We start from the raw sequence: 111427 nt of genomic DNA, 5'->3' as shown, positions 1-111427 counted from the left end.
CGGCCGGCGGGGTGGGCGCCGGCGTATCGGGGGTTTCGGCAGGCGGTTTTTTCTTGAAGAAACTGAACATCAGGAGCTTTTTACAATCCGACCCATTCTATGAAACACCTCCCGCCACGCCGTGCTGCGTCTGGTGCGGTGCTGGCGATGGCGCTTCTGGCGCCATGGGCCATGCCTGCGCAGGCCCAGACTACCCAACCTTCCGCCGCCGCAGCCGCGGCGCCCGGCCCCCAGCAATTCACGCTTGCCAACGGCATGACGCTCATCGTCCAGCCCGACCGGCGCTCGCCCACGGCGGTGCAGATGGTCTGGGTCCGCGTCGGCTCCATCGACGAAGTCGACGGCACCTCCGGTGTGGCACATGCGCTCGAACACATGATGTTCAAGGGCACCAAGGACATCAAGCCCGGCGAGTTCTCGCGCCGCGTAGCGGCCCTTGGCGGCCAGGAAAACGCCTTCACCACCCGTGACTACACCGGCTACTACCAGCAGATTCCGGTCGGCAGCCTCGAACAGGTGATGAAGCTTGAATCGGACCGCTTCGCCAACAACCAGTGGCCTGACGACGAGTTCAAGCGCGAGATCGAGGTGGTCAAGGAAGAACGCCGCCTGCGCACCGAAGACCAGCCGCGCGCGCTGCTCGGCGAACAGCAGAACGCCGCCGTCTTCACCGCCTCGCCCTACCACCGCCCTGTGGTCGGCTGGATGAGCGACCTCGACGCGATGACGCCCGAGGACGCACGCGCTTTCTTCAAGCGCTGGTACGTGCCCGCCAACGCCGTGCTCGTGGTGGCCGGCGACGTCGACGTGGCCCAGGTGCGCGCCATGGCCGAGAAGTACTACGGCCGCATCCCGTCGAGTGCCGTGCCTGCGCGCAAGCCGCGCACCGAGCCGGCGCAGCGCGGCATCCGCCGCATCGAACTGAAGGCGCCGGCCGAGCAGGCGTATGTGTCGCTGGCCTTCCGCGTGCCGCAGCTCGCCAGCATCGACGACGCGAACAGCGACGCCTGGGCGCTGGTGGTGCTGTCCGCCGTGCTCGACGGCTATGCCGGCGCGCGGCTCGACCGCGCACTCACCCAGGGGCCCGATCGCGTCGCCGATTCGGCCGGTGCCTATTCGGGCTTCATGGGCCGCGGCCCGCAGCTCTTCGTGCTCGACGGCGTACCAGCCGCCGGCAAGAGCGCCGAGGTGGTCGAGGCCGCGCTGCGCGCCCAACTGGCGCGCGTCGCCAAAGACGGTGTGGGCGAAGCCGAACTGGCCCGCGTCAAGACCCAGTGGGTGGCGAGCGAGACCTACAAGCGCGACTCGGTGATGGCGCAGGCGCGCGAGCTCGGCAGCAACTGGATCCAGGGCCTGCCGCTCGACGCCAGCGAGCGCATCGTCGCCCGGCTGCAATCCGTCACGGCCGCCCAGGTGCAGGCCGTGGCCGCCAAGTACTTCGGTGACGACCAGCTCACGGTCGCCACGCTGCGCCCCCTGCCGCCCGAAGCGAAGCCCCGTGGCCGTGGCTTCGCGGCGCCCGCAGGCGAAATGCGCTGAAAGACAGGTCCCGTTCCATGAAAACTCTCAAGAAGATCGCCCAGTGCGCCCTGCTCGCGGGCGTCACCGCCATCGTGGGCATCACCAGCGCGCAGGCTGCGCTGCCCATCCAGCAGTGGACGCTGGCCAACGGCGCAAAAATCTACCTCGTGTCGACCAACGCGCTGCCGATCGTCGACGTGCAGATCGACTTCGACGCCGGCAGCCGCCGCGACCCCGCACCGCAGGCCGGCCTGGCCAGCACCACCGCGACCATGGTCGAGAAGGGCGTACGCGCCGGCAAGGGTGGCGAGCCGGCGCTCGACCAGAACGCCCTGGGCGAAGCCTGGGCCGATCTGGGCGCCAGTTTCGACGTGAGCGCCGGCACCGATCGCACCAGCTATTCGCTGCGCACCCTGTCCGATCCGGCGTTGCTGAACAAGGCGGTGGCGCTGGCATCGCGCGAGATCGGCGAGCCGGCCTTCCCCGACGACGTGTGGCTGCGCGAGCGCGAACGCATCAACGCGGCCATCAAGGAGGCCAACACCAAGCCCGCGACCGTTGCGGGCCGCGCCTTCGCGCAAGCCGTGTACGGCGTGCACCCCTACGGCCAGGAGGTGACAGAAGAAACGCTCGCGCGCATCGACACCGCCGCCATGCGCCAGCGCTACCAGCAGCTGATCGTGCCGTGCCGCGCCAAGCTCAGCATCGTGGGCGCCGTGACGCGCGCCGAGGCCGAGACGATCGCGACCACGCTGCTGTCGCGCCTGCCCGGCCCCGAGGCTTGCACGCCGCTGCCTGCCGTTGCACCAGTGGCCGCGCTCACCGCGCCGAAGGACGAGCGCATTTCCTTCGACTCGGCGCAGGCCCACGTCTTCATCGGCCAGCCCGGCTATCCGCGCAAGGACCCGGACCACTTCGCGCTCACGCTCGGCAACTACGTGCTCGGCGGCGGCGGGTTCGTCTCGCGCCTGATGAACGAGGTGCGCGAGAAGCGCGGCCTGACCTACAGCATCTACAGTGGCTTCGCGCCGGGGCTCGAGGCGGGCGCCTTTCGCGTCGGCTTCCAGACCCGGCCCGACCAGGCCGAAGAGGCGGTGAAGATGTCGCGCGAAGTGCTCGCAAAGTTCGTGGCTGAAGGCCCGACCGCCAGCGAACTGAAGGCCGCGAAGGACAACCTGATCGGCGGCTTTCCTCTGCTGCTGGACAGCAACCGCAAGCTGATCGGCAACGTTGCCAACATCGCCTGGCACGACCTGCCGCTGGATTACCTCGACACCTGGACCGCGCGCATGAACGCGGTTACGGCGGCCGACGTCAAGGCGGCCTTCCAGCGCAAGCTGCAGCCCGAGCGCATGGTGACGGTGGTGGTGGGCGGCAAGGAAGCCAGGACGACCGCCAAGGCGCAGCCCTGAGCGGCGGTCACACCACCAGGGCGTGCGGGCCGCTGCTGGCGGCAGCCCGCACCGCCGCCCCAAGCCGTTCGAGCAGCCGCGGCGCCGCCCGCGCCTGCTGCCAGTAGAGCGGCACCGGCAGCGTCGAGCCGGGCACCAGCTCCACCAGCCTGCCGTCTTTGATTGCACCGGCCACCATGCTGGCCGGGTGCATGCCCCAGCCCATGCCCGCGCACGCCGCCTCGACGAATGCGTTGGGCGAGGGAATCCAGTGCCGCGGCGTCTCGACATTGCGGTGGCAGATGCGCCGCACCCAGCGCGTCTGCAGCCGGTCCTTGCGGTCGAACACCAGGCTCGGGGCGTCCGCCAGCGTGCGGGCGCCCAAGCCCTTGGAGAAATGTTCGCGCACGAACGCGGGGCTCGCGGCCGCCACGTAGTGCATCGTGCCCAGCGCCTCGCTGTTGCACCCCGCCACCGGTTGCGCCAGCGCGGTGACCGCCGCAAACACCGCGCCGCTGCGCAGCCGTTCGGCCGTATGGTCCTGGTCGTCCACCGTGAGGTCGAGCAGCGCGGCCTGTTCCTGCGTGGCGAAGGCTGCGGCGGCGGCCACGAACCAGGTTGCGAGGCTGTCTGCGTTGACGGCCACCCGCACCGTGACGCGCTCGCCACCCGCTTCGTCGCCGCCCATGCCGAGGGCAGGCAGGGCCTCGCGCAGTTCGTGCTCCAGCATGCCCACGCGCTCGACGTGCCGGCACAGTTGCAGCCCAGCCTCCGTTGCGACGCAGGGCTGGCCGCGCACCAGCAGCGCGCCGCCGGTGCGCTCTTCGAGCTGCCTGATGCGCTGCGACACCGCAGAGGGCGTGACGTGCAGCGCGCGGGCGGCGCGTTCGAAGCTGCCCTCGCGTACGACGGCGGCAAGGGCGTTCAGCGCGGCGTAGTCGAGCATGGTGATGAAGTAAAACTGAATCGGATTAAGAAAGTTTAGTTTGAGTTAATCCTGGGCGGGCGGCATCCTCGAAGCATGCAAGCCGTACACGTCACCACTGCCTTCGCCAACGGGCTCTTCATGAGCCTGGTCCTCATCGTCGCCATCGGCGCGCAGAACGCCTATGTGCTGCGCCAGGGATTGCGCCGGGAACACGTGGGTGCGGTGGTACTGTTCTGCGCAGCCAGCGACGCGGTGCTGATCGGCGCCGGTGTCGCCGGCATGGCGCAGGCGCTGCAGGGGCGGCCGATGCTGGCCACCGTGCTCGCGGGGCTCGGTGCGGTCTTTCTCTGCGGCTACGGGCTCAAGGCGCTGTGGCGCTCGCGGCAGCCCGCCGCGCTGCAGACCACAGCGCAGGGCGTTTCACTGTCGCGCGTGGCCGTGGTGGCGCAGGCGGCCGGCTTCACTCTGCTGAATCCGCACGTCTACCTCGACACGGTGCTGCTCGTGGGCAGCGCGGGCGCGCAGTACGCGGGGCTGCTCAAAGTCTGGTTCGTGGCGGGCGCCGCCACGGCGAGCGCGCTGTGGTTCACCTCGCTGGGCTTCGGCGCGCGGCTGCTCGCACCGGTGTTCGCGCGGCCGCGGGCCTGGCAGATGCTCGATGCGCTCATTGGCGGCACCATGCTTCTGCTGGCCGCCATGCTGGCACAGCGAGCGCTTGCAGGGCTCTGAAGGTCCTATGAGGGTGCGCATGCGGCGGCGTTAAGCTCGCCGCATGCCCCAGAAAGCCGCCCCCGCCTCCCGTCCCGCCGCACCCAAGCCCAAGCGCCCGTCGAAGCCCAGCGAGGTGCGCATCATCGGCGGCGAATGGAAGCGCACCCGCCTCGCCGTGGCCGACAAACCCGGCCTGCGCCCCACACCCGACCGCGTACGCGAAACCCTGTTCAACTGGCTCGCCAGCCTGGCCGGCGCCGGTGGCGGTGAACTGCCGGGATGGCAGTGCGTCGATGCCTTCGCGGGCACCGGAGCGCTCGGCTTCGAGGCCGCCTCGCGCGGCGCGGCGAACGTGCTGCTGTGCGAGCAGGACGCAGCGCTGGTCGCGCAACTCCAGGCCGCCAAGACCAAGCTGAGCGCCGAGGCTGTGCGCATCGAGCGCGGCAACGGCGTCACAGCCCTCGAACGCGCGTCCGCCGGCAGCCTCGATGCCGTGTTCCTCGACCCGCCCTTCGACAGCACAGCCCTCTACGAACCGGCCCTGCGCGCCGCCGCGCGCGCGCTGCGTGCCGGCGGCTCGGTGTACCTCGAAGCGCCGCGCCGTTGGAGCGACGAAGAACTGGCCGCCTTCGGCCTTGTCGGTTTCCGTTACCTGAAGGCCGGCGCCGTGCACGCCCATCTGTTGCGGCTGGCTGCCGAGGGGACTGCATAATCCGCCGAACAAGCCGCACCGGCAGCATGAGGAAGAAGCAACCATGGCCAGCAACGTCATCGCGGTTTACCCCGGCACATTCGACCCCATCACCCTCGGCCACGAGGACGTGGTGCGCCGTGCCACCCAGCTCTTCTCCAAGGTGATCGTCGCCGTCGCGGCGGGCCACCACAAGAAGGCGCTGTTCACGCTGTCAGAGCGCATGGACATGGCTCGCGAGGCCGTCAAGCCCTACAGCGACCAGGTCACCGTCGAGAGCTTCTCGGGCCTGCTGCGCGACTTCGTCGTCGCGCGTGGCGGCAAGGCCATGGTGCGCGGCCTGCGCGCCGTGACCGACTTCGACTACGAGTTCCAGCTCGCGGGCATGAACCGCTCGCTGATGCCCGATGTCGAGACCGTGTTCCTGACCCCCAGCGACAAGTACCAGTTCATCTCCAGCACTTTCGTGCGCGAGATCGCCATGCTCGGCGGCGAGGTCCACAAGTTCGTCTCTCCCAACGTGGAGCAGCAGCTGGCGGCCAAAGTCCGCAGCCTCGGCCGTGAATAAGCCGCGATGAGCGGCACCCCGCCGCCCCGACTGCATCTTCTGGGCGATGCAGCGCTGCTCTGCGAGTTGCCCGCGCCGGCCACGCTGGCGCAGCAGCAGCGCATCTGGGCCCTTGCGGAGCGCGCCCGGCAATGGCCCGGCGTCGGCGAAACGCTGCCGGGCATGAACAACCTCACGCTCACTTTCGATCCGACCGCGATCGACCTCGACGCGCTCACTGCGTACGTTCTCGAGGCATGGCCGAAGCTGCCGACTGGTGGCGTGGCGGGCCGGCTGGTCGAGATTCCGGTGGCCTACGGCGGCGAGCACGGGCCGGACCTGGCCGATGTCGCCGCCCACACCGGCCTCACGCCTGCCGAGGTGGTGCGGCGCCACAGCGCCGGTGAATACATCGTCTACCTGCTGGGCTTCCTGCCGGGCTTCGCCTTCATGGGCGGCCTGCCGCCCGAACTCGCCACGCCCCGCCGCGCCGAGCCGCGCACAGCGGTGCCCGCGCGCTCGGTCGGCATCGGAGGCGAGCAGACCGGCATCTACCCGCTGGTGTCGCCGGGCGGCTGGCAGCTGATCGGCCGCACCTCGCTCGAGCTGTTCGACCCTACGGCCGAATCGCCGACGCTCTTGCGTCCCGGTGACCGCGTGCGCTTCGTCGCAGAGAGCGTGCAGACATGATCGTCATCCGCAAACCCGGCGTGCTCGCGTCGGTGCAGGACCTGGGCCGGCACGGCCATCGGCAGCTCGGCATCTGCCCGGGCGGTGCGCTCGACGTGCTGGCGCTCACGCTGGCCAACCGGCTCGTGGGCAACGCCGATGGCGCGGCGGGCCTCGAACTCACGATGGGCGGCTGCGAGCTGCAGTTCGAAGCCGACACGCGCATCGCCCTCACCGGCGACGACTTCAGCGCCAGCCTCGACGGCGTGCCGCTGTGGCCCTGCTGGAGCGTGCCGGTCGCGGCCGGCCAGACGCTCAGGCTCGCGGGCGCCAATGCACCTGGCGTGAAGAAGGTCGGCCTGCGCAGCTGGCTGGCGGTGGCGGGCGGCATTGACGTGCCGCAGATCCTCGGTTCGCGCAGCACCGACCTCAAGGCCGGCTTCGGTGGGCATGAAGGCCGTGCGCTGCGCAAGGGCGACCGGCTGCCGACGGGTACTTCGCCGCTGAACGCAGCGCAGCGCGAACGCCGAGCCTTCGGCCTGCGCGGTCCCGATTGGGGCCCCAACGAAGACGACGGCGCCATCGCCCTGCGCGTGCTGCCCGGCCCCGAGTTCGAACTGTTCACGCTGGCCGCGCGCGAGCAACTGTGGGGCGAGCGCTGGCGCATCACGCCGCAGAGCAACCGCATGGGCAGCCGGCTCGCGGGCGCCGAGCTCAAGCGCAAGCGCGGCGGCGACATGCTCTCGTCGGGCGTGATCCCCGGCACGATCCAGGTGCCGCCCTCGGGTCAGCCGATCATCCTGATGGGCGACGCGCAGACCACCGGCGGCTATCCGCGCATCGGCGTGGTCATTCGCGCCGATCTCTGGAAGCTTGCGCAGGCGCCGCTCAACGGCAGGCTGCGCCTCGTGCAGGTCGACCAGCCGCAGGCGCTGGCCGCATGGGCCGACCAGCAGCGCTACCTGTCGCAGGTGGCGCAAGGGCTGGCTGCTGCAGGCTGGCCGAGCCCGGCATAGACTCCGCGAAACTCGCGCAAAAGGAAGCCCCACCATGCAAATCGACCTCAATGCCGACCTCGGCGAAGGCGCCGGCAGCGACGAAGCCCTGCTCGCACTCGTCAGCTCCGCCAACATCGCCTGCGGCTGGCACGCGGGTGACGCGAAGACCATGCAGCAGTGCGTGCGCTGGGCGATACAGAACGGCGTGGCCATCGGCGCGCATCCCAGCTTTCCGGACCGCGAGAACTTCGGCCGCAGCACCATGCACCTGCCGCCCGACGAGATCGTGGCCAACGTGCTCTACCAGGTGGGTGCGCTGGCGGCCATCGTGAAGGCCGAGGGCGGCAAGCTCTCGCACGTGAAGGCGCATGGCCAGCTCTACAACCAGGCCGTGAAGGAGCCCGAGCTGGCGGACGCGCTGTGCGAGGCGGTGCGCCGCTTCGACCCTTCGCTCAAGTTCTTCGGCCTTGCGGGCAGCAACATGATCGACGCGGCCCGTCGCGCCGGCCTTGCGCCGGTCGAAGAGGTGTTCGCCGACCGCGGCTACATGCCCGATGGCAGCCTCGTGCCGCGCAGTCAGCCCGGCGCGCTGATCGAGAGCGAAGAGCAGTCGATCGCGCAGACGCTCTCGCTGGTGCGCGACCACCGCGTGACCGCCATCGACGGCAGCGTCGTGCCCGTCAACGCGCAGACCGTGTGCCTGCATGGCGACGGCGCCCACGCGCTGGCCTTTGCGCGCCGCATCCGAGAGCGGCTGCAGCAGGAAGGCATTGCCGTCCAGGCCATGGCCTGACGGACAACCTGAACACGCAACGGGCCGTGCCGTGGCAGCAAAGCCCATCAACGTCCTGCTGACCGGATTCGATCCTTTCGAGCTGGAGACGGTCAATCCCTCGTGGGACGCCGTTCGCGCACTCGACGGCTGGAAGGTCGGCCGCGCGACGGTGCATGCACGCCAGGTGCCCTGTGTCTTCGGCGATGCCATCGACGTGCTCGTCCGCGCGATGGACGAGATTCAGCCGCAGCTGGTGCTGTGCATCGGCCAGGCCGGTGGGCGTGCGGAGTTCACGCCGGAGCGCATCGCCATCAACATCGACGATGCCCGCACGGCCGACAACAAGGGCCGTGAGCCCATCGACGTGCCCGTGATGCCAGGGGCTCCCGCCGCGTATTTCTCGACGCTGCCGATCAAGGCCATGGTGCGTGACCTGCGCGCGGCCGGCGTGCCGGCCTCGGTGTCGAACAGCGCGGGCACCTTCGTCTGCAACCACATCTTCTACGGCCTGATGCACCGCATCGCGACGCATCCGGTGCCGGGGCAACGCGGCGGCTTCATCCATATTCCCTACCTGCCGGAGCAGGCAGCGCGCTTTCCGGGTGCGCCGAGCATGTCGCTTGAAACGATGGTCAAGGCCTTGCGTATCGCCGTGACGACCGCGCTCGAGGTGAAGCGCGACGTTGCCGAAACCGGCGGCCAGCTGCACTGAGGTGGCCGGCCAGCGCGTTCAGGCGGCAGCCGGGAAGTGCTTCGCCAGCCAGCCGTTGAGCGCGGCGTTGACGAGCTCGGGCTTTTCCATCGTCAGCATGTGGCCGCATTCGGGCACCCACACGACTTGCGCCTGCGGCAGCAGCGCCGCCATTTCGCTCGTGCACTCGGGCGGCGCGAGCCGGTCTTCGTCGCCGCACACCAGCAGCACCGGTGCGCGCAGCGACGCGAGGTGCAGCCGCGCATCGGGCCGCCGCATCACCGCGCGGTTCTGGCGGATGAGCTGCTCTGCGCCCGCGCCCAGCACGATGTCGAGATAGCGCTGGACCATCACCGGGTCGGCCGCCTGCGTGGGGTGAAAGGCGAAGTAGACGTTCGGCTCGATCACGTCGCGCACTTCGCCTCGCTCGAAGTATTCGATGGCGCCCTCGCGCAGCGTGAACATGTCGGGCGTCTCGGGCCGTGCGCTGGTGCCGAGCAGCGCGAGCCCGGCAATGCGCCCGGGCGCCTGGCGGGCCGCCTCCATGGCGACCATGCCGCCCATCGAGGCGCCGCACAGAATCAGCGACCCCTCGTTGTCGCGCAGCACGGCTGCGGCCATGCCCTCGATGGTGTCGTTGTGCCGCTGGACGTCGCTCACGCGGGCACCGAAGGCGGGGGGAAGGGCGGGCAATTGGGCTTCCCAGATGCGCTCGTCGCAGGCGAGGCCGGGTAGCAGGATGAGATTGGGCATGGAGACGGATTTTGCGCGAATGCGGCAACCAGCGTCGCGGCATGGCGCATGGCATAGGCTTCCTGGCCAGCAGTCATCCGGGAGCGACCTCGGCATACTTTTGAGACCCATGCCGAGGACTCTCAATGAACCTGGTTGAACGCGTGCAGTCCATCCTGCTCAAGCCCAAGGCCACCTGGCCCGAGATCGACTCGGAGCAGGCTGATGCTGCCTCGCTCTACAAGAACTACGTGATGATCCTCGCGCTGATCCCGGCGGTGGCGAGCTTCATCGGCCTGTCGCTGATCGGCATCGGCGCCTTCGGTGTGAGCTTTCGCGTGCCGATCGTCTCGGGGCTCGCGAACATGGTCGTGGGCTACGTGCTGTCGCTGGTGATGGTGTTCGTGCTCGCACTCATCATCGACGCAATGGCGCCGACCTTCGAGGGCACCAGGAGCCAGATCGGCGCGCTCAAGCTGTCGGCCTATGCCAGCACCGCAGCCTTTGTAGGCGGCATCTTCAGCCTGCTGCCTTCGCTGTCGGTCCTTGGTGCGCTGGCGGCGCTGTACGGTGTGTACCTGCTCTACACCGGCCTGCCGGTGCTCATGAAGTGCCCGCCCGACAAGGCCATTGCGTACACCGCGGTTGTGGTGGTCTGCGCCATCGTCGGCGGCTTCATCATCGCGTGGGTGCTGGCGCTGCTCACGCCGTCGCCGGTACGGCTCTAGGCTCGGTGGCGATCGAGCAACAGCTTGCGGGCCACAAAAGCCCGAGCGTCACGCGCACGGTGGAAAATGGGCGTCAATGCCAACGCCCAAGCCCGACACCACCACCGACCTGATCCTCATCCGCCACGGCGAAACCGCCTGGAACCGCGAATTGCGCTTTCAGGGGCACGCCGATGTTCCGCTCAACGACATCGGCCATGAGCAGGCCCGCCGCCTCGGCCTGCGGCTGGCCGGCGAGACAGTCGTGCAGCACATTCTCAGCAGCGACCTCATGCGGGCGCAGCAGACCGCAGCGCCCGCGGCGTCGCAGCTGTCGCTGCCGGTGGTCACTTCTGCGGGGCTGCGCGAGCAGTTCTTCGGCGTGGTCGAGGGCATGCGCTCCGACGAAATCCAGAGCCTGCATCCGCGCGCCTGGGAAGAGTGGCTGGAGTTTCGCGAAGACCACGCCATGCCCGAAGGCGAGACGGCGCGCGAATTCCACACGCGCATCATCGCGGCGCTGGGCAGCATCGCCGCCGCGCACAAGGGGCAGCACCTGATCGTCGTCACCCACGGCGGCGTGCTCGACATGGTGTGGCGCACTGCCAGGGGCCTGAGCCTGAGCGGGCCGCGCCAGAGCGACATTCCCAACGCGGGCTTCAACCGCATCCGCATCGCCGACGCGGCCCGGCCCGACGACATCGAGATCGTCGAGTGGGCCGACACGCGGCACCTGGCCGACCTGCCGCCGCAGCCGACCTACGACCAGACGCGGCACCTGAAGAACAAGGATTGAGGAAGGGCCCTCGACCTCAGCCGCAGCTGCCCGCCTTGGGCTTGCGCAGCAGCGGCTGGCCGGCGCCAACGCCTGTGGGCTTGCCGCCGTCGACGGCGAGCTGCCCGTTCACCAGCACCGTGCTCACGCCTTCCGACAGCAGCGTCGGCTGCGTGTAGGTGGCTTTCGCCGCATAGCGCGCCGGATCGAACACCACCACGTCGGCGTAGTAGCCCGGGCGCAGGTGCCCGCGCTGCTTCAGCCCCAGCGTGTCGGCCGTGAGCGACGAGCTGCTGCGGATGAACTGCGCCAGCGAGATCGTGTGCTCCTTCACCACGTACTGGTCGTACTTGCGCGCGAAGGTGCCGTAGGCGCGCGGATGGCCCAGCGACGAGTCGGACGAGGTCATGACCCACGGCCGCTTCATGAAGGCGCGCACGTCGTCGTCGCTCTGGTTGAACGAGGCGATCATCAGGTCGCCGTCGCGCAGCACCGCGATGGCGGCTTCCACCGGATCGGCGTTCGATGCCTTGGCCACGTCGGCCAGCGTCTTGCCCACGTACTTCGTGCTGCCCGCCGAGAACAGGATGGCCTCGGGGCCGCCGCGCAGCCGCAGGTTCTCGCGCATGTCCTTGCGCAGGCGCTCCTGCTGCGAGGCATCGTCGAAGCGCTGCAGCGTCGCCGCACGGCCACCCTCGTTGGCCCAGGGCGGCAGCAGCGCGGCCGAGAAGCGCGTGCTCGACGCGGTCCACGGATAGTGGTCGGCCGTGATGTCCAGCCCGCCCGCGCGTTCCTTCTCGATGCGCTTGATGATGTCGCCGCTCTGGCCCTGCACGTCCACGCCCAGCGCCTTGATGTGCGCCACGTGCACCGGCAGCTTCGCCTCGTGGCCGATGCGGATCGCCTCGTCGATGGAGCCCTTGAGGCCGATGTTGTACATGGACTCGTCGCGGATGTGGCTGTCGTACAGGCCGCCGTGCCGCGCCGCCACCTTCGCGAGCTCGATGACCTCCTCGGTTTTCGAGAAGTTCTGCGGCGTGTAGAAGAGCCCGGTCGAAAGGCCAAGCGCGCCTTCGCACATGCCCTGGCTCACGCGCTTCTTCATCGCCTCGAGCTGCTCGGGCGTCGGTGCCCGGTTGGCTTCGCCCAACTCGCTCATGCGCACCGGGCCGAAGCCCACGTACATGGCCACGTTGGTGCCCACCGGCGCGGCACGCAGCTTCTGCGCCTGCGCCGCGATGTCGAAGCCGCCGAAGCCGTCGTTGCCGATTACCGCGGTGGTCACGCCCTGCGTGATGAACGGGATGTTCAGCCGCTTCTTCGGATCGTTCGAGTGCAGGTCGGCATCCGCATGCGTGTGGGCGTCGATGAAGCCCGGTGCCACCACCATGCCCGTGGCGTCGATGACGCGCCTTGCCGTGAACTGCGCTGGCGCCGCCTTGCCCGCGAACACGATGCGGTCGCCCGCGATGCCGACATCGCCCACCACCGGCGTGTCGGAGTCGCCCGTGTAGACGGTGCCGCCGCGCAGCAGCAGGTCGAGCGCGACGGGCGTTCCGTCGGCGGCATGCAGGGGGGGTGCGAAGGGTGCGAGGGCCGAGAGAACGGCCAGCGTGACGAGAGACTTGCGCATGGGCGATGGGGCCTTGAAGGCTTCTTGTCGATAGGGAGCGGCCAGTTTAGGAGCCGCCTCCGGGTCATCGCCAATTCCTTTTGCACCATGCCCCATGACCTGAAGGCATGGGCTGCCGGGCGGTGCTCGCAGATGCGCTCAGGCGTGCGTCGCAAGCTGCCCGAGGCCGAGGCGCTCGTACACCACCGCCGTCTGCCGGCGCAGGCGCAGCGACTCGGGCTGGCCATTGAGCTGTTGCTGGAGGATGCCCTGGGCAGCGGACAGCGAAGCCTCCGTACCGCTGCGCACCAGCGCATCGAGATACACCTGCTCGAACAGGTCGCGCTGCGCGTGGCTGCCGCCGATCTCGATCATGCGCGGCAGGGCAGTGCCGAGCCCTTCGATGGCTGCTGCGAGATCGCTGCGCGCATGCGCCACCAGTCCGTGCGCGGCCGGCACGCACACGCGCTGCCATGCCGCGCGCGTCGACGCCGGCGCGTTCGGCGCGAAGGCCACTATGTTGCACAGCAGAACCTCCGCCTCGGGGCGCCCGGCGCGCGCCAGGCCGTAGAGGTACTGCAGGTCGAGAAAGGGCAGCACGTGGTCGGCCTGGCGCTGCCGAAGGTAGCCGGCCACGTCCTCCCAGCGCCTGCCCACGTCGATGCCCGCGAGCTCCAGCCGTGCGAGCAGCGAGACGGCGCCGATCTGGTCCTGCGAGTAGTCCTTCACCACGCCCCAGGCATGCTCGTCGTACACCGCGAGCGCTTCGGCATCGCGACCCAGGTCGATGAGGAACAGCGCCATGTGCCACCAGTTGTGCGTGACCATGAACGAGTTGAGGCCGGTCCAGGTGTCGCTCACGCTCTGCATGAACGCCAGCCCTTCGGCGAGCCGGCCCTCGGTGAGCATCACGTGCGCCAGCGCATGGTGCGCCCACGGCTCCTTGCGGCACATGGCGATGGCGCGGCGTGCGCTCGCCTCGGCCTCGCGCATCAGGTGGCACTGCTCGTAGCCGAAGGCCGCCATGCCGTGCACGTAGGGCACGTCGGCCGCATGCGGCAGCACCGCGAGTGCCAGCCGCAGCATGCCCGGGCAGTCGCCGGTGTTGAAGCAGTGGTACTGGCCGAGCTTGACCGACACCAGGTCGCGCGGATGTTCGCGGGCCTGCTCGGCATGCAGTGCGATCGCGCGGGCGATGTCGCCCTCGGCCCAGGCCTCGACGGCCGCGATGTAGCGCTGCTCGCGCGGCGTCGCGCGAGCGGCGCCGGCGCGGGCCTTGTCGAGAAAAGGACGGGCGTTGGCCACGGCCTCGCGCGATTCGGCGAACAGGTGCAGCGTCGCGCAGTACGCCTGCACGATGGGGCTCGCATCGGTGCCGGCCACGGCGATCAGGTTGACGGCGCGAGCCTCTGTCGAGATGAACCCCATGACGAAGTCGTCGACCAGCGGCAGGCTGGCGGGGTCGTCGAGGGTGAGCGGGTTGCCGAGGCTGTCGGCGAGCGGTTTTCCGGAGGGCATGGCGGCATGGTGCCATGCCCCCGGAGATGCTTCAACGACTCAGACACCGGCCTGCTGGTGGCGGTACTCCTGCGTCTTGCCGCCGTAGCCGTAGGCCGCGCCGCGCGCGTCGATCACGTGGATGTACGACACCTCGTGCAGGTCCGGCCGGATCTTCGCCATGGCCGCGTGCACCTCGCGCAGGTAGCGCGCCTTCTCGGCCTTGGTGTTGGTCTCGTCGGTGATGCTGATGTCGAGATGGAACGCCGACTTGCCGAGCGAGGCCAGTGTCTGGCCGCCGATGAACCAGGCGTCGGCGGCGATGTACTGCACAGTGATGGCGATCACCGGCAATTGCTTGCCGAGCACGCTCTGGGTGAGCTCGGCGACCGTGTCGACGGTCTTGCGGGTGAGGGCGGCGTCGGGTTGGCCGGAGAGGTGGACGACGATGTGGGGCATGGTGGACTCCTGGGTGAATGAGTGGTCGATGGGGTGATTGTGGGAACTCCCTATCAATCGGAAAAGCGGGAAGATATGATGGATTCCATCGGATTAACGGATGGGTCAGTCATGCAAGGCTTTGATCTGGAGCAGCTGCGCACGCTGGCGGCGGTCGTCGACGCAGGCAGCCTGACGGCCGCCGCGCCGCGCGTCTTTCTTTCGCAGTCGTCGGTCAGCGAGCAGATCCGCAAGCTGGAAGAGCGGGCCGGGCAGTCGCTGCTCACCCGCAGCAAGGCGGGCGTTTCACCCACCGAGGCGGGCGTGCGGCTGCTGGGCTATGCGCGGCGCATCCTGTCGCTGAGCGACGAGGCGTTTCGCGACCTGCATGGCGAGACGCTGCAGGGCGAGCTGCGCCTCGCCGTCACCGACTACTTCCGGCCCGGGGACCTGACGCGCCTGCTGGGGCGGCTCGGCGAGAGTTATCCGCAAGTGCGGCTGCACGTCACCATCCTGAAGAGCGACGATCTGCGCGCTGCATATGCGCGCGGAGATTTCGATGTGGGCGTGGCGATGAACATCGCCGGCGTTTCCGCCGCGCAGCCCCGGGCGTCGGTGATCCGGCGCGAATCGCTGGTGTGGCTGGGCGCGGCGGGCATGCGGCTCGTGCGTGGCGAGCCGGTGCGGCTGCTGGCCTTGCCGGACACCTGTTCGCTGCACCAGTTCACCGTGGCGCTGCTGCGGCGCCGGCGGGTGCCCTACGCGCTGGCGCACGTGGCCTCGGGCGTGGCGGGGCTGCAGTCGGCGCTGGCTGCGGGGCTGGGCGTGGCCTGCCTCAACGAATCGGCCATCAGCGACGGCGTGGCGCGGCTGGCCACCCCCCACGGATTGCCGGCGCTGCCGCGTGTCGCCTTCGAGTTCTTGCCCGGTCGCAGGGGAGAAACGGCGTTCGTGACCCGGGCCCGGGAGCTGCTGGCCACCCATCTGGTGTGAGTCCGGCCCGGGGTGGCGCGGGATTTGCGTCACGTCTGCCATGGATGCGCCACCTCCCACCACCCCACCGGAATGGCTGCGCCATTCCCGTTTCGATGACGCGCAGGCGATCTTTTCGGGCACCTTGTTCGTCGCCATTGCCATGATGCTGTTCGGCCAGGCGGGCTTGCTCACGGGCGGTACGGCCGGCGTCGCGTTTCTGTTGCACTACGCAACTGGCGTGAGCTTTGGAAAGCTGTTCTTCCTGGTCAACCTGCCGTTCTACTGGTTCGCATGGCGCCACATGGGGCGGGCGTTCACGATCAAGACTTTCTCGGCCATTGCGTTGCTCTCGCTGATGACCGACTGGGCGCCGCGCTACCTGTCGATTGATTCACTGCACCCGGCTTTTGCGGCCGTGCTCGGTGGCTTGCTGCTGGGCACTGGCTGTCTGTTCCTCGCCCGCCACCGCGCGAGCCTGGGTGGTGCGACGGTGTTGACGCTGTACCTGCAGGAAAAGCGCGGCTGGCCGGCTGGCAAGGTGCAGATCGGGATCGACTGCACGGTGGTGTTGCTCGCGTTGTTCGTGATTCCGCCGCAGCGTGTGGGGTGGTCGGTGCTGGCTGCGGTGGTGATGGGGCTTTTTCTCTGGATCAACCACAAGCCTGGGAGGTATGCGGCGACTTGAGCTTGCTGTTCTCCGGGGTGCGTGCGAATGGCACCGGGTACTCCCCTGCGCGAATGTCTCCCGTCGGCGTGATCGCTCCCCGAACAACACCAGAGTTAAGGCGCAACAGGCCAGGGCCGCTGAGGCTCCCGAATCTGCTCGAACGCACGCGAAACGCGCAGCACCCCGAGGTCGTCGAAACGCTGCCCGGCAATCTGAAGACCGATCGGCAATCCACCCGCCGAGTACCCGCAGTTGACCGAAGCCGCCGGCTGCTCCGACATGTTGAACGGCACCGTGAACCCGATGTGCTCCAGTGGCCTCAAGGGATCATTCGTGGGCGAAGGCGCCTCCGCCGCTGCGGGCATGTTCGGCGACACCGGCGAGATGACGTAGTCGAAGCGCGCGCAGGCGCTCACCGCCGCCACGCGCGTCGCATGGAACTGGCTGAAGCTGCGGAATACGTGCTCGCCGCTGAACTCCGCCGCGCTCTCGGCCCATTCACGGATGTAGGGCAGCACCTTCGAGCGCTGGTCGGCTCGCAGGCCCTTCATGTCCACCAGCGAGCGCATGCGCCACAGATGGTCCATGCCGTCGAGCATCGCCTGCGACATGAAAGGCTGCATCGGTTCGATGATGGCGCCGGCCTTCTCCAGCAGGCGTGCCGCGTGTTCGACCGCTGCCTGGATTTCAGGCTCCACCGCCAGTCCGCAGCCCGCGTCGAGCAGCAGGCCGATGCGCAAGCCGCGCAGATGGTCGGGTGATACGTCGAAGCCGGCCCAGTCGATGTCCTGCGGCGGCAGGCTCATGCTGTCGCGCGCATCGGGCTTCGACAGCGCCTGCATCAGTAGAGCCGCGTCGCCCACGGTACGCGTCATCGGCCCTGCGGCACGGCCCATGTATGGTGGATCGATCGGAATGCGCCCGAGGCTCGGCTTGAGCGTGAAGATGCCGCACCAGCTCGCGGGCAAGCGCAGCGAGCCGCCGATGTCGGTGCCCAGATGCAGCGGGCCATAGCCGGCGGCGGCCGCAGCACCTGCACCCGCACTGGAGCCGCCCGGCGTCAGGCGCAGGTCCCACGGATTGCGCGCCAGCGTGTGAAAGCTCGACAGGCCCGAAGACAACATGCCGTAGTCCGGCATCGTCGTCTTGCTCACGATCACCGCGCCCGCTTCTTTCAAGCGTGCGGCCGGTGGCGCATCGGCAGCCGCGGGCTTCAGGTCGACGGCGGCGGTGCCGGCCGGCATCGGATCACCGCGCGTCGCGATGTTTTCCTTGATGGTGGCCGGCACGCCGTCGAGCGGGCCGAGCGCATCGCCGCGCTGCCAGCGCGCTTCCGAAGCGCGCGCCTGCTCGAGCGCGGCCTCGGGCCTGAAGAGCCAGGTGGCCTGCAGGTGCGGCTCCCAGCGCTCGATCTGCGCGATCACGGCCTGCGTGACCTCCACCGGCGAGAGCTTGCGGTCGCGGTAGGCCGCGGCAAGCTCCTGTGCGGACAGGTCGTTCAACCCCACGACAGCGCCGACAGGTCGTTCACGAAGATCGGGTTGTCCTTCCAGATGCCCTTGACGTTCTTCTTTGCGACGGTCGGGAACTGCGGCTGGTACAGGAAGCCGTTGGCAGCGTCGGTGGCCAGCAGTTTCTGCGCGTCGCCGAGCAGCTTGTTGCGCTCGGTGGCGCTGGCCGTGGACTTGATCTTGTCGAACAGCGTGTTGAAGGCCTTCGACTGGTAGCCCCAGTAGTAGTCCGACTTGGCGTAGTTGCCGAGGTCGAAGGGCTCCACGTGCGAGACGATCGACAGGTCGTAGTCCTTGTTGCCGTAGGTGCCGCTGAGCCATTGGGCCCATTCCACGTTCTGCACCTTCACGACGATGCCGATCTTGGCGAGCTGGGCCACGATCACTTCGCCGCCCTGGCGGGCATACGGCGGCGGCGGCAGCGTCATGGTGAGTTCGAGCGGCGTCTTCACGCCGGCTTCGGCCAGCAGCTTCTTGGCCTTCTCGATGTCGAAGGGGTTGATGCCGGTGGTGTCGACATAGCCCGCCGCACCCGGCACGTAGTGGCTGCCGATGGGCACGCCGAAGCCGTCGGCCGCGCCTTCGATCACGGCCTTGCGGTCGATGGCGGCAAGAATGGCACGGCGCACGCGCACGTCGTCGAGTGGCTTCTTCTTGTTGTTGATCGAAAGAATCGTCTTGGCGCGCGAGCCCGCCAGGATCACCTGGAACTGCGGGTTCGCCTTGAACTGCGGCACCACGCGCGTGCCGATGCGCGCGAACACATCGACGTCGCCCGAGAGCATGGCAGCGGCCTGCGCAGCGGTGTCGGAGATGAAGCGGAACGTGACCTTGTTGATCTTCGCGGTGGCGGGGCTGCGAAAGCCTTCCCACTTGCTCAGCGTGATCGACGAGCCCTTGGCCCAGCTGTCGAGCTTGTAGGGGCCGGTGCCGACCGGCTTGGTGGCGTTGCCATCGGCGCTCTTGGGCTCGACGATCACGGCCGTGGCCTGGCCCAGCACGAAGGGCAGGTCGGGGTCGATCTCCTTGTTGATGATGACGACGGTGTAGTCGTCCACCACCTGGGTCGCGAGGTTGGCGAAGGTGCGCTTGTCCTTGTTGGTGCTCTTCTCGCCGCCTGCGCGGTCGAACGAGAACTTCACGGTGGCCGCGTTGAAGGGCTCGCCGTTCTGGTACTTCACGCCGCGCCGCAGCTTGAAGGTGTAGGTCTTCAGGTCGGGCGAGATTTCCCAGCTCTCGGCCAGCAGCGGCGTGACGCTGCCGTCGGCGTTGATCTTGGTGAGCGTCTCGAGGATGTTGTAGTGCACCACCTCGGCGATGGCGGCGGCGGCGCCGGTGGTCGGGTCGAGCCCCGGCGGTTCGAGCGCCATGCCGATCACGATGGCGTCCTTCCGGCCCTGCGCCATGCCGGCGAGCGGGGTGGCCAGCGCAACGGTGGCGCCGGCGGTGGTGAGAAGGGTGCGACGGTTCAACATACGTGTGATCTCCGGATAGACAACAAGCCAGGTTCGAATGACGACTGCTCCGGCGTGCGCCATGCCCCGAAGGGAGGCGCGACGCCGCGAAAGACACGACACGCAGCACGAAAGATGCCACGTGCGCAGCCGGTCATTCTCTCGCAGGGGGCGAGCCGGTGCGCGGCCCGCGGGGCGGTTTTTCCTCGGGACGTTCCCGTAGGCGAGAGAGCCGGGTCAGCCCCAGGACAGGGCCGCGATGTCGTTCACGAAGATCGGCGTGTCCTTCCACAGCCCGCGCAGGTTGCGCGCCGCCACGGTAATGAACTGCGGCTGGTACAGGAAGACGTTGGCCGCGTCTTCCGCCAGCAGCCGCTGCGCGTCGCCAAGGTAGCGCAGGCGGTCGGAGGTGCGCGCGGCGTTGCGCGCCTTGTCGAAGACCTCGTTGAACCTGGCCGACTGGTAGCCCCAGTAGTACTCGGGCTTGGTGTAGTTCACCAGGTCGAAGGGCTCGACGTGCAGGATCAGCGAGAGGTCGTAGTTCTTGTTGCCGTAGGTGCCGCTGATCCATTGCGCCCATTCGACGTTCTGGATCTTCGCGACGATGCCCACCTTGGCGAGTTGCGCGGCGATCAGCTCGCCGCCCTGGCGTGCATAGGGCGGGGGCGGCAGCACGAGCTCGAGTTCGAGCGGCGTCTTCACGCCGGCTTCGGCCAGCAGCTGCCTGGCCTTCTCGACGTTGTAGGGGTTGATGCCGGTGGTGTCGATGTATCCCGGCGCGCCCGGCACGTAGTGGCTGCCGATGGGCACGCCCCGGCCGTCGACGGCGGCTTCGATCACCGCCTTGCGGTCGATGGCCGCGGAAATCGCGCGGCGCACGCGCACGTCGTCCAGCGGCTTGCGCTTGTTGTTGATGGCCAGGATGGTCTTGCCGCGCGAGGCGTTGAACACCACCTGGAAGCGCTTGTCGTTCTGGAACTGCGGCAGGCTGCGCGACACCGAGGCATGCGGAAACAGGTCGATGTCGCCCGAGAGCAGCGCGGTGGTCTGCGCGGCCGGCTCGGAGATGAAGCGGAAGCTGGCCTTGCGGATCTGCACCGTGTCGGCATTGCGCCAGCCGTCCCACTTGGCGAGCACGATGCCCGAGCCCTTGGACCAGCTGTCGAGCCTGTAGGGTCCGGTGCCGACCGGCTTGGTGGCGTTGGTCTCTACGGTCTTGGGCTCGACCTGGATTGCCGAGGCCTGGCCCAGCAGGAACAGCAGGTCGGGCTCGATCTCCTTCGTGATGAGCACCACCGTGTGCTCGTCGACCGCCTGCGTCGCGATGTTGGTGAAGGTGCGCTTGTCCTTGTTGGTGCTGTTGGCCGCGGCCGCGCGGTCGAACGAGAACTTGACGCTCTGCGCGTTGAAGGGTTCGCCGTTCTGGAACTTCACGCCACGCTTGAGCTTGAAGGTGACGGTCTTCAGGTCGGGCGACACCTCCCAGCTGTCGGCCAGCAGCGGCGTGACGCTGCCGTCGGAGTTGATCTTGGTGAGGGTTTCGAAGACGGTGTAGAGAACCACCTCGGCGATCTCGGCACCTGCCTTGGCCGTGGGGTCGAGGCCCGTGGGCTCCAGCGTGAGGCCGAGCACCAGCGAATCTTTTTTTCTCTGCGCCAGCGCGATGGTCGGCAGGGCCAGCGGTGTCAGGGCTGCGGCGCCGGTGGCGAGCAGGGTGCGTCGTTTGAGCATGAAGCGGTGTCCTCGGAACAGGGGGGCAAGCATCATCCGCGAGAGCAGGGCGCCAGCGCAACCAGATGCTTATGACCCACTCATCCTAGAGACTGCGGGCGACGCTTCGGTGTCAGGCCGGCAGCAGCGTGCCGCCCGCGGGCGTGCGCGGCACTGCATCGAGCAGCGTGCGCGTGTACTCGTGCTGGGCGTGATGGAAGAGCTCGGCGGGCGGACCCTGCTCGACGATCTTGCCTTTCCACACCACGCAGACCTCGTCACACAGGTGGTTGACCACCGCGAGGTCGTGGCTGATGAGCAGGTAGCTGATGCCGAACTGCTGTTGCAGGTCCTGCATGAGGTTGAGCACCTGGGCCTGCACGGATACGTCGAGCGCACTCACCGGCTCGTCGGCGACGATGAGCTTGGGGCGCGTGATGAGGGCGCGTGCGATGGCGATGCGCTGGCGCTGTCCGCCCGAGAACTCGTGCGGGTACTTGTCCATGTCGGTGGTGCGCAGGCCGACCGCTGCCAATGCTTCGGAAGCGCGTTCGCGCTGCACGGCGCGGCTGGTTTCGGCCAGCGCTTCGAGCGGTTCGGCGACGATGCGCGCCACGGTCTGGCGCGGGTCGAGCGAGCCGTAGGGGTCCTGGAACACCATCTGGAAGTCGCGCCGCGCGGTGCGCAGTTCGGCCTTGGGCAGCGCATGCAGATCGCGACCTTCGAGGCGCACGCTGCCCGAGGTGGGCGTGTCGAGCGCCATCACGAGGCGAGCGATGGTCGACTTGCCCGAGCCCGATTCGCCGACGATGCCCACGCTCTTGCCGGCCTGCACCTCGAAGCTCACGCCGTTGAGCGCCTTCACGGTGGGTGGCGGGCCGAAGAGCTTTTCGCGCGGCAATGCGTAGTGGCGTACGAGATCGGTGACCTGCAGCAGCGGTGGAGTGGTGGCCGTGCTCATGGTGCGATGGCCCCTTCCGTGGCGATCTCTTCGAGCCGGATGCAACGCACCGCGTGATCCTGCGGCAGCATCGTGGCTGGCGGCCGGGTGGTTTTGCAGGCCTCGACGGTGTAGCTGCACCGGCCCGCGAAGGGGCAGCCCTTCGGCAGGTCGACCAGCTCGGGCACGCTGCCCTTGATGGTGACCAGCCGCAGGCCGCGCGGTGCCCCGATGGCGGGACGCGCGGCGAACAGGCCCTGCGTGTAGGGATGGGCGCGGCGCGCGAACACCGCCTCCGTTGGGCCACTCTCGACCACGCTGCCGCCATACATCACCAGCATCTTCGAGACCGTCTGCGCGATCACGCCGAGGTCGTGCGAGATCAGGATCAGCGCCATGCCGCGCTCGGCCACGAGGCTCTGGATCAGTTCGAGGATCTGCTTCTGGATGGTGACGTCGAGCGCTGTCGTCGGCTCGTCGGCAATCAGCAGGTCGGGCCCGCAGGCGAGCGCCATCGCGATGCCGATGCGCTGGCGCTGGCCGCCGGAGAACTGGTGCGGATAGGCGTCGAGGCGCGAGGCTGCATCGGGAATGCCCACGCGGTCGAGCAGCGCGAGCACTTCCTTGCGAGCGTCGGCCTTCGAGAGACCGCGGTGCAGCCGCAGCGGTTCACCGACCTGGCGCGCGATGGTGTGAACCGGGTTCAGCGCCGTCATCGGCTCCTGGAAGATCATGCCGATGCGGTTGCCTCGAATCTGGCACATGGCTTTCTCGTCGCGGCCGATGAGCTCGGTGTCGTCGAAACGGATGCTGCCCGTGACCTTCGCGGTCGAGGGCAGCAGGCCCATCAGCGACATCACGGTGATCGACTTGCCGCAGCCCGATTCGCCAACGATGCCCAGCGTTTCGCCGCGCTCCAGCGTGAAGCCGATGCCGCGCACAGCCTCGGCGGGGCCGCGCTGCGTCTGCAGTTCGATGTGCAGGTCTTTGACTTCGAGCAGGGGCATCTTGCTTACCTTGCGCGTGCCAGCCGCGGATCGAGCAGGTCGCGCAAGCCGTCGCCGAGCAGGTTCAGGCCCAGCACCGCGAGTGCGATGGCCATGCCGGGGAAGACGGCCAGCAGGGGCGACTGGAACATCATCGTCTGCGCCTCGCTGAGCATGCGACCCCACGAGGGTTGCGGTGGCTGAGTGCCCAGGCCCAGGTAGGAGAGAGCGGCTTCGGCCAGGATGGCGATGGCGAAGCGGATCGTGATCTGCACGATCAGCACGGCCGAGATATTGGGCAGCACATGCTGCATCGTGATCGCGAACGGGCCCTTGCCGCAGGCGCGTGCGGCGGCGACGTACTCGCGCGACCAGATCGCGTTGGCAGAAGCGCGCGTGATGCGCGCGAAGGTCGGGATGTTGTAGATGCCGATCGCGATGATCGCGTTGACGATGCCGGCGCCGAACACGGCGGTCATCATGATGGCCGAGAGGATCGCAGGGAAGGCGAGCGAGAAGTCGGTGAGCCGCATGATGGCTTCCTCGACCCAGCCGCGCTTCGCCGCCGCCAGCAGGCCCAGCGCGGTGCCGACCACGAGGCCGATGCCGACCGCGATCACGCCCACGAGAATTGATGCACGCGCGCCGACCAGCAGCAGCGAGGCCACATCGCGCCCGTAGGTGTCGGTGCCCAGCCAGTGCGCGCCCGTCGGCGGCTTCAGCTTGTTGGCCATGTCCATGTCGTAGGGCGACCAGGGTGTCCAGACCAGCGAAACGGCAGCGGCGAGCAGCAGGAGCAGCGTCAGCGCGCCGCCCAGCACGAAGCTGCGGTGGTGCAACGCGCGGCGCCAGAAGCCGGGGACCTTGAGCGCAGCAGCGCTCGGAGCTGTGATCGCGTTCATATGTCGCTGGCCTTGATGCGCGGGTCGATCACGGCATACAGCACGTCGACCACGAAGTTCACGATGACCACCATGGCCGCCAGCAGCATCACGCAGTTGCGCACCACGATCAGGTCGCGGTTGCTGATGGCCTGGAAGATCAGCCGGCCCAGGCCCGGCAGGTAGAACACGTTCTCCACCACGATGGTGCCGGCCAGCAGCTCGGAGAACTGCATGCCCATCACGGTGATGACGGGGATCATGGCGTTGCGCAGCACGTGGGTCCACAGCACCGCGCGCTGCGAGACACCCTTGGCGCGCGCGGTGCGCACGAAGTCTTCGCGCATCACTTCGAGCACGGCCGAGCGCGTGATGCGCGCGAGGATCGCGGCTTGAACGACGGCGAGAGACAGCGCCGGCAGCAGCAGCGACTTGATGCCCGCGAAGATGCCTTCGCCCCATCCCTCGAAGCCGCCAGCGGAGAACCACTGCAGCTGCACCGAGAACACGAGGATCAGCAGGATGGCGAACCAGAAATTCGGGATCGCGATGCCGACTTGCGCCATGCCCATCAGGCCGACGTCGCCGAGCTTGTTGTGGCGGGCAGCGGCCGTAACGCCGACGAGCAGTGCAATCACGACGGTGAGGGCCATCGCCAGCATGGCGAGCGGCACGGTGAGCGCGAGGCGCTCCAGGATCAGGTCGAGGACCGGCGAGCTGTAGGCGTAGCTGTCGCCGAGGTTGCCGGTGAGCAGGCCGCCTATCCAGTGCCAGTAGCGTGTCCATGCGGGCTGGTCGAGGCCGAGCTTGGTGGCCAGCGCTGCGACGGCTTCGGGTGAGGCGTCGGGGCCCATGAGCATCTGCGCGGCGTTGCCGGGCAGGATCTCGAGGACGAGGAAAACGATGACCGAGGCGCCGATCAACGTGCCGATCAGCGTGGCGAGGCGCTTGAATAGAAACAGACTCATGGGGCGGGGCGCAGCATAACTGACTCCTGCAACAAGTGTGCCCTGAATGTGGCCTTTGTCATTCACAGGCGGCTCGCCCGGCCGGGCCCGCGATAATCGGGGGATGGCCCTCATGATCACCGACGAATGCATCAACTGCGATGTCTGCGAGCCCGAGTGCCCGAACGATGCGATTTACATGGGCGCGGAGTTCTACGAGATCGATCCGCACAAGTGCACCGAGTGCGTCGGCCATTTCGATGAGCCGCAGTGCGTGCAGATCTGCCCGGTGGCCTGCATTCCCCTGAATCCAGAGCATGTGGAAAGCCGCGAGACGCTGGTGCAGAAGTACCAGCGCCTCACGGCGATCAAGGTGACGGCTGCTTCGACCGGCGCTTAGTCGGCCGACTTCCGCTTCTTTTTCTTGCGCTCAGGCGCGTCGCCGGTTGCCTTCGCGTTCTGACCGCCGCTGAAGCTCATGCTCGATTTGCGAGCCGCGCCGGCCTCCTTGCGTGAGCGGTCATGCTCCCTTTGCTCAGCCATGGCGAGCCGTCTTTCCGCAAGGGCTGCGCTCCTGGCCTCCCGCGCAGCCCGCTGGTCGCGGTCGTAGGCTGCTTTCTCCAGCGACAGCCGGCTGCGTTCGAGGCGATCGGCCTGAGTCTGGGTGCTGCGTGTGCCGGCGTCGGCGGCTCGGCGGTCTTCGTCGCTGCGGTGGTCGTTCACCTTCACCGTCTTGCCGCCTTCACAGGGCTGGTCGGAATAGGTGCTTCCGCAACGCCAGGTTTGAGCGGCGTTCTGGGCTGAGGCTCCCATGGATGCGATGCAAATTGCTATTGAAAAGATAGCAATTGCCGTCGCTCCGCTTCTTTTTCTTCTTTTCTTCTCTTCACTCATTTTTTATTTCTCTCCCTCCTGCACTGCGATGGCCGGCTAGGTGGCGGCAGGCGTGCCCCCGTCGCCGGGCTCCCGCCGCGGCGGTTTGGGCCGGGGCGGTTTGCTCGTGTGAATGACCAGGGTCGCCTTCTCCATCTCGCCCGCCACCAGCGCGGGGATCGCGTGCAGGGTGCGAGTGATGGCGTCCTCTATGGCTTCACGTTGTTCTTTCAGCGGCTTCTTGAGCACCCAGTTGACGACCTCCGACTTCACGCCGGGATGCCCGATGCCCAGGCGCAGGCGCCAGTAGTCGCCGGTGCCCAGTTGCGCGTGGATGTCGCGCAGCCCGTTGTGGCCGGCATGGCTGCCGCCGAACTTGAGCTTGACCTGGCCCGGGACCACGTCGAGCTCGTCGTGCGCCACGAGGATTTCCTCGGGCGCGATCTTGAAGAAACGGGCGAGGGCGGCCACCGACTTGCCCGACAGGTTCATGAAGGTTTGCGGTTCCAGCAGCCAGATGCTCTGGCCGCCGATGTTGGTGCGCGCGGCAAGGCCGTGATAGCTGCGCTCGGGCACGAGATTGAGTTTCCACTCGCGCGCAAGGGCATCGATCCACCAGAAGCCGGCGTTGTGCCGCGTGGCTTCGTACTCGGGGCCCGGATTTCCGAGGCCGACAAACAGCTTGATCATGGTCGTGGATTATCCCGTCGCCGGAAAAGCAGAAGGCCCGCACGGGGCGGGCCTTCTGCAGCAACGAATGCGAAAAAGCGAATTACTTCTTGGCAGGCGTCTTGGCAGCGGGGGTCTTGGCTGCAGGAGCGGCCTTGCCACCCTTGCCGGCCGGCGCTGCTGCGGCGGCTGCATCGGCAGCGCCTTCAGCGGGGGCGTCGACTTCTTCAGCCGCCGGCGACACGGCCGAAGCCAGCACCGGGTTGACCTTGCCGTGGCTGACCCACTTCACGCCCTTGGGCAGCTTGATGTCCTTCAGCGTGACGGTGCCGTTCTTCTTCAGGCCCGACAGGTCGACTTCGATGAACTCCGGCAGGTCGGTCGGCAGGCAGTTCAGTTCGAGTTCGGTCGTCACGTGATTGACCAGGTTCAGGTCGATCTTGACGGCTTCGGATTCTTCTTCACCCTTGAAGTGCAGCGGCACCTTCAGGGTCATGCGGGTCTTGGCATCGACGCGCTGGAAGTCGATGTGTTGCACCAGCTGGCGGAACGGGTGGTATTGCACGTCGCGCAGCAGAACCTTGCTGACGTTGCCGCCCAGTTCCATTTCGAGCACGCTCGAATGGAAGGCTTCCTTCTTCAGGGCGTGCCACAGCGCGTTGTGATCGATTTCGATCAGTTGCGGCTGGGTGTCACCACCGTAGACGATGCCGGGGGTCTTGCCCGAGATGCGGAGACGGCGGCTCGCACCCGTGCCCTGCTTTGCGCGCTCAAAAGCGACGAATTTCATAACTAGCTCCTGTGAGAGTCCACCGCGACCAGTGCGACTCCGGTTCAAAAAGGCTTCAGAAAAGAAGCCCGCTCTTTGGCTCGGGTCAGAACAGGTTGTCCTGGTCCGAGAACAAACTCATCACCGACTCGCCCTTGGCAATGCGCTGGATCGTTTCGGCGATCAGCGGTGCCACGGAGAGCTGGCGGATCTTTCCGCAGGCATTGGCGCCGTCGGAAAGGGGAATGGTGTTGGTCACGACCACTTCGTCCAGGGCCGAGCCTTGCGTGATGCGCTCGATGGCCGGGCCCGAGAAGATCGGGTGCGTGCAGTAGGCGTAGACGCTCTTGGCGCCGCGCTCTTTCAGCACTTCGGCTGCTTTGACCAGCGTGCCGGCCGTGTCGATCATGTCGTCCATGATCACGCAGTTGCGGCCGTCGATCTCGCCGATCACGTTCATGACTTCGCTGACGTTGGCCTTCGGGCGGCGCTTGTCGATGATGGCGAGGTCGCAGTTCAATTGCTTGGCCAGCGCACGGGCGCGAACCACGCCGCCGACGTCGGGCGAGACCACGATCAGGTCTTCGTAGTTCTTGGCGCGCAGGTCGCCGAGCAGCACCGGCGAGGCGTAGATGTTGTCGACGGGGATGTCGAAGAAGCCTTGAATCTGGTCGGCGTGCAGGTCCATCGTGAGCACGCGCTCGACACCGACGGTTTCCAGCAGGTTGGCCACGACCTTGGCCGAGATCGGCACGCGGCTCGAACGCGGGCGGCGGTCCTGGCGGGCATAGCCGAAATAGGGAATCACGGCGCTGATGCGTTCGGCCGAAGCGCGCTTGAGCGCGTCGACCATGATCAGCAGTTCCATCAGGTTTTCGTTGGTCGGTGCGCAGGTCGACTGCACCACGAACACATCGCGCGCCCGGACGTTCTGGTTGATCTCGACGGTGACTTCACCATCGGAGAAGCGACCGACGCGAGCGGCGCCCAGCGAGGTGCCGAGGTTGTGCGCGATTTCTGCAGCAAGGCCCGGATTGGCGTTGCCGGTGAAAACCATGAAATCAGGGTGATTAGCCTGCATGAGCGCGTCCCGGCAGTGCAAATTGGCTTAGGAAGCCGCCAAAAGGTTTGTGATGCGTGGCGGCCGGTGAGCCGCCGATTATTGCAGCGGGTGGGCTGCAAAAGAAGACTGCGGCCGTTGGGCCGCAGTCGTTGAAGATTTGGCAGGGGAGAAAGGATTCGAACCTTTGCATGCTGGAATCAAAATCCAGTGCCTTAACCAGCTTGGCGACTCCCCTACACGGGTCGATGGTTTTCACCATCAACCGATATATGTCGCATCGAACCGAATGAACGGTCCGATTATCTTCAGGTTGCCCATCCCAAGAGCGGATGGACTTCCAGGTTGCTGCATTGACGAACCTGCCAGCCTTCGGGGGCTTCTAGCAGTTCCGCTTCCTGCGGCGCTTGCGGCATCTTCGCGAACACCGAACTTCCGGAGCCGGTCATCCGGGCCTTCAACCCTTGGGCACCGAGCCATTCGATGGCGTCGGTGACGGCGGGGCAAAGTCGCTGGGCAACCGGCTGCAGGTCGTTGTGGCCGAAGTCGAAAACCGGGTTTCCCAGGTTCGTCGCTTCCAGCGATTCGCTATCTGCAGCAAAGCCCGAGATTATAGCAACAGGTGTGGCGCGTTGAAGATCGGAAGCCGAAAAAATTAATCGGGTATCGAGTCCCTCGGGTGGTTTGACCACCGCGAAACGCGCCGACGGCAGTGTAACCGGTGTGATTTCCTCGCCGATGCCCTCGACCCATGCGTTGCGGCCACCGAGGAAGAAGGGTACGTCGGCACCCAGCTTCAGGCCGATGTGCGCCAGCCGTGACAGAGGCAGGTTCAGTCCCCACAGGCGGTTCAGTGCGAGCAGGCAGGTGGCGGCATCCGAAGAGCCTCCGCCCATGCCGGCCTGTGCCGGCACGTGCTTGGCCACGCCGATATGCGCGCCCTGGCCGGGCGCGGCGAAAGCCTGCAGGGCGCGTGCCGCGCGCAGGATCAGGTCGTCCGCGGGCAGCTCGGTCGTTAGGTCTTCGCGGCTCAGTTGCCCATCGCGCCGCAGTTCGACATGCAGCGTGTCGCACCAGTCGATCAGCATGAAGACCGACTGCAGCAGGTGGTAGCCGTCGTCGCGCTGGCCGGTGATGTGGAGGAAGAGATTGAGCTTGGCCGGCGCGGGAAGGTCGTAGATCGCCTTCATGACCGCTCGAACACGATGCGCAGGTCGGCCCGGGGGCTCGGCGATTCGCGCACGGCCTGCAGCCGTCCGTTGCCGAGCTGCGCAAGATCGGGCTTCCAGCCGGGAACGGGGTCGTTGCGGCCCGCGAGCCAGCCGAACAAGGCGCCGACCGGAATTGCAGCGCCGGTAGCGGCCTCGATCAGTTCATCGACGGAGTCGAAGCGACGTGTCTTGCTGCCGTCTTTCAGCAGGGCCTCGCCCGGTGCCCAGTGCAGTTGCGCCAGCGTGCTGCCGATGGGTGTCGTGAGTGTGAGGTCGCCCGAGTCGGCGGAGCCGCGCAGCTCGAACAGCGCAGCGAAGGTCTGCACCGGCTCGCTCTCGATGCGCAGCGACATCCGGCCGCTCCAGCTGTCCGAAGTCTTCGGTGCAGAAGAGCCGCCAGACAGCTGCGCGCAGCCTGCCATCAGGAGAAAGGCGGCTCCACCTGCCGCCAAAAGGGTACGGCGGCCGTGGCCGGCCTGCGTTGGCACGAATGCCCCAGCGTGAGCCATGCTACGGCTTCACTCGCAGGCGCTTCAGCGTTTCCTGCAGCGTCTCGTTTTCGGCGTCGCTCAGCAGGGCCTCCTTCCAGATCGTGACCGCGCGGTCCTTCTGGCCGGTGCTCCACAGGACTTCGCCGAAATGCGCGCCGATCTCGGGATCGGGCCGCGTCTTGTAGGCCGCTTCGAGGATGCGGATCGCCTCGGCCGTATTGCCGAGCCGGAACTCGACCCAACCCAGGCTGTCGGCAATGAACGGATCTTCCGGCGCCAGCTGCACAGCCTTCTGGATCAGCGTGCGCGCCTCGTCGAGCCGGATCTTGCGATCGGCGAACGAATAGCCCAGCGCGTTGTATGCGTTCTGGCTCTCGGGCTTGAGCTGGATGAGCCGGCGCAGCAGGCGCTCCATGTCGTCGAGGCGGTTGAGCTTCTCGGCGACCATGGCCTGGTCATAGACGAGGTCGCCGTCGTCCGGCGCCGCCGCCGAGGCCTGGGCGAGCATGTCGTAGGCCGCCTGGTATTGCTTCGCGTCGCGCAGCAGTTGCACTTCGGCAAGGAATTTCTGCTTCTTGTCGTCGGGCGTGCGCTCGGGCAGGCCGCGAATGATTTCGCGCGCCTGGGGCAGCTTGCCCTGACGGGCCAGCAGCGCTGCGCGGCGGGTTTGCGCGGCCACCAGTTCGTCGGGGCCGTCGACGCGCGCGAGCCAGCGCTCGGCCGCCGTGAAGTCCTTGCGCCGTTCCGCCAGTTGCGACAGCGCGAAGTACGCCTGCGATACGCCGCGCTTGCGGTCGGCGGCGTCATTGGCATCGCCATCGGCGTCCTTGCTGGCGCTGCGGCTGCTCGACAGTTCGATGAAGCGCTTGATCGAAGTCTCGGCTGCGGCGTCCTGTTTGGCCTGCATCTGGAGGCTGCCGAGCAGCAGCCATGGCTCAGCCAGCTCGGGCCGCGAGGTAGTCACTGCCTGGAGTTGCGTGGTGGCATCGTTGAAGCGCCGGTCCTCGACGAGCGCGCGGGCGTAGGCAATGCGCAGGTCGGGCGTGGCCTTCGGGTTGTTGTTCAGGTAGCGGGTGACGATTGGCTCGGCGAGCGGCTGGCCGGGGTCGATCATTTCGAGCGCCAATGCAGCGGGTGCATCGGAGCTCGGGTCGATCTCCTGGCCCTTGCGCGCGGCTTCCAGTGCGCCGGAAGCATCGCCTGCATTCAGGCGCAGCCGGCCGACGGTGGCCCAGGCCAGTCCGCCGGTGGTCGGGTTCTTCAGCTCGTCGACCAGGGCCTGCTCGACCACCGAGGCGGCCAGCTTCTTGTCGGCGGCGCGCGAGTAATTGCGCACGATCACGGCCATCAGCAGCGGGCGTTCGATCTGCGACGTGGCCGCCACTTCGGCACGCAGCGGTTCGACGGTTTCGCTGATGCGATTCAGCGCGATCAGGATCTGCAGCTCGATGCGGCGTGCATCGCGCGAAGTCGGCAGGGCTTCCTGCCAGGCGCGTGCGGCGGCGAGGGCCGCATCGCCGGAGCGCGATTGCAGGGCGATCTCGACCGCGCGCTGGAACAGCTTGCCGTCGCGCAGCCGGCGGGCGGCATCGAGCACCAGCGCGTAGCCGGAGCCGGGATCTCCGGAGCGGGCGGTCATCTCGCCCATCAGGATCTCGTAGAACAGGTCGGCCGTCAGCGCGGAGGGCTGCGGCGCGGGTTCGCTGGCGGCCTTGGCTGTGATGGGCTTGGGCCTTGTCGAGGGCTTCGGCTGTGCCGATTGTTCGATGGTCAGCGCAGGGCCGTTGGGGGTTGCAGGGGCAGAAGATTGTGCGTGAACCGCACAAGCCAGCAAGGCGAGAGACGCGGCCGCCGCAAGGCGGTGTCGGCGGGGCGAAAGATTCATCCGACCATAATAATCCAGGCTTTTGAACGAACCTTGCGTGGGGCTTAGTCAACGCCGCATTTGCCGGAGATTTACTTTTCATGCCTGAGCTTCCCGAAGTCGAAGTCACCCGTCGCGGCTTTGCCGACCGCATCGCGGGCGCACGCATCGACGCGGTGCGCATCGGCAAGCCCCTGCGCTGGGCCCTGATGGTGCTGCCCGAGGCGCTGGTCGGGCGGCAGGTGCGCGAGGTGCGGCGGCGCGGCAAGTACCTGCTGATCGATCTCGATCGCGGCATCCTGCTGTTGCACCTGGGCATGTCGGGCAGCCTGCGTTTCGACGCGGCATTGCCGTCGCCCGGGCCGCACGACCATTTCGACCTGGTCACGGACCGAGGCACGCTGCGGCTCAACGATCCGCGCCGCTTCGGCGCCGTGGTCTACGTGGAAGACGAGGCTGCCCCATGGGCGATCAAGCTGCTCGGCGGCCTTGGCATGGAGCCGCTGGGCGATGCCTTCGACCTCGACGCCTTCCACGCCGGCCTGAAGAAGCGCAAGAGCGCCGTCAAGCAGGTGCTGCTGGCGGGCGACGTGGTGGTGGGTGTGGGCAACATCTACGCGTCGGAGGCGCTGTTCCAGGCGGGCATCCGGCCGACGCTGTCGGCGGCACGTATCAGCCGTCCGCGGGCGGCCAGGCTCCACGCGGCCGTACGCGAAATCCTGGCCCGGGCGGTGGAGAAGGGCGGCAGCACGCTACGAGATTTCTCCAATGTGGAAGGACAGAATGGCTATTTCCAGCTCGAAGCGACCGTTTATGGCCGTGCCGGCGAGCCCTGTCGGGTTTGTGCAACGCCGATCCGGCAGCTGCGCCAGGGGCAGCGCTCCACCTACTATTGCCCCAATTGCCAGAAGTAGGCGCCTGGTCCGGATGTCGGATTCAGACGTGGATCTCAGGAGAAACAATTTGGAGACGTTGGTTGTTCGCCTCCCGATGCTATATTTGTAAATTGTTTCTTACATATTTCCCTTGAGCCGCTCCTTCAACCAACAACTCGATCAGCACGGTGCGTGGCGGAGCAATTTCGCCCACCGGCTGCAGTGGCTGTCCCGCTGGCTGACCGAGAACGAGCTGCTCGACCAGGCAGTGGCGGAGCGCCTGCGCGGGCTCGAAACGCAGATCCGTACCAGCAAGGTCATGGTCGCCTTCGTGGCCGAGTTCTCGCGCGGCAAGTCGGAGCTGATCAACGCGATCTTCTTTGCCGGCTACGGGCGGCGCATCATGCCCGCGAGCGCCGGCCGCACCACGATGTGCCCGACCGAGCTGGGCTACGACGCCGCGCTCGCGCCCAAGCTGCGCCTGCTGCCCATCGAGACCCGGCTGGAGCCGCATTCGTTGGCCCATTGGCGCGAAAAGCCAACGCGCTGGACCGAGATAGCTATCGACGTCGGCAACGCCGAGCATCTGGCGCAGGCCATGAGCAAAGTGGCCGAGGTGCGCTGGGTCGCCAAGGATGAAGCGCGCACGCTGGGCTTCTGGAACGACGACACCCCCGACGACAACCCGGTGCAGGACGCCGAAGGCCGCGTCGAAATTCCGCGCTGGCGCCACGCGGTGCTGAACATGCCGCACCCGCTGCTGGAGCAGGGGCTGGTGATTCTCGACACCCCGGGCCTGAACGCGATCGGCGCCGAGCCCGAACTCACGGTGAGCCTGATTCCGCAGGCGCACGCCGTGGTCTTCATCCTGGGCGCCGAAACCGGCGTGACGCGCTCCGATCTCTCGATCTGGCGCGAGCACCTGATCACCGAGGACGAAGGTAACGACACGCGCTTCGTGGTGCTCAACAAGATCGACACGATGTGGGACACGCTGAGCACGCCCTCGCACATCGAGCAGCAGATCGAACGCCAGCGCGAAGGCGCGGCCCGTTTGCTCGAAGTGCCGCTGGCGCAGGTGCTGCCGGTGTCCGCGCAAAAGGGGCTGCAGGCCAAGATCCAGCACGACGGCCAGTTGCTGCAGGCCAGCCGCCTGCCGGCGCTTGAATCGTTGCTGGCCGAAGGCGTGCTCGGCAAGCGCGAAACCATGCTGCGGCTCGCGGTCGACGCGGGCATGACTGCGCTGCGCGCCGAGGCCGAGCGCATCCTGAAAGTGCGCCAGCGCGACCTGGCCGAGCAGGCGCTCGAACTGCAGGGGCTGCGCGGCAAGAACGTATCGGTGATCCGCCACATGCGTGCGCGCATCGACCAGGAACATGCCGAGTTCGAAGGCAGCAACACGCGCATCCTGGCGCTGCGCTCGGTGCAGGGCAAGCTGCTGCGCGAGGTGTATGCCGTGCTCGGCCGCACTGCGCTGAAGGCCGACATGGTGCGGCTGTCGGCCGCGCTCAAGCGCCCGGGCGTCAAGTTCAACGTCCGCAAGGTGTACGGCGAGACTTTCGATTCGCTGCGCAACAACCTGCGCGAGGTGCAGGCGACCACGGCCGAGATCCAGTCGATGCTGCATGCCACCTTCCGCCAGCTGAATGCCGAGCAGGGCTTCACCCTGCAGGCGCCGGCCGAGCCCGACCTGACGGGCTTCGAGCAGGAGCTGGGACAGATCGAACGCAGCCACATCCACTACCTGGGCGTGGGCAACCTGCTGAAGCTCGCGCAGGCCGATTTCTGCGACAAGCTGGTTCGCGCGCTGGCCAGTCGGCTGCGGCTCGTCAACGAAGCAGCCATGACCGAGGTCGAGCGCTGGAGCAAGGGCGCGAGCGCGCAGATCGACGCGCAGCTCAAGGAGCGCCGCCGCAACTTCAGCAAGCGCATCGAGGCGATCGAGCGCATCCAGAGCGCGGCGGGCAACCTCGACGAACGGCTGATCGAACTGGCCGCGCAGGAAAGCAATCTCGCCGAGCTTCATGTGCAGCTGCGCGAGTTCACTTCGCTGATCGCGCAGCACGGAAAGCCGCAGGTCGCGGCGACTGTCGGCGAGCTGCGTGCGGCCTGAAGCTTCCGCCTCCACGGCGGTTGCTGGCTTGCAATTGCCCCCGGATTTCGCTGCGCAGATCGTGAGCTGGCAGCGCAGCCACGGGCGCAGCCAGCTGCCGTGGCAGAACACCCGCGACCCGTACCGCGTGTGGCTGTCGGAGGTGATGCTCCAGCAGACGCAGGTGACGACGGTGCTCGGCTACTTCGCGCGCTTTCTCGAACGCTTTCCCGACGTGAAGGCGCTGGCCGCCGGCACCGAGGACGAGGTCTTCGGGCTCTGGAGCGGGCTGGGCTACTACAGCCGCGCGCGCAACATGCATCGCTGCGCGCAGGAAGTCGTCGCGCGCTTCGGCGGCGAGTTTCCTCGCACTGCCGCCGAACTCGTCACCTTGCCCGGCATCGGCCGATCGACCTCCGCGGCCATTGCCGCCTTCTGCTTCGGCGAGCGCGTGGCGATCCTCGACGGCAACGTGAAGCGCGTGCTGACGCGCGTGCTCGGCTTTGCGGGCGACATGTCTTCGGCGGCGCAGGAGCGTGCGCTGTGGGACCTGGCAACGCAATTGCTGCCGCCGGCAGAGCAGAAGGAAGCCATCGCGAGCTACACACAAGGCGTGATGGACCTGGGCGCCACGGTGTGCCTTCCGCGCAAGCCGAGCTGCATGATCTGCCCGGTCAACAAGACCTGCGCGGCCCTGCGGGAAGGCGCGCCGGAGCGCTACCCCGTCAAGACCCGCAAGCTCAAGCGCAGTGCACAGTCGCTCTGGGTGCTGCTGGCGCGCGATGCGCAAGGCCGCGTGTGGCTGGAGAAGCGGCCGTCGAAGGGCATCTGGGCCGGGCTCTATTGCCTGCCCGTGTTCGACAGCCGTGAAGATCTTCTGGCTGCACTGCCGACGGCCGCGCGACGCGGCGTGCAGGACCTGCCGGCCTTCGTGCATGTGTTGACCCACAAGGACCTGCATCTGCATCCGGTGCAGCTTCAGGGCGGCCAGCCGCAAGGCGATGGCGCGCGCTGGGTCGAGGCCGAGGAGTGGGGTCGGTTGGGCCTGCCGGCGCCGATGCGCAAGCTGCTGGAAGGTAGCGAGGCCTAGTCAGCCGATCTTTAGTCGGCGGATCAGTCAGCTCGCGTCGAGTTCGCGGTGCCGCTTGAGCGCACCCCAGCGCGCACCGAACGAGCGCGCCAGCTGCTCGACCAGGAACACCGAGCGGTGTTGCCCGCCCGTGCACCCGATGGCCACCGTCACATAGCTGCGATGGTCGCGCGCCAGTGCATCGAGCCAATGCGTGAGGAACTGTTCGATGTCGTTGTACATGCGCGCCACGTCGTCGTGCTCGCGCAGCCATTCGATCACCGGCTCGTCGCGGCCCGTAAGCGGGCGCAGCGCGGGCACGTAGTGCGGGTTGGGCAGCATGCGCACGTCGAACACGTAGTCCGCGTCAAGCGGCACGCCGCGCTTGAAGGCGAACGATTCGAACACCAGCGTCAGCGCGCTTTGCGGCGCGGAGATCAGCGACTTGATGTAGCTCTGCAGCTGCGCCGGCCGGATCAGGCTGGTGTCGATCACGTCGGCGCCGTCGCGCAGGTCGGCCAGCAACTCGCGTTCGAGCTCGATGGCCTGCATCAGCACGCGGTGCTGTTCGGGCACGTCGGTACGGCCTTCCTGGCGCGAGAGCGGGTGGCGGCGGCGGGTTTCCGAATAGCGGCGCAGCAGGGCATCGGTGGTCGCGTCGAGGAACAGCGAACGCAGCGAGATCTCGCCGTCGCGCCGCAGCGCTTCGAGCTGCTGTGGAACGATTGGTAGCGAGACGCCGCTGCGCACGTCCATGGCAATGGCCACGCGCGGCGTCTGCTGTTCGTGCTGCAAGGCGATGAAGGACGTCAGCAGTTCGGGCGGCAGGTTGTCGACGCAGTAGTAGCCAGCGTCTTCCAGTGCATGCAGGGCCACCGACTTGCCGGAGCCCGACATACCCGTGATGAGCACGAGGTCGAGGTTCATGGCGCGGTCACCGAGGTCTTGTGGCCGAGCATTTCGCGTGCGTGCGCGAGCGAAGTCTGCGAGACCTTCTCGCCGCCCAGCATGCGGGCGATTTCCTTGGCGCGATTGTCGTCGTCGAGGCGCGACACGCCGCTCTCGGTGCGCGGGCCGTCCTTGCCGGCTGCTGCCGTCTGGCGCTTGGCAACAACGAGGTGATGGTCGGCGCAGGCGGCCACCTGGGGCAGGTGGGTCACGGCGAGAACCTGGCGGTCGCGGCCGAGCTGCTTCATGAGGCGGCCGACGGTCTCGGCGACCGCACCGCCGACACCGGCATCGACCTCGTCGAAGATCAGCGTCTGCGCCGCGCCGAGCTGGCTGGTGGTGACGGCGATGGCCAGCGCAATGCGCGACAGCTCGCCGCCCGAAGCCACCTTGCCGATGGCGCGCGGCGTGCTGCCGGTGTGGCCGGCCACGAGAAAGGCCACGTCTTCGAGGCCGGCACGGCTGGGCTGCGCCAGCGGCTGCAGTTCGACCTCGAAGCGCCCGCCCTGCATGCCTAGGCCTTGCATCGCATCGGTGACGGCCTGGGCGAGGCGCGGCGCAGCCTGCTTGCGGACCTTGCTGAGCGCCCTGGCTTCTTTCATGTAGGCCTGCTGTGCGTTTTGCTCGGCGCGTTCAAGGCCTTCGAGATCGCTTTGCGCGTCGAGCGCCTGCAGCTCAGCCTGCCAACCGGCCAGCAGCGCCGGCAGTTCGGCGGGCGGGCGCTTGTAGCGGCGCGCGAGCGACATCCACAGGCCCATGCGCTCGTCCAGCTCGGCCAGGGTTTGCGGATCGGTGTCGGCATCGCGCAGGTAGCCGTGCAGCGTGTGGGCAGCGTCGGAGGCCTGGGCCACGCATGAGGCGAGCACTTCGCCCAGCGCGCGGAACTCGGGCTCGATGTGCTCGCAGTTCTGCAGCAGCGTGAGCGCGCGCGTAAGCGCGGGGAGGGCGCCGTTGTCGTCGTCTTCCAGTGCCTGGCTGGCACCCTGGGCCGCGTCGATCAGGGCCTGCGCGTTGGAGATGCGCGAGTGGTTGGTCGACAGCTCTTCCCACTCGTCGACGCCCGGTGCGAGCTTGGCGACTTCGGAGATCTGCCATTGCAGTCGCTCGCGCTCGCGCTGCAGCGAGTCTTGCGCCGAGCGCGCGTGTTCGAGTGCGGAAAGTGCCTGCCGCCAGCTTTGCCACGCGGCGTCGAGCGCATCGGTGCGCACACCTGCGTAGGCGTCGAGCAGGCCGCGCACTGCCTCAGGCCGCGTCAGGCTTTGCCAGGCGTGCTGGCCGTGGATGTCGAGCAGGCGGTCGCCGAGCTCGCGCAACTGCGTGGCCGTGGCTGGGCTGCCGTTGATCCAGCCGCGGCTGCGGCCCTGCAGGTCGACGGTGCGGCGCAGCAGCAGCGCGTCGCCGGCTTCGAAGCCGCCTTCGTCGAGCCAGGTGTCCAGGGCGGGGTCGGCGTCGAATTCGGCACTCACGTCGAGCCGTTCGGCCCCTTCGCGCACCGCGCCAGCGTCGGCGCGGTTGCCCAGCGCCAGTTGCAGCGCGTCGATCAGGATGGATTTGCCCGCGCCGGTTTCGCCGGTCAATACCGTGAAGCCGCCGGACAGGTCGAGTTCGAGTGATCGCACGATCACGAAGTCGCGCAGTGCGATGCGTCGCAGCGCCATTTCAGGAGCCCCCTTCGTTCCAGTGAAGTTTCTTGCGCAAGGTGTCGAAATAGCTCCAGCCGCGCGGGTGCAAAAAGCGCACACGGAAATCGGAGCGGCGCACCACCACGCGGTCGCCGATTGCGAGCGAGGCCAGCGACTGCATGTCGAAATTGGCGCTGGCGTCGCGCCCGCCCACCAGCTCGATGACGATCTCGTCGGCATCGGGCAGCAGCACGGGGCGGTTCGACAGCGTGTGCGGTGCGATCGGCACCAGCACCCAGCCTGGCACGGCCGGATGCAGCAGCGGCCCACCGGCCGACAGTGCGTAGGCCGTCGAGCCTGTGGGCGTGGCGATGATCAGGCCGTCGGCGCGCTGATTGGCCACGAAATGGCGGCCCACCGATACGCGCAACTCGACCATGCCGGAGGTGGCGCCGCGGTTGACGACCACGTCGTTCATGGCGAGCGCGTCAAACACCGAGGCGCCATCGCGCACGACCTGCGCATGCATCAGGCTGCGGTGGTCTTCCTCGTACTCGCCGGCCAGCATCGGGATCAGCGTGGCCTGGTAGTTGTCGAGCGGGATGTCGGTGATGAAGCCGAGCCGGCCGCGGTTGATGCCGATCAGCGGGATGCCATAGCTGGCGAGCTGCCGGCCGATGCCGAGCATGGTGCCGTCGCCGCCGACTACCAGGCCGAGGTCGCAGCGCTGGCCGATTTCCTCGACGCTCAGGGCTTCGTAGCGTGGATGGGCAGGGGCGCCGTCATCGTCTTCCTCGCAGGTCGAGCGCTCGACGAACACCGTGCAGCCTTGCGATTCGAGGAAGGCGCCAATGCCTTCCATGACGCCGTCGCGCGAGTCCGCCTGCGCCCGGGCGCCGGAAGCCTGGTATTTGCCGATCAGGGCGACGTGACGAAAGCGAGAGGTCATATCTCACAAATTACAACACTAAAATCTTGCAATGCTGGACGACCGTGCCAAGTTGCTGCTCAAGACGCTCGTCGAGCGCTACATCGCCGACGGGCAACCCGTCGGCTCGCGCACGCTGTCGCGTTCCTCGGGGCTCGATCTGTCGCCGGCGACCATCCGCAACGTCATGTCCGACCTCGAGGCGCTGGGGCTGATTGCCAGCCCGCACACCTCGGCCGGCCGCATTCCGACGCACCGTGGATACCGCCTCTTCGTCGACACCATGCTGACCGCGCAGCGCGAACAGATGAGCACGCCGAGCCTCGCGCCCGACCAGCCGCAGAAAGTGATCGCCAATGCGGCGCACCTGCTGTCGAACCTGTCGCAGTTCGTTGGCGTGGTGATGGCGCCGCGGCGCGCTTCGGTGTTCAAGCAGATCGAATTCCTGAAGCTCTCCGACCGGCGCCTGCTGGTGATCATCGTCTCGCCCGATGGCGACGTGCAGAACCGGGTGATCTTTCCGGAGGCCGACTATTCGCAATCGCAGCTGGTCGAGGCCTCGAACTACATCAACGCGCACTATGCGGGACTGACCATCGAGCAGGTGCGCGATCGTCTCCAGTCCGAGGTCGAAAAGCTGCGTGGCGAGATCGCTGCGCTGATGCAGGCCGCGGTGCAGGTCAGCTCCGAAGTGCTGAACGAGGCGCAGGAAGACGACGTCGTGATCTCGGGCGAGCGCAACCTGCTGGCGGTGAGCGATTTTTCCAGCGACATGGGGCAGTTGCGCCGTGCCTTCGAACTCTTCGAGCAGAAGGCCCAATTGATGCGCCTGCTCGACGTGTCGAGCAAGGCCGAAGGGGTGCGCATCTTCATTGGCGGCGAAAGCCAGGTGGTGCCCTTCGAGGAGCTCTCCATCGTCAGCGCCAATTACGAGGTCGATGGGCAGGTCGTGGGTACGCTGGGCGTGATCGGGCCGACACGCATGCCCTACGAACGCATGATCCAGATCGTCGACATCACGTCGCGCCTGGTGAGCAATGCGCTGAGCCATCGCAAGTAGGCGCTGCGGCGCGAATAGAATCGTGCCGCGTGGGCCGTTAGCTCAGTTGGTTAGAGCAGCGGACTCATAATCCGTTGGTCGATGGTTCAAGCCCATCACGGCCTACCACCAATGACGGGGGTTAGCAGGTAAGTATCTGCTAACCCTTTTCTATTTTTGGTGAATCTTGTCGCGATCTATATAGCGATCTGTGGCTGGCTGTTGGTGCCGCTGCTATGGTGGCTGCAGCTTCTCCGGCAACGCGCCCCCGCCCCACAATTGCGCTCCATGAAAGAAACCATCGATCTTCTTGAGCCGCGCCGCGCGACTGGGCGCACGTGTGGGAGTGAGCCTCGGATCAATGTCCCTTTCTCGGTGGCGTCGCGAGCCGGGGTGCTCCAGACGGGGTGTCTTCCATGAGCGAAGAGCCGATGCCGTCGGATGGCAGCGCCGGGTCGACACGCCGAAAATTGGCTGACCTGCTGGGCAAGCGCGTTGAGCTTCAGACCGCAGAAGGCACGCTCTACGCGCGTCATCTGAGCATTGGTGATCTGGCCGCCCTCCGCACGTTGCTCGATGACTCGGCCGTGTCTGACGAGGCGCTTGGTCGCGAGGTCGTCAGGCGTCTCGTTTCGCGCAACAAGGACGCGTTTGATGAGCCGCTTGCGGAAGCCGAGGTCGGAACAATTGCGCCGCTTGAGGAACTTGCGGGAGCTGTAGCGAGAGCCACTGGCACCGTTTTGCGGTACGACGGTGGTGATGTCGTCGCTCAGCTTGGAGCAGAAGTGCGCCAGCAGGCGCGTGATTCCATCGAGTCGTCTCGGCGAATTGCAGAGTCCTTCGGATCAATTGGCTCGGGCCTGCAATCGCAGTTGTCGAAAAGTCTTGATGGCATGCTGGCGGCCGCGAGGGGTTTGTCATCAATAGCGATGCCCGCCGCGGCGCTGGCTCCCCCTGACCAAAAGATGTTTGAGGTGGGGTCGAGAAGCCTACCTCACATCGCGCCCTCGCCCTTGATCCGGTCCAGCGAACTCACGGTCGAAAAGCTCGATGCGATGGCGACGCAGTTGGCCGCATTGGCAAATAGCGAGGCCGAACTGCTGCGCACAATCACGCTTGACGTTGTTCCCAAATGGGAAGAGGCCAGCAGGGCAGCAGACGTCGCCTCCAAACGCGCGCTGATGCTTGCACGTTGGTCTATCGGCATCGCGCTAGCAGCGCTGGTGGCGTCGGCTCTAGTGCCATATCACATCTTGAAGCTGCAGGATGAAGCGGCTGCGGCGGATCGAAAGATCGACATGGCCGAACGTGCACGCCTAGAGGATCTTATGCGCGAGCAACTCGAAGCTCTTCGTGCGTTACGTTCCCAACCCGAACAACTGGCTGCGCGCATTCCTGCTGCATCACCGAATCCTGGAACCAGCCTCAAGAACGGTACCGAAAAGACGAGGGTGCGAGAGCCGTGAACGTGTGGATCGGCCTGACTCCGCGTTGATGCAGCTTTTTCGCAACGAAAAAAGTTTGTTCACCGGGGTGTGCTAAGTCACTGCGCTGCAAGAGTTTTGCATCCGAGCTTGCATCATCTTTGATGCATCTCGCGTTTTAGGACGCAGACGACCGCAAAAAGCTTTTGATCTTTCAGGCGTCCACTGCACATCACGAGCTATTCTTAGATCGCTCCGCAGACAACGAAGCCCTCGAATTAGGTGTTACTAGCACCGAACTGAGGGCCTCGCGCGGCAAGCACCGAAGTGCGGATGCCTCAACAATTTTGCAGTATGTTGTGAGTGCATTCTAAGGTCGTGCTGGCTGCTGCGGCAACTCTGAAACTTTCGAGGCCAACATGACCGCTATCACTACGCCGGCGCCTGCCGCCGCACCCACTGCAACGCGCCGCCTGCTCACCATCAAGAACACCGGCATCGCGCTCGACTGCAGCCGCAGCACCGTGCTGCGCCTGATCAAGGACGAAAAGCTGCGTGTCGTCACGCTCAGCTCGCGCGCGGTGCGCGTCATCGCGGCCGACGTTGACGCGTTGTTGCTCGCCTGATCCAGACCCCCGTCTCCCGCAATCGTTATTGAGCGGGAGCCCTGCCCGGGCTAGTGCGCGCGAGCGTGCGCGTCACGAAGAACGTAGGTGTGGCCCGCCGGAGCGGGCACGCACGAAATTCTTTTGTCGCACATGGACTCGCATGCGGTCGTGACGCGAACATTTCATATCGAAACCGAACGGAGGCTGTGATGCCTGATCCGAATTCCTTGCTACAGGCCGAGCTGGCCGCGGCTGCATCCTGTGACGACTGCCTCATGCGTATGGCAACAACGTGCGCGCTCTCGGGGCTGCGCACATCCCACATCACCAGCCTAGTGAAGCGCGGTGCGTTCCCGCGCCCGATCAAGCTCTCGCACAAGGTGGTTCGTTGGCGCGCCGGCGACGTGAAGAAGTGGCTCGCCGAGAAGGTGGCCGCTGCGGCCTGAAAGGAAAAAGGCCTTCAGGGATCCCCATCCCGGAAGGCCTTGATGCTTGCGAACAAGCGCCGTAAAGCAGCGCAATTGTCGTCTCTCGACGATTCGTTCGCAAGCGTGCCCCTCAAGATTTTTGATGGAAACACGATGCTGAACATCAGCCACTGCCGGATCATCCGCCGCACCGGCGCGCAGCCCACGGCGCAGGCCGCAGGTGCCCCGATGCTGCGTGCAGGCCGCTCGGCCTTCACTCAGCCCATTGGCGCCGCTTTGCACCCTGTCCTGGCCTTGCGCGCCATGGTGCAGCCCCAGCCCAGCATGCTGGCCGTCCGCCGCTGCAGCGCGCCGCCGGGCCGCGTGCAGGAGCCGCCGCGTCCGATGGTGCCGCCGCGCCGGCGCTGGGGCTCGGTGTTCGCGGTGCCTGGCGTGGAAGGCGGTGCAGCATGAGCGGCGACCTCGATTCCCGCGTGCGCGAGGTTCTGTCGCACATTGACCCAAACTGTGAACGCGCCGTGTGGTGGCAAATCTGCGCTGGAGTGAAGAACGAACTCGGCGATGCAGGCTTCGCGGCCTTCGATGAATGGTCCGCTGGTGGTGAGAGCTACAGCCCTTCCGCGACGCGCTCCACGTGGCGCTCCACGAACGAGATGGGCGGCAAGACCTTCGCCAGCGTGGTGGACATTGCGAAGACCGACTACCAGTACGTTCCCAAGCGCGGCGCGTTCAAGAAACCCACCCAGGCCGAACTCGAAGCGCGCGAGCAGAAATATGCGGCGCGCATGGCGGTGCACGAGGCCGAGAGGGCGCATGAGCGGGCTAAGGCCGCTGTCCGCGCTAAGGAATTGTGGGCCAAGGCCGCGGCCCGCCCCGCCCCCGCTGACCATCCTTACCTTGAACGCAAGCGCATCAAGCCGCACGTCCTGCGCTCGGGGGACTGGTACAAGCACATAGAAGGGCAAGAGAAGACGCAGAAAATCGAAAACGTGCTTCTCGTACCGATCCACGACAGCGAGCGCAAGCTGCACAGCTTGGAGGCGATCACCGTCGATGGCGACAAGCTGTTCCTGCCCGGTGGCGCAAAGAAGGGCCACTTCTGCATCATTGGTACTCCGAGGAAGGATCCGGAGACCAGCCAGCCCGTGCTCGTCGGGACCTGCGGACTGCCCGCTGTCAATCTGCAGAAAAATGACAACAAGCTTGTTTTCGTTTTCGCCGAGGGACTTGCCACGGCGATCTCGATCCATGAGGCCACCGACCACATGGTGTTCTGCTGCCTCGACCTGCACAACATGGTTGAAGTGGTGAGGCTGAAGCGGCAGGAACATCCGGCAGACAAGGTCGAGTTCATCATCGCGGCCGACAACGACACCGAAACCCCAGGCAACCCGGGGATGACCCGGGGTACGGCCGCGGCCATGGCCTACGGCGCGCGCCTCGCGGTACCGCCGCCGGGGGATTTCAACGACATGGCGCTGGCAGAAGGCCCGCAGGCGGTGCGCGATGCCATCGAGGCTGCCACGGTACCGACCGAGCCGTTCGTCGCGACCACCGGGCCGGACGACGCGTCGACGCGGCCTTCTTCGAAGGAATCGGGCAAGGCCGCGCCGTGGCATATCGCCGAACCGGGCGAGGCGACGGATGCTGAGTCCTCGGTTGCAACTCATGGTGAGGCAGACCAGGGAGACAAAAAGGGGGCTGCCTCCTCGGCGGGTGCAACCGCTGCCGCTGCCTGGATGTTCCGGCCGGTCGACATGCTGCCTGCGAACCTGCCGAGGAGTGCGGATGCTCGCGATGGCTCGCCGCGCTACTTCGCGTTGACCGAGAAGGGCAATTCGTATCGCCTCGCCAATGCCCGCGGCCATGACCTGCGCTACGTGACCGACCTGAACGAGTTTTTGGTCTGGTCGGAAGGGCGCTGGATACCGGACAAGGGCGATCGCAGCGTACGCGCTGCCATCGGCCGCCTGCCAAAGGCGATCCGGGAAGAGGCGACAGCTCACGTCTACGACGGAACGCCAGACGATGCGTCCTATGCACTGAAATGGGCGCAGAAGAGCGAGGCGGCCAGCACCATCGCGAACACGGTGACGCTGCTGAAGGACATCGATGGGCTTCACGTCAGGTTCCAGGATGTCGATGCGAACCCGCTCCTGGTCGGCTTCGACGGGGGCCGGCAGGTTGTCGAACTTCGCGATGGATCGCAACGCAAGGCGCAGCGCGCTGACCTCGTAACGCGTTCGCTCGGGGTCAACGCGGTCGGCGATGCGTCGAAGGCGACGCTGTGGTGCAACTTCCTGGCTGAGATTTTCACGAATGACGTTGAGCTGATCGACTACATGCAGCGCTGGATTGGCTACAGCCTGACTGGTTGCTACACCGAGCAGATGTTCCTGTTCCTCCATGGTGCTGGCGCCAACGGGAAGTCGGCGCTGGTCAAGGTGTTGCGGGCGCTTTTCGGGGGCTATGGCGCCGTTGTGGCTGCGGGTACCCTCATGGAGCAGCAGCGCACCGGCAAGGAGGCATCCCCTGACGTGCTGGGTATGGCAGGTGCGCGTATCCTGCTGGCGAGCGAGGTGGCGCAGAACGAAGCGTTCGACGAACGATTCCTGAAGGGCTGGACGGGCGGCGACCTGCAGAAGGCGAGGGCGCTGCACGGCAAGAACGTCGACTTCGAGCCGGTGGGGAAGCTAATGATCGCCGGCAACCATCGGCCGCGGATTGTTGGAACTGACCCGGCGGTCTGGCGGCGCGTGCGGCTGGTGCCGTTCAAGCGCCAGTTCAGCGAAGGTGAACGCGATCCGAAGCTGCCTGATCGTCTTATGGCGGAGCTGCCCCACATCGCGGCGTGGGCGATCGCCGGGTGCCTTGAATGGCGCCGGCGCGGCCTTGCTGACACGCCTCGCGCCGTGAAGATCGCCAGCGCCGACTACGCCAAGGAACAGGACACGCTCGGGGAATTTTTAGCCGAGAGAACTGATGAGGGCGGCGAAAGCAGCACTCAGGAGCTGTTCAGCGAATACATGCGGTGGGCCGAATCCTGCAACATCCGTCCGATCAGCCGGCAGGCATTCGGCCGCAAGCTTGGTGAACGGGGCTTCACGCTGCGGCACACGCGAGTCGGTAGCGTGGCCGAGAACATCAGCCTCCGTCGCGGGCCCTTGTAAGGGGAAGCAGCGCCACGCAGGGCGGCCGATCCTGACCCGGATTCCTGCGCGGCGTGATGGATGTGATGAATGTGATGGATATGACCCTCTTTCAGGTTTTTCTCTCACGAGAGCTCTATTGGAAAATTAATAGTTTTCCGGGGTATATCCGTCACATCCGTCACGTCAATCTTCCGTTGGAACCTCGGGACACGGCAGGGAGCAAACGTTGTTGATCGGCTGAGTTCGGCACAAAGCGATTAAGGCGACGAAATGGTTTCGACAGGTTGCCGGGCTCGGTGAGAGGACCTGATGAACCCGGGACGAGGGGCGATGTTGCGCTCACACATGCGGCCAGCCCTCACGCACAACTGTCCGCCAACCACCCTCGATAAAAAACGCGCGCGCGAGACGCGGTGCGGCAGACGACGATAAAGTGCCCGGGCTCGCGGGGCGTGGTGCACCGGCCGCAGGAGAACTCGAATGGATCGAATCGAAACGAACATGCTCGACGGCCTTGCCGCCGCGGCCGCCGGCGTCAAGGGCAAGCCTTACCTGGGCAGCACTGATGTGGTCGACCAGCTGGTGCGCGATTTCCTGGCGTTCTCGATTTCGGTGAACGAGCAGTTCCAAACTGGCGCAATCAACGCGACCGCGGCCAGTGAAAAGCTGATGGAGCTGTCGCAGCGATACGCCAACATCTTCTTGGGCGAGTCGAAAGCCTATATGGCGATGCCCTGGAACTCGCCGCGCCGGCTCGAATTTTTCCTCCGCGCGAAAAAGCCGCCGCACCTCGAAGACCACGCGCGCGCGACCGATGCCTACTTTGCCTGTCACGGTACCGCGGCGATCATGCTCGCGATGCGTGCCGACAAGCACGAACTGACCGAAGCCGAGGTGCAGGAAGAGCTGACCATGATGCGCAACGGCATGGTGCGCGCGCTGCTGGGCATCGAGTGGGCAGAGCACGTGCGAGCCTCCGAGGCCGCGTAGAGCTGCAGGGCGGGTCAGGGGCTGGGCGTCCCTGCCATCGCGCCCTGAGGGCCTTCCTATGGTGCGCTCGGCGGTGGCATGCACCCGCCGTATTTCTCGCGCAGCAGGCGCATCCGAGGCACCAGCTGCGGATCTTGGGCGACCACGACTGCGCAGTTGCCCGTGTACCACTGCAGCAGGTTGCGATTCATCAGCACGCCAGTCAGCTTGCCGGCGGGGTAGCCGCCCATCAGCGCATACCCGACAGCCTGAGCGCCGCCGTGCACGAACGAATGCATGGCCGGGATGGTTCCGTAGAGCTTGCGGAACTCCGCAGCGACGTGGGGCGCATGCTGCCCGAACGCGTCCAGCATGGACGGGATCGGCGGGCCCGTGACGGGCTCTTTGTGGCCCTCGGCTTCGACGGGCGTGGTGAACGCCTCGATCCACTTTTCAGCCGCGCCCTGGCCCGTCCACGCGGCGCGCACCACGGCCTCGAACTGCAGTCTGCACAGCGCCAGCGCGGTGCCCGTCAGCCCAGCCTCAAGTAGCAGGCGCTGGCTCACGGCGTGTTCGAAGGCCGCATGGCACAGCGCCAGCGCGATGACGCCGCGCTTCGAGGTCGCTTGGCATTTGCCGAGCAGCTTGCCTACGTCTTCATCCAGTGCCTCGCTGGCGGCCAACAGGCCTTCGAGACGGGCTTCGTCGTCTTGTTCACTCATACCGCTCCCCCGCGCGTACTTGGGTTTGTCGGGCAAGGCTATCCGATGTGACGCGCTGGGAATCTCTTTGACATCTCTAGGCATCTTTGTTGTATAACTTCAGACAATGACCGTTGATTGGATTTATAAGATGCTGACCGCACCTCTTTTCGCCTACCTCCGCGTGTCCACCGCCCAGCAGGGGAAGTCCGGTCTCGGCTTGGAAGCACAGCGCGAGGCCATCAAGCGTTTCGCTGATGGGGAAGGCCTGCACGTCTCGGGCGAGTTCGTGGAAGTCGAAACAGGCAAGGGCGCCGACGCGCTGGACCGGCGGCCGAAGCTCGCCGCGGCGCTCGCTGGCGCCAAGCTGGCAGGTGGAGCTGTGTGCGTGGCGAAGCTGGACCGCCTGTCCCGCGACGTGGCCTTCATTGCTGGCCTGATGGTGCAGAAGGTGCCGTTCGTGGTCGCCGAACTTGGCGCGGACGCTGATCCCTTCATGCTTCACTTGTACGCGGCGTTGGCCGAGAAGGAACGCAGCCTCATCAGCACCCGCACGCGCGATGCTCTGCGCGCCGCCCGTGAGCGGGGCGTGACCCTCGGCGGATGGCGTGGCGGTCCGGTGGTCAACCAGCGCTTGGGCACTGATGCGGCCAGCCGGGCTGCTGATGCGTTCGCCGCCACATTAGCACCCATCGTGAGTCCCATGCGCCAGGATGGTCTGAGCCTGCGCGCCATCGCAGATGCGTTGCAGGGCAAGGGCATCAAGACCGCCCGAGGAGGCGGCACGTGGACGCCCACGGCCGTGCGCAACTTGTTGGCGCGCATTCCCTCGGTGTGAGCCCACCCTCCGACGGGCTGCGGTTGGGGCACCATTGCGCCCTGCGCCCGATGCGGTATTCGTGGCGTTTATGTAAGGCCGCCGATGGTGCTAGGAGACAACTGAGCCCGAGTTAGTCGGCGGCATGCGCTTGCGGTGCTTCTCGCGCGGTAGGCGCATGCGGGGCGCCAACCGTGAATCAACGGTCACGATGGCGCAGCTGACAGAGTACCAAGTAGCATCCAGCCACCGTTATTTGGAGCCGACATGTCGCAGCCACGTCTTACGCTGAGACGCAAACCGCCGCCTTGGGAGCACGAGGCCTATTTCGAGGCCATCGACCCAGAGAGGGCTGCGGCTGCCCTTGCCGATGCGCGCGCAGCAGAGGGCAAGCTGACGAGTGGCGGCGCGACCTTTCGCGGCGTGTGGTTGCGCTACCAAAAGGCTGCGTCGTTCGGGAGTGAAGACGCCCTTAACTGGCTGAGGGCGGAAGGGCTGCGCTCTGCGCCTGAAGAAGCAGCAAATTGGCACGGTGCGAACCACATCGCCAACTCCCCCGCTCCGGATGAACCGCAGTCGCACACGCTGCACGACTTGGCCGACGAATAGCAGTTCTTCTCCAGTGACTCGCCGGCTTTGAGTAGCCCGGCCAGCTAATCTTCATTTGCCGACGCGCTCATACGCCATGTTCCTTTCGGGTACGCATAGCCATTTTGGGAGGATCTCCCTCGATGTATTGAATGCTTGGCAATAGCGCAGTGCAGTCGTTCCGAGCACCGGCCGAATAGACTCCAGGTGTATCCGCCCGCAACAGAACTTCCTTGGACTATGACGACGCCCCTTAAAGAACTGCTGGACACCTATCGCCAACAAGGCCAGACGCCAAGGGAGCGAGGCACGTACTTCGAAGAACTGATCCTGGCCTACCTAGCGCACGAAGCCAGCTACGCCGACCTCTACGACAAGGTATGGACCTATGCCAACTGGGCGGAGGAGGCCGGTATCGACAAGCGCGATGTGGGCATCGACCTGGTGGCCCGCACCGCTGGCACGGGGGAAATTCATGCCATCCAGTGCAAGCTGTACGACGAGAACCACCGGCTGCAGAAGTCGGAGATCGATAGTTTCTTCACCGCTTCGGGTAAAAAACCATTTACTCACCGAGTGATCGTCAGCACCACCAACCACTGGAGCGAGCACGCCGAGGATGCGCTGCGCGACCAGCAACCGCCGGTCAGCAAGATTGACTTGTTCGACCTGGAGAACAGCCGGATTGATTGGGCGCTGTACCAGCCCCGGCAGGCGCCGCAGCTCAAGCCACGCAAGCAACTTCGGCCGCATCAGGAGACAGCTGTGGACAAGGTGAAGGCCGGGCTGGCCGCTGCCGGCCGCGGCAAGCTCATCATGGCCTGTGGCACAGGCAAGACCTTCACCAGCCTGAAGATTGCCGAGACGCTGGCCGGCCCCGGCAAGCACGTGCTGTTTCTAGTGCCCAGCTTGGCGCTGCTGTCGCAATCCCTCAGCGAGTGGACGCAGGAAAGCACCACGCCGCTGCACAGCTTCGCCGTCTGCTCCGACAGCGATGTAGGTAAGAAGCGGACGAAGGACGATGACACGGTGCAGACCTTCACTCACGAACTGCGCTACCCCGCTACCACCAACCCGGCGCGGCTGGCGGCCGAGATGGGCAAGCGCCACGACGCGCAGCACATGAGCGTAGTGTTTAGTACATACCACTCGATTGATGTGATCCACAAGGCCCAGCAGCAGAACGGCCTAGCGGACTTCGACCTGATCGTCTGCGACGAGGCGCATCGCACCACCGGTGCCACCTTCGACGGCGAGGATGAAAGCAACTTCGTGCGTGTGCACGATGGCGCCTACATCCGCGCTGCCAAGCGCCTATATATGACGGCTACCCCGCGCATCTATGGGGATACGGCCAAGGCCAGTGCGGAGCGCGACAGCGTGGCGCTGGCGTCTATGGATGACCCCAGGCTGTTTGGCGAGGAACTGCACGTCATCACCTTCTCCGAAGCTGTGCGACGCGGCTTGCTGGTGGACTACAAAGTGATTGTGCTGGCGGTAGAGGAAAGCCACGTCAGCCGCCGACTTCAGGAACTGCTCAAAGACCCGGACAACCAGATTCGGGTGGACGACGCGGCCAAGATAGTTGGCTGCTGGAAGGCTCTGGCCAAACAGGGGATGGCCGACAACCTGACAGACGATCACACTCCCATGCAACGTGCTGTGGCCTTCTGTCAGGTTATCGAACTGCAAAAGGGCGCGCGCACCCACAAGGTCAGTTCCAAGAACATCGCCGGCATGTTCCGATCGGTGGTCGAGGCGTATCAGGCCAAGGCCGACGACGAAGACCAGGTGGCGCTTGCTTGCGAGGCCGACCATGTGGACGGCGGCATGAACGCCAGCGAGAAGGAAGCCAAGCTAGCTTGGCTCAAGGCACCAGCTCCCTCGGACACCTGCCGTATTCTGAGCAATGTGCGCTGCCTGTCCGAAGGGGTGGACGTGCCGGCGCTGGATGCCGTGTTGTTCCTCACCCCGCGCAATTCGCAGGTGGATGTGGTGCAGTCGGTAGGGCGTGTCATGCGCAATGCACCGGGAAAGAAGCGCGGTTATGTGGTGCTGCCAGTGGTGATTCCCGCGGGTATCGAGCCCCACGAGGCGCTGAATGACAACCAGACCTACAAGGTGGTGTGGCAAGTCCTGCAGGCACTGCGCTCGCACGATGATCGCTTCGACGCGATGGTCAACAAGCTGGAATTGGTTGGGCCAAACGTGCAGAAGATGGAGGTGATTGCTGTCACTGACCGCGTGCAGAAGAAGGCTGAGCGCAAGCCCGGCACCAAGGACAAGGACGCTGGCCGCAACCAGTTCGGCATCGGCGCCGTGGCACCACGCCGTCCCTCACCTGAAGATCAGGGTGAACTGCCGTTCGAGATCGGTGAGATCGAAAAAGCCATCTATGCCAAGCTGGTGCAGAAAGTCGGCAACCGCCATCACTGGGAAGACTGGGCCAACGACATTGCCAAAATTGCGCGCACTCACATCGACCGCATTCAAGGCATTCTGGAGGACCCGGTCAACACGAGAGAAAAGACGGCATTCGATGCCTTCGCCGGCGAACTGCGTGATGACCTGAACGACAGCATCAGCGACGGCGAGATCGTGGAAATGCTGGCGCAACACCTCATCACCAAGCCGGTGTTCGACGCGCTGTTCGAAGGCTACAGCTTCGCGAATCACAATCCCATGAGCCAGGCCATGCAGGCCGTGCTGGAAGCCTTGCACGAACACCGGCTGGAGAAAGAGGCCGACACGTTGCAGGCGTTCTATGACAGCGTGAAGCTGCGCGCCACTGGCATCGACAATGCGACCGGCAAGCAGAAGATCGTGGTGGAGTTGTACGACAAGTTCTTTCGCAATGCCTTCCCCAAAATGACCGAGCGGCTGGGCATCGTCTATACCCCGGTGGAGGTAGTGGACTTCATTCTTCGCAGCGTGAGCCACCTCCTTCAACAGGAGTTTGGTCAGACGCTGGGCAGCAAGAACGTGCACATCCTGGACCCTTTCACCGGTACCGGCACCTTCATCACGCGACTGCTGCAATCGGGCCTCATCAAGCCCGAAGAACTGCCGCACAAGTACAAGCACGAAATTCACGCCAATGAGATCGTGCTGCTGGCCTACTACATCGCGGCCATAAACATCGAGGCGACTTACCACGAACTGGTGGGTGGTGACTATGTACCCTTCGAGGGAATTTGCCTGACTGACACCTTCCAGATGTACGAGCGCGACGATCAGGTGGACGCGCTGTTGGTGGACAACAGCACGCGGCGCAGGCGGCAGAAGAAGCTGGATATCCAGGTGATCGTGGGCAATCCACCGTACTCCGTGGGACAGTCGGATGCGGAAGATGATGCCCAGAATGTCGGCTACCCGACTCTTGACCGACGGATATCGGAAACCTATGCAGAAAGGTCTTCTGCACGGACACGAACAAACGTGTACGACTCTTATATCCGCGCCATTCGTTGGGCATCTGATCGCATTGGGAAATGCGGCATCGTGGGTTACGTGACGAATGCCAGTTTCTTAGATGCCAATGCATCAGACGGCCTCCGCAAGTGTCTGGCCGAGGAATTTTCCAGCCTGTATGTGTTTCATCTGCGTGGAAATCAGCGCACTAGCGGTGAAACTTCGCGCAAGGAAGGCGGCAAGATTTTCGGCAGTGGCAGTCGCGCACCCATCGCTATCTCGCTACTAGTCAAGAACTCGCAAACTAGCCAGCATGGGCAGATTCATTTTCACGACATTGGCGATTATCTTAGTCGCGAAGAGAAGTTAGAGAAGATATCTTCCTATGCCTGCGTGACTGGCATCCCGGACTGGCAAATTATTACCCCAGATGCACACGGCGACTGGCTGAAGCAGCGTGATGGAAGCTTCGGCAGATTCATCGTGATGGGGGACAAAGCCGGTGGTTCGGCTATCTTTGAAGAGTTTTCGTATGGCCCCATCACGCATAGAGATACTTGGGTATACAACTTCTCACGCTCGGAATTGACAGCGAAAGTTTCCGTCATGCTGGAGTACTTCAACAAAGAACGGCTGCGGTACAAGGCCGCCAAGACGGATGAGGACCCTGTCAAGTTTGTCGCTAAGGATCCGCGGATGATCGCGTGGGATGACAAACTTTTCCGAAGTGTGGCTTCAAATAAAGAAATTGCATATTCTGAAAAATGGATTGTCAGGGCGCATTACCGACCATTCACGTCGCTCTATTTTTACTTTGACCGTTCATGTATCTGGAGCGCCTACCGGATGCCTCAAATATTCCCGAGTCGGGATGTTGAGAACTTAGTCATTTCAACCACAGGTAGAGGGTCGGGAAAAGAGTTCAGTGCTTTAATTTCTAGACACCTACCTGACTTGGAAATGATTTCAAAGGGCCAGTGTTTTCCGCTCTACATCTACGACGAGGCGGTGCGTGGATCCGAGACTGGTCTGTTCGCTGGCGGATCAGCGGATGGCCCGCAGCGCCGTGATGCGATCACCGATGCAGGGCTTGCCCATTTCCAGAACGCCTATTCGGGCGAGACGATCAGCAAGGAAGATCTGTTCTATTACATCTACGGCATCCTGCATTCATCGGGCTACCGCGAACGCTATGCCGACAACCTGAGTAAGGAACTGCCGCGCATCCCGCGAGTACGCGCCACCGCCGATTTCTGGGCTTTCAGCTTAACCGGGCGTGCGCTGGCGGACTTGCACTTGAATTACGAAACGGTGCCGATTTACGCAGGCGCCACCATAGACCATGGCAGTAAGCCACTGTCTAGTGCCGACTACCGCGTGGAGAAGATGCGCCACGGTAAGAAGGGTAAGGGCAAGGACTTGTCCGTGGTGCACTACAACGGTCGCATCACTGTGACCGGCATTCCGGAGGAGGCCTATGAGTACGTGGTCAACGGTAAGCCAGCCATTGAGTGGGTGATGGAACGCCAGGCCGTGCGCATCGACAAGACAAGCGGTATCGTGAACGATGCGAACGACTGGGCGATTGAAACCATGCACAACCCCAAATATCCTTTGGAGTTGCTGCTGCGCGTGGTGACGGTGAGTCTGGAGACGATAAAGCTGGTACGAGCACTCCCGACGCTGGACATACTGTGATGTTGATTCCCATGCAGTCCTGACGCGGGATTGAAGGCCAGCTGTTCGACCCCGGGGTTCGGCCGACGCCCGATGGGCGGGTTGCCGTGTGACTCGAAGGCGTCCGGTGCTCGGCGCGGTATTAGAGAAGAAAGCGCAAATAACCGGCATGCATCAGAGGTCGTGACGACCAAATTGAGGCATGTCTTTACATATCTCACTCTCTTCCAGTCCCTCGGTCGCAGCCGCCACAGAGGCCCTCAAACTCGCCGAGCAGGCCCTCGATGACGCACTGACCTTTGGCGGCGATACCAGCGCTGCACGCGTCACCTGGGCCGTTGCACGTGACGCTCTTGCCGTAGCGACCGCCGCGGAAAAGCGGGCCGTCGACCAGACTGCAGCTGTAAAGCGCGCCGCCGCACGCGAAGAAGACGCTGTTGCCGTTCAGGTGGCCAGAGACGACTTCGTCGCCGCAGTGAGCGTGATCGAGCCCGCGCCCGATGCCGATCCGCTGCCCACGCCCGCCGTGCCTGGCATTGTGCTGCAGGCCACGCAGCAGGTGCAGCGCGCCCAGCGCGCGCTGATCAAGGCGCAGAAGCCCTTTGCAGCCGCCTCGCAGGAGTGCTCAGCAGTTCGTGCACGTCTCAGCTCGAAGGAAAGCGCACTGGCCGAGATCCGCGCCCGCCGCACCGGTGGTGACGAGCAGTTGGGCGACCCCGCCGAGATGACGGCCCTGTCGATGGACGCCGAGGACTTGCGTCGCATCGTTGTCGGGCTGCAGTCCAACGTCGATGCAGCCGCGCCCGCGGTGCAGGCGGCCCAACAAGCCATGCTCGATGCACAGCAAGCCGTGGCGGCCGCAAAGGCGCGCGCCGAACTCGACGCCATGGTCGACCGCGTGCGCGCCGTGGAGATGCACTTCGTGGCGCAGGTGCGCGCTCTGCGCCTCGCCGCGCAAGCCCGCGGCCACGTCAACTTCGGCAGCGTATTTTTGCCGAGCCAGCAATTGCGCATGCTCGCGCAAGGAGGGCGGATCTAATGAACACGAACAAAAAGACCAAGCAGTCGCCCAGCGCCACTGCAGCGAATTCCGAACAGACCATGGCGACCCGCATCGAGTCCATCAATCAGGAATTTGCCGCGGCCATGGGCTGGTTCGGACTGAAGCTGAAGCCTGCGGAGTTCGACGGGCTCGTGCGCGCGTACGCCACGGACGAGCCGCTGGCAATCGAGGCGATCACGAAGATCATCGCGTACCGCCTGCGTCTCGATTTCATGGCGAAGGAACGGGAGGAAGCTGATGCGGTCGACAGATTCTTCTGACCCTCGCCCACGCACGGCCACGGGCTTTCAGCCCGGTGCGCCTTCGGCCAACCCGACCGGCCGACCGACGAAGCTGACGCGCGCGCTGCGTGGCCTGCAACCGCTGGTGCGCCTCGGGGTACGCGAAGACGAGTTGCAGGCCTTGGCCGAGGCCCATGCGGCGGGCAATCCGCAGTGCTGGAACGCAGCGCTGGCCCTCATCGCCGGCCGCCTGCAAACCGATCTTGCGGTCCTTGCCCAAGTCGCTCAGCCTGTCGGCGCCGCGCTGGCGCAAACGAAGGAGGGCAGCGATGCCTAAGCCCCAAAGGTCCCTCACGTGGGGGCAGATCCTCGAAGGCGCTAAGCGGCTCGACGCGCGGCACGACACCGAGGCGTACAGCACCGCGGTGCTGTGCGCAATGCTGGCACGCGCTTGCGAAAAGAAGGCGGCGCCAAAGAAGGTCTACTTCTTGGTTCGCCGACCTCGTGTTGCTCCGATGACGCCGAAGCAGGAAGCGATGGCCTGGCGGCGGAAGATGGCCTATTCCTGACGACGTTGACCAGTTCGAATCACGTAGATCCAGATGGCGACGACGGCTGGCGTCGCCACGTTCGCGACTAAATAGGGGAGCCCAACCAGCGGCTCCCAGAAGGCATAGGGGCGTGCGCCCGCGTAGTAGGTGAACGGCGCCATAAGTAGCGCCAAGCCAAGGACAAGAAGCAAGTCGGTTTTTTTCATGTGCGGTTCGAAGTTGACGCAGGTAGTGGGGAAGCGCTTCGGAAAAGATGAAAACTCTCGTCGATGCGCTCTTCGACGCCCCAAATTTGAGTATACGTGGAGGATCCTCCGTGGTCATTTCGTCTACAGATTCAAAGCATCGAAGGATGCCAGCATCCTCTCCCCGATACGCAGACGATCCCCGCTTAGTCGCCCTCGGCAAAGCGATCCAGCGCGCCCGTGGGGCGCTCAATCTGTCGCAGGAGGAACTGGCGCACAGAAGCGCGATTGATCGCTCTTACATGAGCGGGATAGAGCGTGGAAAGCAAAACCCGGGCATCGTTGCTTTTCTGCAGGTCGCTGAGGCGCTTGAAATCACTGCAGCTGAACTGCTCTCTGCGGCAGGGCTTTAAGTCGAGACGTTCACTCGGCTTGTTCGCGGCACGCTGGGCAGCGCACGGTAACGCCCAATACGGCGCTGCGCGCCTGCAGCACAGCGCTCTTGCAGTGCGTGCAGCCGAACCCTGTGAAGCTCCACCGGTCGTGCGGGAAATCTTCCTTCGATGCTTCGAGCCACGCCTTTAGGCCACCTACGTCGATGAGCATCGTCCATATGCCGGTCTTAGCGAGGGCCCATCCCGGGCCGTTGGGTGTGCCATTGCAGGCGGGGCAGTGGTGGTGCAGGGTGTTGCCCTTTTTCCGCTCCAGCAGGCCCGCATGGCCGCAGGCGGGGCACCCCACGACGAACCGGCGCTCGCCCTCGCTCCACATGGATGGACCGGGGCGTGCTTCGGTCAGCTGCGTGCCGTCCGGCAGTTGTCGCAGTCGCACATGCGCCATGACGCCGACCGCCTCGGCCAAGTGCCGGGCCTCAACGCTGCGGTAGGCGATTGCGCCGTTCGGTGCCTCGGTCGCGACAACGAAGGCATCAAGGGTCATCTCCTTCGTGGGTACCTTGCCCTTGGCGTTGCGGCCGCGGATCACTTCGTATTGCCGGTTGGCGCACGAGACGCAGATGCCGCGCTCCTGCACGATGCGCAGGTCATCGCGCCCGCAGCGCAGGCAGATTCGGGGCTTGTCCCGCCGCGCGCTGGTGTTTACTGCACCACCTTGCGGGAGGGCGTGGCATTGGCCGACCGGGCAACTGTGGCACGCGGTCCCGATCTTCGTCGACGCGGCCTTCCACTGTGCTGCGCACGAGGCGGTGCTCAATTCGGCCGCGAGTCGCGTGCAGCGGAAGTACGTCGTGTTTGGGGGCGCTCCTGCCGGCGCCGGCACGTATGCGACGAGCGTCATTCGGCGACGTTGCGGGGAAGGGCGGCAAGGGCGCGCAGGGTCAGCAGCGATCCCATCTTGAGCACGTCGCCCATGGATTGCTTGTGCTCGCGCGCGATGGTGCGCAGTCGGCGCGCGGTATCGCTGTCGACGCTGATGGACAGCGTGGTGAAGCCCTGTTCCGCAAGGCGTTTGCGGTAAGCGCGGGTGCGCGCGGTGCTGGTTGCTGGGGTGCTCATGACTAGCGTTCTTTGTGACGATCGGGCGCCCAGTGTTCTGTCACGACTGTCACTGGTAACGCTGCGCCGAAAAAGCTTGGAGAAGCAGGCATGCACACCTTTACTACGCCATTGCGACTCGCTTGTAGAGCATCAGCGTAGGCGAAGCCGAGCGTAGGCTGACGGTTTTGGGGGATATCGAACCGATCGGCGCTGTGGTACAACCAAACGCCAAAACCCCTTTTCTAGTAAAATGTCCGCCCTCGATTTCATGCGTCCACACGCGGATGCCAGTCTTGATGAAACGCTGGAGTCGCTTCCAGAGCGGGCAAAAAAGCTGCTTAGGGCGTCTTTTGCTGCAATGTCGAGTCTTGAGGGCAGCAAGCGTTCGACGGCGGTCGAACATGCGATTGCTGGTGGAGTGAGCCAGCCCTTTGACCACGAGGCGTTGGCTACTTCTATTGGATGGGCCAAGGAGAGGGCATCACTTTTGATCAATGGGGTGTCGTTCCTGGCTGCCCTATCTACATCTTTTGAGGATGTCTCTAGTGGTGAATTGATTGAGAAGCTCTCAAGCCACAAAATGCTAGAGAGCACGTCAAGTGAGGCGTTGCCCGCTTGGCTGAGCCTTTTGCGTGAGCAGTCGGATAGATTCCGCTCTGAACTGGAAAATGGCGAGTTGGCCAATGCAGTCCTCCCCTCGCTACAGAGCTTTGATATTGCTATTGATGTCCGATTGTCGAATTCGGCTGCGGCTTCAAAGCCTGCTGCCGTACCTGTTGCGGTTGCAATGCTCGATACAGACTCATTTAACCAAACAATTTGGTTTCAAATGTCCAAGCATCAGCTTGTTAAGCTGCACACCCAGCTTGGTACAGCTTTGAAGCAATTCGAAAGGGCTGAGGCCTTGGCTTCGAAGGCGTAGTCATTATGATTGATTCCGTCTTTGAGGTCCCTACATATGAGTTTGCCGCGTGTGCCTTTACGGCACTCGGCGCGATAGTTGCATTTGGCAAACTCAGTCACGCAAGAGTCAAAACTTGGGCGCTCTCGTATCTCTTTGATATAGCCTTTCCCGGAAAAGACTCCAATAAGGTACTTCGGATTTTCATGGAATGCCTTGTCTTTGTTGCCTTGGGAATAATTGTCGCGATTGCAGTGACTAAGCCTGCGAATCCGATGCAAGCTATCGCCGCAGGCATGTCGTGGGCGGCATTACTTGGAAAATTTAAATAGGAGGGGTTCATGAAGCAAGAACATGTCTCCACATCCTTGCTGTTTGCAGGGCTGATAACGGCTGCAGTTGCTCAATACTTTCCGGGCTTAATGGGCTACTGCGTTGCTGCAGCCTGTGCAATTATTGTGGCCACACTTGTAAATTATTGGTGGCGTGTCAAAAAATATGAGCAATCTTCGGCTTCGAGTGTAGTTATTGATTCAATGGCCGTCGACTCAACGGTTGATGAGGTGGTTGTCGAAGAAGTTATTGATTGGAAGATGGTATTCGCTAACAGGCTGCGCGAGACCTCCTCTATGTCAATGTCTAGCAAAGCACATCGAGATGTGCTGGCCGCCATGCTTGCTGAGATGGCTATGGCAAATAAAATGGATTCGGTGCAGTGGGTGCCTCGAAAAAAGAAAACAATGCCAGCAAAAGAACAGAAACCTTTTTTCGCTTCAAGTTCGGATTCGCGTGCTTACGACACCTGTTTTTAGCTGTAGTTGATTTGACGATAGATGCTACCTGCCTGATGGTTTTTCTGTAGTGTTCTGAGGGCGAAAAAAAGCCCGCTCGACGGCGGGCCAAAACTGGAGACCATTGCTCAGCGTAGCATCACGATCTGCGGGGGCTTATGCCGCGTGCAGTTGGTGCACGTTGTCGGCGGCCGGGGTGCCAATTGCTAGGTCGGCGATGAAGTCGTTCCATCGGCGCAGGGCGGCAGTCTTTTGCGCGAGGTGCAAGCCCTTGTCGTAGTTGCGGTCCTGCACCCCGCTCAGGCCGTGGCTCAGCAGCTGTGCGCGCACGTCCTTGCTGATGTTGAGACGCTCGGCTAGCAATGTTTCGATAGTGCGCCGAATATCGCCTCCCCTGAAGGGGGCCACTGCGGTACCCGTGCTCACCATCGAGTCGCCGATCTCCTTCACGGCGGTCGAAAGCGTCTCAGGCCGCAGTACAGATTCACCGCTCCCGAAGATCGGACCAGCGGCATTGATGACCGCCAGCTCGTTTAGCACGTCCTGCATTTCCGGCAGGATGGGCAGCACGTGCGCTCGGGCCTGCGCGCGGCGGCCCTTGGGGTCGTAAAGGGTCAGCGTGGCGCCCGGCTGAATGTCGGCCGTGGCGATCCGCAGCATCTGCTGGAGGCGCTGCCCACCCGACAGCACCTGCAAGGTCAGCGCGAGACGGGTGAGCGTCGACGGCAGCGCGTTCACGTGCAGAAGGTATTCGCGGAACTCGCTGATCGAGAGCGCACGCGTGCCGGCCCGGTTGAACTGGCGCGCCATGTTGGTTGATGGCACGGATGCGACGGGGTTCATCGTCAGGCCGAACGTTGCGGCGCCGGTGGCCGCGGTCGGGTCGACTGCCGCGCCTAGGCCGTAGCGGAACGCGGTCGACAGGTAGCTGCGCAGCTTGAGCGCGGTACGGCCTTTCTTTAACCTCTTGCCGGCCACCTCGCGCTGGTCTTCGGATTTCGCCGCCGGCCCTACCAGGCGGGCGAGGATGTGTGCGATATGCGTCGGCGTGATTGCGGCCGCGGGCAGCTCTGCAAGGTGCGGGAAGGCTGCCTTCACATGGTTCTTGACTAGGTTTTCCACGTCGTAGGCGCTGGCCGTCTTGCCCTTGGAGCGAAGGTTGGCGACGTACTCATCGCACAGCGCGGCCAGAGTGCTTTTCTCGGCTTCGCGCAGTTGAGCAGTGTGGGTCGCCTGCTTGATCTTCGCGTCGAGTCGCGCATGTTCTCGCTTGGACTTTGGATCCTCGCCGGCTTTGACGATGGCTTGGAGGCGGGCGGCCTCGGTGCGGGCTTGAACCAGCGTGACCGCGCCCTCGGTTTCTGTGGGGCTGAATCTCCCAACAGTGAGGGTGCTGGTCCTGCCGCAGTGCTGGTACACATAGATGAACTCGACCACGCTGCCTGTTGCGGTCTTGCGGCGGCGGGCCTTGAGAGAGCCGTGCCCGGGGCGTACGGCGCCATCGGCGGCCATCTTCCCGGCCTTGAGGGCATTGATGGCGGCGATGGTCAGGGCTTTGGGGGCGCTGCGCCGCACTTGCGAAGTGGTGGGGATGGCCGTGGCAGGCTGCATGATCCTGTCGCGATTCGTGTCGCGATCCGTTTGTGGTCGAATGCGAACGATTGTGACACAACGGGAAATCTATATATCTCATAAGTTGTTGATATTGCAGCAAAAATTTTGATGCATTCATATTTCAGGAAGCTGAAGGAAACATCCTGATAAGTGACTCATAATCCGTTGGTCGATGGTTCAAGCCCATCACGGCCTACCACCGCTTCTTGTTTTGCCCGTTTTCGGAACGAGCCTCAGAACAGGCTATACTCGAGGGCTTAGCGGCTGTAGCTCAGTTGGATAGAGTACTTGGCTACGAACCAAGGGGTCGTGGGTTCAATTCCTGCCAGCCGCACCATCTCCAGAAATGCCCGGAAGATTCATCTTCCGGGCATTTTTCTTTTGTGCCTTCGCGTGGATTCGGCCGGGCAAATGCAAAAAGGGCCGAAGAAAGCGGGCTATAATTGCAAGCTGTGCGGCTGTAGCTCAGTTGGATAGAGTACTTGGCTACGAACCAAGGGGTCGTGGGTTCAATTCCTGCCAGCCGCACCATTACAAGAAAAGCTCGCAACGAAAGTTGCGGGCTTTTTTCATTTGGAGGATTCTGCTTTGAGCAAGGCATTCACCAAGGAGACAGACTCTGACGGGGATGACGACGGCGCTGATGGCGCTTTGCCTCCGTTGCCCGCAGGCAGCAAGAACTACATCACCCCCGAAGGCTACGCGCGCCTGCGCGACGAACTGTTGCAGCTGATGGACGAGGAGCGGCCGAAGATCGTCGAAACCGTGCATTGGGCGGCCAAGAACGGTGACCGCTCCGAGAATGGCGACTACCTCTACGGCAAGAAGCGCCTGCGCGAGATCGATCGCCGCATCCGTTTTCTCACCAAGCGCCTCGAAATCGCGGAGGTCACCGATCCCTCGGTGCACCACGGTCGCGATCAGATCTTCTTCGGCGCCACCGTTCGCTATATCGACGAGATGGGTGACGAGCGCAGCGTCACGATCCTCGGCATCGACGAAGCGGAGAGCGCGAAGTCGCAGGTCAGCTGGATTTCGCCGATTGCGCGGGCGCTGCTCAAGTCGCGCGAAGGCGACGTGGTGAAGCTCGTCACGCCGGGCGGGGCGCACGAGGTCGAGATTCTGTCCGTGAGCTATCCGGCGCCGCGCCCAACCGCGGCGTAACGGCGCCTCAGGGGGCGGGAACCGTCCTCGATGCGGTCAGCACTGACGCAGTTCGCCGGGCGGCGCGCAACACTGCATCCAGATGCGTTCGGTCGCGCACGGCGATCACGAAGCGCAGGTCGGTCGAATCCTGCGGGGTCTCGTCGGCCATTTCCACGTGGGTGATGTCTGCTTCCGCATCGGCCAGCGTGGCTGCGACCCGCGCCAGCACGCCCTTGTCGTTGCGCACGGTGATGACCACGCCGGTCTCGAAGGCGCGCGTGGGTTCATCCGCCCATTCGACGGCGAAGAAGCGTTCGCTGTCTTTATGGCGCAGCCGCTGGCCGACACCGCAGTCTTCCGTGTGCACCACCAGACCTTCGCCATGGCCGAGGTAGCCGACGATCTGGTCGCCCGGAATGGGCCTGCAGCACAGCGCAAAGCGCACCGACGAGTTTTCGCTTCCATCCAGCGTGACCGCCCCCTGCGACACGGTTTCGTGCGAGATGAAGCGCTCGCGGCTCAGCAGTAGTGCGTCAGGCCTTTCGCCCAGTTCGGAGAGCATTGCCACCAGCCGCTTCGCGACGATGCTGGCAATGCGTTTGCCCAGGCCAATGTCGGTCAGCAGTTCGGAGCGGGTGCGGTTGCCGGTGAAGCGCAGCAGCTTTTCCCACAGCGCCTGGTGTTCCTCGTCTTCCTCGGGCAGCTTGCTCAGGCCTTCGGCGCGCAGCGCCTGCGCGAGCAGCTTTTCGCCCAGGCCTTCGGACTCAGCGTGCGCCAGGGTCTTCAGATAGTGGCGGATCTTGGAGCGCGCCCGGCCGGTTCGCACGAAGCCCAGCCAGGCCGGATTGGGCGTCGACACCGGCGCGGTGATCACTTCGACCACGTCGCCGTTCTTGAGCTCGGTGCGCAGCGGCACCTGGTCGCCATTGATGCGCGCGGCCGAAGTGTGGTCGCCGATGTTGCTGTGGATGGCGTAGGCAAAGTCGACCACCGTGGCGCCTCGGGGCAGCGCCATGATCTGGCTCTTGGGCGTGAACACATAGACCGCATCCGGAAACAGGTCGACCTTGACGTGGTCCCAGAACTCGGCGGCGTCGCGTGTTTCGTCCTGGATGTCGAGCAGCGACTGCAGCCACTTGGTGCCCAGCCGGTCATTGCTGGCCGCGTTTGGTTCAGCGGCCTTGTACAGCCAGTGTGCAGCCACGCCTGACTCGGCCACCACGTGCATCGCCTCGGTCCGAAGCTGGAACTCGACGCTCACGCCGGCCGGGCCGACGAGCGTGGTGTGCAGCGACTGGTAGCCGTTGAGCTTGGCGATCGCGATGTGGTCCTTGAACTTGCCCGGCAGGGGCTTGTACATCTGGTGCAGGATGCCCAGGCCGGTGTAGCAGGCGATCACGTTCGGCACGATCAGGCGGAAGCCGTAGATGTCGGTCACCTGGGCGAAGCTCAGGTGCTTTTCTTCCATCTTGCGATAGATCGAATAGAGCGTTTTCTCGCGCCCCGCGATCCGCAGCGTCATGTTCGCTGCGGCAAAGGCGGTTTCGACCTCGCGCTGCACCTTCTGGATCAGGTCGCGGCGTCGGCCGCGCGCCTTGGCCACGGCCTTCGACAGCGTGGCATAGCGCCACGGTTTCAGATGCCGGAACGACAGCTCTTGCAGCTCGCGGTAAGTCTGGTTCAGCCCGAGGCGATGCGCGATGGGCGCGTAGATCTCCAGCGTTTCGCGCGAGATGCGACCCCACTTCTCGCGCGGCGCATCGGCCAGCGTGCGCATGTTGTGCGTGCGGTCCGCCAGCTTGACCAGGATCACGCGCACGTCGCGCGCCATGGCCAGCAGCATCTTGCGGAACGACTCGGCCTGGTTTTCTTCGCGGGTGTTGAACTGCAGCTTGTCGAGCTTGGTCAGCCCGTCGACCAGTTCGGCCACCGGGGCGCCAAAGCGCTCGATGAGTTCGGGCTTGGTGACGCCGCAGTCTTCGATGGCGTCGTGGAGCAGGGCCGCCATCAGCGCCTGCGCATCGAGCTTCCACTCGGCGCATTGCGCCGCCACGGCGATGGGGTGGGTGATGTACGGCTCGCCGCTGTTGCGCAGCTGTCCGAGGTGGGCCTCGTCGGCGAAGCGGTAGGCTCGGCGGACCAGCTCGGTGTCTTCGGGGCTCAGGTAGTCGAGGCGCGCGGTCAGTGCGGCAAAGCTTGCGGCGGCCGCGTTCAGCGCAGCCGGACTCGGCTTCGGCGTGCCCTTGGGGGCATGGGACTGAGATTTGGCTACCGCGCTCATGGCTACCACTTTAGCGTGACCGCTGTATGGACGCGTTCAGGCATAAAAAAAGCACCGCTTTGCGGTGCCTTTTCGTTGCAGGGCTGCGTCAGATCAGCCCGGCACCTTCTTGAGCATTTCGAGGCCGATCTTGCCTTCGGCGATTTCGCGCAGGGCGGTCACGGCGGGCTTGTTCTTGCTCTCGATCTTGGGGGCATGGCCCTGGCTCAGCATGCGCGCACGGTACGTGGCGGCCAGGACGAGCTGGAAACGGTTCGGAATATTGACGAGACAGTCTTCGACGGTGATGCGGGCCATGATGAGAATCTTTCTGTCTGTGAGCGGATGAACTCGGATATCAGGGGATGTTCAGTGCGGCGAATGTGTCGGCACGTGCACGGCGCTGTGCGGAATACCGGAGCCGCTGAGCGTGGACGATCGCCTTGAGATCGAAAAGCGCGCGCTCAAATAACTCGTTGATTATAACGAAGTCGAATTCCCCCGCCCTGGCCATCTCTTCGGCGGCGTTCTTCAGGCGCAATTCGATGACCGAGGCGCTGTCTTCGCCGCGCCGTTCGAGGCGGGAGCGCAGTTCTTCCCAGCTGGGCGGCAGGATGAAGATCATGACCGCATTGGCAAAGGTCTTGCGGATCTGCAGCGCACCCTGGAAGTCGATTTCGAGGATGACGTCGGCCCCCTGGGCGATCCGCTCCTCGATGGCCCTCTTGGAGGTGCCGTACCGGTGCCCGTGCACATGGGCCCATTCCACGAAGCCGTCCGCCGCGATCAGGGCGTCGAACTCCGTCGGCGAGGCAAAAAAGTACTCGCGGCCGTGCTTTTCCTGCCCGCGCGGCGACCGGGTCGTGTGCGAGACCGAGGGCTGCACGGCCGAATCGAGCTCCATGAGCGCCTTGACCAGGCTCGATTTGCCGGCCCCGCTGGGCGCGGCCACCACGAAGATATTGCCGGGGTAATCCATTCTTTCGCTCGTCGTCATTCGATGTTCTGCACCTGCTCGCGCATCTGCTCGATCAGGACCTTCATGTCCACGCCGATGCGCGTGAGCTCCAGCGCCGCCGACTTCGAGCCCAGGGTGTTGGCCTCGCGGTGCAGCTCCTGGATCAGGAAGTCGAGGCGCTTGCCGATTTCTCCGCCCTTTTTTAGCAGCCGCTCGATCTCGTCGAGGTGCGAGTTCAGCCGGGTGAGCTCCTCGGCCACGTCGATGCGGATCGCAAAGGCGGTGGCTTCGGTCAGCGCGCGGTCCTGGGCGGCTTCGGGCAGCGTGCCGCCCGTACCGGCGGTCAGGCCCATGGCCTCCTGCCAGCGCTCCAGGAAGCGGGTGCGCTGCTGTTCGACCAGTTGCGGCACCAGCGGGCCCGCCTGCAGCACCAGGGTGCGCAACTGGCCCAGATGGGCTTCGAGCATCTTGGCCAGCCGCGCGCCTTCGCGCTGGCGGGCCGACATCAGGCCTTCGAGCGCCTTGCCGGTGACGTCGAGCAGGTCGGGGCCCCAGTCGCCGCGGGCGGCGCTGTCGCCACCGGCCAGGCGCAGCACGTCGGCCACACTCAGGTCGCGGGCACTGGGCAGCCAGGCCTTGATGCTGTCCTGCACCCCGTTGAGCCGCTGGAGCAGCTTGACGGAGGGCTCGACCACACCGGCCTGGGCCGTGTTCTCGATGGCGGCCCGCACTTCGACCTTGCCGCGCTTGAGCTTGCCCGTGAGCAGCTCGCGCAGCGCGGTTTCATGCTGGCGCAGTTCCTCCGGCAATTTGAAGGTGAGATCGAGGAAGCGGCTGTTGACCGAGCGGATTTCTACCCCGAGCCGACCCGCGGCGGCAGGCCGTGCCTCGGCTTCGGAGTGGCTGCCTGCGGACCCGTTCTGGCCGCTGGCGTAGCCGGTCATGCTGTAAACTGGCATTGCGCCTCACTGTGGTTTTGCTTGCATGCACCGAGGCGTCGGCACGGCGTTCGCTTGCCGCACCATCGCCTTCGGGCGAAACTCCCGGATTATGTCAAAGGTCAAGCCTACGCCCCTGTTGCCCGATACGGTCATTGGTGGTTACCGCGTTGTACGCCGGCTTTCCGCAGGTGGGTTCGGTGTCGTCTATCTCGCCATCGACCCCAGCGGACAGCAGGTGGCCATCAAGGAATATCTGCCGTCTTCGCTTGCCACGCGGGGGCCGGGCGAGCTCGCGCCGCAGGTGCCGCCGGAGAAGCTGTCACTCTACCGGCTGGGGCTCAAGAGCTTCTTCGAAGAGGGCCGCTCGCTCGCGCAGATCTCGCACGCCTCGGTGGTCAGCGTGCTCAATTTCTTCCGCGAGAACGAAACCGTCTACATGGTCATGAACTACCTGGAGGGCGCGACCCTGCAGGATTTCGTGGTCACGGCGCGCGACCTGAAGAAGCAGAAGGTGTTTCGCGAGTCGACCATCCGTTCGCTCTTCGACGAGATCCTGCGCGGCCTGCGCATCGTCCACCAGTACAAGATGCTGCACCTGGACATCAAGCCGGCCAACATTTTCGTCACCGACGACGACCGCGCCGTGCTGATCGACTTCGGCGCCGCGCGCGAAGTGCTCAGCAAGGAAGGCATCTTCATCCGCCCGATGTACACCCCCGGCTTCGCCGCCCCCGAGATGTACCGGCGCGACTCGTCGATGGGCCCGTGGACCGACATCTACGCCATCGGCGCCTGCATCTACGCCTGCATGCAGGGCTATCCGCCCAACGACGCGCCCAGGCGCATCGAGAAAGACCGGCTCAGCCTGTCGCTGTCGCGCCTGCGGGGCGTGTACTCCGACAACCTGATCGAGGTGGTCGAGTGGTGCATGTCGCTCGACCCGCTGTCGCGCCCGCAATCGGTCTTCGCGCTGCAGAAGGAGCTCAGCCGCGAAGGCGAGCGCCGCTACACCAAGCTCACGGTGGGCGAGAAAGTGCGCCTGTCGATCGACAACATCCGCTCCTTCGACAAGAAGAGTCTGCCCAAGGCTGCTGCGCCCACCACGCGCCCTGCATGACATCATGAAATTCTCCGTCTTCCAGGTCAGCCGCAAGGGCGGACGTCTCAAGAACGAAGACCGCATGGGCTATTGCTACACGCGGGAATCGAGCCTGTTCGTGCTGGCTGACGGCATGGGCGGCCACCCGGAAGGCGAGGTTGCGGCGCAGCTGGCGCTGCAGACCATTGCCGCGCTCTACCAGCGCGAGGCGCGCCCGGTCGTGAAGGACGCGAAGGCCTTCCTGGCCGAGTCGGCCATGGCCGCGCATCAGCAGATCATGCGTTACGCGAGCCATAAGGCCATGCTCGACACGCCGCGCACCACCGTCGTCGCGGCCGTGCTCCAGGGCACGACCGCCACCTGGATGCACTGCGGCGATTCGCGCCTGTACGTCGTGCGCGACGGCCGCCTGCTGGTGCGCACGCGCGACCACTCGCATGCCGAACGCCCCAAGCCGCACGGCTCCGACATGCCCGTCAACCGCAATCTGCTGCTGACCTGCCTCGGCTCGCCGACCACGCCGCTGTTCGACGTCTCGGCGCCGCTGCAGCTGCAGCGCGGCGACCGCATCATGCTGTGCTCCGACGGCGTCTGGGGCGTGCTCGATGACGAATTGATCGTGCACACCCTCTCGTCCGACAAGCCTGTGTCCGACGCCGCCCCCGATCTCGCCGAGATGGCCTTGCGCAAGGGCGGCGCCCACAGCGACAACGTCACGCTGATCGCGCTCGAATGGGAAATGCCCGACAGCACGGGCGACGATCGCAGCGGCGTGTCCACCGAAACCATCGAAGACGGCGTGTTCGCCTCGACCATCCAGGCAGGCATGCCGTCGGACAACGAAATCGACGACCTCGACGAAGACGCCATCGAGCGTTCCATTGCCGAAATCAACGAGGCCATTCGCCGTTCCGCCGCACGCAAGACCTGAGCGCGCGCGGCTTTTCTTTTTCTTTCCGGTTCTCAAACAAATGACTGCTTTCACACGAAGCGGCGGCCGCGCCGCCGACCAGCTGCGCCCCGTACGCATCACCCGCGGCTTCACCATCCACGCCGAAGGCTCGGTGCTGATCGAGTTCGGCCAGACCCGCGTGCTGTGCACCGCTTCGGTCGAAGAGAAGGTGCCGCCGCACAAGAAGGGCAGCGGCGAAGGCTGGGTCACCGCCGAATACGGCATGCTGCCGCGCGCCACGCACACCCGCAGCAGCCGCGAGGCAGCCAAGGGCAAGCAGACCGGCCGCACGCAGGAAATCCAACGCCTCATCGGCCGCTCGATGCGCGCCGTATTCGACCTCGCCGTGCTCGGCGAACGCACCATCCACCTTGACTGCGACGTGCTGCAGGCAGACGGCGGCACGCGCACCGCGGCCATCACCGGCGCCTTTGTCGCCGCGCAGGACGCCGTCAACAAGCTGCTGGCCGCCGGCACCCTCAAGGCCTCGCCCATCAAGGGCCACGTGGCCGCCATCTCGGTGGGCATCGTCGAAGGCACGCCGCTGCTCGACCTTGAATACACCGAAGACTCCGCCTGCGACACCGACATGAATGTCGTCATGACCGGCGCCGGCCATTTCGTCGAAGTGCAGGGCACGGCCGAGGGCGTGGCCTTCACGCGCGACGAAATGAACATCCTGCTCGGCCTGGCCGAGAAGGGCATCGGCGAGCTCGTGACCCTGCAGCAGCAGGCGCTGCTGCCATCGAACTGACCAACAGCTACTGGCGCTCGTCAATCGGGCGTCACAGCCACTTTTGACTTTTTATGAAACTGGTTCTGGCTTCCAACAACGCAGGCAAGCTCGCCGAACTCCAGCAACTGTTTGCCGAACTGGCCGTCGCCCTGGTGCCTCAGTCGGCGCTGGGCGTGAGCGAGGCTGAAGAACCTTTCCGCACCTTCGTCGAGAACGCGCTGACCAAGGCGCGCCATGCCAGCGCCGCCACCGGCCTGCCGGCCATGGCCGACGACGCGGGCCTGTGCGTCGATGCCTTCGGCGGCCTGCCGGGCGTCGACACCGCCTTCTACGCTACGCAGTTCGGCTACACCAAGGGCGACGCCAACAACGTGAAGGCGCTGCTCGAACAGCTCGACGGCGTGGCCAACCGCCGCGCCGCGCTCGTGAGCACGCTGGTCGCGCTGCGCAGCCATGACGACCCCGAGCCGCTCATCGCCGTCGGCCGCGTGGTCGGCGAGATCGCGCCCGCGCCCGTTGGCGACAACGGCTTCGGCTTCGACCCCGTCATGTACCTGCCGGCCTTCGGCAAGACCTTTGCCCAGCTGCCGCCAGAAGTGAAGAACGCCAACAGCCACCGCGGCCGCGCGGCGCAGGCCATGCTGGCGTTGATGCGCGAGCGCTGGCTGTAATGGCCACCACCTTCCCGATCCTGCCGGCGCAGCCCACGGGCGCGCCGCAGGCCAACGACGTGCTGCACTGGATGCGGCCCGGTCCGCTGCAGCTCAGCGCGCTGCCGCCGCTGTCGCTCTACATCCACCTGCCGTGGTGCCTGCGCAAGTGCCCGTACTGCGACTTCAACTCGCACGAATGGCGCGCCACGAGCGAGACCGAGATCGACGGCATTCCCGAAGCGGCGTACATCGACGCGCTGGTAGCCGATCTCGACGCCGCACTGCCGCTCATCTGGGGCCGCACGGTCCACACCATCTTCATCGGCGGCGGCACGCCCAGCCTGTTTTCGCCGCAAGCCATCGACCGCCTGCTGGGCGACGTGCGTGCACGCCTGAAGCTCGCGCCCGACTGCGAGATCACGCTGGAAGCCAACCCCGGCACCTTCGAGCGCAACCGCTTCCGCGCGTACCGCTCGGCCGGCGTCACGCGCCTTTCGGTGGGCGTGCAGAGCTTCAATGACGAGCACCTGAAGGCGCTGGGCCGCGTGCACGACCGTGCGCAGGCCATCGCTGCCCTGGAAGAGGCCGCGAGCACCTTCGACACCTTCAACCTCGACCTGATGTACGCGCTGCCGGGCCAGACCCTGGAAGGCCTCGACGCCGACCTCTCGCAGGCACTGGCCCTCGCACCGCCGCACATCTCGGTGTACCACCTGACCATCGAGCCCAACACCTGGTTCGCCAAGTTCCCACCCACGCTGCCCGAGGACGACATCGCCTACGCCATGCTCGACCGCATCACCGAGCGCACCAGCGCCAACGGCATGTCGCGCTACGAGGTGTCGGCCTATGCGCGCGAGGGGCACCAGTGCGCGCATAACCTCAACTACTGGCAGTTCGGCGACTATCTCGGCATTGGCGCCGGCGCGCACAGCAAGCTGAGCTTTGCGCACCGCATCGTGCGGCAGGTGCGCTTTCGCGAGCCGCGCCTGTACATGGAGAACGCGCGCGCGGGGGCCGCGGTGTCGCAGAGCGACGAAGTGGCGCTGGCCGATCTGCCGTTCGAGTTCATGCTCAATGCGCTGAGGCTGAAGACGGGCTTCACGCTGCCGCAATTCAGCGAACGTACGGGGCTGGCGATGACGTCGATCCAGCGCGGTCTGGAAGAAGCGGAGCGCAAGGGGCTCGTGGCACGCGACCTGTTTCGCGTGTGGCCGACCGAGCGCGGACTGGATTTTCTGAGCGATCTGCAGGCGATGTTCCTGCCCGATGGAGAGTAGGGCAGCGCCGTCGGCATAAAATCGGCAGTTCCGGAGAGTTGGGTGAGTGGTTTAAACCAGCAGTCTTGAAAACTGCCGACGAGAAATCGTCCGTGAGTTCGAATCTCACACTCTCCGCCAGCAACCCAGTATTCACGCGGGTTTGCGGGCAGGGCGGATGCTTTGTCCCTTTTGCCCTCTTTTATTGTTGTACTGAGCTGGTTCGTTTTGGACTGCTTTGCACAAGCGTGGTTGACCTCCAGCGGGGCAGATGACACGGGACTGCCTGGCCCCCGCCTGCGCAGACGGCAATTGGACATGCCCGGGCGAAAATCGGCCACGCCAAGCCCGCTCTCTTGCCCTATCCGATTCGCCAAGCTCTCGTGACGTCCACCGAACTCAAGGGCTTCATCCTCACTCGCCACTGGCGGGATGCTCCCTCCGGCACGGAGATCGAGTACTGGCTGGCAACAGATGCGGGGCCGGTGAAAGTGGTCCTGACCTCCCAGACCTCCGTCGCATTCATCGCAACCCGGCACAGGGCGGCGGTAGAAGCGCACCTCATGGCCATGCCAGGCTTGCAGATGCGTGAGCTCGAGCTGAAGACTTTTCATCAGGAACCCGTCACTGGTGTCTATGCGAAGCACTTCCGCCAGCTCGGCCGGTTGATGCGCGCCCTCCAGGCACAGGGCGTTCCCCTGCTCGAAGCCGATGTGCGCCCGCACGATCGCTACCTGATGGAACGGTTCATCACCGCTGGCGTGCTGGTGGAAGGAGGGCGGGCAGACCGCTCCACCATCGTCGACTGCAAGCTCAAGCCAGCGCCCGAGTTCCGGCCGGTGCTGAAGGTGGTGTCGCTGGACATCGAGACCAGCCAGCACGAAGCGCTCTATTCGATTGCGCTGGACGGTACGCAAGACCGTGTCGTGTTCATGCTGGGCGAGCCGTCACCCGAGCCGAGCGAGCAGTCATCAGGGTCGGGTGGGCCCATGGACTTTTCGCTCATCTATTGCCCGACCCGCAAGGCCATGATCGAGAAGCTCAACGACTGGTTCGAGCGAAATGACCCGGACGTCATCATCGGCTGGAACGTCATCCAGTTCGACCTGCGAGTGCTTCAGAAGACAGCCAACGAGTGTGGGACGCAGCTCCTTCTGGGGCGGGAGCGGCGGCCCATCGAATGGCGCACCCATCCGGGCAAGCAGGGCTACCTGTTCGCGCCCATGCCCGGCCGGGTGATCATCGACGGCATTGACGCCCTCAAGGCCGCAGTGTGGAGCTTTCCCTCCTTCAGCCTGGAGACCGTCTCGCAAACGTTGCTGGGCGAGGGCAAGGCCATCGGCGACGAGTACGACAAGATGGCGGAGATCGAGCGGCGGTACCAGGAAGACAAGCCCGCGCTCGCGCTCTACAACATCCGGGACTGCGAGCTGGTCCTGCGCATCTTCGACAAGGCGAAGCTGCTGCAGTTCGTGATGGAGCGGGCCCAGACCACAGGCCTGCAGGCCGACCACTTCGGTGGCTCCATCGCCGCGTTCAGCCACCATTACCTGCCGCGGATGCATCGCCAGGGCTACGTGGCGCCGAACGTGGGCGAGATTGCGAGCAAGGCCTACCCCGGCGGCTACGTGATGGACTCGAAGCCGGGGTTCTACGACTCCGTCGTGGTGCTGGACTACAAGAGCCTCTACCCCTCGATCATCCGAACCTTTCTTGTCGATCCGGTCGGCTTCATCGAGGGCTCGAACGCTGGCGACGCGACCATGCTCGTCAAGGGCCCGCAGGGAACTGTCTTCTCGCGCGAGAAGCACTGCTTGCCGGAAATCGTGACCACGCTCTGGCGCGCCCGGGACGAGGCCAAGCGGACGAAGAACGAGCCGCTGTCCCAGGCCCTGAAGCTGCTCATGAACTCCTTCGCCGGCGTGCTGGGTGCAGCCGACTGCCGCTTCTTCAATCCCAAGCTGGTGTCCGCCATCACCCTTCGTGGCCACGAGATGATGAAGCTCACGCGCGAATTCGTGGAAGACCGGGACTACGAAGTCATCTACGGCGACACCGACTCCATCTTCATCTGGCTCAGGCGTACCCACACCAACGAGAACGCGCACGCCGTCGCGACCACCTTGGTGAGAGACATCAATACGTGGTGGACGAACTCCCTTCGCGAGGAGCACGGCCTGCAGAACTTCCTCGAGATCGAGTTCGACACCCACTACAAGAAGTTCTTCATGCCGACCATTCGCGGCTCGGACGTGGGCAGCAAGAAGCGGTATGCGGGCCTGAGCGTCGACGCCAACGGCAAGGAGGAGATGGTCTACCGCGGTCTCGAGATGGCCCGCAGCGACTGGACCCCGTTGGCGCGCCAGTTCCAGGAGGGCCTGCTTTCGCGCATCTTCCACGACGAGCCTTACAGGGAGTTCGTGACCGACTATGCAGAGGCGCTGCTGGCAGGCAAGATGGACGAACTGCTCATCTACAGGAAGCGCCTGCGCCACCGCCTCGATGCCTACCTGGTCAACGTACCGCCGCAGGTACGTGCGGCAAGGATTGCCGACGATCACAACAGTCGGGTCAACCGACCCAGGCAGTATCAGAACGGCGGCTGGATCCGGTATGTCATGACTCGCAGCGGCCCTGAACCCATGGAGATTCGTCAGTCCCGAATCGACTACGAGCACTACCTGACCAGGCAGCTTCAGCCGATTGCCGATGCCATTCTTCAGCCCATTGGAGAAAGCTTCATGGCTTTGACGACGTCACAACGCGGGCTCTTCTAGCGAGATCGAATGGAAGTGCTCAAGACCTCTTCAGCTTTTGAGGCGGCCGGTTGCCACTTCGACTGCACGCTCCAGGAGGCAGCGAGTGGGGCCTCAGCCCCAGCGCGACCCAAGCGTAAGATTCCGGACTCCCCCTACAGACTCAAGAGAGGTCTCGTGCCTTCAATCGTCTCGGTCAATCAGCTTTCCAAGACTTACGCGTCGGGATTCCAGGCACTCAAGCGTGTCGATCTGGACATCCACCAAGGAGAGATATTCGCGCTGCTCGGTCCCAACGGGGCGGGCAAGACAACGCTGATCAACATCATCTGCGGCATCGTCAACCCGAGCGAAGGCACGGTGCTGGCCGATGGGCACGACATCGTCACCGACTTCCGGGCCGCACGCACGAAGATCGGGCTGGTGCCCCAGGAGCTGGCCACCGACGCCTTCGAAACCGTATGGGGCACGGTGAGCTTCAGCCGCGGCCTGTTCGGCTACTCGCCCAATCCGGCCCATATCGAGAAGGTGCTTCGCGATCTTTCCCTCTGGGACAAGAAGGACTCCAAGATCATGGCGCTTTCGGGCGGCATGAAGCGTCGCGTGATGATCGCCAAGGCGCTGTCGCATGAACCCCGGATTCTGTTTCTCGACGAGCCCACCGCCGGCGTCGACGTGGAGTTGCGGCGCGGCATGTGGGAGATGGTGCGCAAGCTGCGGGAAAGCGGCGTCACCATCATCCTGACCACGCATTACATCGAAGAGGCCGAGGAGATGGCCGACCGCATCGGCGTGATTCGCAAGGGCGAGCTCATCCTGGTGGAGGACAAGGCCGTGCTGATGAAGAAGCTCGGCAAGAAGCAATTGACGCTGAGCCTTCGGAACGCGCTGGCTGCCATTCCCGAAGCACTCGTCGGCCGCTACCAGCTCGATCTGGCCGACGACGGCCACTCGCTGATCTATACCTTCGACAAGCAGGGCGACGACAACCAGATCGCCGGCCTCTTGCGCCAGCTCGGCGAGCTCGGCATCGACTTCAAGGACCTGCATTCCTCCGAAAGCTCGCTGGAGGAAATCTTCGTCAGCCTCGTGAGGGGGCAAGCATGAACATGTACGCAATCCGCGCCATCTACCTGTTCGAGATGGCGCGCACGTGGCGCACGCTGATGCAGAGCGTGGCCTCGCCCGTGCTCTCCACGTCGCTCTATTTCGTCGTGTTCGGTTCGGCCATCGGCTCGCGCATGGTGGATGTCGACGGCATCGCCTACGGCGCCTACATCATCCCGGGCCTGGTGATGCTGTCGCTGCTGACGCAGAGCATCGCCAATGCCTCGTTCGGCATCTACTTTCCCAAGTTCTCGGGCACGATCTACGAGGTGCTGTCCGCGCCCGTCTCGTATGTCGAGGTCGTGTGCGGTTATGTCGGTGCGGCGGCGAGCAAGTCGATCATCCTCGGAGTCATCATCTTGATCACCGCCCGGTTGTTCGTGTCGTACGAGATCGCGTACCCGCTGTGGATGGTGGCGTTCCTCGTGCTCACCGCGGTGACGTTCAGCCTGTTCGGTTTCATCATCGGCGTCTGGGCTGATGGCTTCGAAAAGCTGCAGATCATTCCCTTGATGATCGTCACGCCGCTGACCTTCCTCGGTGGGAGCTTCTATTCGATCAACATGCTGCCGCCGTTCTGGCAGAAGGTCTCGCTGTTCAATCCGGTGGTCTACCTGATCAGCGGGTTCCGGTGGAGCTTCTACGGCGTCTCCGACGTGAGCCTGCCGATCAGCATGAGCGTGACGCTGGTTTTCCTGGCGCTGTGCCTGATCGCCGTGCGCTGGATCTTCAAGACCGGGTACAGGCTCAAGGTTTGACTACCGGCATGCGTAGCTGCCAGCGGCAAAAATATCCCCCGACTGGTAGGTCGCCTTCAGCGGATAGACGCAGAACGGCTGACCTTTGGCTGGCGCGGTAGCTGTCGCCGTGCTTGTCACATCGACGCGCCCGGGCTCGATGCCCTTTTCTACCCAGTCGGTCAACATCGCGTACTTGAGCGCCTCGCCCGGAACCGGTGGATTGGCGTCGACGTTGACGGTCCCATTCGTTCCGTAGTGACCCATCCCGGGAACGAGGTAGAGCTTGTAGAAAGAATTCACCGCAGCAAAAGTGCCGGCGGGTGGCGACTTCAATGAAGCGTTGAGTTGATTCGCCACGGCGGCGTAGTACTGGAGCAGCCCCTGATGGGGAATCAGATCGTCTGACTGGCCGACAAAGGTAATGAGCTTCCCGCCACGCGCTTGAAACGCTGTCAGACCCGGGTTGTCTGTGTTGATGCGGCTGAACTCGGTTTGAAGCGAATTTCCGCGATCGAAAATGCTGCCGAGGTCGGAATAGCTGAGGTTCTTCCAGCCGTCGACCCCGTTCCCCGTGGCATTGAGAAAACTCGGCGTTCCCAACGTGGGGTCCTGCCGAATAAGCGCAACCGTGTCCGTTGCCAGAGTCTGCGGATTCACCGGACCCAGAATCGCGCCGCCGCCAAATGGCGAAGTCGCAAGCGGCGCGCCGCGTGGATAGCCGTACCAAAGGTGCGACCCCGTCAGGCCGACGGCGTATCCCGTGTCCGTCGCCGGAGCGGGCACCGATCCGTCCCGCGTCGGTCCGTACCAGACTTTATTGAGGCTCTGTGCTTGCACACTTGAAATGCAGGTAGTCGGGTCCGTATTGCTGCCCCCGCTGCCAGTGCAAAGCACCTGCGGGTCCTGCTGCGGGTCGTATGTGCACTGAGAAGGGTCGATCAGGAACCCAAGATGTTTGCCACCGACCAGATCGCATGCGTTGAGCGCAGCAGCAGATACCGCATTGACTTGTGCAACGCTCATGGCGACACCGCCAAGATCGCGCTGCGTGATCAATTGGCCATAGAGCATGGCGGTGTTGAACCTGGTCCAGTTGATGGCCGGCGAGCTGGCAATGATTCCGTCGAAATCGCCGGGATACGCCTGAGCCTGCTTGAGCCCTTGGCGACCTCCCGTCGAACTGCCGTGCCAGTAGGCGTATTTCGCGTCCGATCCGTAGTAGGCCCTGGCGAGCGCCTTGGCCTTTACCGTCATTTCATGAATGCCGCGCTCCGAGAAATCGGACCATCCGACGGTGTTCACTGTTCCATCGGGGTTCATCAGGAAGTCGCCGTTCGACACGGTGTGCCCTGTATCGGTCGTTGCGGATACAGCGCCCTCCACGCCGGCCACGTCCCAGGGGCTGGCGAGTGGACTGAACGAGATCACGCCCGGGGTGGTTTGGGTTCCACCCGCCCAACCGGTGCCGCCGATCAAGTGAATCTTCTTGTTCCAGGCGACCTTGCCAGGCAGCCATATTTCGATCCCGATTCCGGCCGAGGTGGAGGGGGCATCCGAAGGTCCGGTGTGCCCCGGCCCCACGATCAACTTCACCAGGCACAAGTCGCTTTGCGCAATGGGAGTCGTCGACGTTGCGGTGCCGGAAAGAAGGAGCGGGTCTCCCTTCTTGAATGACTTCGCCAGCAAGACCGTGGTGTTTGCGTCCGGCGCGAAGCCGGTCTTCATCGAGTCGTCGCATTCGAGGCCCTGAGTACCCGATACAGCGGCCGGAGGTGGCGCGGGAGGCAAGACCAGGCCGGGTGTCGAACTGCCGTCCCCGCTTCCGCCGCATGCCGTCAAGCCTGCAAGCAAGAGTGCGACCGCTGAGAGATGCCACTGATTGCAACGCCGATACCGCTCACTGGTCATTGTCTATCTCCGAGTTTCTTGTTCGGCGGGCAGAAATTGCACGGCCGCGCAGCGTGATTGACCGCCGCTGGCCGATTTCAATGTGCAAGCGAAATCCGGTCTTGCTCGTTCGACTCACTTTTGAACAAACGACCCTCATCGAAAACACTAGAGTGGCGGGGTTGTCGCGTCGGATCGCCCACGTCCTGGAGGAAATATGGTGTTCAAGCTAGGTCGGACTGCACTTGACGAAGCAGCGCGGAATCGCGAGAACGCGAGTCTTCTTGCGCCATCGCTGACCGCCGCCTGGAACGGCCTGCCTTTCGCGTGGGTTGGCACCCCGGAGGGCCCCTGGACAAGCAGTTTCACCACGTTGGCTCCGACGCTGTCGCTGATCGAGTCCGGCGCCGTCACGTCACGCATGACCGTGGGCGGCCGCGGGTACGACCTCAATGCAAGCGCTGGCTCGTTGACGCTGTTCAATGCAGAAACACGAGTCCGCGTGAGCCAGGTCGACTGCCGGGACGCCCGTCGACTGCTGCTTCCGCTCGATCTGACCGCGCTCGAACATCAAGGCCTGGAGCGAGAAGACCTGCTCGTGAATCTTCGGCAGGCCGTCGAGTTCTACGATCCCGCCCTGACCGCTGTGCTCCGGGCGATGCTGCGGGAAGTCAAGCGCGGCTGCCCCAACGGGTCTCTTTACGCCGAGTCGCTGAGCTGCGGCGTGCTGGCACACCTGATCCGAAGCCGCGGGCAGGCCCCGGTAAGAGAGCGCGGGAAACTGACGGAATGGCAATGGTCGCGACTGAACGAACTGATCGCGGAAAAGCCGATGAGTGAACTGACTCTCATGGAACTATCGACAAGCGTCGGCATGAGCAAGTCGCAGTTTGTTCGCATCTTCAGGAAGTCCACGGGGACTTCCCCTCACCAGTTCATCGTTCACAAGCAACTCGAGGTCGCACGCGGGCTGATTCGTTCGTCGAACTCCACGTTGGTGGACGTGGTGGCGAAGGCGGGGTTTTCGAGCCAGAGCCACTTCACCCGTCTGTTCCGCGATACCTATGGCATCACGCCGGGAAAGTTCCGGCGAAGAGCTGGCAGTGCCCCCTCCCGTTGAGGCCTGCCAGCCTTGCCAGGGAAAACCTACTCGGCCGCCTCGTCTTCCTCTTCGTCGTCGGCTTCTTCAGCGCGACGAACCGTCACGAAGTTGGTAGCGTCTTCCACGAACGCCATGAGCTTTTCGTCAGGCGCCATTCCGCGCACTTCGGTCTGGATGCCGTCGCCGTTCTTGTAGTCGACCTGCACCAGCGCAAAACAGGCCAGCGGCTCTTCCATTTCTCCTTCATCGCCGCCGTCGTACACGGCGACCCACCCTTCGGCGGGCATGATCTGAAGGATCTTCACGTCTTCCATCGAGTTACTCCAAGTTCAAACAAAGATTGCGCGGCGCAGCATATCCCATGGAAAGGGCCCCGAAGGGCCCGGGATCGGCACGCAGGATCAATCGCCATGCATGCAGGGACAAGAGAAATGCCACCCCCATTTCTAGAATTGCCGCAAAAGGGGCATCCATGTCACCGCAGCTCGTTCTTACCCACGCAAGATTGTTCGACGGCGATCGCTACTTCGGTGACGACCACCACGCCATCGGGATTTCAGACGGGAAGATTTCTTCCGTCGAACGAGGTGACGGCGAGGGGGCTGCAGGCCCAGACGTCCGTCGCGTGAACCTTGGGGGCCGGCTGGTGATGCCGGGCCTCATCGACGCGCACACGCATGCCACCGGAGCCAGTCTCGACGTCGGCGGCCTCGACAAGCTGCAACCGTCCTATCTCGCCCACTATGCCGGGCGCTATCTGCGCAACATGCTGCAGCAGGGCTTCACCAGCATCCGGGATGCCGGAGGAGGTGAGCAGGGCCTGGTCCAGGCGCTGGAAGAGGGGCTGCTCGACGGCCCACGCTATCTGATTGCAGGCAAGGCGCTGTCCCAGACCGGCGGACATGGCGACATGCGGGGACACCGGGCCGCCTCGCCTTGCAAGTGCGATCTTGTCGGGGCCTTCACGCGCGTGGTGGATGGAGAAAACCATGTTCGGGAGGCGGTGCGCGACCAGTTTCGCCAGGGCGCGAACCACATCAAGATCTTCGTCTCCGGCGGCGTGCTGTCGCCCACCGATCCCATCTGGTCGCAGCAGTTCAGCAACGCCGAAATCGCGGTTGCCGTGGAAGAGGCGGCGCGGTGGCGAAGCTATGTCATGGCGCATGCGCACACGAAGGAGGCCATCGTGCGGTGTGCCGAGCACGGCGTTCGCTCCATCGAGCACGCCAGCATGATGGACCGCGAGGCCGCGGAGATCGTCGCCCGCAAGGGCGCCTTCGTGGTCCCGACCCTGGGCATCGTCAAGCACATGCTCGACGGCGAGGTCCGGTTGCCCGCCGGCGCGCTCGACAAACTCAAGTACCTGGTGGACGCCATGTACGCAGCGATCGGGCACAGCGAAGAGGCGGGCGTCAAGGTCGGCCTTGGCACCGACTTGCTGGGTTCGCTACAGGGGCGGGAAACCCAGGAACTCGTCCTGCGCGGAGAACTGAGTTCATCGCTGAATGTGCTGCGCTCCGCGACCTCGGTGAATGCCGAACTGCTGGGCATCGGCGCGCAGGCGGGACGGATCAAGGCGGGCTTCGACGCCGATCTGATCGTCATGGACAAGAACCCCGTCGAAGACATCACGGTCTTTCGCGATCCCGCATCCACGGTGGTTCTGGTGATGAAGGCCGGCGCCGTGTGCCGCGACACATTGCGACTCTTTCCCGCCGATTCCGACGCCGGAATCGAGTCGTCGGTGGTGCCATGACCGTCTCCGCTGCAACCCCACAGGCCGACTTGCTGACCCCATCCAGAGGCTGGTACGTCGTCTGCGTGTTCTGGCTGTGCGCGATCATTTCGTACATCGACCGGACGGTGGTCAGCATCCTCGTCGACGCGCTGAAGCACTCGTTCTCCATCGACGATGCGCAGATCGGATTGGTGCAGGGCTTTGCGTTCACGGTGTGCTACGCGGTAATGGGCATCCCGCTGGCACGGGCGCTGGACAAAGGGAACCGCGTGGGGATTGCCGGCGTCTGCGTGCTGGTCTGGTCCCTTGCGACCATTGCGTGCGGACTCGCTCCCAATTTTCCCGCCTTCATGGCGGCGCGAGCGGTCACCGCGGTGGCGGAAGCCGGGCTGATCCCGGCCGCGCTGTCGATCTTCACCGACAGCTTCTCGCCGCGCCGGCTGGTGGGCAGAACATCCGTCTTCATGACCGCGCCCTTCGTGGGAGGCGGCCTGTCGCTCGTGCTGGGCGGCCTTCTGCTCAGGGGGTTCACGCAGTCCGGTGGTCTGTCGCTGCCGCTTGTCGGCGCGTTGGAGCCGTGGCAAAGCGTTCTGGTATGCGTGGGGGCGCCCGGCCTGCTGCTCGGCGCGGTTCTTCTCGCGACCGTGCGCGAACCCGTTCGCCAGCAGCCATCGGTGCTGCCCACGGCCAGTGCCACTTTCCCCGGGGCTGTGAAGGACCGCGTCGGCTTCTTCGCACCGTACCTGCTCGGCGGCATGCTCGTCACGGTCGGCTTCTACTCGCAGTCGGCATGGGCGCCTTCGTTCTTCATTCGCGGTCATCACCTGGGCGCGGCCGATGTCGGGCGCATCCTGGGGCCCATCAACATCTTTTTCGGGTTGGGCGGTGCCTTGCTGGGCGGGGTGCTTGCAAGCAGGGCGCCCGACGAATTGGCTGCCCGGCGTATCGTCCAGATCGCAATGGGCGTGACGCTCGCGGTCGTTCCGCTCATCGCAGGAACCTACCTGGTGGCGAGCACGACATTGGCGATGGTGCTCTACGCCAGCACGGCGCTTTTGTTCGCGATGTACCTGGCGCTGTCGGCCATCCCGATTCAGGTACTTGCGCCGAGGGCTTTCAGGGCGCAGGTCATTGCGGTGGCTGCATTCCTGAACACGGTGGGTGGGGGCGGGAGCGGTCCTTTCTTCACGGGCTGGGTCAGCGAGCGGGTCGGGGGGCCGTCGATGATCGGCCATGGGCTGCTGATCGTCGCCATCCCCAGCGCGCTGCTTGCCGGCGCAACGTTGTGGATTGCGTTGCGGTGGCTCAAGGCAAACGAGGACGGCTTCAGCCGAGCCGGGCGCGGCGACATGGCCGCCGAGCCTTCACATCCCGAAGGCCGTCAACCTGCTCGCGCGTAGCGGCGTGAAGCCCTCAGCCCTGCTTGCGCATCGCGAAGCAAGCCCCGGCCACGAGGATGAAGGCTCCGATGATGACCTTCTGCCAGGTGCTGGGCACTCCCGCCAGGATCAGCACGTTATTGATCAGCGTGACCAGCACCACGCCGAGCAGCGTGCCGCCCACGGTGCCGCTGCCGCCGGTGATGCGGGCGCCGCCGAGGATCACGGCGGCGATCACGTCCAGTTCGTTGCCCACCAGGTCGAAAGGATTGGCCAGCCGCGTGCTCGACACATGCACGATGCCCGCCAGGCCCGACAGGAAACCCGCGTACGCGAACACGAAGACGTGAACGGTGCGCAGGTTGTAGCCCAGCCGCTCCGCGATTGCCAGGCTGCCGCCGATGGCGTACACCGCGCGGCCGATCAGCGTGCGGTTCAGCAGCCACCAGGTCAGCACCGCCGCGCCAGCCAGCACCAGCACGGTGGCCGGCAGCACCGCGTGCAGGCCCTGCGGCGTGTCGAAGCGCCAGAGCGCGAGCTTGCCGAAGGCATCCATCGGCAGCGGCACGTTCATGAAGAACACGGTGCCGACAAAGGTCAGCAGGATGCCGCGGTACAGGTACTGCGTGCCGATGGTCACGATCAGCGAGGGCGCCTTGAGCCAGTGCACCAGCAGGCCGTTGAGCACGCCGAGCACCGCGCCGCTGGCCGCACCCGCCACCAGCAGCAGCGCGATCGGCGCTTCCGGAAAGTAGTTCAGCACGAGCTTGGTGATGCTGTACATCGTGAGCGCGGCAATCGCCGCGAACGACACGTCGATGCCGCCCGCGGCCAGCACGATCAGCACGCCGAGCGCGAACAGGCCCAGCACCGTGCAGGCGCGCACGATGTCGAACAGCACCGGCAACTGGAAGAAGCTCGGGTTGATCGCGCCCACCACCAGGCTCACCAGCACGATCAGCGCCAGTGTGAAGACCGAGGGGCGCTGCGCGAGCCAGTGGCGCCAGGACGTGCGGGCCCGGGGCTCGGGCGCTGCGGGCACAGCGGTGGTGTGCGCTTGCATGGTGGAAGCCGTCATGAGAATGCGGGAGAGGGGGTGTCGGAAACCAGCGCGCGGTACAGCTCGCTTTCGGCCAGCCCTTGCGCGTCGAAGTCGTGGGCGATGCGGCCCTTGCGCATCAGCAGGATGCGGTCGCAGTTCTGCAGCAGTTCCTGCAGGTCGTCGCTGACCAGGATCACGCCCAGCCCCTGCTCGGCCAGCCGCTGCACGATGCGATAGATGGTGTCTTTCGAGCCGACGTCCACGCCCACGGTCGGGCCGTGCAGGATCAGCACCCGCGGATCGATGGCGAGCCAGCGGCCGATGAGCACGCGCTGCTGGTTGCCGCCCGAGAGCGACTGCACCGGGCGGTCTACGTCGGGCGTAGCGATCTGCAGGTCGGCCACGGTGCGTTCGGCCAGCGCCTGGCACTGGCGCGCATCGAGCGCGCCGAAGCGCCCGCGAAGGCGGCCGAGCACGGCCGTGACGATGTTGTCGCGGATGGGCTTGTCGAGAAAGAGGCCTTCGCTGAGCCGGTCTTCGGGCACATAGCCGATGCCCTGGCGGATGCCGTCGGCCGGTGTCTTCAGCGTGATCTCCTTCGCTGCGAGCGAGATGCGGCCGCGGTCCGCGGCCTGCACGCCCGCGAGCGCCATCGCCAGCTCGTTGCGTCCCGAGTCGAGCAGCCCGGTGATGCCCAGGATCTCGCCCTTGTGCAGCGTGAAGCTCACGTCGCTGAATTGCGTGCCGCGGCCCAGCGCCTCGACCTTCAGCAGCACGTCGCCGTCGTGCGAGCGGTGACGGTAGCGGGCGCCGTCGAGCTGCTTGCCGGTCATCCAGTGCGCGAGCTCGGCCTTGGTGAAACCCTTGATCGGTCCCTGCGCGACCTTGGTGCCGTCGCGGAACACGATGGCCTGGCCGCCCATGGCCATGCACTCGTCGAGCTTGTGGCTCACGAACAGCACCGCCACGCCCTGCGCGCGCAGCGCCTCGACCACGTGCACGAGGTTGTCCACTTCCTTCTGCGTGAGCGAGGTGGTGGGCTCGTCCATGATGACCATGCGCGCGCGCGTGGCCACGGCGCGCGCGATCGCCACCAGCTGGCGTGTGGCAATGGGCAGTTCGTCGACGCGGCGCGCCAGGAAGGCGGCGTCGGTCGGCAGCTTCACCGTCTCCAGCGCACGCACGGCCGTGGCCGCGACCGCCTTGCCGTCGAAACGGCGCGCCAGCTTGCCGCCGGTGCTCACCAACTGCTCGCTGAGCGCGACGTTCTCGGCCACGCTCATGTTCGGCAGCAGGGACAGGTCCTGGTAGACCGTCTCGATGCCGAGCGTGAGCGCCTGAAGCGGCGACAGCGCATCGTGCGGCCTGCCGTCGATCACGATGCGGCCCTGGCTCGGCGGCTGCGCGCCCGAGATGATCTTGATCAGCGTGCTCTTGCCACAGCCGTTCTCGCCGAGCAGGTGGTAGATCTCGCCGGCCTCGATCGTCAGGTCGATGCCGCGCAGCGCGTGCACGCCCGCGAAGCGCTTGTGCACGTCCTGCACCTCGAGAAAGACGCGGCGCCCCGCCGGCGCGGCCGGAAAGTGCGGAGCGGGCGTGGAGGGCGCTGCTGCAAGAGTCATGGTTCGCAGGCTCAGAAGGCGTATTTCTTGTAGTTCTGCTTGTCGACCTCGACCCAGGCCTGGCCCGTGACGACGATGCCGACGCCCGGTCCCTTCTTGACCGAGACCTTGTTGTAGCCCGGCACGCCCATGTCGGTGCCGTCGGTGATGGTCTTGCCGTCGATCAGCATCTTGGCTGCCTTGTTCATGACGAGGCCGGCGTCCTTCGGGTCCCAGAAGGCGATGCCGCCGACCGCGCCCGACTCGAGGAACTTGGCCGCCTCGCTGGGCAGGCCCGTGCCGAACACGCAGACCTTGCCCTGCAGGCCGGCTTCTTCCACCGCGCGGCCGATGCCCAGCACGTCGAGCGACGACGAGCCCTGGAAGCCCTTGAGGTCGGGGTGCTTGCGCAGCATTTCCTTGGCCTTGCCGTAGGCCTTTTCGGCGTCGTTGAGCGATTCGTTTTTGGCGTCGACCAGCGTCATCTTGGGGTACTTCTTCGCGTTCGAGGCGCCGCCGTCGGCCCACTGCACCTGCGACTGGCTGCCCAGCGAGCCCACCAGCGAGGTCCACTTGCCCTGCTGGCCCATGCAGGCGGCCAGGCGCTCGTTGATGCGCGCGCCGTAGGCCGTGTTGTCGAAGGCTTCGATGTCGACCATGGTGTTTTTCTGGTTGTCGGCCTCGTGCGTCACGACCTTGATGCCGCGTTCCATCGCGCGCTTGAGCACCGGCTCCAGCGTGGGCGGGTCCATCGAGACCACGGCGATGGCGTCGACCTTCTTGGCCACCAGGTCTTCGACCAGGCGCTGTTGCTGCGCGGCGTCCGACTGGGCCGGGCCGATCTGGCGCGTGGTCACGCCCGGCGTGCTCGCGCCGAATTCCTTCACCCCCACTTCCATGCGGTTGAACCAGCTGATGCCGGTGATCTTCACCACGGTGACGATGTCTTGCGGCTTGCCCTGCGCGTGCAGTGCCGAGGCGAAGGCCACGGTGGTGAGGGCGAGTGCGGTGCAGGCGATCTTTGTTTTCTTCAGCATGTTGTCTCCTAGCCCTCGGGGTTTCTTTGCGTCGCGCCAGGAGGGAGCTGGTGCGGCGGTGCGCTGGAGCGCGAAGTGGAAAGAAAGATGCGCAGGTCCTGCAGGCCGAAGCGCCCGTAGGCCAGGAAGAACAGCAGCAGCAGGCCCCAGGCGCAGTCGCGGAAGAAGTTGGAAATGCCCAGCAGGTTGAAGGTGCTCGACAGCAGCTGCAGCGCCACCGCCGAGAAGAACAGGCACACCATGCGTCCGTAGCCGCCCTGTGGCCGCACGCCCGCCATCACCGTGATGAGGATGGCGATCAGCAGGTAGGAGTTGCCGTAGTCCGACTTCACGCTCGCGGTGCGCGCGGCAATGATCACGCCGGCCACGGCTGCGAGGAATCCGCACAGCGCGTAGGTCGCGATCAGCATGCGGGCCTGCGAGATGCCGGCGTAGCGCGCCGCCTTGGCGTTGGTGCCGAGCAGGAACAGGCGGATGCCGAAGGGGCTTTGCCGCAGCAGCCAGCCGACGGCCAGCAGCATCACGAGGAAGATCACGAACGGAATCGGCACGCCCAGCACCATCTCGTTGCCGATGGCCGAGAGCGCCTCGGCATCGCCCACGCGCAGGCTGGAGCCGCCCGTGAGCACCACTGCCAGGCCGGTGTAGAGCAGCTGCGTGCCCAGCGTGCAGAGGATGGGCGTGAGGCCCGCCTTCGCGATCAGCACGCCGTTGAGCAATCCGCCGGCCAGGCCCACCGCCAGCGCGATGGCGGCGAACCAGCCGGTGTAGAGCCAGGGCGACACATCGGGCGCGACCAGCTGCGGCGCGAGGGTGGCGGCCACCACGCCCGCCAGGTTGGCCAGCGCCACGCCCGACAGGTCGATGCCGCCGTTGCCCGAGATCATCGACAGCGCCACGCCCATGGCCAGCAGGCCGAGTTCGGGCAGTTGGCCACCCATGGACTGGAAGTTGTAGACGTCGAGAAAGTCCCCCTTGGACAGCACCGTCGCCACCACGAGGATGAGGACGTTGATGCCGACCAGGAAGTTGAGTTCGCGGTCTGAAAACCTGAGCTTCATGGGCAGGGTCCTGTCAGGCGACGCGGGCCAGCAGCGCATCGACCTCGGCGCGCGTGGGCATCGAGGGCGCCGTGCCGGCACGTGTCACGGAGATGGCCGCGACCGCCGCGCCGAAGCGCGCCGCCTCGCGGGCGGTGGCGCCCTCGGCCAGCGCGGCCGCAAAGCCGCCGTTGAAGGCGTCGCCCGCGCCGGTGGTTTCCTTCACCGCGCCGGCGCGGAACACCGGAATGTGCTCGGAGCCGCTGGCGCTGTGCAGCAGGGCGCCCTTGTCGCCGAGCGTGATGAGCGCGCAGCCCACGCCCTTGGCGAGGAAGAAGTCGCCCGCGCGGCGCGCGTCCTCGATGGTTTCGACGGGCATGCCGCTCAGGGCTGCGGCTTCGTGCTCGTTGGGCGTGATGTAGTCGCACAGTGCGTAGAGCGCGTCGTCGAAGGGCAGGGCGGGCGCGGGGTTGAACACGGTGAGCGTGCCGGCCTCGCGGGCAATCTCCAGCCCGCGGCGCGCGGCGGCGGCCGGCTGCTCGAGCTGGGTGACGAACACGCGTGCGCCGCGGATCGCATCGGCTGCCGCATCGACGTCGGCGGCATCGATCAGCATCGCGGCGCCTGGCACCACGATGATGGCGTTGTCGCCGGTGACTTCATGAACGTAGATGAACGCCGCGCCGGTCGGCTGCGCCGTCACCTGCGGCGCGCGCGGCGTGATGCCCTCGCGCGACCACAGGGCGAGCGCGTCGTTGCCGAAGGCGTCCTGCCCCAGCTTGGAGATGAACGTGACCCCGGCGCCTGCGCGTGCGGCTGCCACGGCCTGGTTCGATCCCTTGCCGCCCGGGCCCATTGCGAAGCCAGAGCCGGCGATGGTCTGGCCCACGCCCGGAAGGCTGGACGCGCGAAACGCAAGGTCGGCAACGAAGATGCCGAGCACGGCGACGCCGTGCTGCCTGGAAGTGAGGACGGTCATGGGGTCAGGCCTGCGGCGCGAGCACGCCCTTTTTGAAGATGAAGCAGCCGTAGAAGCGGCGCTCGCCGGTGGCGATCACGCAGTAGGCGCGGCGCGCGGCTTCATAGAAGGCGAAGCGTTCGATCGAGCCCAGCGGGCGCACGCGCCCCTCGGCGGCGTCGATCTCGCGCTGCATTTCCTGCTGCACCGGCGGGATCTCGTGCGGCTGGCCCATGATTTCCATGCGGCGTGCCGGATCGTCCACCGCCTCGTCGAGCGGCAGCACCGACAGGATGGCGCGCGCCGCTTCCGTGGTGCCCACGCCGTCGATGCGAAGCAGCCGGCCCAGCGTGGTCTGGCGCGCCACCGAGTCGGCCGGAAAGTTGGCATCGCACAGCACCAGTTCGTCGCCATGGCCCATGGCGCGCAGGGCGTACAGCACGTCGGCATTGAGCAGCGGATGGATGGACTTCAGCATGCGGACTCCTGGCGATGGAACGGTTCGGTTGGCTGCGATCTTAGGGAAAGAAAACGTTTGCGCAAACGTTTGCTATTGAGGGATTTCCCTTGGTTTTCGAGGCTTTGGAAGCACTGACAGCGCTCATTCGCCATAGGGAATCCAGATGTTCTTGACCTGCGTGGCATGCCGCAGGAACAGCGGGCCTTCGGCCGCCGCGCCGTCGTGCCAGTCGGTGGCCAGGCCGTGATCGACCAGCGTGCGCTTGAGGTTGCCGATCGACAGCCGCTCCGCGGTGCGCGACAGCTCCTTCGCACCGAAGACCCACAGCGCATCGACGTCGTCGTGCTCGGCCAGCGTCTGCGCAAGGCCGGCGACAGGGCCGGTCACGAGGTTGACCACGCCGGCCGGCAGGTCGGAGGTTTCGAGCACCTGGTAGAAGTCGGTCGCGATCAGCGGATGCTTCTCGCTCGGCACGATCACCGTGCGGTTGCCCATGGCGAGCAGCGGCGCGAGCAGGCTCACGAAGGACAAGAGCGGCGCTTCGTCGGGGCACACCACGCCGACCACGCCGATGGCCTCGACGGTGGCCAGTGCCACGCCGCGCAGCGGCGGCACGTGCACCGTGCCTTCGTACTTGTCGGCCCACGCACCGTAGGCGAAGAGGCGGCTCACGGCGGCGTCGACTTCGGCCTGTACGGCGCGCGCGGCCGCGCCGGTCAGGCTTGTGAGGCGCGCGGCGAATTCGCCGGCGCGCGCCGAGAGGTTTTCGCCCAGGTAGTAGAGCGCCTGCGCGCGGCGGTGCGGCGTGGCGCTCGACCAGCCCGTGGCGGCGCGCGCGGCGGCCACGGCGTTGCGGATGTCCTTGCGGTTGCCGGTGCCCACCTCGCCGAGCCGCTGGCCGGTGGCGGAGAACACGGGGTGCGAGAGCTCGCCATCCGGGCGCACCTGCTTGCCGCCGATGAACAGCTTGGCCGTGCGGTCGATGGCCGGAAGCCCCGCGGCGACCGGTGCCTTGTCTGCCTCGTTCGCGGCTTGGGCAAATGCAGTTGCCGAACGCGGCTTGCGCTCGGCCCATGCGCGCGGCTTCAGGTATTCGTAGCAGCCCTCGCGTCCGCCTTCGCGGCCGTAGCCCGATTCGCGGTAGCCGCCGAAGCCCACGCCCGCGTCGAACAGATTGGTTGCGTTGACCCACACCACGCCGGCCTGCAGCTGCGGCGCGATACCCAGCGCAAGGCCGATGGTCTCGCTCCACACGCTGGCCGCGAGACCGTAGCGCGTGTTGTTGGCCAGTGCCACGGCCTCGTCGGGCGTGCGGAAGGTCATGGTCACCAGCACCGGGCCGAAGATCTCTTCGGTCGCAACGGTGGAAGCAGGGTGCACACCCGTCAGCAGCGTGGGCGGAAAGAAGCTGCCGCCCACGGGCAGCGCGCCCGGCGGCTGGTAGCAGACTGCGCCTTCGCGCACGCCGGTGGCCACCAGCGAACGCACGCGTTCGAGCTGCGAAGGGTCGATCAGGCTGCCGATGTCGATCGCCTTGTCCAGCGGCAGGCCCACGCGAAGGCTCTGCATGCGGCGCTTGAGGCGTTCGATGAAGTCGGCCGCAATGCCCTCCTGCAGCAGCAGCCGCGAGCCGGCGCAGCACACCTGGCCCTGGTTGAACCAGATGGCGTCGACCACGCCTTCCACGGCGGCATCGATGTCGGCGTCGTCGAACACGATGAAGGGCGACTTGCCGCCCAGCTCCAGCGTGAGCGACTTGCCCGAGCCGGCGGTGGCTTCGCGGATCAGGCGGCCCACGTCGGTCGAGCCGGTGAAAGCGATCTTGTCGACGCCTTCGTGCGCCACCAGCGCCGCGCCCGTGGCACCGTCGCCGGTCACCACGTTCAGCACGCCGGCGGGCAGGCCGGCCTGCGCCGCGAGTTCGGCGAACAGCAGGGCGCTCAGCGGCGTGAACTCCGCGGGCTTGAGCACCACCGTGTTGCCCAGCGCCAGCGCGGGCGCGATCTTCCAGGCCAGCATCAGCAGCGGGAAGTTCCAGGGAATGATCTGGCCGATCACGCCCAGCGGCACCTGGTCGGCGAACTCGCGTTCCTGCAGCTGGGCCCAGCCGGCGTGGTGATAGAAGTGGCGCGCCACCAGCGGCACGTCGAGGTCGCGGCTCTCGCGGATCGGCTTGCCGTTGTCCAGCGCCTCGACCACCGCGAGCAGGCGCGCATGGCGCTGCACCATGCGCGCCAGGGCGTACAGATGCCGTGCACGGCCGTGGCCGCCGAGCGCCAGCCAGCCGGGCTGCGCGGCGCGCGCCGCGGCGACGGCGGCGTCCACGTCCTGCGCGGACCCCTGTGCGATGCCGGCGAGCCGCTGGCCGGTGGCTGGTTCGGCCGTGTCGAAATGCGGGCCGGCCGATGCGGGGGTGAAGTGCCCGCCGATGAAGTGGCCGAAGCCTTCTGCATGGCGCGAGAGCCATTGGCGGGCGTCGGTGTCGCTCTCTGGCGCGGGGCCGTAGTCCATGGTGTCGAAATAGCGTGCGACGCTGCTGTTGCTGCTCATCGGGTCATCCGATCGGGTGGCGGTGGAAGGCCGAGTAGCGGCCCGTGACGTGGTGTTCCAGCTGGCGCTCGATGTCGGCCAGCAGGGTGGAGGCGCCGATGCGGAACAGGTCGGGCTCGAGCCAGGCGCGGCCCAGCTCTTCCTTCATGAGCACTTGGTAGTCGAGTGCGGTCTTGGCGGTGGAGACGCCGCCGGCGGGCTTGTAGCCCACGCGAAAACCAGTGCGGGCTTCGTACTCGCGGATCATGCGCAGCATCACCAGCGTGACCAGCGGCGTGGCGTTCACGCCTTCCTTGCCGGTGGAGGTCTTGATGAAATCGGCGCCGGCCATCATGCAGACCATCGAGGCCTTGGCGACGTTGCGCAGCGTCTTCAGTTCGCCCGTGGCCAGGATGGCTTTCACGTGCGCATCGCCCGCTGCCAGGCGAAAGTCGCGCATCTCGTCGTAGAGCTTTTGCCACTGCCCGGTGAGCACGTGTTCGCGCGTGATGACGATGTCGATCTCGGCCGCGCCGTCGCGCACCGATGCTTCGATCTCCTTGAGCTTGAGCTCGTGCGGAATCAGCCCCGCCGGAAAGCCCGTGGACACCGCCGCCACCGGAATGCCGGTGCCCGCGAGCGCATCCACGGCCGTGGCCACGAAGCGGTGATAGACGCAGACCGCGCCGGTATGCAGCGTGCGATCTGCAAAGCCCAGCGCGGCCAGCAGGTCGGGGCGCACGGGGGTCGCGGCCTTGGCGCACAGCCTGCGCACGCGCTCGGCCGTGTCGTCGCCGTTGAGCGTGGTCAGGTCGATGCAGGTGATGGCCTTGAGCAGCCAGCCGGCCTGCGCATCTTTCTTGACCGAGCGGCGACCGGGCAGCGTGTGCACGCGGCGTTCGGCGGCCGAGAGGTTGACGCGGATGTTGTCGAACCAGCCGGTGTCGAAGGGTTGCGCGGTGTTGCGCGCGATGGTGTGCGGCTTCTTGTCGGGCGCCATCGCCGCGGCGCCGGCAACGGCAGCCGGGGGCGAAGCGGCCGCGACGGTCGAAACGGGGCGCGAGCGCACCGCGCCGCTGGCGCGAACGAGGGAAGTGGAGGTCATGGAGTGAAGGGCGCGGGGGCGCGCAGGCGCCGCGTGAGCGGCAGGCAGGCAAGGGGCATGTCTTTGTCTCCGATCGTTGTGCAGACCGCCGTGCAGGGCCGGTGGCGCATTGGCATGAATGTTATTTCAATAACATTTATCTGCGCAAGATGTTTTTGAAATAACATTTTTGATGCCCGATACTCAGGCTTGTGGACCAGAGGAACCAGAACATGCGAAAGACCGCCGGCGCCGAGGCCCGGGCCTTGCGCCTTGCAAAGATGCAGGAGCTCGTCGAGGCCGGCGGACCGTTGCCGATCAAGCAGGCCGCCCAGCGGCTGGACGTGACGGAAATGACGATCCGCCGCGACCTGTCGGCCGCCGATTCACCGCTCACCGCCCTCGGCGGCTACGTGCTTGCGACCACGCTGCCGGGCGCCGACAGGTACTCGCTCGACGAGGCCAGCGACCAGCACGCGGCGCACAAGCGCGTGGCCTGCGAACGCGCCGCCACGTGGGTGCAGGCGCACGACAGCCTGTTCATCGACTGCGGCACCACCATGGTCCATTTCGCGGAGGCCTTGCCGCCCGACATGCCATTGAGCGTGGTGTGTTACTCCACGAACATCGCGTCGATCCTCAGCCGCCGGCCGAACACGCAGTTGATGCTGCTGGGCGGGTTGTACCACGCGTCGTCGGCCACGTTCTTTTCCGACGAGGGGCTGCAATATCTCAACCGGCTGGGCGTGAACAAGGCCTTCATCTCGGCCGGCGGACTGGACCTGGAGCGGGGCGCGAGCTGTTCCAATTTTCACGAAGTACCGGTGAAGCAGGCGGCGATCCGCAGCGCGTCGCAGAGCTTCCTGATCGTGGATGAAAGCAAGCTCAATCGCCTGCGGCCCGCTTTCTTCAGTCCGCTCGATGCGTTTGCGCGCATCGTGGTGGGCGGGGCGCCCGTGCCGGGCCTGCGCAAGCAGTTCAAGGATCTGCCGATCGAGTTTGCGCGGCCCACAACCGCTTGAATCAAGACGCGCCCGCAGTCGGCCGCAACGCAAAAGGCAGCTACAGCTTGAAAGCCTTCGCCATCTCCACCACCGCCTGCTTGTCGAAGGCGTTGATCTCGTCGATCAGCTCGTTGGTGAACAGCCGGTTCGGATCGCCCAGCTCTTCCGCCAGCTTGGGGTTCTTGCTGCTCTCGGCGGTCATCTCGATGTTGGCCTTCCACTCGGCCAGCGACGACGCGCCGATGCGCTGGTCGGGATCGTCCGGCCGGCGCATCCAGCTGTTCTTGCGGTCCTTCAGGACGAACGCCAGTTCCTTGCGAACCTCTTCCTCGCTGCGGCCCTTGGGCTGGCTCTCGGGGTACACGGCCCAGTGCAGGTCGATGCCGGCATCGAGGTTGTTGTGCGCAAAGATCGTGGACTTGGCGATACCGCGGAACAGCGCCACCAGCGCCTTGCGCTCTTCCTTCAGCAGCTTGCGCGGCACGCAGATCCAGCCGGACCCCACCTGGGCGAACTTCGGCGTGATCGGTACGTAGCGCAGCCTGGTGCCGATCAGCTCGACGCGCGCCGCCGCGGTGTCGAAGCTCACCATCGCATCGACGCGGTCGTTGTCGATCGCCGCACCGGCCGGCGCGCCGTCGCCGATGGCGATGTATTCGCACTTGTCGTCCTTCAGGCCCAGTTCGGCGAGCATGGTCCTGGTGACCACGATGCCGCTGTCACCCTGGCTGCGCACGCCGATGCGCTTGCCCGCCAGGTCTGCCGCCGACTTGATCGGGCTGCCCGGCTTCACCACGATCACGTTGGCATTGCGCGGCAGCCACTTGTACACGCTCACCAGGTCCAGCGTCGGGTCCTTGGCCATCGCCGGCAGCAGGATGCCGGGCACCGCAGGCCCGAAATCCACGTGGCCGCCGCGCAGGCTTTGCAGCGCCTGCGTCATGTTCGACATGTTGACGTACTCCACGTCCACGCCGCCGGGCTTGTAGAAGTTCAGCTTCGGATGCTGGCCCGCAGTCACGAAGCACTGCTGCGGGTCGTTGACCGCCGCGGTGTTCGCCACCTTCATCACGCGCAGGTTCTGCGCCAGTGCCGGCAGCCCGCCGGCGAGCCCGAGGGCACCCAGCCCCAGGCCGAAATCGCGTCGCGTCAACATGGTCCACTCCTTGCCGGCAGGGCGCCGGCCACGTTGGAAGAAAACAGTCGTGCGGCTGGAGGCGCCCGCCGCACAAGGGCGGATCAAACGTTCACGGTGCGCTGCGAGGTGTCGGCAGGCATCCAGTGCAGCACCCGCCGCTGCACGCGGCGAAGCAGCCCGGTCAGCAGGATGCCGATGACCGAGAGCACGACGCATACCGCAAAGCTGCCGCCGGTGTCGGCCTGCGCCTCCATCTGCAGGATCAGCACGCCCAGCCCGGCCTGGGCGCCCACGAACTCACCCACCACCGCGCCCACCACGCTGAAGGCGGCGGCCATGTTCAGGCCGGCGAAGATGTAGGGCAGGGCGCTCGGGAACTTGGCCTTGCGGAAGATCTGCCAGCGCGTGGCGGACAGCGACCGCAGCAGGTCGATGCGGTCCGGGTCCACCGCCTTGAAGCCCGCGATGCCAGTCACAAGCACCGGAAAGAAGGTGAGCAGGCAGATGATCACCACCTTGGAGCTGATCCCGAAGCCGAGCCAGACCACGATGATGGGCGCTACCGCCACCTTGGGCACGCTCTGCAGCGCGGCCACGTAGGGCTCCAGCAGCGCTTCCAGCTTCGGCATTTGCGAGACCACGATGCCGATCGCCAGGCCGATGCCGCTGCCGATGAAGAAGCCCAGCAGGATCTCGGCGAGGGTCACGCCGCCGTGGTACCAGAAGCCGTCCTTCGCCATCGGCCCGGTGGCAAAGCCGCGCCAGAGCGCGACTGCGATGTCGCTGACCGGCGGAACAAGGTGCCTGGGCAGCTTGAACCACCGCACGGCCGCTTCCCAGGAGCCGAGCAGCGTGATCAGCAGCAGGATGGATTGCACGCGCGTGGAGACCAGCGGGTTGGCGCGGCGCTGGCGCGGCGCCTTCTCGGGCCGGGCGACGACTGCGTCGGGCTGCGCGGTGGAATCGGAGGTCAACGTAGCGGTCGTCATGACAGCGTCCTTTCAGTCGAATGAAGCGGCGTGCGAGAAGCGCTCGCGGATCGAGGCGGAAGCCGACGCGAAGGCCGGATGCGACATCGCCTCCATCGTTCGCGGCCGCGGCAGGTCGATGGGCAGCACGCGCTCCAGCGTGCCCGGGCGAGGCGACATCACGAACACCTTGTCGCCCAGGAACACGGCTTCGGGAATGGAGTGCGTGATCAGCACGACGGTCTTGCCGCTCTCCATCCAGATGCGCTGCAGCTCGAGGTTCATGCGCTCGCGCGTCATCGCGTCCAGTGCGCCGAAGGGCTCGTCCATCAACAGGATCTTGGGGTCGTGCAGCAGCGCCCGCGCGATCGAGGCGCGCTGCTGCATGCCGCCGCTCAATTGGCGCGGCAGCTTGTGCTCGAAGCCGTCGAGGCGAACCATGTGCAGCAGTTGCATGGCGCGCTCGCGCGCCTTCTTCTTGTCCAGCCCGATTACCTCGGCCGGCAGCATCACGTTCTCGAGCACCGTGCGCCAGGGCAGCAGGATCGAACTTTGAAACACGACGCCCACGTCGCGCCGCGTGCCCTGGATCGGCTGGCCGTCGAGCATCACGCTGCCGACCTGGTAGTCGAGCAGCCCGGCCAGGATGCGCAGCAGCGTGCTCTTGCCGCAGCCGCTGGGGCCGACGATGGTGACGAAGCTGCCCTGCTGGATGCTGCAGTCGATCTGCTGGAGCGCGAGCACACCTTCGCTGCCTGTGCCGAAGTGCTTGGACAGCCCCTCGATCCGGATGTAGTCGGCGCTGCTCTCCGCCTTGGGGGGCGCCTGAAGGAGGGTGGTGTTCATGCCTTGGCTCCTTCGGGCTTCAGGAAGCGGATGAGGTGATGGGCAAGAACCTCCGGCGCCTGCATGGCTGCCACATGGCCGATGGCCGGCAGCAGCACGGCATCGGCCCCGTGGATGCGGCCGGCCATGGCCAGCGTTACCGCAGCCGGCACCACGCGGTCGAGTTCGCCGGCCAGCACCAGGGTCGGCGCCACGATGTCCGCCACACCGTTATCCAGGGCAGTCGCCACGGTGGCCGTTCGTCGCCGGGAGCGCGCCGACTCCGGCCGGGCATTCGCGAACACGCGCCGCAGTTCGGGCCGCTGCTGCAGATAGGCTTCTGGAAAGAACCAGGTCGCCAATTCGTCGGCCGTGCCGGGCAGCCCGTGGCGCAGTTCGGCCAGGCGGCGCGCTTCAGGGCAGAGTTCTTCATACGGCCGCGGCAGCGGCCAGGTGCTGGCGAGCACCAGGTGATCGATCGAGCGTGGATGCAGCAGCGCCAAGGCCTGCGCCACCCTGCCGCCGAACGACGAGCCGAACACGTGCGCGCGCTTGAGCCCGAGTGCCTTGATGAACTGGTGTGCGTCGCCGGCCAGGTCCGCCAGCGTCGCCACGCGCTCGGGCCCTTCGGTGTCGCCGCAATCGCGCTGGTCGTACGAGATCACGGTGAAGTGCTTCGACAGGTGCGGCACCAGCGCGGCGAACATTCCGCGCGTGGCCTCTGCGCCATGCATCAGCACCAGCGCCGGGCCTTGGCCTTCGCGCTCGAAGGCGACACGTATCTCGCCGGCCTGCACGAAGTCGGTCATGCCGCACCGCCTTCTTCCTGATCCAGCCAGAAAGTCATCTCGATCTTCAGCCCGCGTGGGTCGTTCAGGAACAACTGGTGAATGTCCCATCCGGGAATCGGCGCCTCGGCGTATGGCACCCCCAATGCATCGAGGTGCTCGCGCATCTCCTTCAGTCCACGCGACCGGAACGAGATGTGGTCGACGTGGCCCGTGACCGGCTGCCTCGCTGCGTCAGGCGTCGCAAGGTGCGCATACAGGTGCACGATCGGTTGGCCCTCTGCGTAGAGCCAGGCGCCGGGCGCGGGGATCTCCGGCCGGGCTCCAACCTGCAGCCGCATCACGCGTGTGTAGAAGTCGACCAGCGGCGGCAGTTCGTCCGGCGTGCAGCGGATCGTGTAGTGGTGCAGTGCGGTGACGGGCATGGCATCAGTCCAGCAGTCGGGCGAGAACGGCGGACAGTTCGGCGGCCGGGTCCGACGGCGTCCACGGCATGCGGAATGCCACGTGCCCGTCCGGCCGCACGAGCACCGCGCCGCGCAGGCCGAGCAGCAGCCCGTCCTTCTCGTGGCTGTCTTCCAGCTGGTGTGCCTGCACTACTCGGCCGTTCTTGCCGGACACGGCGCGCGCCGCTTCCATCCACTCGTCTGCCTTGGGCCCCGCGACCAGCACGAACTCCCGGTCGAACCAGTCGAGCGTGGTGTGGCGCCGCGCCAGGTCCAGCCACAGGTGCGGAAAGCGCGCACCCGGCCGGTCGGTGGGTTCGTACCAGCGTGGGCGCATCACGTGCCTGCCCGTGCCGTCGGGAACGACCGCGCCGTCTTCGTAGCAGAAGCCCAGCGACTGCCCGATGCTGTGGATGTGGTTGTCGCTGTCGCGAATCCAGAAGTCGATGCGGTCCTTGTTGCCCGAGCGCAGCGCCTCGTCGCACCGGGTGAAGCGCGTCGCGTTGTGCAGGCTGAAGTCGGCATTCGATTCGGCGATGGGGCGGCGCTCCTGCTCGTAGCTGTCCAGCAGGCGCGGGCCGGCGCGACCCGTCAGCACGAAGGCCAGTTTCCAGGCGAGGTTGTGCGCGTCCTGGATGCCGGAATTCATGCCGTAGCCGCCGTTAGGCGGAAAGCGATGCGCCGAGTCGCCTACCAGCAGTAAGCGGCCCTTGCGGAAGCTCGCGGCCACCTGGCGGCTCATGCGCCACACCGATCGGTTGATGACCTTCACATCGAGGTTGGGGACGCCGGAAACCGTGCGGGCGAGGCGCACGACTTCTTCATCGCTGCGCTCGCCGGTGCGCTCGTCCACCTCGCGGCCCACGGGCAACAGATTGAGCCAGCGGTCCTTGCCGTTCGTGTTGAGCACGGTGGTGATGGGGTAGGGCGACTCCTTCGCGTAGACACGCCAGCCCGCACACGTCTTGGCATCGCGCACATGGGAGAGATCGGCCTGCCAGAACTCGTTGGCCATCACGGCGAGCGTGGCCGGCCCGCGCATCTCGATGTCGGCCTGCCGGCGCACCGAGCTGGCGGCGCCGTCCGCGGCGATCAGGTACTGGGCCTGCCAGGTGAGCATCTCGCCCGTGTCCAGCTTGCGGCCGCTCACAGCGATGCCGTCGGCGCCTTCTTCGTACTGCACGAACTCATGGCCGAACAGGAACTGGCCGACCTCGCTCTTGCGCGCATGGTCCAGCAGTTCCACCTCGACCGTGTCCTGCGACTGGATGATCTTCCAGCACGGCGAGTGGCCCACGTTGGGCTCGGGGTTGGTGCGGCCCCATTCGTGGCCGGTCATGGACTCGCAGAACGCGAAGAAGTCCGCGCCGTCGGGCAGCGCATGCCGCTTCATCAGCCCGTCGATGCCCCACTGCCGGAAGATCTCCATCGTGCGCGTGTACGTGCCGCGCGCCTTGGGGTGGTCGGTTGTGGTCGGGCTGCGTTCGAGCAGCACGAATTCGATGCCGAAGCGCTGCAGGAGAATGGCCATCGACAGCCCCACCGGGCCGCCTCCGACGATCACGACAGGAATTCTTGTTGGCATGGTCAGCTCTCCATCGGCGAAGTGAAGGACATATCGGTGAAGCGGTACGCGAGCCCGGGCGCGGCCGGCACCCAGCGCGCCGCAGCCAGCGCCAGGAGGCGGATGCCCAGCACTTCGTGCGGCTGCCATTCGGGCCGTGTGCCGAAGACATTGAACGTGGCGTAGCAGACGGTGCCCCGGAGCAGGGGAACGTTGATCACGCTCTGCAGGCCATAAGGGCGCATCTGCTCGAAGTCGTCGAAATGCGGTGCCACGGCCTCTGCACCCTCCGCCACAAACACCCGGCCCTGCACGAAGAGGCACTGCGTCCACGGCGTGAGCGTCTTGCGCTTGGTGCCGCCGACCGGATGGCGCTCGGCCTGGGACGAATAGAAGCGGCGCAGCCGGATCTCGCCGGCCGGGTCGTGCGCGGTCGTCACGTTCTGCTGGATGCTGAAGATGCTTTCGCCTGCGATCAGGCTGCGCATGTGGTCCACCTGGCGCAGGGCTGCATCGGCACTTCGCGCCTCGGCGAGCGCGTCCAGCAGCTCGTTCGTGAGGGCCGTGGGCATCGATGCGGTGGCGATGGGCATGAAGAAAGTCTAGGCGCCGTAATTCACCGAAGTGCATTAAATTCTGATGACTCGATAACCTGGGAGTTATGGCCATGCCGACCGCCCGCGACCCCGCCGCCGACCTGCAGCACACACTGCTCTCCCGCCTGAAGTTGCGCCAGTTGTCGCTGCTGCAGGCCATCGATCGCCATCGCACGCTGGGCCGAGTGGCCGCCGAAATGCGGGTGAGCCAGCCGGCCATCACCAAGGCACTGCGCGAGGCGGAAGACATCTTCGGCAGCAAGCTCTTCGAGCGCACCAGCCGCGGCCTCGTGCCCACGCCGGCCGGAGAGGCCGTGCTGCACTACGCGCAGCGCTGGCTCGCGGAGCTGGAGGCCACCACGCGCGTGCTCACCTCACTGGAGGCGGGGCGCAGCGGGCGCCTGCGGCTGGGCCTCACGCAGCAGGTGCCGCAACAGCTGCTGTCCGCGGCACTCACTCATTTGCTGGATCGCACTCCGCGCATGGCGGTGATGACGCGCGAGGGCACGACGGACGAACTCGTCGCCGGCCTCGTTGCGCGCGAGCTCGATTGCGCGATCGGCCGCTCGTACGACGGTGATGCAACGGGGCTGGTGCAGGAGGCGATCTACCAGCAGGAGCCCTGCCTGGTGGTGGCTGCGAAGAGCGTCAAGCGCCTGTCGCGTGGGCCTCTTGACTGGGCGCGACTGGCGCAGCTCGACTGGATCCTGCCGCCGCCGAACACGCCCATGCGCAGGACCTACAACGCGATCTTCGTGGGTGCCGGCGTGCAGCCCCCGGTGCCGATGCTGGAGACCACGTCGATCCGCAGCATGGAGATGGTGCTGCGGACCGAGCCGAACGCCATCGCCATCCTGGCGCGGGACGTGGTGGCCGACATGGAGCGCGCAGGGCACTGGGCGGCGCTGCCCTACAGGTTGAACTGGAACCTGCCGCCGGTGAGCTTCTTCACGCTGAAGGAGCTGGAAGGGCATCCGATGGTGCAGTCGCTGAGAGACGTGGTGGGGAAGACCGCGCGGGAGATGCAGCGCAGGACGGGGTGAGGAAAGGAAAAGGAAAGGAGGGGCCCTGCAGACATTCGGCATCGGCGAGACAATTGCCGCGCCTTGTCCGCCCGGCGGGTGGCGGCAACAAATCCGAACCCTTCTGCGCATGTCAACCCCGCCCGCCGCCTCGACCTCTTCCCCTGCACCTTCGTTCTCCCTGTGGCGCATCGCCGTACCGGCCTTCGCCCCTTCGCTGTTGTTCGGATTGGGTGAGGGCGCCATCCTGCCGATCGTGCCGCTGACGGCGCGTGGCCTCGGTGCTTCCGTGCCCATGGCCGCGCTGGTGATCGCGATGATCGGCATCGGCTCGCTGCTCAACAACATTCCGGCCTCGATGATCACCATGCGCTGCGGCGAGCGCTGGGCCATCGTTGCGGCGGGTGTGTGGAGCGGCCTTGGCATGCTCCTGTGCGTGCTCACCTCGCATCTCGGCCTGTTCGCCACGGGGTGCTTCATGGTGGGCATGTCGCAGGCGGTCTACAACCTCGCGCGCCAGAGCTACATGACCGAGGCGGTGCCCATCGAATACCGCGCACGGGCGCTGTCGACGCTGGGCGGCGTCATGCGCATCGGCATGTTCGCCGGGCCTTTTCTCGCTGCCGGGGCGGTGCACGTGTTCGGCCTGTCGGCGGCCTATGTGGTCGGCATCGTGGCGGTGATGGCGGCTGCGGCCATCGGCGCGCGCATCCCCGACCTCGAGGCGCCGCCGCTACCGGCCGGGCAGGCGGCGCCGGCTTCGACGTCCGTTGTCTCGACGCTGCGGGATCACCGTCATGTGTTCCTCACGCTCGGTCTCGGCGTGGTGCTGGTCAGCGCGGTGCGTGCTTCGCGCCAGGCCGTGATCCCGCTGTGGGCCGACCACCTGATGCTTGCGCCCTCGGTGGCCTCGCTGATCTACGGCCTGGCCGGTGGTGTCGACATGCTGGTGTTCTACCCGGCCGGCAAGGTGATGGACAGGAAGGGCAGGCGCTGGGTCGCTGTGCCGTCGATGCTGATCATGGGGCTGGCAATGCTGCTGATGCCCCTGACGTCCGGCGTCCTCACGCTGTTGATCGCTGCACTGGCGATCGGCTTCGGAAACGGTATCGGCTCGGGAATGATCATGACCCTCGGCGCCGACCACTCGCCGCGTCACGGGCGCGCGCACTTCCTCGGCATATGGCGTCTGATGTCCGACATCGGCTCCTCGTGCGGCCCGGCGTTGCTGTCTCTGCTGGCGGGCGGCCTGTCCCTTGCCGCGGGAATCGCGGTGACCGGACTGATCGCCTTCGCTGCGGCGGGGACGCTGGCGTATTGGATTCCGCGCCACGGGCGCTGAATTCCACAAATTCGGCGGTGGTCAATTGCATGGCCCGCCAACTCGCACCAGGCCTGAGGGTCTCTGATTCCGCGCTCGCAATCGGGTCGGGGTAGGGCCGTGCCTCGGAGGATTCATTGATTCCGTGAATCTATTGCTGCCGAAAAACGGCGCACCTGACGCAGCAGTTTCCTTCCAGGACTTCCCAGGCAGAACTCCATCTCCAATTTCCAAACAGGAAATTCCGGAGGCGAAGCCCTGCGTGAATCGATCTCCATTCGCTGGATGGCAAGGCTGAAGGTCTATCCGCAAGCTGCATTCCTAATTCTTTTCTAATTGGTTGCTAATCGTCTTCTAATTCTCCGGTCAGCTTGCGGTCAGTTAATTAAGGAGGCGGAGAAATTACGCGTCGGCACGTGCTCCGTGAATTGGATATTCATCGCTCTTTTGACACATGAATGTCACCCGTTATTTCTACATTCCTCCTCGATCTGGCGCTTCTTGCTGAAAAAGACGATGCCCAGCTGTCCCTTGCCGGTCGGTAAAAACCATCCATAACTCACTGCCCCAGGATATACATGCCAATTCTCAATAAAAAGGCTTTGCTCACGTCATTGACGACGGTTGCAGCTTGCGTGCTCGCCGCTTGCGGCGGAGGAAACGACGGGGGCGGCGGCTTCTTCCCGATCACCACTCCGCCCGCCAGCACTCCCGGCACGACCTTCAGCGGCGTGGTGACCGCCAGCGGCTACGTGCCGGGCAGCACCACGGGCAACCCGACCCTGAAGCCTGGCTACTACCAGAAGGCCACGGTCTTCGTCGATGCCAACGGCAATGGCGTGCTCGACAGCGGCGAAGTCTCGACCACCACCGATGCCAGCGGCAAGTTCACGCTGACGACCACCCAGACCGGACCGCTGGTGGCCGATATCGGCACCGCCGCGATCAATACCGCGACCGGCGCTACCGTGGCCAGCCACCTGATCCTGCGCGCTTCGACCGCCCAGATCGCTGACCAGGGCGCGGGCAAGATCGTCATCAGCCCGCTGTCGAGCGAAGCGCAACGCCTGGTGGAAGCCAACGGCAGCAGCTACGCGGCCGAAAAGGCCAACCTCGTCGCACGCCTCAACGGCCCGGCCTTCAATCTCGGCACGGCCGCGTTCACCGATCCGCTGGCAGACGTCAACACCCTGGCCGGCGCGACCCAGTATGCGGCGCTGTATGAAGACAACCAGCTGACCAACCGCTACACCTACGCGACGACCAAGCTCGACCGCAAGGACCTGTTCCCCGACAACCTGGCCGTCGTGGGCGGCGACCCCCGCCTCGCAGGCCTGTCGAGCGTGACGCTCACCAACAGCGATGGCACCAAGGCCACCCCCACGGTGCCGACGCAGAAGCAGGCGCCCATCACCTTCGCGCAGGCGCAGCAGGCGGCCTTCAACGTGGAAGGCGTGCCGGCTTACGACAACATCTTCGTCATCGTCGAAGAAAACAAGTCGACCGACGTGATCCTCGGCAACCCGCGCGCGGCCAACATCAACTACATCCTGAACAACTACAACCAGCTGAAGACGTACTACTCGACCGGCAACCCGTCCGAGCCGAACTACACCGCGCTGGGCGGCGGCGACGACTTCGGCATCACCGACGACAACTGGTTCGGTTGCGGCGCCGTTCCCGGCAGCCCCTACGAAATCAAGGACGTCGCATTTGCCGGTGGTGCGGCCTCCGACGGCCAGACCATGCCCGCTCAGGGCAAGCTCCCGCCGGCGAACAGCCAGAGCCGCTCCCATTACTCCGCAGCCGATCCGACTTGCGGTGACAACCCGACCGGCGGCACCGTGCACAACATCCCGGGCAGCAACCTGTTCACGGCGATGTCCAAGGCGGGCCTGACCATCCGCACCTACAGCGAGTCGATGAACCCCGGCCAGGACGTGCGCGCCGACAGCATCCTCGATAACGCCGTGACCGCCACGTACGACTCGAGCAAGCTCAAGGGCGCCACCAGCCTCGACGGCTCCGCCCCGCCCACTCTCGTCGGTTCCCCCAACTTCGCCGCGCAGGGCGGCCTCTACAAGGTCAAGCACGGCCCGTCGATCGCCTTCCAGGGCGCCCGCAGCCTGCCCGATTTCGTGGCCAACAACCGCACCATCTTCGGCACGCAGTACCAGGAAGCGGACTGGCTCAAGTCATCGATCTTCCCGGTTCCTGGCGGCTGGATCTACGACCAGTTCGGCAAGGACCTGGACACGGGCGATGTGGGCAACATCAACTTCATCGTTCCGGACCAGTGCGACGACATGCACGGTGTCGGCTCCGACACGAGCTGCGCGAACACCAACAACGACGGCCAGGCCGCCGGCACCGTGCGCGCCGACATCTACCTGGGCATGGTGGTCAACAAGATCCGCAGCTCGGCGCTGTGGAAGAACCCGCACAAGCGCGTCGCGATCGTCGTGATGTACGACGAAGGCGAAGGCGGCAGCAATGGCTCCTGCTGCGGCTGGAACGCGGGCGGCCCGACTTCCGGCGCGGCGCCGGTGACCGTGGACGCGAGCGGCAAGGCGACGGCCACCACCCCGCCGGCCAACTACGCCGGAGGCAACTTCGGTCACGGCAATTCGATCTTCGGCATCATGTCCAACCAGCAGGACGTGGGCACGGCGAAGAAGCAGGTTGCGGACAGCGATGCATACAGCCACTTCGCGTTCCTGCGCACGCTGCAGGACATGTTCCAGATCGCCGACCCGGCCGTGGATGCGTCTTACCTGAACCGCACCAAATACACGGAAGCGTTCATCACGGCCAACATCCTTGCGCTGCCGGAATACCAGAACAGCGCGGACACGCACTTCGACTCCGTACGGCCGATCAACCATGCCTATGTGATCCCGGCCAACTACACCCAGAAGCTGTACGCGAACGACATCGTGGGTGTACAGGACGCCCTCACGGGCAAGCTGGAAGGCCAGATCACCCCGCAGGTGGGACCTGACGCGAGCCAGAACAACGTCTGGGCGACCAAGTAAGCAGAAAGCCGCCCGCCAAGAGGCGGCGTTCCAGGCGGAATCCTTCGCGGGGCCGCCTGGAACAGCTTTTTATGGCCTTCGAGCTCGCGCAAGGCGAACTCATGCAAGGCGACATGGCAGCTCCTGCGAGATGCAACGGTGAATGATGAATCTGGCAATGGACAAGACAGTCCCGCTCGTCATGGCGCTCTCGGTAGCGCTATTGGCTTTGGTGGCTTGCGATGGCAAGAGCGCGGCAACGACGGCAGGCAGCACCACTGGCCCGCACAAGCCGCCCCTGAGCCTGGGCGCACAGGTCGGGCAATTGGCCTTCTTCGACAAGAACCTGTCGAGCGGCAAGAACATGTCGTGCGCGAGCTGCCATGACCCGCAATACGCCTACGGTCCGCCGAACAGCATCTCGGTGCAGCTGGGCTCCGACATCACGCAGACCGGCGCGCGCGCCGTGCCCTCGCTGCGCTACAGGGAATCGACGCCGGCCTACGACGACAACGCGCCGAACCCCGACGGCGTGACCACCAGTTCGCCCGGCGGCGGCTTCATGGCGGATGGCCGCGCGGCGACGCTGGCGACGCAGGCCGGAATGCCGCTGCTCAACCCGCTCGAGATGAACAACGCCTCCAAGGAGGCGGTCATGAAGGTGGTCCAGAGCAGCACCTATGCCGGCTTGTTCAAACAGGCTTTCGGCGCCGATGTGTTCGACAACACCGACAAGGCTTTCGATGCCCTCGGCACTGCGATCCAGGCACTGGAGACTGAAGACATCAGCTTTCACCCGTACAGCAGCAAGTACGACCTCCATGTCTTCAACAAGCTCGGCGGCACGCTGACGCCGGCCGAGCGGCGCGGCGAGGTTCTGTTTCACAGCACCGGCGTCACCAATTGCTCGGGCTGCCACTACACGGGCGCCAACTTCAACGGCAACACCGGCCTGATGACGGACTTCACCTACCAGGCCCTGGGTGCGCCGCGCAATGACAGGTCGATCCCGAACAATCCGGATCCGATTCCGGCCAACGACGACCCGAAATACTTCGACATGGGACTGTGCGGCCCCTACCGCACCGACCACATGCCCGCCACACCGGACACGCCCAACCCGTACTGCGGCATGTTCAAGGTTCCCGGGTTGCGCAACGTGGCGACGCGGGGTGCCTTCTTCCATAACGGCGTGCTCCACTCGCTGGAGCAGGTCGTCAACTTCTACAACACGCGGGACACCAACCCGGAGTATTGGTACCCCGCCAACAACGACGGCTCCGGTGCGCCGCAGGCCAATCCGAACTGGGCGTTGCAACCCACCCATGTGCCGGGCGCAACGGTCAACAAGTACAACGACCTGCCGCGCTCGCAGCAAGGCAGCATCGACGAGGAAGTGCCGCTGGGCACCGGCGAGGGCGGCGAGAAGACGCTTGCCAGCGGCACGCGGCCGCGCGCGCCCGGCTCCCCACCGGTCATGACACCGCAGCAGATCGCCGACCTGGTCTGCTTCCTGGGCACGTTCAGTGACGGTTACCAGCCTCCCTCCGCCGCACCGACCACGGGCAGGTGCGTGAAGTGAAGACGAACACAACCTCGGTCCTTGCCCGACGCGTCGGCGGCGTCGCGTCCCTGCTGGTATTGCTGGCCTCGCTGGTCTTGCTCGCCGGCTGCGACAACGAACAGGCGCGCTTTCCGGATCGCGACAACTTCACGGCGACAGTCAACGACTATCTCGCGCAGCGCGGGCACGTCTGCCTGGCCAAATACGCCTGGCCGATCACGGTGCCGGCCGGATCGCACGAGCCCGATGCGCAGCAGATGCCGGTGCTCGAAAAGCTGGGCCTGGTGACCGGCAAGGATGTCGCCATCACCGTGCCGGCCCGCGAATACGCGCTGACCGATGCGGGGCGCAAGTACTACCTCCAGGTGCCCGTGGTGATACGCACCACGACGCAGACGGTCACGCACCCGGCCGACTTCTGCGCGGCCACCCTGAGCCTGGATCGCCTGATCGGCTGGGACCCGCCGCAAACACGCGACGGCCGTACCGCGACCTCGTTGCTCTTCACCTACCGCATCGCGCCCGATCCCTGGGCAACAGCGCCCGAAGTGCAGCAGGTCTTTCCGTTGCTGGCGCGCGCCATCCAGCGCGAAGGAACGATGCAGGTGCGCCTTGGCGTTCACCTCACGCGGCGCGGCTGGGTCGCGGACGAACTGGATGCGCACTAGGTCCGCGATCGCCATGCACTGCCTGCTACCCGTAAATCAACCAGAGACCCCATGAATCTCCGCTCCATCCGCCCGGGCCGGCACACCCGGACTTCGATCAAGACCCTGACGGGCATCGCCATTGTCTGCGCGCTGGCCGCATGCAGCGCCAGCCACGACGCCAAGGCACCCACCGCCGAGAACCTCGCGGCTGCACTGGATGACCACCTGGCCCAGCGTGGCGACATCTGCCTTTCAATGTTCGACTGGCCGATCGACCTGACAGAAGCCGAGGCCGGCTCTGGTGCACGCCACGCCATCCAGTTTCCGGTGATGGAGCAACTGGGCCTGGTGCACAGCACCATCGTCTCCGTACCGAAGAGCAGCGAGAACCCGGACGGCGCGGTCAAGCGATTCGAGCTGACCGACGCCGGCCGCAAGTTCTACAAGCCGCATCCGTACGCAAACCACGGCACCGAGCACGCCAACGACTTCTGCGTGGCGCACCTCAAGCGCGAGAAGATCGTCGACGTCAAGGTCGATGCATCTGATGCAAGCCATCCGCTGGCGGTGGTGAGCTACACCTACCAGATCGACACGGCGCCGTGGATGCAGAACGCCGACGCGCAGCGCGTGTTCCCGATGATCACGCGCATCACGAATGGCGCGGGCGGGCAGTTGCAACTGCGCCAGGGCTTCACGCTCGGCGACAAGGGCTGGGTCGCCCGGATGGGGCCGGTTTGACTCGCACCTGTGGTGCCTCATGAGCACCGTCATCCGCTTCTCGCCTGACCTGGGCCGCTGGCTCACGCACAACCTCAATGCCGGCCAGGCGCCGCACGTGCTGGTGGCCACCATGCTCAAGCAAGGCATGAACGAGCGCGCGGCGCAGGCCATCGTCGCGGCTTATGTCGATGCGCGCCAGCGTGGCGCAGCGATGCCGGCCGACGCCATCGAACTGCCGGACGAAGCTCCGGCCAAGCCCGTGGCGCGACTTGCACCAGGCACGCGGATTGCAGCGGCCGACCGCGAGATCGTCGTGCACTCGCGCGGCGAAGACCCGGTCTTTGCCGCGCTCGGCAACGTTGTGGATGCCGACGAGTGCAAGGGCATCATCGAAATGGCGCGCCCGCGCCTGAAGCCTTCCACGCTGGTCGATCCAACCAGCGGCCGCGATGTGGTGAGCGACAAGCGCGCCAGCTGGGGCATGTTCTTCCGCCTGGGCGAGAACGACCTGGTCGCCCGTCTCGATCGGCGCCTGTCGGCGCTGATGAACCTTCCGTTGGAAAACGGCGAGGGGCTGCAGGTGCTGTACTACCCGAGCGGCGCGGGCAGCGAGCCTCACTACGACTATCTGGCACCCACCAACGCCGCCAACCGTGAATCCATCGCGCGAAGCGGCCAGCGCGTGAGCACCCTGGTGACCTATCTCAACGACGTGCAGGACGGCGGCCAGACCGTCTTTCCGCAGCTTGGCCTGGCGGTTTCGCCGATTCGCGGCAATGCCTGCTACTTCGAGTACGCCGATGAAAACGGCCGCGTCGACACGCGCTCCCTGCACGCCAGTGCGATCGTGACCCGAGGCGAGAAGTGGGTCATGACCAAGTGGATGCGCGAGCGCCGCTTCGTGGCCGCCGGCGAAGTCGCGAGGCCCTTCGCGGGGCTTTGAAGATCGTCTTCGTGCCCATCCGGATTTCTGCGGATCGGCGCAAGACCCGTTTCAAGGCGCCGACGATCGTCAGCTCGACAGATGTTCCTGTTCGGCATGCTCAACTGGATGTTCACCTGGTTCCGCCCCGAGGGGCGCTTCACCTACGAGCAGATGGTGCCGATCGCGACTCAGCTGTTCGTCAACGGCATCTCAGGGATGGACATCGAGCCACGGAAGACAACGCGCAAGCAGTAGCGCGAGCAACTCGAGACCAATCTCTTCGGGATGCTGCACATGAGCCGGGCCTTCGCCGGATACGGCGTCCCGCCGTGACTCAATAGACATCGCGGCGATAGCGGCCCTGCGCGACCAGGTCATCGAAGACCTGTTCACCCAGAGCCTCGCGCAGCGCCGAATCGACGCCCGGAGCCATGCCTTCGAGGCTGCCGCAGACATAGATCACGGCACGCTCGGCAACCCATTGCCGCAGAGCGTCGGCAGTTTCGCGCAACCGGTCTTGCACGTACCGGCGTTGGGCCTGGTCGCGGGAGAACACCAGGTCGACGCGCTCAAGCGCTCCGGCGGCCTGCCATTGCGCGATGTCCGTGGCGCAGAAGGAATCGTGCGCGGCGTTCCGCTCGCCGTAGACCAGCCAGTTGCGCCCGTGTCCTCGCCGCGCGCGTTCGCGAAGATGCGCGCGCAGGCCCGCGAAGCCGGAACCGTTGCCGATGAAGATGCACGGCACCTCGTCGTCGACCAGCGCAAAACCGGGATTGGGCAGCAGGCGCAGCTCGATGGCGGCGTCAGCGGGAGCCGAGGCGGTCAGCCAGCCCGATGCGATGCCCAGCCCGTCATCGTGGCGGACCTGGCGCACCAGCAATTGCACGCAACCGTCCGTTGTGATCGATGCCACCGAGTAGCTGCGCGGCGCCAGCGGCACCAGTGTGTCGGCCAGCGCTTGCGCGGTTGCGGCGGGTGTTGCCGTCGTAAGCGTGCTGCGAGACAGGGCATCTTCGAGCGTGCGCTCATGGCCATCGAAGCGGACGAGTGTTCGTCCGTCGAGCCCGGCGTCGCGCAGGGCCCGCTCGACTGCGGGGCGAGCCTGGCGCGGCAGCAGTTCGACGAGTGCGCCTGGCTTCCAGGCTTCCGAATCGGGGCGGGCCAGTTCGATCTCGAAGAGGGGCGCGCCTTGACTGCCTGCGTTGAGCAGGGTGCGGCGCACGAGGCGCCACGGCTCGAAGGGTGCCACCTTCGGCTGGTGTCTTTGCCACGTGTCGACCTGCACCGCGAACGTGTCGGCCAGCGACTGCTGCCAGCGCGCAAGGGCGCCGGCATCGCCGTTGCTCACCTCGATCATCGGGAACAGCGCCTGCGCGCCATGGCCGCGCAGATCGTGGTCGAGCGCCCTGCCGAAGCCGCAGAAGTTGGCGTAGTGCCTGTCGCCCAATGCGAGCAAACCGTAGTGCACGTGCTGCAAGCCGGAACCAGTCTGTCGCGCGAACTGGCGTGCAAAGGCGCGCAGGCTGTCTGGCGGATCGCCGTCGCCGAAGGTGCTGGCCACCAGCAGCACCTTGCGGTAGCGCTGCAGCGCATCCACGCTCAGGCGCACCAGTGGCTGCAGCACCACCGCGACGCCAGCCGATTGCAGCACCGCCGCCGTCTGCAACGCGACGCGCTCTGCATGGCCGGTCTGGGTCGCGAAGGTGAGCAGCACGGGCTCGGCGCCGTGGCTGTCCGGTGGCAGGGCCGGGCTGAGGCGTGCGCGTTCGTCGCGCACCGCGCGCTTCGTGCGCCGGCGCCCGAGATAGAGCATCCATCCCGTGATCGCGAACAGCGACAGCCCCAGGCTGCTGAGCGTCATCACGATGCGGCCCGGCAGGCCCCAGTAGGTTCCCATGTGCAGCGGATAGATGCTGTTGACCAGCCGGCCCGCCAATGGCTTGTCGGCGTAGCGTTCATGCTGCGTGGCTTCACCGGTGACGGCGTCGAGATAGAGACGGTTGCGCGCGCGCTCGTGCTCGGGGTTGGCGCGCAGGTAGGTCGCTTCGATCTGCGTTGCGTTGCGCGTGGGCATGCGCAGCGTGACCAGGCTCCAGTCGCCGTTGGTTTCCTGCAGGAAGGATTGCCACACTCGTTGCAGGTCGGGCTTGGGCGCCGCAGTTGCCTTGGCAGCCGCGCCGCCGGCCTGCATGCGCTGCGTGCGGACCATGCGACCTTCGCCTGCTGCGTTGTCGACCAGCGTTCGCACACCATCGAAGCCCCAGTAGAGGCCCGTCAGGCTGGAGGCCAGGTACGCCAGCAGCGCAATGGTGCCGACCACCGCATGCAGGTTCCAGAGGAATGCGCGACCGGTGAGCGCGAAGTCCAGCTTCAACCAGGCCCGCCAGGCAAGCGGCCGGCGCGGCCAGCGCAGATAGAGGCCCGACAACGCCAGGATCAGCAGGCCCGTGGCCAGGGTGCCGGTGACGGGCTTGCCTGTGTCGCGGGGCAGCAGGAGCCATCGGTGCAGGCTTTCGACGAACTCGAAGAAGGCGTCTCCCTTCGGCTCGGGCAGCAGCTCGGCCGTCCATGGATCGACCAGCCGCACTTCGCCCTGGCGCTGGCCTTCCGGTGGGGCGAAGTTGACGCGTGCCGGCCGCCCGGGTTCGGCAAACACGGTGAGCGTGACGATCCGGCGCTTCGGATGCGCCGCCTGCAGCTGCTGTGCCAGTGCCGCGGGCAACAGCGCCGTCGCGCCGCCCGGGTTGGGCGCATGGCGCAGTTCGGGATTGATCGCGTCGATGATCTCGGCGCGAAAGGAGAGCGTGGCGCCGGTCAGCCCGATCAGCACGAGCACGGACCCGGCCGTGATGCCGATGAACCAGTGGATCTGGAACCAGGCGCGCCTCAGGAGGGCCATGTCGGGAAGTGGGGTTGGGGCCGCCGTGGGCGCGGCTGGGTTGTTGTTGGTGTCAGAGATCGATCTTCAGCGTCGCCTTGACCGAGCGCGGCGTTCCAACGGCCAGCCGCGTGCCGGCCGCCGCCCAGTAGCGCTTGTCGGCGACGTTGTCGATGTTGATCTGCCACAGGGTGCGCTTGCCGAACAGCTGCGTGACGTAGCGGGCGCCCAGGCCGAAGATGGTGTTTCCGCCGATGAACGCCTGGTTCAGGTCGTCCACCGGGCGCCGCCCCGTGTAGTAGGCCCCGCCATTGACCGACAGGCCCGGCACTGCCGCGATGTCGTACGAGAGGAAGGCGCTGGCCGTTTGCTTGGCGGTGTTCTCGGGCATCTTGCCGTTGTACTGCGCGTTGATGTCGCGGAACTCGGCGTCGAGCGATTGGGCCGAGAGTTGCCAAGCGAGTGCGCGGGTCAGGCGGCCCTGTGCCGAGAGTTCGAGGCCGCGGTAGCGCTGCCGGCCATCGGCCACGAAGGTGTTGGCGCTGTTGGTGTAGGCGCCCGGGCGTTCGATGTCGAACAGGGCGCCGGACAGCAGCATGCCGCCGCTGGTGAGCCAGCGCAGGCCGATTTCTTTCTGCTTGCTCACGCCGGGCGGCATGTGGGCGTTCTGGTTGGT

Annotated in this window: 107 protein-coding genes and 5 tRNA genes (2 of these 112 cut by a window edge); 60 read left to right on the top strand and 52 right to left on the bottom strand. The window is 65.5% G+C overall.

All coding sequences use genetic code 11. From position 1 onward, the window contains the following. Positions 1–70, bottom strand: partial view of a signal recognition particle-docking protein FtsY gene (ftsY, locus tag ACTG4X_RS29245; RefSeq protein WP_097198074.1) — the 5' portion only. Its footprint begins 1154 nt before the window's first position; 70 of the gene's 1224 nt are visible here — the first part of the coding sequence; it begins with the start codon at positions 68–70; the stop codon falls past the left edge of the window. A 77-nt stretch (positions 71–147) separates the two neighbouring features. On the opposite strand from ftsY, the gene ACTG4X_RS29240 reads away from it, so the two are divergent. Together ACTG4X_RS29240 and ACTG4X_RS29235 are read left to right on the top strand one after the other, a co-directional pair. Continuing rightward, positions 148–1539, top strand: coding sequence for a M16 family metallopeptidase (locus ACTG4X_RS29240; protein WP_440534437.1), 1392 nt, complete (start codon positions 148–150; stop codon positions 1537–1539). A 17-nt stretch (positions 1540–1556) separates the two neighbouring features. Beyond that, positions 1557–2933, top strand: a complete 1377-nt coding sequence (locus ACTG4X_RS29235; protein ID WP_440532584.1) for a M16 family metallopeptidase — start codon at positions 1557–1559, stop codon at positions 2931–2933. Between the two features lie 7 nt (positions 2934–2940). On the opposite strand, the gene ACTG4X_RS29230 is transcribed toward ACTG4X_RS29235, so the two are convergent. Beyond that, on the bottom strand, positions 2941–3858 hold the full coding sequence (locus tag ACTG4X_RS29230; RefSeq protein ID WP_440532583.1) for a LysR family transcriptional regulator ArgP: 918 nt from the start codon (positions 3856–3858) through the stop codon (positions 2941–2943). A 75-nt stretch (positions 3859–3933) separates the two neighbouring features. Here ACTG4X_RS29230 and ACTG4X_RS29225 point away from each other — a divergent pair, with 75 nt between their 5' ends. Genes ACTG4X_RS29225 through pcp form a run of 7 tightly spaced genes read left to right on the top strand, consistent with a single transcriptional unit; the run spans position 3934 to position 8943 of the window. Then, on the top strand, positions 3934–4569 hold the full coding sequence (locus tag ACTG4X_RS29225; RefSeq protein WP_440532582.1) for a LysE/ArgO family amino acid transporter: 636 nt from the start codon (positions 3934–3936) through the stop codon (positions 4567–4569). A gap of 43 nt (positions 4570–4612) precedes the next feature. Continuing rightward, positions 4613–5263, top strand: a complete 651-nt coding sequence (locus tag ACTG4X_RS29220) for an RsmD family RNA methyltransferase (protein ID WP_440532581.1) — start codon at positions 4613–4615, stop codon at positions 5261–5263. A 43-nt stretch (positions 5264–5306) separates the two neighbouring features. Then, positions 5307–5810, top strand: coding sequence for a pantetheine-phosphate adenylyltransferase (gene coaD, locus ACTG4X_RS29215; RefSeq protein ID WP_081269908.1), 504 nt, complete (start codon positions 5307–5309; stop codon positions 5808–5810). 6 nt (positions 5811–5816) lie between these two features. Continuing rightward, entirely contained in the window at positions 5817–6479 is a 663-nt protein-coding gene (gene pxpB / locus ACTG4X_RS29210) for a 5-oxoprolinase subunit PxpB (RefSeq protein ID WP_093079491.1), read from the top strand. Then, a complete protein-coding gene (locus tag ACTG4X_RS29205; RefSeq protein WP_440532580.1) occupies positions 6476–7474 on the top strand; it encodes a biotin-dependent carboxyltransferase family protein in 999 nt (332 codons plus the stop codon). The genes pxpB and ACTG4X_RS29205 overlap by 4 nt, the downstream gene beginning before the upstream one ends. A gap of 34 nt (positions 7475–7508) precedes the next feature. Continuing rightward, a complete protein-coding gene (gene pxpA, locus ACTG4X_RS29200; protein ID WP_093059908.1) occupies positions 7509–8249 on the top strand; it encodes a 5-oxoprolinase subunit PxpA in 741 nt (246 codons plus the stop codon). A gap of 31 nt (positions 8250–8280) precedes the next feature. Next, on the top strand, positions 8281–8943 hold the full coding sequence (gene pcp, locus ACTG4X_RS29195) for a pyroglutamyl-peptidase I (RefSeq protein ID WP_440532579.1): 663 nt from the start codon (positions 8281–8283) through the stop codon (positions 8941–8943). Positions 8944–8961: 18 nt separating this feature from the next. Here pcp and ACTG4X_RS29190 read toward each other — a convergent pair whose 3' ends face one another. Beyond that, positions 8962–9675 (bottom strand): alpha/beta fold hydrolase, encoded by a 714-nt coding sequence (locus ACTG4X_RS29190; protein WP_440532578.1) that lies wholly within the window; start codon positions 9673–9675, stop codon positions 8962–8964. A 125-nt stretch (positions 9676–9800) separates the two neighbouring features. Here ACTG4X_RS29190 and ACTG4X_RS29185 point away from each other — a divergent pair, with 125 nt between their 5' ends. Beyond that, a complete protein-coding gene (locus ACTG4X_RS29185) occupies positions 9801–10382 on the top strand; it encodes a Yip1 family protein (protein WP_093177570.1) in 582 nt (193 codons plus the stop codon). A 76-nt stretch (positions 10383–10458) separates the two neighbouring features. Next, positions 10459–11157 carry a histidine phosphatase family protein gene (locus ACTG4X_RS29180; protein WP_093059900.1) on the top strand — a complete coding sequence of 233 codons (699 nt, stop codon included), beginning with the start codon at positions 10459–10461 and terminating at the stop codon, positions 11155–11157. Between the two features lie 16 nt (positions 11158–11173). Here ACTG4X_RS29180 and ACTG4X_RS29175 read toward each other — a convergent pair whose 3' ends face one another. From ACTG4X_RS29175 to ACTG4X_RS29165, 3 genes are all read right to left on the bottom strand, one after another. Further along, the gene (locus ACTG4X_RS29175) at positions 11174–12769 is read right to left on the bottom strand and encodes an N-acyl-D-amino-acid deacylase family protein (RefSeq protein ID WP_440532577.1); all 1596 of its coding nucleotides are present in this window, start codon (positions 12767–12769) and stop codon (positions 11174–11176) included. Between the two features lie 138 nt (positions 12770–12907). Beyond that, positions 12908–14266, bottom strand: a complete 1359-nt coding sequence (locus tag ACTG4X_RS29170) for a tetratricopeptide repeat protein (RefSeq protein WP_440532576.1) — start codon at positions 14264–14266, stop codon at positions 12908–12910. Positions 14267–14305: 39 nt separating this feature from the next. Further along, positions 14306–14704: a tautomerase family protein gene (locus ACTG4X_RS29165; protein ID WP_093059894.1), complete on the bottom strand. Its 399-nt coding sequence runs from the start codon at positions 14702–14704 to the stop codon at positions 14306–14308. Between the two features lie 111 nt (positions 14705–14815). Between ACTG4X_RS29165 and ACTG4X_RS29160 the strand changes: the two genes are divergently transcribed. Next, a complete protein-coding gene (locus ACTG4X_RS29160) occupies positions 14816–15676 on the top strand; it encodes a LysR family transcriptional regulator (protein ID WP_093059892.1) in 861 nt (286 codons plus the stop codon). Between the two features lie 40 nt (positions 15677–15716). Then, positions 15717–16343: a YitT family protein gene (locus tag ACTG4X_RS29155; RefSeq protein ID WP_093059890.1), complete on the top strand. Its 627-nt coding sequence runs from the start codon at positions 15717–15719 to the stop codon at positions 16341–16343. Positions 16344–16438: 95 nt separating this feature from the next. On the opposite strand, the gene ACTG4X_RS29150 is transcribed toward ACTG4X_RS29155, so the two are convergent. The 7 genes from ACTG4X_RS29150 to ACTG4X_RS29120 all read right to left on the bottom strand — a co-directional run bounded on the left by ACTG4X_RS29150 (position 16439) and on the right by ACTG4X_RS29120 (position 24775). After that, complete coding sequence (locus ACTG4X_RS29150; RefSeq protein WP_097198086.1) at positions 16439–17833, bottom strand: amidase; 1395 nt, start codon at positions 17831–17833, stop codon at positions 16439–16441. Continuing rightward, positions 17824–19311, bottom strand: coding sequence for an ABC transporter substrate-binding protein (locus tag ACTG4X_RS29145; protein WP_093059886.1), 1488 nt, complete (start codon positions 19309–19311; stop codon positions 17824–17826). Before ACTG4X_RS29145 ends, ACTG4X_RS29150 begins: the two co-directional genes overlap by 10 nt. Positions 19312–19527: 216 nt before the next feature. Then, positions 19528–21021 (bottom strand): ABC transporter substrate-binding protein, encoded by a 1494-nt coding sequence (locus tag ACTG4X_RS29140; RefSeq protein WP_093059884.1) that lies wholly within the window; start codon positions 21019–21021, stop codon positions 19528–19530. Positions 21022–21133: 112 nt separating this feature from the next. After that, positions 21134–21961 (bottom strand): ATP-binding cassette domain-containing protein, encoded by an 828-nt coding sequence (locus tag ACTG4X_RS29135; protein ID WP_097198087.1) that lies wholly within the window; start codon positions 21959–21961, stop codon positions 21134–21136. Continuing rightward, complete coding sequence (locus tag ACTG4X_RS29130; RefSeq protein WP_097198088.1) at positions 21958–22947, bottom strand: ABC transporter ATP-binding protein; 990 nt, start codon at positions 22945–22947, stop codon at positions 21958–21960. Before ACTG4X_RS29130 ends, ACTG4X_RS29135 begins: the two co-directional genes overlap by 4 nt. Positions 22948–22952: 5 nt before the next feature. Next, the gene (locus tag ACTG4X_RS29125) at positions 22953–23828 is read right to left on the bottom strand and encodes an ABC transporter permease (protein WP_093079464.1); all 876 of its coding nucleotides are present in this window, start codon (positions 23826–23828) and stop codon (positions 22953–22955) included. Next, positions 23825–24775: an ABC transporter permease gene (locus tag ACTG4X_RS29120; protein ID WP_093179297.1), complete on the bottom strand. Its 951-nt coding sequence runs from the start codon at positions 24773–24775 to the stop codon at positions 23825–23827. The genes ACTG4X_RS29125 and ACTG4X_RS29120 overlap by 4 nt, the downstream gene beginning before the upstream one ends. A 103-nt stretch (positions 24776–24878) precedes the next feature. Between ACTG4X_RS29120 and ACTG4X_RS29115 the strand changes: the two genes are divergently transcribed. Further along, complete coding sequence (locus ACTG4X_RS29115) at positions 24879–25154, top strand: YfhL family 4Fe-4S dicluster ferredoxin (RefSeq protein ID WP_097198089.1); 276 nt, start codon at positions 24879–24881, stop codon at positions 25152–25154. Here ACTG4X_RS29115 and ACTG4X_RS29110 read toward each other — a convergent pair. From ACTG4X_RS29110 to ACTG4X_RS29075, 8 genes are all read right to left on the bottom strand, one after another. Further along, positions 25151–25648, bottom strand: a complete 498-nt coding sequence (locus tag ACTG4X_RS29110) for a hypothetical protein (RefSeq protein WP_097198090.1) — start codon at positions 25646–25648, stop codon at positions 25151–25153. The two genes, ACTG4X_RS29115 and ACTG4X_RS29110, sit on opposite strands and share 4 nt — an antisense overlap. 36 nt (positions 25649–25684) lie before the next feature. Next, positions 25685–26317, bottom strand: a complete 633-nt coding sequence (gene pth / locus ACTG4X_RS29105; RefSeq protein ID WP_093179300.1) for an aminoacyl-tRNA hydrolase — start codon at positions 26315–26317, stop codon at positions 25685–25687. Between the two features lie 82 nt (positions 26318–26399). After that, positions 26400–27086 (bottom strand): 50S ribosomal protein L25/general stress protein Ctc, encoded by a 687-nt coding sequence (locus ACTG4X_RS29100; protein WP_093059712.1) that lies wholly within the window; start codon positions 27084–27086, stop codon positions 26400–26402. 85 nt (positions 27087–27171) lie between these two features. Continuing rightward, a complete protein-coding gene (locus ACTG4X_RS29095; RefSeq protein WP_081269883.1) occupies positions 27172–28146 on the bottom strand; it encodes a ribose-phosphate pyrophosphokinase in 975 nt (324 codons plus the stop codon). A 140-nt stretch (positions 28147–28286) separates the two neighbouring features. Next, a tRNA-Gln gene (locus ACTG4X_RS29090) sits at positions 28287–28363 on the bottom strand. A gap of 70 nt (positions 28364–28433) precedes the next feature. Further along, positions 28434–29315: a 4-(cytidine 5'-diphospho)-2-C-methyl-D-erythritol kinase gene (gene ispE / locus ACTG4X_RS29085; protein ID WP_097198091.1), complete on the bottom strand. Its 882-nt coding sequence runs from the start codon at positions 29313–29315 to the stop codon at positions 28434–28436. Continuing rightward, complete coding sequence (locus ACTG4X_RS29080; RefSeq protein WP_093059709.1) at positions 29312–29845, bottom strand: lipoprotein insertase outer membrane protein LolB; 534 nt, start codon at positions 29843–29845, stop codon at positions 29312–29314. Before ACTG4X_RS29080 ends, ispE begins: the two co-directional genes overlap by 4 nt. Position 29846: 1 nt before the next feature. Next, the gene (locus tag ACTG4X_RS29075; RefSeq protein ID WP_097198092.1) at positions 29847–31712 is read right to left on the bottom strand and encodes a tetratricopeptide repeat protein; all 1866 of its coding nucleotides are present in this window, start codon (positions 31710–31712) and stop codon (positions 29847–29849) included. Between the two features lie 80 nt (positions 31713–31792). On the opposite strand from ACTG4X_RS29075, the gene mutM reads away from it, so the two are divergent. From mutM to mutY, 3 genes are all read left to right on the top strand, one after another. Continuing rightward, positions 31793–32605 (top strand): bifunctional DNA-formamidopyrimidine glycosylase/DNA-(apurinic or apyrimidinic site) lyase, encoded by an 813-nt coding sequence (mutM, locus tag ACTG4X_RS29070; protein WP_097198093.1) that lies wholly within the window; start codon positions 31793–31795, stop codon positions 32603–32605. Positions 32606–32717: 112 nt separating this feature from the next. After that, positions 32718–34679 carry a dynamin family protein gene (locus ACTG4X_RS29065; RefSeq protein ID WP_093059704.1) on the top strand — a complete coding sequence of 654 codons (1962 nt, stop codon included), beginning with the start codon at positions 32718–32720 and terminating at the stop codon, positions 34677–34679. 34 nt (positions 34680–34713) lie between these two features. Next, the gene (mutY, locus tag ACTG4X_RS29060) at positions 34714–35748 is read left to right on the top strand and encodes an A/G-specific adenine glycosylase (RefSeq protein WP_093081834.1); all 1035 of its coding nucleotides are present in this window, start codon (positions 34714–34716) and stop codon (positions 35746–35748) included. Positions 35749–35775: 27 nt separating this feature from the next. On the opposite strand, the gene rapZ is transcribed toward mutY, so the two are convergent. Genes rapZ through ACTG4X_RS29045 form a run of 3 tightly spaced genes read right to left on the bottom strand, consistent with a single transcriptional unit; the run spans position 35776 to position 39246 of the window. Beyond that, positions 35776–36654 (bottom strand): RNase adapter RapZ, encoded by an 879-nt coding sequence (gene rapZ, locus ACTG4X_RS29055; RefSeq protein ID WP_097198094.1) that lies wholly within the window; start codon positions 36652–36654, stop codon positions 35776–35778. Next, complete coding sequence (gene recN / locus ACTG4X_RS29050) at positions 36651–38333, bottom strand: DNA repair protein RecN (RefSeq protein ID WP_097198095.1); 1683 nt, start codon at positions 38331–38333, stop codon at positions 36651–36653. The genes rapZ and recN overlap by 4 nt, the downstream gene beginning before the upstream one ends. 1 nt (position 38334) lies before the next feature. After that, on the bottom strand, positions 38335–39246 hold the full coding sequence (locus ACTG4X_RS29045) for an NAD kinase (protein ID WP_093059696.1): 912 nt from the start codon (positions 39244–39246) through the stop codon (positions 38335–38337). Between the two features lie 31 nt (positions 39247–39277). Here ACTG4X_RS29045 and hrcA point away from each other — a divergent pair, with 31 nt between their 5' ends. From hrcA to ACTG4X_RS29005, 8 genes are all read left to right on the top strand, one after another. Next, a complete protein-coding gene (gene hrcA / locus ACTG4X_RS29040; RefSeq protein WP_093059694.1) occupies positions 39278–40285 on the top strand; it encodes a heat-inducible transcriptional repressor HrcA in 1008 nt (335 codons plus the stop codon). Between the two features lie 31 nt (positions 40286–40316). Next, a tRNA-Ile gene (locus tag ACTG4X_RS29035) sits at positions 40317–40393 on the top strand. 287 nt (positions 40394–40680) lie between these two features. After that, positions 40681–41730 (top strand): hypothetical protein, encoded by a 1050-nt coding sequence (locus ACTG4X_RS29030; RefSeq protein ID WP_440532575.1) that lies wholly within the window; start codon positions 40681–40683, stop codon positions 41728–41730. A 377-nt stretch (positions 41731–42107) separates the two neighbouring features. Further along, complete coding sequence (locus tag ACTG4X_RS29025; RefSeq protein WP_440532574.1) at positions 42108–42314, top strand: hypothetical protein; 207 nt, start codon at positions 42108–42110, stop codon at positions 42312–42314. Positions 42315–42577: 263 nt separating this feature from the next. Continuing rightward, entirely contained in the window at positions 42578–42742 is a 165-nt protein-coding gene (locus ACTG4X_RS29020) for a helix-turn-helix transcriptional regulator (protein WP_440532573.1), read from the top strand. A 135-nt stretch (positions 42743–42877) separates the two neighbouring features. After that, the gene (locus ACTG4X_RS29015) at positions 42878–43177 is read left to right on the top strand and encodes a hypothetical protein (RefSeq protein WP_440532572.1); all 300 of its coding nucleotides are present in this window, start codon (positions 42878–42880) and stop codon (positions 43175–43177) included. Further along, the gene (locus ACTG4X_RS29010; RefSeq protein WP_440532571.1) at positions 43174–45894 is read left to right on the top strand and encodes a phage/plasmid primase, P4 family; all 2721 of its coding nucleotides are present in this window, start codon (positions 43174–43176) and stop codon (positions 45892–45894) included. The genes ACTG4X_RS29015 and ACTG4X_RS29010 overlap by 4 nt, the downstream gene beginning before the upstream one ends. 462 nt (positions 45895–46356) lie before the next feature. Continuing rightward, positions 46357–46866 carry a hypothetical protein gene (locus tag ACTG4X_RS29005; protein WP_440532570.1) on the top strand — a complete coding sequence of 170 codons (510 nt, stop codon included), beginning with the start codon at positions 46357–46359 and terminating at the stop codon, positions 46864–46866. A 56-nt stretch (positions 46867–46922) separates the two neighbouring features. Here the strand turns inward: ACTG4X_RS29005 and ACTG4X_RS29000 are convergent, their stop codons facing one another. Further along, positions 46923–47567 (bottom strand): DUF6988 family protein, encoded by a 645-nt coding sequence (locus ACTG4X_RS29000; protein ID WP_440532569.1) that lies wholly within the window; start codon positions 47565–47567, stop codon positions 46923–46925. Positions 47568–47697: 130 nt separating this feature from the next. On the opposite strand from ACTG4X_RS29000, the gene ACTG4X_RS28995 reads away from it, so the two are divergent. The 7 genes from ACTG4X_RS28995 (at position 47698) to ACTG4X_RS28965 (ending at position 55892) form a co-directional block, all read left to right on the top strand. Next, positions 47698–48384 carry a recombinase family protein gene (locus ACTG4X_RS28995; RefSeq protein ID WP_440532568.1) on the top strand — a complete coding sequence of 229 codons (687 nt, stop codon included), beginning with the start codon at positions 47698–47700 and terminating at the stop codon, positions 48382–48384. A gap of 246 nt (positions 48385–48630) precedes the next feature. Next, positions 48631–48972, top strand: coding sequence for a hypothetical protein (locus ACTG4X_RS28990; RefSeq protein ID WP_440532567.1), 342 nt, complete (start codon positions 48631–48633; stop codon positions 48970–48972). Positions 48973–49191: 219 nt separating this feature from the next. Then, positions 49192–54060 (top strand): DEAD/DEAH box helicase, encoded by a 4869-nt coding sequence (locus ACTG4X_RS28985; protein WP_440532566.1) that lies wholly within the window; start codon positions 49192–49194, stop codon positions 54058–54060. Positions 54061–54241: 181 nt separating this feature from the next. Beyond that, complete coding sequence (locus ACTG4X_RS28980) at positions 54242–55078, top strand: hypothetical protein (protein ID WP_440532565.1); 837 nt, start codon at positions 54242–54244, stop codon at positions 55076–55078. A gap of 62 nt (positions 55079–55140) precedes the next feature. Continuing rightward, positions 55141–55362, top strand: coding sequence for a hypothetical protein (locus ACTG4X_RS28975; protein WP_440532564.1), 222 nt, complete (start codon positions 55141–55143; stop codon positions 55360–55362). Then, complete coding sequence (locus ACTG4X_RS28970; RefSeq protein WP_440532563.1) at positions 55340–55660, top strand: hypothetical protein; 321 nt, start codon at positions 55340–55342, stop codon at positions 55658–55660. The genes ACTG4X_RS28975 and ACTG4X_RS28970 overlap by 23 nt, the downstream gene beginning before the upstream one ends. After that, positions 55653–55892 (top strand): hypothetical protein, encoded by a 240-nt coding sequence (locus tag ACTG4X_RS28965; protein ID WP_440532562.1) that lies wholly within the window; start codon positions 55653–55655, stop codon positions 55890–55892. The genes ACTG4X_RS28970 and ACTG4X_RS28965 overlap by 8 nt, the downstream gene beginning before the upstream one ends. Here ACTG4X_RS28965 and ACTG4X_RS28960 read toward each other — a convergent pair. Continuing rightward, complete coding sequence (locus ACTG4X_RS28960; RefSeq protein ID WP_440532561.1) at positions 55883–56080, bottom strand: hypothetical protein; 198 nt, start codon at positions 56078–56080, stop codon at positions 55883–55885. The genes ACTG4X_RS28965 and ACTG4X_RS28960 overlap by 10 nt on opposite strands. Positions 56081–56226: 146 nt before the next feature. On the opposite strand from ACTG4X_RS28960, the gene ACTG4X_RS28955 reads away from it, so the two are divergent. Further along, positions 56227–56472 carry a helix-turn-helix domain-containing protein gene (locus tag ACTG4X_RS28955; protein WP_440532560.1) on the top strand — a complete coding sequence of 82 codons (246 nt, stop codon included), beginning with the start codon at positions 56227–56229 and terminating at the stop codon, positions 56470–56472. Between the two features lie 10 nt (positions 56473–56482). Here ACTG4X_RS28955 and ACTG4X_RS28950 read toward each other — a convergent pair whose 3' ends face one another. Both ACTG4X_RS28950 and ACTG4X_RS28945 read right to left on the bottom strand, forming a co-directional pair. After that, a complete protein-coding gene (locus ACTG4X_RS28950) occupies positions 56483–57355 on the bottom strand; it encodes a hypothetical protein (RefSeq protein ID WP_440532559.1) in 873 nt (290 codons plus the stop codon). Continuing rightward, the gene (locus tag ACTG4X_RS28945; RefSeq protein WP_440532558.1) at positions 57352–57573 is read right to left on the bottom strand and encodes a hypothetical protein; all 222 of its coding nucleotides are present in this window, start codon (positions 57571–57573) and stop codon (positions 57352–57354) included. The genes ACTG4X_RS28950 and ACTG4X_RS28945 overlap by 4 nt, the downstream gene beginning before the upstream one ends. A 232-nt stretch (positions 57574–57805) precedes the next feature. Between ACTG4X_RS28945 and ACTG4X_RS28940 the strand changes: the two genes are divergently transcribed. The 3 genes from ACTG4X_RS28940 to ACTG4X_RS28930 are packed head-to-tail and all read left to right on the top strand — an operon-like array spanning position 57806 to position 59268. Continuing rightward, positions 57806–58477: a hypothetical protein gene (locus ACTG4X_RS28940; protein WP_440532557.1), complete on the top strand. Its 672-nt coding sequence runs from the start codon at positions 57806–57808 to the stop codon at positions 58475–58477. A 5-nt stretch (positions 58478–58482) separates the two neighbouring features. Further along, positions 58483–58788: a hypothetical protein gene (locus tag ACTG4X_RS28935; RefSeq protein ID WP_440532556.1), complete on the top strand. Its 306-nt coding sequence runs from the start codon at positions 58483–58485 to the stop codon at positions 58786–58788. Positions 58789–58797: 9 nt separating this feature from the next. Continuing rightward, positions 58798–59268 carry a hypothetical protein gene (locus tag ACTG4X_RS28930; protein ID WP_440532555.1) on the top strand — a complete coding sequence of 157 codons (471 nt, stop codon included), beginning with the start codon at positions 58798–58800 and terminating at the stop codon, positions 59266–59268. Between the two features lie 135 nt (positions 59269–59403). On the opposite strand, the gene ACTG4X_RS28925 is transcribed toward ACTG4X_RS28930, so the two are convergent. Then, positions 59404–60858, bottom strand: a complete 1455-nt coding sequence (locus tag ACTG4X_RS28925; RefSeq protein ID WP_440532554.1) for a tyrosine-type recombinase/integrase — start codon at positions 60856–60858, stop codon at positions 59404–59406. Positions 60859–61121: 263 nt separating this feature from the next. Between ACTG4X_RS28925 and ACTG4X_RS28920 the strand changes: the two genes are divergently transcribed. From ACTG4X_RS28920 to greB, 3 genes are all read left to right on the top strand, one after another. Continuing rightward, a tRNA-Arg gene (locus tag ACTG4X_RS28920) sits at positions 61122–61198 on the top strand. 117 nt (positions 61199–61315) lie between these two features. Then, positions 61316–61392, top strand: a tRNA-Arg gene (locus ACTG4X_RS28915). Positions 61393–61449: 57 nt separating this feature from the next. Then, positions 61450–62025 carry a transcription elongation factor GreB gene (gene greB, locus ACTG4X_RS28910; RefSeq protein ID WP_093179318.1) on the top strand — a complete coding sequence of 192 codons (576 nt, stop codon included), beginning with the start codon at positions 61450–61452 and terminating at the stop codon, positions 62023–62025. Positions 62026–62032: 7 nt separating this feature from the next. On the opposite strand, the gene ACTG4X_RS28905 is transcribed toward greB, so the two are convergent. From ACTG4X_RS28905 to ACTG4X_RS28890, 4 genes are all read right to left on the bottom strand, one after another. After that, a complete protein-coding gene (locus ACTG4X_RS28905) occupies positions 62033–64288 on the bottom strand; it encodes a RelA/SpoT family protein (protein WP_093081838.1) in 2256 nt (751 codons plus the stop codon). 93 nt (positions 64289–64381) lie between these two features. After that, positions 64382–64585 carry a DNA-directed RNA polymerase subunit omega gene (gene rpoZ / locus ACTG4X_RS28900; protein ID WP_007835875.1) on the bottom strand — a complete coding sequence of 68 codons (204 nt, stop codon included), beginning with the start codon at positions 64583–64585 and terminating at the stop codon, positions 64382–64384. A 40-nt stretch (positions 64586–64625) separates the two neighbouring features. Further along, positions 64626–65246: a guanylate kinase gene (gene gmk, locus ACTG4X_RS28895; RefSeq protein ID WP_093059689.1), complete on the bottom strand. Its 621-nt coding sequence runs from the start codon at positions 65244–65246 to the stop codon at positions 64626–64628. A gap of 14 nt (positions 65247–65260) precedes the next feature. Next, the gene (locus tag ACTG4X_RS28890; protein ID WP_440532553.1) at positions 65261–66184 is read right to left on the bottom strand and encodes a YicC/YloC family endoribonuclease; all 924 of its coding nucleotides are present in this window, start codon (positions 66182–66184) and stop codon (positions 65261–65263) included. A gap of 91 nt (positions 66185–66275) precedes the next feature. On the opposite strand from ACTG4X_RS28890, the gene ACTG4X_RS28885 reads away from it, so the two are divergent. The 9 genes from ACTG4X_RS28885 to ACTG4X_RS28845 all read left to right on the top strand — a co-directional run bounded on the left by ACTG4X_RS28885 (position 66276) and on the right by ACTG4X_RS28845 (position 75486). Then, positions 66276–67283 (top strand): serine/threonine protein kinase, encoded by a 1008-nt coding sequence (locus ACTG4X_RS28885; protein ID WP_042673779.1) that lies wholly within the window; start codon positions 66276–66278, stop codon positions 67281–67283. Positions 67284–67287: 4 nt separating this feature from the next. Then, entirely contained in the window at positions 67288–68196 is a 909-nt protein-coding gene (locus ACTG4X_RS28880; protein ID WP_093059685.1) for a PP2C family protein-serine/threonine phosphatase, read from the top strand. A 40-nt stretch (positions 68197–68236) separates the two neighbouring features. After that, on the top strand, positions 68237–68971 hold the full coding sequence (gene rph, locus ACTG4X_RS28875) for a ribonuclease PH (RefSeq protein ID WP_093059683.1): 735 nt from the start codon (positions 68237–68239) through the stop codon (positions 68969–68971). A 53-nt stretch (positions 68972–69024) separates the two neighbouring features. Next, positions 69025–69624: a non-canonical purine NTP pyrophosphatase gene (locus ACTG4X_RS28870; protein WP_440532552.1), complete on the top strand. Its 600-nt coding sequence runs from the start codon at positions 69025–69027 to the stop codon at positions 69622–69624. Next, positions 69624–70886 (top strand): radical SAM family heme chaperone HemW, encoded by a 1263-nt coding sequence (gene hemW, locus ACTG4X_RS28865; RefSeq protein WP_440532551.1) that lies wholly within the window; start codon positions 69624–69626, stop codon positions 70884–70886. The genes ACTG4X_RS28870 and hemW overlap by 1 nt, the downstream gene beginning before the upstream one ends. Before the next feature lie 32 nt (positions 70887–70918). Further along, positions 70919–71006 (top strand) — tRNA-Ser (locus ACTG4X_RS28860). 242 nt (positions 71007–71248) lie between these two features. Then, a complete protein-coding gene (locus ACTG4X_RS28855) occupies positions 71249–73642 on the top strand; it encodes a DNA polymerase II (RefSeq protein ID WP_440532550.1) in 2394 nt (797 codons plus the stop codon). Positions 73643–73798: 156 nt separating this feature from the next. Beyond that, positions 73799–74728 carry an ABC transporter ATP-binding protein gene (locus tag ACTG4X_RS28850; protein ID WP_218132264.1) on the top strand — a complete coding sequence of 310 codons (930 nt, stop codon included), beginning with the start codon at positions 73799–73801 and terminating at the stop codon, positions 74726–74728. Then, entirely contained in the window at positions 74725–75486 is a 762-nt protein-coding gene (locus ACTG4X_RS28845) for an ABC transporter permease (RefSeq protein WP_440532549.1), read from the top strand. The genes ACTG4X_RS28850 and ACTG4X_RS28845 overlap by 4 nt, the downstream gene beginning before the upstream one ends. Here the strand turns inward: ACTG4X_RS28845 and ACTG4X_RS28840 are convergent, their stop codons facing one another. Beyond that, positions 75487–77193, bottom strand: a complete 1707-nt coding sequence (locus ACTG4X_RS28840; protein WP_440532548.1) for a tannase/feruloyl esterase family alpha/beta hydrolase — start codon at positions 77191–77193, stop codon at positions 75487–75489. A gap of 379 nt (positions 77194–77572) precedes the next feature. Between ACTG4X_RS28840 and ACTG4X_RS28835 the strand changes: the two genes are divergently transcribed. Continuing rightward, positions 77573–78475: a helix-turn-helix domain-containing protein gene (locus ACTG4X_RS28835; RefSeq protein ID WP_097198101.1), complete on the top strand. Its 903-nt coding sequence runs from the start codon at positions 77573–77575 to the stop codon at positions 78473–78475. 26 nt (positions 78476–78501) lie between these two features. Here the strand turns inward: ACTG4X_RS28835 and ACTG4X_RS28830 are convergent, their stop codons facing one another. Continuing rightward, positions 78502–78771: a hypothetical protein gene (locus ACTG4X_RS28830; protein ID WP_093059610.1), complete on the bottom strand. Its 270-nt coding sequence runs from the start codon at positions 78769–78771 to the stop codon at positions 78502–78504. A gap of 158 nt (positions 78772–78929) precedes the next feature. On the opposite strand from ACTG4X_RS28830, the gene ACTG4X_RS28825 reads away from it, so the two are divergent. Both ACTG4X_RS28825 and ACTG4X_RS28820 read left to right on the top strand, forming a co-directional pair. Next, positions 78930–80213 carry an amidohydrolase family protein gene (locus ACTG4X_RS28825; protein ID WP_440532547.1) on the top strand — a complete coding sequence of 428 codons (1284 nt, stop codon included), beginning with the start codon at positions 78930–78932 and terminating at the stop codon, positions 80211–80213. After that, positions 80210–81595 carry an MFS transporter gene (locus ACTG4X_RS28820; RefSeq protein ID WP_440532546.1) on the top strand — a complete coding sequence of 462 codons (1386 nt, stop codon included), beginning with the start codon at positions 80210–80212 and terminating at the stop codon, positions 81593–81595. The genes ACTG4X_RS28825 and ACTG4X_RS28820 overlap by 4 nt, the downstream gene beginning before the upstream one ends. Positions 81596–81608: 13 nt before the next feature. Here the strand turns inward: ACTG4X_RS28820 and ACTG4X_RS28815 are convergent, their stop codons facing one another. The 8 genes from ACTG4X_RS28815 to deoC all read right to left on the bottom strand — a co-directional run bounded on the left by ACTG4X_RS28815 (position 81609) and on the right by deoC (position 91241). Next, on the bottom strand, positions 81609–82652 hold the full coding sequence (locus ACTG4X_RS28815; protein WP_093059604.1) for an ABC transporter permease: 1044 nt from the start codon (positions 82650–82652) through the stop codon (positions 81609–81611). Then, the gene (locus ACTG4X_RS28810) at positions 82649–84238 is read right to left on the bottom strand and encodes a sugar ABC transporter ATP-binding protein (RefSeq protein ID WP_440532545.1); all 1590 of its coding nucleotides are present in this window, start codon (positions 84236–84238) and stop codon (positions 82649–82651) included. The genes ACTG4X_RS28815 and ACTG4X_RS28810 overlap by 4 nt, the downstream gene beginning before the upstream one ends. An 11-nt stretch (positions 84239–84249) precedes the next feature. After that, positions 84250–85254 carry a substrate-binding domain-containing protein gene (locus ACTG4X_RS28805; RefSeq protein WP_258353098.1) on the bottom strand — a complete coding sequence of 335 codons (1005 nt, stop codon included), beginning with the start codon at positions 85252–85254 and terminating at the stop codon, positions 84250–84252. An 8-nt stretch (positions 85255–85262) separates the two neighbouring features. After that, on the bottom strand, positions 85263–86315 hold the full coding sequence (locus tag ACTG4X_RS28800) for an ABC transporter permease (RefSeq protein ID WP_177192888.1): 1053 nt from the start codon (positions 86313–86315) through the stop codon (positions 85263–85265). 13 nt (positions 86316–86328) lie between these two features. After that, positions 86329–87273 (bottom strand): ribokinase, encoded by a 945-nt coding sequence (rbsK, locus tag ACTG4X_RS28795; RefSeq protein ID WP_093081843.1) that lies wholly within the window; start codon positions 87271–87273, stop codon positions 86329–86331. 4 nt (positions 87274–87277) lie between these two features. Next, entirely contained in the window at positions 87278–87730 is a 453-nt protein-coding gene (locus ACTG4X_RS28790; RefSeq protein WP_093239902.1) for an RbsD/FucU family protein, read from the bottom strand. Between the two features lie 123 nt (positions 87731–87853). After that, positions 87854–90262 carry an aldehyde dehydrogenase family protein gene (locus tag ACTG4X_RS28785; RefSeq protein ID WP_440532544.1) on the bottom strand — a complete coding sequence of 803 codons (2409 nt, stop codon included), beginning with the start codon at positions 90260–90262 and terminating at the stop codon, positions 87854–87856. A gap of 4 nt (positions 90263–90266) precedes the next feature. Then, positions 90267–91241 carry a deoxyribose-phosphate aldolase gene (gene deoC, locus ACTG4X_RS28780; protein ID WP_440534436.1) on the bottom strand — a complete coding sequence of 325 codons (975 nt, stop codon included), beginning with the start codon at positions 91239–91241 and terminating at the stop codon, positions 90267–90269. 317 nt (positions 91242–91558) lie between these two features. On the opposite strand from deoC, the gene ACTG4X_RS28775 reads away from it, so the two are divergent. Then, a complete protein-coding gene (locus ACTG4X_RS28775; protein WP_093059624.1) occupies positions 91559–92347 on the top strand; it encodes a DeoR/GlpR family DNA-binding transcription regulator in 789 nt (262 codons plus the stop codon). Positions 92348–92387: 40 nt separating this feature from the next. Here the strand turns inward: ACTG4X_RS28775 and ACTG4X_RS28770 are convergent, their stop codons facing one another. From ACTG4X_RS28770 to ACTG4X_RS28740, 7 genes are all read right to left on the bottom strand, one after another. After that, entirely contained in the window at positions 92388–93485 is a 1098-nt protein-coding gene (locus ACTG4X_RS28770) for an ABC transporter substrate-binding protein (protein ID WP_440532543.1), read from the bottom strand. Positions 93486–93568: 83 nt separating this feature from the next. Next, on the bottom strand, positions 93569–94456 hold the full coding sequence (locus tag ACTG4X_RS28765) for an ABC transporter permease (protein ID WP_440532542.1): 888 nt from the start codon (positions 94454–94456) through the stop codon (positions 93569–93571). A 12-nt stretch (positions 94457–94468) separates the two neighbouring features. Continuing rightward, positions 94469–95281: an ABC transporter ATP-binding protein gene (locus ACTG4X_RS28760; protein WP_440532541.1), complete on the bottom strand. Its 813-nt coding sequence runs from the start codon at positions 95279–95281 to the stop codon at positions 94469–94471. Then, positions 95278–96069: an alpha/beta fold hydrolase gene (locus tag ACTG4X_RS28755; protein WP_440532540.1), complete on the bottom strand. Its 792-nt coding sequence runs from the start codon at positions 96067–96069 to the stop codon at positions 95278–95280. Before ACTG4X_RS28755 ends, ACTG4X_RS28760 begins: the two co-directional genes overlap by 4 nt. Further along, a complete protein-coding gene (locus ACTG4X_RS28750) occupies positions 96066–96473 on the bottom strand; it encodes a VOC family protein (protein WP_307616655.1) in 408 nt (135 codons plus the stop codon). The genes ACTG4X_RS28755 and ACTG4X_RS28750 overlap by 4 nt, the downstream gene beginning before the upstream one ends. 4 nt (positions 96474–96477) lie before the next feature. After that, positions 96478–98079 carry an FAD-dependent monooxygenase gene (locus ACTG4X_RS28745; RefSeq protein WP_307616656.1) on the bottom strand — a complete coding sequence of 534 codons (1602 nt, stop codon included), beginning with the start codon at positions 98077–98079 and terminating at the stop codon, positions 96478–96480. 2 nt (positions 98080–98081) lie between these two features. Next, a complete protein-coding gene (locus ACTG4X_RS28740; RefSeq protein WP_143042668.1) occupies positions 98082–98651 on the bottom strand; it encodes a GAF domain-containing protein in 570 nt (189 codons plus the stop codon). 74 nt (positions 98652–98725) lie between these two features. Here ACTG4X_RS28740 and ACTG4X_RS28735 point away from each other — a divergent pair, with 74 nt between their 5' ends. From ACTG4X_RS28735 to ACTG4X_RS28700, 8 genes are all read left to right on the top strand, one after another. Continuing rightward, positions 98726–99697 (top strand): LysR family transcriptional regulator, encoded by a 972-nt coding sequence (locus tag ACTG4X_RS28735; RefSeq protein WP_258353110.1) that lies wholly within the window; start codon positions 98726–98728, stop codon positions 99695–99697. 109 nt (positions 99698–99806) lie between these two features. After that, complete coding sequence (locus ACTG4X_RS28730; RefSeq protein ID WP_440532539.1) at positions 99807–101018, top strand: MFS transporter; 1212 nt, start codon at positions 99807–99809, stop codon at positions 101016–101018. 557 nt (positions 101019–101575) lie between these two features. Next, positions 101576–104032 carry a phosphoesterase gene (locus ACTG4X_RS28725; protein ID WP_440532538.1) on the top strand — a complete coding sequence of 819 codons (2457 nt, stop codon included), beginning with the start codon at positions 101576–101578 and terminating at the stop codon, positions 104030–104032. A gap of 157 nt (positions 104033–104189) precedes the next feature. After that, complete coding sequence (locus tag ACTG4X_RS28720) at positions 104190–105593, top strand: cytochrome-c peroxidase (protein ID WP_440532537.1); 1404 nt, start codon at positions 104190–104192, stop codon at positions 105591–105593. Beyond that, the gene (locus ACTG4X_RS28715) at positions 105590–106243 is read left to right on the top strand and encodes a hypothetical protein (protein WP_256216991.1); all 654 of its coding nucleotides are present in this window, start codon (positions 105590–105592) and stop codon (positions 106241–106243) included. The genes ACTG4X_RS28720 and ACTG4X_RS28715 overlap by 4 nt, the downstream gene beginning before the upstream one ends. Before the next feature lie 51 nt (positions 106244–106294). Then, positions 106295–106966, top strand: coding sequence for a hypothetical protein (locus ACTG4X_RS28710; protein WP_440532536.1), 672 nt, complete (start codon positions 106295–106297; stop codon positions 106964–106966). Between the two features lie 19 nt (positions 106967–106985). Then, entirely contained in the window at positions 106986–107891 is a 906-nt protein-coding gene (locus tag ACTG4X_RS28705; RefSeq protein ID WP_440532535.1) for a 2OG-Fe(II) oxygenase, read from the top strand. A gap of 81 nt (positions 107892–107972) precedes the next feature. Beyond that, the gene (locus ACTG4X_RS28700) at positions 107973–108128 is read left to right on the top strand and encodes a hypothetical protein (RefSeq protein ID WP_177142496.1); all 156 of its coding nucleotides are present in this window, start codon (positions 107973–107975) and stop codon (positions 108126–108128) included. Between the two features lie 79 nt (positions 108129–108207). Here the strand turns inward: ACTG4X_RS28700 and ACTG4X_RS28695 are convergent, their stop codons facing one another. Together ACTG4X_RS28695 and ACTG4X_RS28690 are read right to left on the bottom strand one after the other, a co-directional pair. Beyond that, positions 108208–110772, bottom strand: a complete 2565-nt coding sequence (locus ACTG4X_RS28695; RefSeq protein WP_440532534.1) for a PepSY domain-containing protein — start codon at positions 110770–110772, stop codon at positions 108208–108210. Between the two features lie 52 nt (positions 110773–110824). Then, positions 110825–111427: the 3' portion of a TonB-dependent siderophore receptor gene (locus ACTG4X_RS28690; RefSeq protein ID WP_440532533.1), read on the bottom strand. It continues 1518 nt past the right edge of the window; only the last 603 of its 2121 coding nucleotides appear in the window; its start codon lies off the right edge, out of view; the stop codon is at positions 110825–110827.

Source organism: Variovorax sp. YR566 (genome assembly GCF_051992195.1).
In the GTDB taxonomy this organism is placed as follows: Bacteria; Pseudomonadota; Gammaproteobacteria; order Burkholderiales; family Burkholderiaceae_C; genus Variovorax.
Note: the sequence above shows the minus strand (reverse complement) of the source record. Positions and strands in the feature narration are given on the sequence as shown.

Excerpts from the sequence above, each read along its gene's own strand:
- ACTG4X_RS29240 (WP_440534437.1), top strand. The coding sequence starts at position 148 with ATGGCGCTTCTGGCGCCATGGGCCATGCCTGCGCAGGCCCAGACTACC.
- ACTG4X_RS29235 (WP_440532584.1), top strand. The coding sequence starts at position 1,557 with ATGAAAACTCTCAAGAAGATCGCCCAGTGCGCCCTGCTCGCGGGCGTC.
- ACTG4X_RS29230 (WP_440532583.1), bottom strand. The coding sequence starts at position 3,858 with ATGCTCGACTACGCCGCGCTGAACGCCCTTGCCGCCGTCGTACGCGAG.
- ACTG4X_RS29225 (WP_440532582.1), top strand. The coding sequence starts at position 3,934 with ATGCAAGCCGTACACGTCACCACTGCCTTCGCCAACGGGCTCTTCATG.
- ACTG4X_RS29220 (WP_440532581.1), top strand. The coding sequence starts at position 4,613 with ATGCCCCAGAAAGCCGCCCCCGCCTCCCGTCCCGCCGCACCCAAGCCC.
- coaD (WP_081269908.1), top strand. The coding sequence starts at position 5,307 with ATGGCCAGCAACGTCATCGCGGTTTACCCCGGCACATTCGACCCCATC.
- pxpB (WP_093079491.1), top strand. The coding sequence starts at position 5,817 with ATGAGCGGCACCCCGCCGCCCCGACTGCATCTTCTGGGCGATGCAGCG.
- ACTG4X_RS29205 (WP_440532580.1), top strand. The coding sequence starts at position 6,476 with ATGATCGTCATCCGCAAACCCGGCGTGCTCGCGTCGGTGCAGGACCTG.
- pxpA (WP_093059908.1), top strand. The coding sequence starts at position 7,509 with ATGCAAATCGACCTCAATGCCGACCTCGGCGAAGGCGCCGGCAGCGAC.
- ACTG4X_RS29190 (WP_440532578.1), bottom strand. The coding sequence starts at position 9,675 with ATGCCCAATCTCATCCTGCTACCCGGCCTCGCCTGCGACGAGCGCATC.
- ACTG4X_RS29185 (WP_093177570.1), top strand. The coding sequence starts at position 9,801 with ATGAACCTGGTTGAACGCGTGCAGTCCATCCTGCTCAAGCCCAAGGCC.
- ACTG4X_RS29180 (WP_093059900.1), top strand. The coding sequence starts at position 10,459 with ATGCCAACGCCCAAGCCCGACACCACCACCGACCTGATCCTCATCCGC.
- ACTG4X_RS29175 (WP_440532577.1), bottom strand. The coding sequence starts at position 12,769 with ATGCGCAAGTCTCTCGTCACGCTGGCCGTTCTCTCGGCCCTCGCACCC.
- ACTG4X_RS29170 (WP_440532576.1), bottom strand. The coding sequence starts at position 14,266 with ATGCCCTCCGGAAAACCGCTCGCCGACAGCCTCGGCAACCCGCTCACC.
- ACTG4X_RS29165 (WP_093059894.1), bottom strand. The coding sequence starts at position 14,704 with ATGCCCCACATCGTCGTCCACCTCTCCGGCCAACCCGACGCCGCCCTC.
- ACTG4X_RS29160 (WP_093059892.1), top strand. The coding sequence starts at position 14,816 with ATGCAAGGCTTTGATCTGGAGCAGCTGCGCACGCTGGCGGCGGTCGTC.
- ACTG4X_RS29155 (WP_093059890.1), top strand. The coding sequence starts at position 15,717 with ATGGATGCGCCACCTCCCACCACCCCACCGGAATGGCTGCGCCATTCC.
- ACTG4X_RS29145 (WP_093059886.1), bottom strand. The coding sequence starts at position 19,311 with ATGTTGAACCGTCGCACCCTTCTCACCACCGCCGGCGCCACCGTTGCG.
- ACTG4X_RS29140 (WP_093059884.1), bottom strand. The coding sequence starts at position 21,021 with ATGCTCAAACGACGCACCCTGCTCGCCACCGGCGCCGCAGCCCTGACA.
- ACTG4X_RS29135 (WP_097198087.1), bottom strand. The coding sequence starts at position 21,961 with ATGAGCACGGCCACCACTCCACCGCTGCTGCAGGTCACCGATCTCGTA.
- ACTG4X_RS29130 (WP_097198088.1), bottom strand. The coding sequence starts at position 22,947 with ATGCCCCTGCTCGAAGTCAAAGACCTGCACATCGAACTGCAGACGCAG.
- ACTG4X_RS29125 (WP_093079464.1), bottom strand. The coding sequence starts at position 23,828 with ATGAACGCGATCACAGCTCCGAGCGCTGCTGCGCTCAAGGTCCCCGGC.
- ACTG4X_RS29120 (WP_093179297.1), bottom strand. The coding sequence starts at position 24,775 with ATGAGTCTGTTTCTATTCAAGCGCCTCGCCACGCTGATCGGCACGTTG.
- ACTG4X_RS29115 (WP_097198089.1), top strand. The coding sequence starts at position 24,879 with ATGGCCCTCATGATCACCGACGAATGCATCAACTGCGATGTCTGCGAG.
- ACTG4X_RS29110 (WP_097198090.1), bottom strand. The coding sequence starts at position 25,648 with ATGAGTGAAGAGAAGAAAAGAAGAAAAAGAAGCGGAGCGACGGCAATT.
- pth (WP_093179300.1), bottom strand. The coding sequence starts at position 26,317 with ATGATCAAGCTGTTTGTCGGCCTCGGAAATCCGGGCCCCGAGTACGAA.
- ACTG4X_RS29100 (WP_093059712.1), bottom strand. The coding sequence starts at position 27,086 with ATGAAATTCGTCGCTTTTGAGCGCGCAAAGCAGGGCACGGGTGCGAGC.
- ACTG4X_RS29095 (WP_081269883.1), bottom strand. The coding sequence starts at position 28,146 with ATGCAGGCTAATCACCCTGATTTCATGGTTTTCACCGGCAACGCCAAT.
- ispE (WP_097198091.1), bottom strand. The coding sequence starts at position 29,315 with ATGAAGGCGATCTACGACCTTCCCGCGCCGGCCAAGCTCAATCTCTTC.
- ACTG4X_RS29080 (WP_093059709.1), bottom strand. The coding sequence starts at position 29,845 with ATGGCTCACGCTGGGGCATTCGTGCCAACGCAGGCCGGCCACGGCCGC.
- ACTG4X_RS29075 (WP_097198092.1), bottom strand. The coding sequence starts at position 31,712 with ATGAATCTTTCGCCCCGCCGACACCGCCTTGCGGCGGCCGCGTCTCTC.
- mutM (WP_097198093.1), top strand. The coding sequence starts at position 31,793 with ATGCCTGAGCTTCCCGAAGTCGAAGTCACCCGTCGCGGCTTTGCCGAC.
- rapZ (WP_097198094.1), bottom strand. The coding sequence starts at position 36,654 with ATGAACCTCGACCTCGTGCTCATCACGGGTATGTCGGGCTCCGGCAAG.
- recN (WP_097198095.1), bottom strand. The coding sequence starts at position 38,333 with ATGGCGCTGCGACGCATCGCACTGCGCGACTTCGTGATCGTGCGATCA.
- ACTG4X_RS29045 (WP_093059696.1), bottom strand. The coding sequence starts at position 39,246 with ATGACCTCTCGCTTTCGTCACGTCGCCCTGATCGGCAAATACCAGGCT.
- hrcA (WP_093059694.1), top strand. The coding sequence starts at position 39,278 with ATGCTGGACGACCGTGCCAAGTTGCTGCTCAAGACGCTCGTCGAGCGC.
- ACTG4X_RS29030 (WP_440532575.1), top strand. The coding sequence starts at position 40,681 with ATGAGCGAAGAGCCGATGCCGTCGGATGGCAGCGCCGGGTCGACACGC.
- ACTG4X_RS29025 (WP_440532574.1), top strand. The coding sequence starts at position 42,108 with ATGACCGCTATCACTACGCCGGCGCCTGCCGCCGCACCCACTGCAACG.
- ACTG4X_RS29020 (WP_440532573.1), top strand. The coding sequence starts at position 42,578 with ATGGCAACAACGTGCGCGCTCTCGGGGCTGCGCACATCCCACATCACC.
- ACTG4X_RS29015 (WP_440532572.1), top strand. The coding sequence starts at position 42,878 with ATGCTGAACATCAGCCACTGCCGGATCATCCGCCGCACCGGCGCGCAG.
- ACTG4X_RS29010 (WP_440532571.1), top strand. The coding sequence starts at position 43,174 with ATGAGCGGCGACCTCGATTCCCGCGTGCGCGAGGTTCTGTCGCACATT.
- ACTG4X_RS29005 (WP_440532570.1), top strand. The coding sequence starts at position 46,357 with ATGGATCGAATCGAAACGAACATGCTCGACGGCCTTGCCGCCGCGGCC.
- ACTG4X_RS29000 (WP_440532569.1), bottom strand. The coding sequence starts at position 47,567 with ATGAGTGAACAAGACGACGAAGCCCGTCTCGAAGGCCTGTTGGCCGCC.
- ACTG4X_RS28995 (WP_440532568.1), top strand. The coding sequence starts at position 47,698 with ATGCTGACCGCACCTCTTTTCGCCTACCTCCGCGTGTCCACCGCCCAG.
- ACTG4X_RS28990 (WP_440532567.1), top strand. The coding sequence starts at position 48,631 with ATGTCGCAGCCACGTCTTACGCTGAGACGCAAACCGCCGCCTTGGGAG.
- ACTG4X_RS28985 (WP_440532566.1), top strand. The coding sequence starts at position 49,192 with ATGACGACGCCCCTTAAAGAACTGCTGGACACCTATCGCCAACAAGGC.
- ACTG4X_RS28980 (WP_440532565.1), top strand. The coding sequence starts at position 54,242 with ATGTCTTTACATATCTCACTCTCTTCCAGTCCCTCGGTCGCAGCCGCC.
- ACTG4X_RS28975 (WP_440532564.1), top strand. The coding sequence starts at position 55,141 with ATGGCGACCCGCATCGAGTCCATCAATCAGGAATTTGCCGCGGCCATG.
- ACTG4X_RS28970 (WP_440532563.1), top strand. The coding sequence starts at position 55,340 with ATGCGGTCGACAGATTCTTCTGACCCTCGCCCACGCACGGCCACGGGC.
- ACTG4X_RS28965 (WP_440532562.1), top strand. The coding sequence starts at position 55,653 with ATGCCTAAGCCCCAAAGGTCCCTCACGTGGGGGCAGATCCTCGAAGGC.
- ACTG4X_RS28960 (WP_440532561.1), bottom strand. The coding sequence starts at position 56,080 with ATGAAAAAAACCGACTTGCTTCTTGTCCTTGGCTTGGCGCTACTTATG.
- ACTG4X_RS28955 (WP_440532560.1), top strand. The coding sequence starts at position 56,227 with ATGCCAGCATCCTCTCCCCGATACGCAGACGATCCCCGCTTAGTCGCC.
- ACTG4X_RS28950 (WP_440532559.1), bottom strand. The coding sequence starts at position 57,355 with ATGACGCTCGTCGCATACGTGCCGGCGCCGGCAGGAGCGCCCCCAAAC.
- ACTG4X_RS28945 (WP_440532558.1), bottom strand. The coding sequence starts at position 57,573 with ATGAGCACCCCAGCAACCAGCACCGCGCGCACCCGCGCTTACCGCAAA.
- ACTG4X_RS28940 (WP_440532557.1), top strand. The coding sequence starts at position 57,806 with ATGTCCGCCCTCGATTTCATGCGTCCACACGCGGATGCCAGTCTTGAT.
- ACTG4X_RS28935 (WP_440532556.1), top strand. The coding sequence starts at position 58,483 with ATGATTGATTCCGTCTTTGAGGTCCCTACATATGAGTTTGCCGCGTGT.
- ACTG4X_RS28930 (WP_440532555.1), top strand. The coding sequence starts at position 58,798 with ATGAAGCAAGAACATGTCTCCACATCCTTGCTGTTTGCAGGGCTGATA.
- ACTG4X_RS28925 (WP_440532554.1), bottom strand. The coding sequence starts at position 60,858 with ATGCAGCCTGCCACGGCCATCCCCACCACTTCGCAAGTGCGGCGCAGC.
- ACTG4X_RS28905 (WP_093081838.1), bottom strand. The coding sequence starts at position 64,288 with ATGAGCGCGGTAGCCAAATCTCAGTCCCATGCCCCCAAGGGCACGCCG.
- rpoZ (WP_007835875.1), bottom strand. The coding sequence starts at position 64,585 with ATGGCCCGCATCACCGTCGAAGACTGTCTCGTCAATATTCCGAACCGT.
- gmk (WP_093059689.1), bottom strand. The coding sequence starts at position 65,246 with ATGGATTACCCCGGCAATATCTTCGTGGTGGCCGCGCCCAGCGGGGCC.
- ACTG4X_RS28890 (WP_440532553.1), bottom strand. The coding sequence starts at position 66,184 with ATGCCAGTTTACAGCATGACCGGCTACGCCAGCGGCCAGAACGGGTCC.
- ACTG4X_RS28885 (WP_042673779.1), top strand. The coding sequence starts at position 66,276 with ATGTCAAAGGTCAAGCCTACGCCCCTGTTGCCCGATACGGTCATTGGT.
- ACTG4X_RS28880 (WP_093059685.1), top strand. The coding sequence starts at position 67,288 with ATGAAATTCTCCGTCTTCCAGGTCAGCCGCAAGGGCGGACGTCTCAAG.
- rph (WP_093059683.1), top strand. The coding sequence starts at position 68,237 with ATGACTGCTTTCACACGAAGCGGCGGCCGCGCCGCCGACCAGCTGCGC.
- ACTG4X_RS28870 (WP_440532552.1), top strand. The coding sequence starts at position 69,025 with ATGAAACTGGTTCTGGCTTCCAACAACGCAGGCAAGCTCGCCGAACTC.
- hemW (WP_440532551.1), top strand. The coding sequence starts at position 69,624 with ATGGCCACCACCTTCCCGATCCTGCCGGCGCAGCCCACGGGCGCGCCG.
- ACTG4X_RS28845 (WP_440532549.1), top strand. The coding sequence starts at position 74,725 with ATGAACATGTACGCAATCCGCGCCATCTACCTGTTCGAGATGGCGCGC.
- ACTG4X_RS28840 (WP_440532548.1), bottom strand. The coding sequence starts at position 77,193 with ATGAAGACCGGCTTCGCGCCGGACGCAAACACCACGGTCTTGCTGGCG.
- ACTG4X_RS28835 (WP_097198101.1), top strand. The coding sequence starts at position 77,573 with ATGGTGTTCAAGCTAGGTCGGACTGCACTTGACGAAGCAGCGCGGAAT.
- ACTG4X_RS28830 (WP_093059610.1), bottom strand. The coding sequence starts at position 78,771 with ATGGAAGACGTGAAGATCCTTCAGATCATGCCCGCCGAAGGGTGGGTC.
- ACTG4X_RS28825 (WP_440532547.1), top strand. The coding sequence starts at position 78,930 with ATGTCACCGCAGCTCGTTCTTACCCACGCAAGATTGTTCGACGGCGAT.
- ACTG4X_RS28820 (WP_440532546.1), top strand. The coding sequence starts at position 80,210 with ATGACCGTCTCCGCTGCAACCCCACAGGCCGACTTGCTGACCCCATCC.
- ACTG4X_RS28815 (WP_093059604.1), bottom strand. The coding sequence starts at position 82,652 with ATGACGGCTTCCACCATGCAAGCGCACACCACCGCTGTGCCCGCAGCG.
- ACTG4X_RS28810 (WP_440532545.1), bottom strand. The coding sequence starts at position 84,238 with ATGACTCTTGCAGCAGCGCCCTCCACGCCCGCTCCGCACTTTCCGGCC.
- ACTG4X_RS28805 (WP_258353098.1), bottom strand. The coding sequence starts at position 85,254 with ATGCTGAAGAAAACAAAGATCGCCTGCACCGCACTCGCCCTCACCACC.
- ACTG4X_RS28800 (WP_177192888.1), bottom strand. The coding sequence starts at position 86,315 with ATGAAGCTCAGGTTTTCAGACCGCGAACTCAACTTCCTGGTCGGCATC.
- rbsK (WP_093081843.1), bottom strand. The coding sequence starts at position 87,273 with ATGACCGTCCTCACTTCCAGGCAGCACGGCGTCGCCGTGCTCGGCATC.
- ACTG4X_RS28790 (WP_093239902.1), bottom strand. The coding sequence starts at position 87,730 with ATGCTGAAGTCCATCCATCCGCTGCTCAATGCCGACGTGCTGTACGCC.
- ACTG4X_RS28785 (WP_440532544.1), bottom strand. The coding sequence starts at position 90,262 with ATGAGCAGCAACAGCAGCGTCGCACGCTATTTCGACACCATGGACTAC.
- deoC (WP_440534436.1), bottom strand. The coding sequence starts at position 91,241 with ATGGCGCCCGACAAGAAGCCGCACACCATCGCGCGCAACACCGCGCAA.
- ACTG4X_RS28775 (WP_093059624.1), top strand. The coding sequence starts at position 91,559 with ATGCGAAAGACCGCCGGCGCCGAGGCCCGGGCCTTGCGCCTTGCAAAG.
- ACTG4X_RS28770 (WP_440532543.1), bottom strand. The coding sequence starts at position 93,485 with ATGTTGACGCGACGCGATTTCGGCCTGGGGCTGGGTGCCCTCGGGCTC.
- ACTG4X_RS28765 (WP_440532542.1), bottom strand. The coding sequence starts at position 94,456 with ATGACGACCGCTACGTTGACCTCCGATTCCACCGCGCAGCCCGACGCA.
- ACTG4X_RS28760 (WP_440532541.1), bottom strand. The coding sequence starts at position 95,281 with ATGAACACCACCCTCCTTCAGGCGCCCCCCAAGGCGGAGAGCAGCGCC.
- ACTG4X_RS28755 (WP_440532540.1), bottom strand. The coding sequence starts at position 96,069 with ATGACCGACTTCGTGCAGGCCGGCGAGATACGTGTCGCCTTCGAGCGC.
- ACTG4X_RS28750 (WP_307616655.1), bottom strand. The coding sequence starts at position 96,473 with ATGCCCGTCACCGCACTGCACCACTACACGATCCGCTGCACGCCGGAC.
- ACTG4X_RS28745 (WP_307616656.1), bottom strand. The coding sequence starts at position 98,079 with ATGCCAACAAGAATTCCTGTCGTGATCGTCGGAGGCGGCCCGGTGGGG.
- ACTG4X_RS28740 (WP_143042668.1), bottom strand. The coding sequence starts at position 98,651 with ATGCCCATCGCCACCGCATCGATGCCCACGGCCCTCACGAACGAGCTG.
- ACTG4X_RS28735 (WP_258353110.1), top strand. The coding sequence starts at position 98,726 with ATGCCGACCGCCCGCGACCCCGCCGCCGACCTGCAGCACACACTGCTC.
- ACTG4X_RS28730 (WP_440532539.1), top strand. The coding sequence starts at position 99,807 with ATGTCAACCCCGCCCGCCGCCTCGACCTCTTCCCCTGCACCTTCGTTC.
- ACTG4X_RS28725 (WP_440532538.1), top strand. The coding sequence starts at position 101,576 with ATGCCAATTCTCAATAAAAAGGCTTTGCTCACGTCATTGACGACGGTT.
- ACTG4X_RS28720 (WP_440532537.1), top strand. The coding sequence starts at position 104,190 with ATGGACAAGACAGTCCCGCTCGTCATGGCGCTCTCGGTAGCGCTATTG.
- ACTG4X_RS28710 (WP_440532536.1), top strand. The coding sequence starts at position 106,295 with ATGAATCTCCGCTCCATCCGCCCGGGCCGGCACACCCGGACTTCGATC.
- ACTG4X_RS28705 (WP_440532535.1), top strand. The coding sequence starts at position 106,986 with ATGAGCACCGTCATCCGCTTCTCGCCTGACCTGGGCCGCTGGCTCACG.
- ACTG4X_RS28700 (WP_177142496.1), top strand. The coding sequence starts at position 107,973 with ATGTTCCTGTTCGGCATGCTCAACTGGATGTTCACCTGGTTCCGCCCC.
- ACTG4X_RS28695 (WP_440532534.1), bottom strand. The coding sequence starts at position 110,772 with ATGGCCCTCCTGAGGCGCGCCTGGTTCCAGATCCACTGGTTCATCGGC.